This is a genomic window from Streptomyces kanamyceticus (assembly GCF_008704495.1).
GTDB classification, from domain to species: domain Bacteria; phylum Actinomycetota; class Actinomycetes; order Streptomycetales; family Streptomycetaceae; genus Streptomyces; species Streptomyces kanamyceticus.
This window is the reverse complement of record NZ_CP023699.1, coordinates 5878962-5994304: the sequence shown is the minus strand read 5'-3', so window position 1 is coordinate 5994304 and position 115343 is coordinate 5878962. Positions and strand designations below refer to the sequence as shown.

General features: G+C 71.1%; 87 protein-coding genes and 2 tRNA genes (2 of these 89 cut by a window edge). 33 read left to right on the top strand and 56 right to left on the bottom strand.

Features of this window, described 5'->3' with window-relative positions; translation table 11 throughout:
- A protein-coding gene (locus tag CP970_RS25740) for a hypothetical protein (RefSeq protein ID WP_055550102.1) crosses the window boundary here: on the bottom strand, nucleotides 1-446 show its 5' portion. It extends 73 nt beyond the left edge of the window; 446 of the gene's 519 nt are visible here — the first part of the coding sequence; the start codon lies at nucleotides 444-446; its stop codon lies beyond the left edge, outside the window.
- Between the two features lie 187 nt (nucleotides 447-633).
- Nucleotides 634-2691: an N-6 DNA methylase gene (locus CP970_RS25735; protein ID WP_055550100.1), complete on the bottom strand. Its 2058-nt coding sequence runs from the start codon at nucleotides 2689-2691 to the stop codon at nucleotides 634-636.
- 224 nt (nucleotides 2692-2915) lie between these two features.
- Between CP970_RS25735 and CP970_RS25730 the strand changes: the two genes are divergently transcribed.
- Complete coding sequence (locus CP970_RS25730) at nucleotides 2916-3701, top strand: hypothetical protein (RefSeq protein WP_317987167.1); 786 nt, start codon at nucleotides 2916-2918, stop codon at nucleotides 3699-3701.
- A 29-nt stretch (nucleotides 3702-3730) separates the two neighbouring features.
- Here the strand turns inward: CP970_RS25730 and CP970_RS25725 are convergent, their stop codons facing one another.
- From CP970_RS25725 to CP970_RS25715, 3 genes are all read right to left on the bottom strand, one after another.
- Nucleotides 3731-4474, bottom strand: a complete 744-nt coding sequence (locus CP970_RS25725) for an N-acetyltransferase (protein ID WP_055550108.1) — start codon at nucleotides 4472-4474, stop codon at nucleotides 3731-3733.
- Between the two features lie 138 nt (nucleotides 4475-4612).
- Nucleotides 4613-5341: an HNH endonuclease family protein gene (locus tag CP970_RS25720; RefSeq protein ID WP_079043679.1), complete on the bottom strand. Its 729-nt coding sequence runs from the start codon at nucleotides 5339-5341 to the stop codon at nucleotides 4613-4615.
- Entirely contained in the window at nucleotides 5338-6111 is a 774-nt protein-coding gene (locus CP970_RS25715) for an MOSC domain-containing protein (protein WP_079043678.1), read from the bottom strand. The genes CP970_RS25720 and CP970_RS25715 overlap by 4 nt, the downstream gene beginning before the upstream one ends.
- Before the next feature lie 143 nt (nucleotides 6112-6254).
- Here CP970_RS25715 and CP970_RS25710 point away from each other — a divergent pair, with 143 nt between their 5' ends.
- Complete coding sequence (locus CP970_RS25710; protein ID WP_398655755.1) at nucleotides 6255-6689, top strand: nuclear transport factor 2 family protein; 435 nt, start codon at nucleotides 6255-6257, stop codon at nucleotides 6687-6689.
- A 49-nt stretch (nucleotides 6690-6738) separates the two neighbouring features.
- Nucleotides 6739-7224 (top strand): NUDIX domain-containing protein, encoded by a 486-nt coding sequence (locus tag CP970_RS25705; RefSeq protein ID WP_191094950.1) that lies wholly within the window; start codon nucleotides 6739-6741, stop codon nucleotides 7222-7224.
- A 58-nt stretch (nucleotides 7225-7282) separates the two neighbouring features.
- On the opposite strand, the gene mfd is transcribed toward CP970_RS25705, so the two are convergent.
- Nucleotides 7283-10837: a transcription-repair coupling factor gene (mfd, locus tag CP970_RS25700; protein ID WP_055550085.1), complete on the bottom strand. Its 3555-nt coding sequence runs from the start codon at nucleotides 10835-10837 to the stop codon at nucleotides 7283-7285.
- A 345-nt stretch (nucleotides 10838-11182) separates the two neighbouring features.
- Here mfd and CP970_RS25695 point away from each other — a divergent pair, with 345 nt between their 5' ends.
- Nucleotides 11183-12664, top strand: coding sequence for a DUF2079 domain-containing protein (locus CP970_RS25695; RefSeq protein ID WP_079043677.1), 1482 nt, complete (start codon nucleotides 11183-11185; stop codon nucleotides 12662-12664).
- 96 nt (nucleotides 12665-12760) lie between these two features.
- On the opposite strand, the gene CP970_RS25690 is transcribed toward CP970_RS25695, so the two are convergent.
- Both CP970_RS25690 and CP970_RS25685 read right to left on the bottom strand, forming a co-directional pair.
- Nucleotides 12761-15346, bottom strand: coding sequence for an ABC transporter permease (locus CP970_RS25690; protein ID WP_055550083.1), 2586 nt, complete (start codon nucleotides 15344-15346; stop codon nucleotides 12761-12763).
- Nucleotides 15343-16161 carry an ABC transporter ATP-binding protein gene (locus tag CP970_RS25685; protein WP_150493966.1) on the bottom strand — a complete coding sequence of 273 codons (819 nt, stop codon included), beginning with the start codon at nucleotides 16159-16161 and terminating at the stop codon, nucleotides 15343-15345. The genes CP970_RS25690 and CP970_RS25685 overlap by 4 nt, the downstream gene beginning before the upstream one ends.
- A gap of 424 nt (nucleotides 16162-16585) precedes the next feature.
- Here CP970_RS25685 and CP970_RS25680 point away from each other — a divergent pair, with 424 nt between their 5' ends.
- From CP970_RS25680 to CP970_RS25670, 3 genes are all read left to right on the top strand, one after another.
- On the top strand, nucleotides 16586-18130 hold the full coding sequence (locus CP970_RS25680) for an MFS transporter (protein WP_055548849.1): 1545 nt from the start codon (nucleotides 16586-16588) through the stop codon (nucleotides 18128-18130).
- A gap of 111 nt (nucleotides 18131-18241) precedes the next feature.
- Nucleotides 18242-18715, top strand: coding sequence for a DUF485 domain-containing protein (locus CP970_RS25675; RefSeq protein WP_055548801.1), 474 nt, complete (start codon nucleotides 18242-18244; stop codon nucleotides 18713-18715).
- A 17-nt stretch (nucleotides 18716-18732) separates the two neighbouring features.
- Nucleotides 18733-20418: a sodium/solute symporter gene (locus CP970_RS25670; RefSeq protein ID WP_107098962.1), complete on the top strand. Its 1686-nt coding sequence runs from the start codon at nucleotides 18733-18735 to the stop codon at nucleotides 20416-20418.
- Here the strand turns inward: CP970_RS25670 and CP970_RS25665 are convergent.
- The 5 genes from CP970_RS25665 to CP970_RS25645 all read right to left on the bottom strand — a co-directional run bounded on the left by CP970_RS25665 (nucleotide 20397) and on the right by CP970_RS25645 (nucleotide 27372).
- A complete protein-coding gene (locus CP970_RS25665) occupies nucleotides 20397-20870 on the bottom strand; it encodes a carboxymuconolactone decarboxylase family protein (protein WP_055548804.1) in 474 nt (157 codons plus the stop codon). The genes CP970_RS25670 and CP970_RS25665 overlap by 22 nt on opposite strands.
- Nucleotides 20871-21335: 465 nt before the next feature.
- Entirely contained in the window at nucleotides 21336-22238 is a 903-nt protein-coding gene (locus CP970_RS25660; protein ID WP_055548806.1) for a hypothetical protein, read from the bottom strand.
- A gap of 119 nt (nucleotides 22239-22357) precedes the next feature.
- The gene (locus tag CP970_RS25655) at nucleotides 22358-23347 is read right to left on the bottom strand and encodes an LCP family protein (RefSeq protein WP_055548808.1); all 990 of its coding nucleotides are present in this window, start codon (nucleotides 23345-23347) and stop codon (nucleotides 22358-22360) included.
- 283 nt (nucleotides 23348-23630) lie between these two features.
- On the bottom strand, nucleotides 23631-26387 hold the full coding sequence (locus tag CP970_RS25650) for an SUKH-4 family immunity protein (RefSeq protein WP_150493964.1): 2757 nt from the start codon (nucleotides 26385-26387) through the stop codon (nucleotides 23631-23633).
- Nucleotides 26388-26394: 7 nt separating this feature from the next.
- A complete protein-coding gene (locus CP970_RS25645) occupies nucleotides 26395-27372 on the bottom strand; it encodes an SMI1/KNR4 family protein (RefSeq protein ID WP_055548812.1) in 978 nt (325 codons plus the stop codon).
- A 274-nt stretch (nucleotides 27373-27646) separates the two neighbouring features.
- On the opposite strand from CP970_RS25645, the gene CP970_RS25640 reads away from it, so the two are divergent.
- Both CP970_RS25640 and CP970_RS25635 read left to right on the top strand, forming a co-directional pair.
- Nucleotides 27647-28309, top strand: a complete 663-nt coding sequence (locus CP970_RS25640; RefSeq protein WP_224058702.1) for a YwqJ-related putative deaminase — start codon at nucleotides 27647-27649, stop codon at nucleotides 28307-28309.
- Between the two features lie 77 nt (nucleotides 28310-28386).
- Nucleotides 28387-28911 (top strand): SUKH-3 domain-containing protein, encoded by a 525-nt coding sequence (locus CP970_RS25635; protein ID WP_055548814.1) that lies wholly within the window; start codon nucleotides 28387-28389, stop codon nucleotides 28909-28911.
- Nucleotides 28912-29006: 95 nt separating this feature from the next.
- Here CP970_RS25635 and CP970_RS25630 read toward each other — a convergent pair whose 3' ends face one another.
- A complete protein-coding gene (locus CP970_RS25630) occupies nucleotides 29007-30341 on the bottom strand; it encodes a sensor histidine kinase (RefSeq protein WP_055548816.1) in 1335 nt (444 codons plus the stop codon).
- 299 nt (nucleotides 30342-30640) lie between these two features.
- Between CP970_RS25630 and CP970_RS25625 the strand changes: the two genes are divergently transcribed.
- From CP970_RS25625 to CP970_RS25600, 6 genes are all read left to right on the top strand, one after another.
- Nucleotides 30641-30712, top strand: a tRNA-Gln gene (locus CP970_RS25625).
- 150 nt (nucleotides 30713-30862) lie between these two features.
- Nucleotides 30863-32311, top strand: a complete 1449-nt coding sequence (glmU, locus tag CP970_RS25620; protein ID WP_079043607.1) for a bifunctional UDP-N-acetylglucosamine diphosphorylase/glucosamine-1-phosphate N-acetyltransferase GlmU — start codon at nucleotides 30863-30865, stop codon at nucleotides 32309-32311.
- Between the two features lie 116 nt (nucleotides 32312-32427).
- A complete protein-coding gene (locus tag CP970_RS25615; protein WP_055548820.1) occupies nucleotides 32428-33402 on the top strand; it encodes a ribose-phosphate diphosphokinase in 975 nt (324 codons plus the stop codon).
- A 198-nt stretch (nucleotides 33403-33600) separates the two neighbouring features.
- The gene (locus CP970_RS25610; protein ID WP_055548822.1) at nucleotides 33601-34191 is read left to right on the top strand and encodes a 50S ribosomal protein L25/general stress protein Ctc; all 591 of its coding nucleotides are present in this window, start codon (nucleotides 33601-33603) and stop codon (nucleotides 34189-34191) included.
- Nucleotides 34192-34264: 73 nt separating this feature from the next.
- Nucleotides 34265-34867 carry an aminoacyl-tRNA hydrolase gene (gene pth / locus CP970_RS25605; RefSeq protein ID WP_055548824.1) on the top strand — a complete coding sequence of 201 codons (603 nt, stop codon included), beginning with the start codon at nucleotides 34265-34267 and terminating at the stop codon, nucleotides 34865-34867.
- Nucleotides 34868-34959: 92 nt separating this feature from the next.
- Nucleotides 34960-35427: a hypothetical protein gene (locus CP970_RS25600; protein ID WP_055548827.1), complete on the top strand. Its 468-nt coding sequence runs from the start codon at nucleotides 34960-34962 to the stop codon at nucleotides 35425-35427.
- A 339-nt stretch (nucleotides 35428-35766) separates the two neighbouring features.
- Here CP970_RS25600 and CP970_RS25595 read toward each other — a convergent pair whose 3' ends face one another.
- Both CP970_RS25595 and ppc read right to left on the bottom strand, forming a co-directional pair.
- The gene (locus tag CP970_RS25595; protein WP_150493962.1) at nucleotides 35767-38754 is read right to left on the bottom strand and encodes a DUF11 domain-containing protein; all 2988 of its coding nucleotides are present in this window, start codon (nucleotides 38752-38754) and stop codon (nucleotides 35767-35769) included.
- Between the two features lie 177 nt (nucleotides 38755-38931).
- On the bottom strand, nucleotides 38932-41685 hold the full coding sequence (ppc, locus tag CP970_RS25590; protein ID WP_055544042.1) for a phosphoenolpyruvate carboxylase: 2754 nt from the start codon (nucleotides 41683-41685) through the stop codon (nucleotides 38932-38934).
- 268 nt (nucleotides 41686-41953) lie between these two features.
- Between ppc and CP970_RS25585 the strand changes: the two genes are divergently transcribed.
- Nucleotides 41954-42976: an acyl-CoA desaturase gene (locus CP970_RS25585; RefSeq protein WP_055544043.1), complete on the top strand. Its 1023-nt coding sequence runs from the start codon at nucleotides 41954-41956 to the stop codon at nucleotides 42974-42976.
- Nucleotides 42973-43653, top strand: coding sequence for a TetR/AcrR family transcriptional regulator (locus tag CP970_RS25580; protein WP_055544044.1), 681 nt, complete (start codon nucleotides 42973-42975; stop codon nucleotides 43651-43653). Before CP970_RS25585 ends, CP970_RS25580 begins: the two co-directional genes overlap by 4 nt.
- Nucleotides 43654-43684: 31 nt before the next feature.
- Here the strand turns inward: CP970_RS25580 and CP970_RS25575 are convergent, their stop codons facing one another.
- The 3 genes from CP970_RS25575 to CP970_RS25565 all read right to left on the bottom strand — a co-directional run bounded on the left by CP970_RS25575 (nucleotide 43685) and on the right by CP970_RS25565 (nucleotide 45666).
- Nucleotides 43685-44311 carry a Uma2 family endonuclease gene (locus CP970_RS25575; RefSeq protein WP_055544045.1) on the bottom strand — a complete coding sequence of 209 codons (627 nt, stop codon included), beginning with the start codon at nucleotides 44309-44311 and terminating at the stop codon, nucleotides 43685-43687.
- Nucleotides 44312-44434: 123 nt separating this feature from the next.
- A complete protein-coding gene (locus CP970_RS25570; RefSeq protein WP_055544046.1) occupies nucleotides 44435-44803 on the bottom strand; it encodes a VOC family protein in 369 nt (122 codons plus the stop codon).
- On the bottom strand, nucleotides 44803-45666 hold the full coding sequence (locus CP970_RS25565; RefSeq protein ID WP_055544047.1) for a trans-aconitate 2-methyltransferase: 864 nt from the start codon (nucleotides 45664-45666) through the stop codon (nucleotides 44803-44805). The genes CP970_RS25570 and CP970_RS25565 overlap by 1 nt, the downstream gene beginning before the upstream one ends.
- Before the next feature lie 65 nt (nucleotides 45667-45731).
- On the opposite strand from CP970_RS25565, the gene CP970_RS25560 reads away from it, so the two are divergent.
- Nucleotides 45732-46229, top strand: a complete 498-nt coding sequence (locus CP970_RS25560) for a MarR family winged helix-turn-helix transcriptional regulator (protein ID WP_055544048.1) — start codon at nucleotides 45732-45734, stop codon at nucleotides 46227-46229.
- Here CP970_RS25560 and CP970_RS25555 read toward each other — a convergent pair.
- Nucleotides 46188-46964: a LuxR C-terminal-related transcriptional regulator gene (locus CP970_RS25555; RefSeq protein WP_055544049.1), complete on the bottom strand. Its 777-nt coding sequence runs from the start codon at nucleotides 46962-46964 to the stop codon at nucleotides 46188-46190. The genes CP970_RS25560 and CP970_RS25555 overlap by 42 nt on opposite strands.
- Before the next feature lie 280 nt (nucleotides 46965-47244).
- Here CP970_RS25555 and CP970_RS25550 point away from each other — a divergent pair, with 280 nt between their 5' ends.
- Complete coding sequence (locus CP970_RS25550; RefSeq protein ID WP_079043164.1) at nucleotides 47245-47700, top strand: GNAT family N-acetyltransferase; 456 nt, start codon at nucleotides 47245-47247, stop codon at nucleotides 47698-47700.
- Between the two features lie 22 nt (nucleotides 47701-47722).
- Here CP970_RS25550 and galK read toward each other — a convergent pair whose 3' ends face one another.
- Genes galK through galT form a run of 3 tightly spaced genes read right to left on the bottom strand, consistent with a single transcriptional unit; the run spans nucleotide 47723 to nucleotide 50920 of the window.
- Nucleotides 47723-48880 (bottom strand): galactokinase, encoded by a 1158-nt coding sequence (gene galK / locus CP970_RS25545; RefSeq protein WP_055544051.1) that lies wholly within the window; start codon nucleotides 48878-48880, stop codon nucleotides 47723-47725.
- Nucleotides 48881-48905: 25 nt separating this feature from the next.
- Nucleotides 48906-49865, bottom strand: a complete 960-nt coding sequence (gene galE, locus CP970_RS25540) for a UDP-glucose 4-epimerase GalE (protein WP_055544052.1) — start codon at nucleotides 49863-49865, stop codon at nucleotides 48906-48908.
- Nucleotides 49862-50920 carry a galactose-1-phosphate uridylyltransferase gene (galT, locus tag CP970_RS25535; protein ID WP_055544053.1) on the bottom strand — a complete coding sequence of 353 codons (1059 nt, stop codon included), beginning with the start codon at nucleotides 50918-50920 and terminating at the stop codon, nucleotides 49862-49864. The genes galE and galT overlap by 4 nt, the downstream gene beginning before the upstream one ends.
- Nucleotides 50921-51134: 214 nt before the next feature.
- Between galT and CP970_RS25530 the strand changes: the two genes are divergently transcribed.
- Both CP970_RS25530 and CP970_RS25525 read left to right on the top strand, forming a co-directional pair.
- A complete protein-coding gene (locus CP970_RS25530) occupies nucleotides 51135-52808 on the top strand; it encodes a sodium:solute symporter family protein (protein ID WP_055544054.1) in 1674 nt (557 codons plus the stop codon).
- Nucleotides 52809-52841: 33 nt separating this feature from the next.
- Nucleotides 52842-53123, top strand: a complete 282-nt coding sequence (locus CP970_RS25525; protein ID WP_055544055.1) for a hypothetical protein — start codon at nucleotides 52842-52844, stop codon at nucleotides 53121-53123.
- A 26-nt stretch (nucleotides 53124-53149) separates the two neighbouring features.
- Here CP970_RS25525 and CP970_RS25520 read toward each other — a convergent pair whose 3' ends face one another.
- The 11 genes from CP970_RS25520 to rsmI all read right to left on the bottom strand — a co-directional run bounded on the left by CP970_RS25520 (nucleotide 53150) and on the right by rsmI (nucleotide 67565).
- Complete coding sequence (locus CP970_RS25520) at nucleotides 53150-53872, bottom strand: helix-turn-helix transcriptional regulator (protein WP_055544056.1); 723 nt, start codon at nucleotides 53870-53872, stop codon at nucleotides 53150-53152.
- A 311-nt stretch (nucleotides 53873-54183) separates the two neighbouring features.
- Nucleotides 54184-56124 carry an outer membrane protein assembly factor BamB family protein gene (locus tag CP970_RS25515; protein ID WP_150493960.1) on the bottom strand — a complete coding sequence of 647 codons (1941 nt, stop codon included), beginning with the start codon at nucleotides 56122-56124 and terminating at the stop codon, nucleotides 54184-54186.
- A 51-nt stretch (nucleotides 56125-56175) separates the two neighbouring features.
- Nucleotides 56176-57975: an outer membrane protein assembly factor BamB family protein gene (locus CP970_RS25510; RefSeq protein ID WP_055551422.1), complete on the bottom strand. Its 1800-nt coding sequence runs from the start codon at nucleotides 57973-57975 to the stop codon at nucleotides 56176-56178.
- Between the two features lie 158 nt (nucleotides 57976-58133).
- The gene (locus tag CP970_RS25505; RefSeq protein ID WP_055551424.1) at nucleotides 58134-59942 is read right to left on the bottom strand and encodes an ABC-F family ATP-binding cassette domain-containing protein; all 1809 of its coding nucleotides are present in this window, start codon (nucleotides 59940-59942) and stop codon (nucleotides 58134-58136) included.
- A gap of 31 nt (nucleotides 59943-59973) precedes the next feature.
- Nucleotides 59974-61356, bottom strand: a complete 1383-nt coding sequence (locus CP970_RS25500; protein WP_055551427.1) for an acyltransferase family protein — start codon at nucleotides 61354-61356, stop codon at nucleotides 59974-59976.
- Between the two features lie 68 nt (nucleotides 61357-61424).
- Nucleotides 61425-62312 (bottom strand): 4-(cytidine 5'-diphospho)-2-C-methyl-D-erythritol kinase, encoded by an 888-nt coding sequence (locus tag CP970_RS25495; protein WP_055551429.1) that lies wholly within the window; start codon nucleotides 62310-62312, stop codon nucleotides 61425-61427.
- Nucleotides 62309-63169 (bottom strand): 16S rRNA (adenine(1518)-N(6)/adenine(1519)-N(6))-dimethyltransferase RsmA, encoded by an 861-nt coding sequence (rsmA, locus tag CP970_RS25490; RefSeq protein ID WP_055551431.1) that lies wholly within the window; start codon nucleotides 63167-63169, stop codon nucleotides 62309-62311. The genes CP970_RS25495 and rsmA overlap by 4 nt, the downstream gene beginning before the upstream one ends.
- Nucleotides 63170-63665: 496 nt before the next feature.
- Nucleotides 63666-64934 carry a resuscitation-promoting factor gene (locus tag CP970_RS25485; protein WP_150493958.1) on the bottom strand — a complete coding sequence of 423 codons (1269 nt, stop codon included), beginning with the start codon at nucleotides 64932-64934 and terminating at the stop codon, nucleotides 63666-63668.
- A 135-nt stretch (nucleotides 64935-65069) separates the two neighbouring features.
- Nucleotides 65070-65951 (bottom strand): TatD family hydrolase, encoded by an 882-nt coding sequence (locus CP970_RS25480; RefSeq protein WP_055556023.1) that lies wholly within the window; start codon nucleotides 65949-65951, stop codon nucleotides 65070-65072.
- Nucleotides 65952-66041: 90 nt separating this feature from the next.
- Nucleotides 66042-66470, bottom strand: coding sequence for a hypothetical protein (locus CP970_RS25475; protein WP_055556022.1), 429 nt, complete (start codon nucleotides 66468-66470; stop codon nucleotides 66042-66044).
- A gap of 198 nt (nucleotides 66471-66668) precedes the next feature.
- Nucleotides 66669-67565 (bottom strand): 16S rRNA (cytidine(1402)-2'-O)-methyltransferase, encoded by an 897-nt coding sequence (rsmI, locus tag CP970_RS25470; RefSeq protein ID WP_055556020.1) that lies wholly within the window; start codon nucleotides 67563-67565, stop codon nucleotides 66669-66671.
- Nucleotides 67566-67627: 62 nt separating this feature from the next.
- Here rsmI and CP970_RS25465 point away from each other — a divergent pair, with 62 nt between their 5' ends.
- From CP970_RS25465 to CP970_RS25440, 6 genes are all read left to right on the top strand, one after another.
- Complete coding sequence (locus tag CP970_RS25465; protein WP_055556018.1) at nucleotides 67628-69367, top strand: dolichyl-phosphate-mannose--protein mannosyltransferase; 1740 nt, start codon at nucleotides 67628-67630, stop codon at nucleotides 69365-69367.
- Between the two features lie 113 nt (nucleotides 69368-69480).
- Entirely contained in the window at nucleotides 69481-71112 is a 1632-nt protein-coding gene (locus CP970_RS25460) for a penicillin-binding transpeptidase domain-containing protein (protein WP_055556016.1), read from the top strand.
- 116 nt (nucleotides 71113-71228) lie between these two features.
- A complete protein-coding gene (locus CP970_RS25455; protein WP_055556014.1) occupies nucleotides 71229-72962 on the top strand; it encodes a penicillin-binding transpeptidase domain-containing protein in 1734 nt (577 codons plus the stop codon).
- A 701-nt stretch (nucleotides 72963-73663) separates the two neighbouring features.
- Nucleotides 73664-74161: a YbaK/EbsC family protein gene (locus CP970_RS25450; protein ID WP_055554243.1), complete on the top strand. Its 498-nt coding sequence runs from the start codon at nucleotides 73664-73666 to the stop codon at nucleotides 74159-74161.
- Nucleotides 74158-75009: a DMT family transporter gene (locus CP970_RS25445; RefSeq protein WP_055554245.1), complete on the top strand. Its 852-nt coding sequence runs from the start codon at nucleotides 74158-74160 to the stop codon at nucleotides 75007-75009. The genes CP970_RS25450 and CP970_RS25445 overlap by 4 nt, the downstream gene beginning before the upstream one ends.
- A gap of 276 nt (nucleotides 75010-75285) precedes the next feature.
- Entirely contained in the window at nucleotides 75286-76569 is a 1284-nt protein-coding gene (locus tag CP970_RS25440; RefSeq protein ID WP_398656975.1) for an MFS transporter, read from the top strand.
- On the opposite strand, the gene CP970_RS25435 is transcribed toward CP970_RS25440, so the two are convergent.
- Genes CP970_RS25435 through CP970_RS25420 form a run of 4 tightly spaced genes read right to left on the bottom strand, consistent with a single transcriptional unit; the run spans nucleotide 76514 to nucleotide 80343 of the window.
- Nucleotides 76514-77728, bottom strand: a complete 1215-nt coding sequence (locus CP970_RS25435) for a serine hydrolase domain-containing protein (protein ID WP_150493954.1) — start codon at nucleotides 77726-77728, stop codon at nucleotides 76514-76516. The genes CP970_RS25440 and CP970_RS25435 overlap by 56 nt on opposite strands.
- A gap of 35 nt (nucleotides 77729-77763) precedes the next feature.
- A complete protein-coding gene (locus tag CP970_RS25430; RefSeq protein ID WP_055548203.1) occupies nucleotides 77764-78537 on the bottom strand; it encodes an energy-coupling factor ABC transporter ATP-binding protein in 774 nt (257 codons plus the stop codon).
- Nucleotides 78525-79286 carry a cobalt ECF transporter T component CbiQ gene (cbiQ, locus tag CP970_RS25425; protein WP_055548205.1) on the bottom strand — a complete coding sequence of 254 codons (762 nt, stop codon included), beginning with the start codon at nucleotides 79284-79286 and terminating at the stop codon, nucleotides 78525-78527. Before cbiQ ends, CP970_RS25430 begins: the two co-directional genes overlap by 13 nt.
- A 1-nt stretch (nucleotide 79287) precedes the next feature.
- Nucleotides 79288-80343, bottom strand: coding sequence for an energy-coupling factor ABC transporter permease (locus CP970_RS25420; RefSeq protein WP_055548207.1), 1056 nt, complete (start codon nucleotides 80341-80343; stop codon nucleotides 79288-79290).
- Between the two features lie 214 nt (nucleotides 80344-80557).
- On the opposite strand from CP970_RS25420, the gene CP970_RS25415 reads away from it, so the two are divergent.
- Nucleotides 80558-80902 (top strand): SsgA family sporulation/cell division regulator, encoded by a 345-nt coding sequence (locus tag CP970_RS25415; RefSeq protein ID WP_055548209.1) that lies wholly within the window; start codon nucleotides 80558-80560, stop codon nucleotides 80900-80902.
- A 456-nt stretch (nucleotides 80903-81358) separates the two neighbouring features.
- Here the strand turns inward: CP970_RS25415 and CP970_RS25410 are convergent, their stop codons facing one another.
- On the bottom strand, nucleotides 81359-83599 hold the full coding sequence (locus CP970_RS25410; RefSeq protein WP_055551389.1) for an MMPL family transporter: 2241 nt from the start codon (nucleotides 83597-83599) through the stop codon (nucleotides 81359-81361).
- A gap of 101 nt (nucleotides 83600-83700) precedes the next feature.
- Nucleotides 83701-84291 carry a TetR/AcrR family transcriptional regulator gene (locus tag CP970_RS25405; RefSeq protein WP_055551391.1) on the bottom strand — a complete coding sequence of 197 codons (591 nt, stop codon included), beginning with the start codon at nucleotides 84289-84291 and terminating at the stop codon, nucleotides 83701-83703.
- Nucleotides 84292-84437: 146 nt separating this feature from the next.
- Between CP970_RS25405 and CP970_RS25400 the strand changes: the two genes are divergently transcribed.
- Both CP970_RS25400 and CP970_RS25395 read left to right on the top strand, forming a co-directional pair.
- On the top strand, nucleotides 84438-87791 hold the full coding sequence (locus tag CP970_RS25400; protein ID WP_150493952.1) for a S41 family peptidase: 3354 nt from the start codon (nucleotides 84438-84440) through the stop codon (nucleotides 87789-87791).
- Nucleotides 87792-87894: 103 nt separating this feature from the next.
- Nucleotides 87895-88101, top strand: coding sequence for a hypothetical protein (locus CP970_RS25395; RefSeq protein ID WP_150493950.1), 207 nt, complete (start codon nucleotides 87895-87897; stop codon nucleotides 88099-88101).
- Nucleotides 88102-88421: 320 nt separating this feature from the next.
- On the opposite strand, the gene CP970_RS25390 is transcribed toward CP970_RS25395, so the two are convergent.
- Genes CP970_RS25390 through CP970_RS25380 form a run of 3 tightly spaced genes read right to left on the bottom strand, consistent with a single transcriptional unit; the run spans nucleotide 88422 to nucleotide 91776 of the window.
- Nucleotides 88422-89300 (bottom strand): SDR family oxidoreductase, encoded by an 879-nt coding sequence (locus tag CP970_RS25390; protein ID WP_055553054.1) that lies wholly within the window; start codon nucleotides 89298-89300, stop codon nucleotides 88422-88424.
- Nucleotides 89297-90235 carry an alpha/beta fold hydrolase gene (locus tag CP970_RS25385; RefSeq protein ID WP_055553053.1) on the bottom strand — a complete coding sequence of 313 codons (939 nt, stop codon included), beginning with the start codon at nucleotides 90233-90235 and terminating at the stop codon, nucleotides 89297-89299. Before CP970_RS25385 ends, CP970_RS25390 begins: the two co-directional genes overlap by 4 nt.
- Nucleotides 90232-91776 (bottom strand): flavin-containing monooxygenase, encoded by a 1545-nt coding sequence (locus CP970_RS25380; protein WP_055553051.1) that lies wholly within the window; start codon nucleotides 91774-91776, stop codon nucleotides 90232-90234. The genes CP970_RS25385 and CP970_RS25380 overlap by 4 nt, the downstream gene beginning before the upstream one ends.
- Before the next feature lie 226 nt (nucleotides 91777-92002).
- On the opposite strand from CP970_RS25380, the gene CP970_RS25375 reads away from it, so the two are divergent.
- Complete coding sequence (locus tag CP970_RS25375) at nucleotides 92003-92629, top strand: MerR family transcriptional regulator (RefSeq protein WP_055553050.1); 627 nt, start codon at nucleotides 92003-92005, stop codon at nucleotides 92627-92629.
- A 79-nt stretch (nucleotides 92630-92708) separates the two neighbouring features.
- Here CP970_RS25375 and CP970_RS25370 read toward each other — a convergent pair whose 3' ends face one another.
- Together CP970_RS25370 and CP970_RS25365 are read right to left on the bottom strand one after the other, a co-directional pair.
- Nucleotides 92709-93740: a DUF6528 family protein gene (locus CP970_RS25370; RefSeq protein ID WP_055553049.1), complete on the bottom strand. Its 1032-nt coding sequence runs from the start codon at nucleotides 93738-93740 to the stop codon at nucleotides 92709-92711.
- A gap of 129 nt (nucleotides 93741-93869) precedes the next feature.
- On the bottom strand, nucleotides 93870-94661 hold the full coding sequence (locus CP970_RS25365) for an exodeoxyribonuclease III (RefSeq protein ID WP_055553047.1): 792 nt from the start codon (nucleotides 94659-94661) through the stop codon (nucleotides 93870-93872).
- A gap of 68 nt (nucleotides 94662-94729) precedes the next feature.
- Here CP970_RS25365 and CP970_RS25360 point away from each other — a divergent pair, with 68 nt between their 5' ends.
- Nucleotides 94730-95248 carry a GNAT family N-acetyltransferase gene (locus CP970_RS25360; RefSeq protein ID WP_398655736.1) on the top strand — a complete coding sequence of 173 codons (519 nt, stop codon included), beginning with the start codon at nucleotides 94730-94732 and terminating at the stop codon, nucleotides 95246-95248.
- Nucleotides 95249-95474: 226 nt separating this feature from the next.
- On the opposite strand, the gene CP970_RS25355 is transcribed toward CP970_RS25360, so the two are convergent.
- The 3 genes from CP970_RS25355 to CP970_RS25345 form a co-directional block, all read right to left on the bottom strand.
- On the bottom strand, nucleotides 95475-96686 hold the full coding sequence (locus CP970_RS25355; protein ID WP_150493948.1) for a HAMP domain-containing sensor histidine kinase: 1212 nt from the start codon (nucleotides 96684-96686) through the stop codon (nucleotides 95475-95477).
- A gap of 6 nt (nucleotides 96687-96692) precedes the next feature.
- Nucleotides 96693-97154: a hypothetical protein gene (locus CP970_RS25350; RefSeq protein WP_055548543.1), complete on the bottom strand. Its 462-nt coding sequence runs from the start codon at nucleotides 97152-97154 to the stop codon at nucleotides 96693-96695.
- 87 nt (nucleotides 97155-97241) lie between these two features.
- Nucleotides 97242-97814, bottom strand: coding sequence for a TetR/AcrR family transcriptional regulator (locus tag CP970_RS25345; protein WP_055548541.1), 573 nt, complete (start codon nucleotides 97812-97814; stop codon nucleotides 97242-97244).
- A gap of 132 nt (nucleotides 97815-97946) precedes the next feature.
- Here CP970_RS25345 and CP970_RS25340 point away from each other — a divergent pair, with 132 nt between their 5' ends.
- Nucleotides 97947-98873, top strand: a complete 927-nt coding sequence (locus CP970_RS25340; RefSeq protein WP_055548539.1) for an NADP-dependent oxidoreductase — start codon at nucleotides 97947-97949, stop codon at nucleotides 98871-98873.
- Nucleotides 98874-99154: 281 nt separating this feature from the next.
- On the opposite strand, the gene CP970_RS25335 is transcribed toward CP970_RS25340, so the two are convergent.
- From CP970_RS25335 to moaC, 8 genes are all read right to left on the bottom strand, one after another.
- Nucleotides 99155-99586, bottom strand: a complete 432-nt coding sequence (locus tag CP970_RS25335) for a hypothetical protein (RefSeq protein WP_150493946.1) — start codon at nucleotides 99584-99586, stop codon at nucleotides 99155-99157.
- A 22-nt stretch (nucleotides 99587-99608) separates the two neighbouring features.
- Nucleotides 99609-106055 (bottom strand): RHS repeat-associated core domain-containing protein, encoded by a 6447-nt coding sequence (locus tag CP970_RS25330; protein ID WP_079043579.1) that lies wholly within the window; start codon nucleotides 106053-106055, stop codon nucleotides 99609-99611.
- Between the two features lie 175 nt (nucleotides 106056-106230).
- Nucleotides 106231-110532 carry a LamG-like jellyroll fold domain-containing protein gene (locus CP970_RS25325; protein WP_079043578.1) on the bottom strand — a complete coding sequence of 1434 codons (4302 nt, stop codon included), beginning with the start codon at nucleotides 110530-110532 and terminating at the stop codon, nucleotides 106231-106233.
- Nucleotides 110533-111830: 1298 nt separating this feature from the next.
- Nucleotides 111831-111904, bottom strand: a tRNA-Ala gene (locus tag CP970_RS25320).
- A gap of 85 nt (nucleotides 111905-111989) precedes the next feature.
- Nucleotides 111990-113336 (bottom strand): divisome protein SepX/GlpR, encoded by a 1347-nt coding sequence (gene sepX / locus CP970_RS25315; protein ID WP_055548558.1) that lies wholly within the window; start codon nucleotides 113334-113336, stop codon nucleotides 111990-111992.
- Nucleotides 113337-113554: 218 nt separating this feature from the next.
- Complete coding sequence (locus tag CP970_RS25310) at nucleotides 113555-114157, bottom strand: GNAT family N-acetyltransferase (RefSeq protein WP_263406799.1); 603 nt, start codon at nucleotides 114155-114157, stop codon at nucleotides 113555-113557.
- Between the two features lie 17 nt (nucleotides 114158-114174).
- Complete coding sequence (locus CP970_RS25305) at nucleotides 114175-114750, bottom strand: MogA/MoaB family molybdenum cofactor biosynthesis protein (RefSeq protein ID WP_079043580.1); 576 nt, start codon at nucleotides 114748-114750, stop codon at nucleotides 114175-114177.
- A gap of 95 nt (nucleotides 114751-114845) precedes the next feature.
- Nucleotides 114846-115343, bottom strand: partial view of a cyclic pyranopterin monophosphate synthase MoaC gene (gene moaC, locus CP970_RS25300; RefSeq protein ID WP_055548531.1) — the 3' portion only. It continues 36 nt past the right edge of the window; 498 of the gene's 534 nt are visible here — the last part of the coding sequence; its start codon lies beyond the right edge, outside the window — the gene reads right to left on this strand; it ends in the stop codon at nucleotides 114846-114848.

Here is a 115343-nt window from a genome sequence, read left to right as displayed (position 1 = left end):
GCGGGGGCGGGTGCTTGCGCCGGAGCCTGCTGGTACGGCGGCGGGTAGCCGTAGCCGGGCTGCGCCTGCGGCGGTACGTAGCCGGTGGGCGGCCGCTGCCGGTACCGGCTGAAGTGGCGTATGTCCGCGTACAGGTAATAGGCGACCACGGCCAGCATCGTGCAGAGCAGGATCACCATGCCCGTGTTGCCCGGGCCCTCGAAGTCCTCCACGCCCTTGTCGATCCCGACGAGGGCCAGAGCCAGGACGTCGAGCGCGACGACGAGGCCGAAGAGGACCCAGTCGTACGCCTTGCGGGTCACCAGGGCGAGGCGGAGCAGCGCGGCCCAGGCGAGCATGCCGCACGACACGACCGCGAGGGCCACGAACAACACGCGCAGCGTCACGGGCGAGCCGCCCGAAGGGGGCGGCGGCGGTGGTGGCGGCGCGTAGCCGTGGCCCTGCATGGCTGCTCCTGGTACGTGAAGAAGGGCTGGTGCGTGAAGAACGGGGTGCGGAATTCGGGTGCGGATTCGAGCGTATAGGCCGACCGCGGGAAGCGGTCCCGGGTTGTACCGAACCGTTGTCGTCCTGGTCACGCGCGCGCGGCGGGTCCCGGTTGCGGCACCGCTCGCGCCACTCGCCTCACTCGCCTCACTCGGGCGGAAGCGTGCCGTCCGTCAGTCCGTCGTGCAGACCGCGCACCAGCCGCTCCCCGAGCCGGCCCGCCAGGCGCAGGGCGTCCTCGAACGCGGCGAGCTCGCGGAAGCGCTCGCGGTAGCCGTGCTGGCCCGCCAGCGGCAGGCGCGGCAGCTGGAGGCGGCGTACGTCGAGCCTGGCCGATGTGGAGGCGTAGCTGCTGGCCTGCCGGTGGTTGGCGGTGGAGCGCAGGAACCCGGCGAGGAACCACGGGTCGAGGGCGTCCTGGTCGGGGCGGAGCAGGACGAGGCCGCGGCCGAGCGCGGCGCCCGCGGTGCTCTCGTCGACGACGCGGGCCGCCGCGCCACCGCCGAAGAGCGGGACGACGACGTCGCCGGGCTCGGTGAGCACGGCGGGCTCCTCGGCCGTGCCATCGTGGCCGGTGCCGGACGGCGCCGTGCCCGCGAGCACGTCGTGGTCGGTGAGCACGGGCGCGCCCGCCGGACCGGACCCGGTGCCGGTGTGCAGCGAGAGGGCGCCCGCGCGGGCCAGCTCGCCGACGGTGGTGAGCGGCCGGGGCGCGGCGTCGCCCCCCTGCGCGGCGCCGATGTCGCGCGGCGCCAGGTCCACGGCCCGCCGCAGCGCGTCGCCGAGCCCTTCGCGTACGGTCGCGAGCTCCGCGCTGCCGCCTCCCGCGGCGGGCGGCGGCAGCCTGCGCGCGGGCGCCAGGTCGACCTCGTCGTCGAGGAGTTCGAGCACGGGCACGGCCCTGGCGGCGCCGGGCCGCGCCTCGACGGTGCCGTGCCGGTCGAAGCCGTGCCAGAGACCGAGCACGGTGTCCTGCACGGCGGGCCACAGCTGCTTGTCCCTGCCGTCGGCGGCGAGCAGTCCCGCCGCCTCCACCAGGAGCAGCTCGGGCGCCGGGTGCGCACCGGCCACCGGCCTGCGCAGCACCCAGACGTGCAGGGGCAGGTTGTAGGGGGGCGCCGCCCCCGCGGGCAGCGCGATCACCGCGCGCAGCGCGCCCCTGCGCAGCAGATCCGCGCGGATGCGGCGGCCCGAACGGCGTGACGCGGCGGCGGGCGGCATCAGGAGCACGGCGGTGCCGCCGTCGACGATCCTGGCCAACGCGTGCTGGACCCAGGCGAGTTCGGACTCGGCGCGGGCCGGGAAGCCGTACTCCCAGCGGGCGTCGTAGGCCAACTCGTCGTGGCCCCAGTTGCGTTCGTTGAACGGCGGATGGCAGAGCACCGCGTCGGCCCTGCGCTCCTCGTAGGCGTCGGCGCGCAGGGTGTCGCACGCCATGGTGCGCACGGTCGCGTCGGAGTTCAGGGCGAGGCGCAGCGCGGTGAGCGCGGCCAGGTCCGGCGCGCTGTCCTGGCCGTACAGGTACTGGTCGGGGCGCGGCGCGACGGCGCGCAGCAGGGCGCCGGTGCCGCACGCGGGGTCGAGCACGGTGCGGGCGGGTCCTGCGATGCGGGCCATCAGTTCGGCGGGGCCCGCGGGGGTGAGGGTGTACTGGCGCGGGTTGGCCTCGGTGTGCCTGCCGAGGAGGAACTCGTACGTCCGCTGGGCGCCGAGCTCGGCCGCGAGCTCGGCGACGCCGCGCAACAGCGGTACGGACGGCAGGAGTTCGGCGGCGTCGGGGATGCGCACCGCCCGCCTGCGGCGCACCCCGAAGCGCATGGTCACCACCTCGTCGAGCTCGCCGGGCAGGAGCTGCGCCATCCGCTCGTCCGACACGGCGCTGACCGCCAGCCAGGCGGACGGCCTGTCGCGGACCAGGAGGAGGGCGCAGCCCGCGTGCAGCAGGGCGGTGCCGGGGCCCGCAGGGTGTCCCGCGAGCCGCTGCCAGACGCGTTCGCGCGGCGGGACCTCGACGAGCTTGCCCTGGGCGCGCAGCCACCGCTCGACGTCGGCGAGCGCGAAGGAGGGGCTGGTCTCGGTGCCGCCGACCGGCTTGGGGAAGTCGCCGTGCCTGCGGCGCCAGTTGCTGACGGCGGCGCGGCCGACTCCGGCGAGCCGGGCGATTCCGGCGGCGGTCACCTCGGTGACGTCGTCCCGCGGCTTCATCTGGCGGCTCCCCTTTGATGCCCTGATGCCCTGTGACGCGCGGGGCCAGTCGCGCGGGGTCGAGCATACCCAGCGAGTGGGCGCACGGGTTGCTTCACGGGCGTTAACCCATGATTCACACTTCATCATGTTGACTCGGTTCACACGCTCCTGCTCTGATGTCCTTCACCGAACGACTTCCCTGGGGGATTCCCATGCGTCAGCTTCAGCTTCAGCTTCAGCCCTTGCGTGCCCGCCGTACCCGCCGTACCGAGATCGCCGCCGTCTGCCTCGCCGCCGCGGCGACCGTGGGCCTGTCGGCCTGCGGCACCGAGACGGCGAAGACGCCGGACAAGGACCGGGTCGCCGCCGCGAAGCCGAAGGAACCGTTCGCCGGGATGTCCGGCGGCGAGATCGCCGAGAAGGCCATGAAGACCACCGCGGACGCCAAGTCGCTGCGCATCTCGGGCAAGGTCACCGACGAGGAGTCGGGCGGCCTGATGTCGATGGACATGGCCCTGGACACCGGCGGCACGTGCGCGGGCACGATGGGCATGGGCGATCAGGGCTCGATGGAGCTGATCATCCCGGGCAGCACGACCGCCTACCTCAAGTACGACGAGAAGTTCCTGCGCGCGCAGAGCAAGGGGGAGCCCGCGGCCGACGTGCAGGCGGCGGTGGACATGCTCGCGAACCGCTGGACGAAGACCCGGACGACGAGCGCGGACGCGAAGGAGATCGCCGCGTTCTGCGACCTCGACACCCTGCTCGCCGACTTCAAGGGCGGCTCCGTGGCCCGCAGGGGCGGCACGACCACGGTCGAAGGCACCCCCGCGATCAAGCTCACCGAGAGCAGCGGCAAGGAGAAGTACACGGTCTACGTCGCCACGAAGGGCGCGCCGCACCTCCTGCGGATCGACACGGCGACCGGCGGGGGCAAGCCGGAGACGCTGACGTTCAGCGACTACGACAAGCCGGTCAAGGCGACGCCGCCCACGGGTGACGTCGTCGACCTGGACAAGCTGGACTGACTCAGCTGGACTGACTCAGCTGGGCCGGCTCAGAGCGTGTGCCGCACCCAGACGTTCGGCTCGACGTACACGCCGTAGCCGCGGGCGAGTTCACAGTGGACCGGCACCAGCGCGCCGGGCACCTCGACCTCGCCCTCCGCGTCGAACGGCAGCCCCGTCCACTCGCGCCACTGCGCGGTCGACCCCGACACCGTCATGGACGCGTGCGCGACCTTCTCGATGACGCCGCCCGCCCGCACGTGCACCCGCAGCCACGGGTCGTGGGGCAGACCGTCCTCGCGCGTGCGGTACGCGTACTCGTCGATCGGCGCGGCCGGTTCGCGGTGCTTGGCGTTGGGGCGCACGGGCGCGACGACCTCGGTGAAGCCGCGGGCGCGGGCGTTGTCCCGCATGGCCGCGAGCATCCGCCCCGAGACCCCCTTGCCGCGTGCCGTCTCGTCGACGGTGATCTCGATGGCGCTGACCGTGTCCGTCTCCTTGCCGTGCCGTAGATCGGAGAAGGCCCACAGCAGGACCTGGTCCCAGCCGCCGTCGGGCAGCTCGCCGCCCTCGCGGGCGCGCAGCGCGAGGGGCACGCTGAAGCCGCGGGACACGACCTTGCCGTCCTGGTCCGTGGCGACCAGGACGTACTCCGGGAGGTCCGCGACGATCCTGCCGATCAGGGACCAGCCGACCGGGTCGTGCAGGATGAACTCGGGCCAGTCCTCTGCCATGTGCCAGAGCGGCCCGGCGAGGTCGGGCCGTTCGGCCAAGGTGGTGATCTTGAGGTCCATGTGCCGCACGGTATGCGCTTCGCTTGGGAGCGGCTATTCATTTACCTGCGGGTGCATGGGGGCTGAGCGCGCCCACGCGGCGGAGCCGCACATGACACAGCCCCGCGCCCCTAAAAAGGGGCACCCCCCTGCCCTCGTTCAGCGTGCGTGGAAGCGGGGCGGTGCCTTGGTCGGGGCGTTGCCCGACGGGAGCTTCTCGTCCGGGCACGTGTTCAGGACCTTCTTCATCGCGTCCCGCTCCGCGCCCGTCACCCACACCCCGTACTTCTTCTTCACCGCGACCTGCCCCGCCACATACGTACAGCGGTACGCCTTGTCCGGGGGCAGCCAGGTCGCCGTGTCGCCGTCGCCCTTGCTGCGGTTGGGGCCCGCGTCGACCGCTATGAGGTTAAGGGGGTCGTTGGCGAAGGCGATGCGCTTGCTCGGCTCCCACTGGAAGGCGCCCTTCTGCCAGGCGTCCGAGAGGGCGACGAGGTGGTCGATGTCGACCTGGCTGCGGCCGCGCCGGAACGACACGTCCTTGCCGGTGTAGGGGTCGGGCGCGAGCGTCCCCGACGCCACCCGGCAGTCCCCGCCCTGGTACCTGACGTCCTTCAGGTCACGCTTGAGGATGTCGTCCCTGGTGGGGCAGCCGTTGGAGTCCGTGTCGGCCCACGCGGTGCCGAACCGGCTCCGCTCGTAACCGGTCTTGGGCGCGCGGCCCTTGACGGTGAGGGTGTCGACGGCGGCGAGCGCGGAGCCCGCCTTCGCGTCGGGGCCCGCGGCGCCGCCCTCGTCCTTCTTGTCATCGGTGCCGAGTTCGCAGCCGGTGAGCAGCGCGGGGAGAGCGATCAGGGCCAGCAGGGCCCCGGTGGTACGACGGTTCACCGGGCCACCACCGTGTCGCCGATGGCGAGCGGGGCGGGCGTCACGATGTCCGCGTAGACGCCGATGCACATGCCGCGGGCGGCGGTGAGGGTCTTCAGGACGCGGTTGTCCGCGGGGAGGCCGGTCTGGGCCTGGGTGGTCATGACGCAGCGCGCGACGCGCTCGGTGACGCGCAGCCGAAGCGGCTCCGCGACGCCCGTGTCACCCATGCCACCCGTGGCGCCCGTGGCGCCCGTGCCTCCGATGGTGATCTCGTGGCCCACCCAGCTCTCCTCGATCCATGGTTCGTCGGTCTCCACGACGATGTTCTTGCGCAGCCGCCGTACGTCGACGGGGTCGGCGTCACCGAGCAGCTCGCCGAGCGCGCGCAGCGACGCGGTGCCGACGAGGGAGACGGCGGCGGCGTCCTGGTGGCTCTCCGCTCCCTCGCGCGCCAACTCGACGCCCTCGCCGAAGCGTTCGGGTATCCGGGGGTCGCCGGGGCGCAGGATCTCGCCGTCCGGCGCGGTGACGAAGGGGGTGCCGTCCGCGTCGTACGCCGCGACGTGTTCGAGCATGCCGGGCACCCGGCGGAAGCGGCGGCTGTTCTTGCCGCTGCTCAGCTTGCCGTCCGCGTGCCGCAGGGCCCACAGCCGGTCGCCGACGGCACCGCGCGCGTCGAAGACGAGCCGCTCGTGCGCGACACCGAGCATCGATTTCACCGGATAACTGTTCAGACCGACGACTTTGAGCGGCACAGCGCTCTCCCTCCCCTGGGCGGACTCATGCATCCACCACGGTAACGACCAAGCGGTTCAGACCATATCTCCCCTCAACGGGCGAACCGGACACCTCAGGCGCGCTCCCCGCCCCGGAGGTCCATGACCTCCGGGGTAATCGACGTCCGCCACCGGCCCAAGCCATCCTCATGGGCATGGACAACACACGACAGGCCACCGAAGACGCCACCCGCACCACCGTGCAGGAGTTCCTGACGGCCCGTCTGGCCGCGGACACCGCACGGCTCACCGAGCTCTTCGCCGACAAGGTCGACTGGCTGCTCGCCGAGAACCCCGCGGTCCCGTGGATCAGGCCCCGCTCCACCGGCGCCGAATGCGCCGCGCAGGGCGAGGAGTTGGCCCGGTACACGGTGCCCGAGGACTCCCGCGCCTCCCTCGACACCCTCCTCGTCGACGGCACCGACGCCATCTTGATGGGCAGCCTCTCGGGAACGGTGCGCGCCACGGGCAAGTCCTTCGAGGGCCCCTACGCACTGCGCCTGACCGTAGAGAACGGCCGGATCACCCGCCACCACCTCTACGAGAACAGCCTCTCGGTCGCGGAGGCGTGCATCCCGGACGCGTCCTGAGAGGTCGCTCTTCTCTTGGATGTCAGTGGCTGCTGCGATCGTCTGCGCCATGGATGAACTCGTGGAACGCGTCGACGCGCAGGATCGCGTGCTGGGGACGGTCAGCCGACGGGACGCGGTTCGTGAGGGCTGGCTGCACCGGGTCGGCGTGGCGGTCTGCCGCGACGAACAAGGCCGCTTCCTCGTCCATCGGCGTGCCGAGCGGCTGTCCCGTTTCCCGGGGCACTACGAACTCGGCGTCGGGGGCGCCGCGGGAGTCGGCGAGTCCTACGAGCAGGCGGCCGCCCGCGAACTCGGCGAGGAGCTGGGGGCGCGGGCGGCGGTGCGCCTCCGGTTCACGTTCCTCAACCGGAGCGGGCTCAGCCCTTACTGGCTCGGCGTGTGCGATGCCGTGCTTCCGGAGGTCGGCGCCCCCGATCCGGCAGAAGTGGCCTGGCACGACTGGGTGACCGAGTCCGAGCTGCGGCGGATCCTGCGGCAGTGGACCTTCACTCCTGACAGTCAGGAGGTCTTCGGTCGGTATCTCGCTCGGTAACTGCTGGTGCCTCACGGCTGACCGGGTCGCCAACGTCCGCGACCCGGTCCATCGCGTCCTACGACCCCAGGATCGACGTCAGGAACTCCCCCACCCAGCCCAGCAGTTCGCGTCCGACCAGCGGCTTTCCGCCGACCTTCGCCGTCTTCGGGCGGGGGACGAGGACCTGGTTGGCGTTCGCCTTGATGACCGTCCCGGGGTAGAGCCGCTTCAGGCGCAGCTCCTGGGATTCGCGCAGGTCCACCGGGGCGAAGCGGATGTTGTTGCCCTGAAGGACGATCTCGCCCACGCCGCACGCCCGCGCCAGCATCCGCAGGCCCGCGACGAGGAGGAGGTTCTCCACCGGCTCCGGCAACTTGCCGTAGCGGTCGGTGAGTTCCTCGCGGACCGCCTTGACGTCCTCCTCCGTGTTGGCGGAGGCGATGGCGCGGTAGGCCGCCAGGCGCAGGCGCTCGCCGGGGGCGTAGTCGTGCGGGACGTGCGCGTCGACCGGGAGCTCGATCTTGACCTCCAGGGGCGGCTCCTCCTCGACACCGCCCTCCAGGGACGCGCGGTAGTCGGCGACCGCCTCGCCCACCATGCGTACGTAGAGGTCGAAGCCGACGCCCGCGATGTGGCCCGACTGCTCGCCGCCGAGGAGGTTTCCGGCTCCGCGGATCTCCAGGTCCTTCATCGCGACGTACATGCCCGCGCCCATCTCGGTGTGCTGGGCGATGGTGGCGAGGCGCTCGTGGGCCGTTTCCGTGAGCGGCTTCTCCGGGGGGTAGAGGAAGTACGCGTAGCCTCGCTCGCGGCCTCGGCCCACGCGGCCGCGCAGCTGGTGGAGTTGGGACAGGCCGAAGTTGTCGCCGCGCTCGACGATCAGCGTGTTGGCGTTGGAGATGTCGATGCCCGACTCGACGATCGTCGTGGAGACCAGGACGTCGAACTTCTTCTCCCAGAAGTCCACGACCACCTGTTCCAGGGCCTGTTCGGACATCTGGCCGTGGGCCGTCGCGATGCGGGCCTCGGGGACGATGTCGCGAAGGCGGGCCGCCGCGCGGTCGATCGACTCCACGCGGTTGTGGATGTAGAAGACCTGCCCCTCGCGCAGCAGCTCGCGGCGGATGGCCGCGCCGATCTGCTTCTCCTCGTACGGACCGACGAAGGTCAGGACCGGGTGGCGCTCCTCGGGCGGTGTCGTGATCGTCGACATCTCGCGGATGCCCGTGACCGCCATCTCCAGCGTGCGCGGGATCGGCGTCGCCGACATCGTCAGGACGTCCACGTTGGCGCGGAGCTTCTTCAGCTGCTCCTTGTGCTCGACGCCGAAGCGCTGCTCCTCGTCGACGATGACCAGGCCCAGGTCCTTGAACTTCGTCTCGGAGGAGAACAGGCGGTGCGTGCCGATCACGATGTCGACCGAGCCGTCGCGCAGGCCCTCCAGGGTCTCCTTCGACTCGGTGTCGCTCTGGAAGCGGCTCAACGCCCGTACCTTCACCGGGAATTGGGAGTACCGCTCGGAGAACGTGCCGAAGTGCTGCTGGACCAGGAGTGTGGTGGGGACCAGGACCGCTACCTGCTTGCCGTCCTGTACCGCCTTGAACGCCGCGCGGACCGCGATCTCCGTCTTGCCGTAGCCCACGTCGCCGCAGATCAGGCGGTCCATCGGGACCGTCTTCTCCATGTCCTCCTTGACCTCGGCGATGGTGGTGAGCTGGTCGGGCGTCTCCGCGTACGGGAAGGCGTCCTCCAGCTCGCGCTGCCAGGGCGTGTCCGCGCCGAAGGCGTGTCCCGGGGCCGCCATGCGCGCGGAGTACAGCTTGATGAGGTCGGCCGCGATCTCCTTGACCGCCTTCTTCGCGCGCGCCTTCGTCTTCGTCCAGTCGGCGCCGCCCAGGCGGTGGAGGGTGGGAGCCTCGCCGCCCACGTACTTGGTGATCTGCTCCAGCTGGTCGGTGGGGATGTAGAGCCGGTCGCCTGGCTGGCCGCGCTTGGCGGGGGCGTACTCCACGACCAGGTACTCACGGGTCGCGCCCTGCACCGTGCGCTGCACCATCTCGATGTAGCGGCCGACGCCGTGCTGCTCGTGGACGATGTAGTCGCCGGACTCCAGGGTCAGCGGGTCGATCGTCTTGCGACGGCGCGCGGGCATCCGCTGGCCGTCCTTGCCCGCCGCCTTCTGGCCCGACAGGTCGGTCTCGGTGAGGACCGCGAGCCTGAGCCCCGGGTCCACGAAGCCGTAGTCGATCGAGCCGCAGGACACGTGCACGACGGACGGGGCCAGGTCGGCGAGGTCCGCGTCGTGGCGGGCGGCGATGCCCTCGCCGCCGAGCACCTCGACCGTGCGCGCGGCGGGTCCGTGCGCCTCGGTGACGTACACGACGCGCCAGCCGTCCGCGAGCCAGCCCTTGGTGTCGGCGAGCGCCTTCGCCGTGTCACCCCGGTACGTCTCGGGGGCGTGCATGCCGAGCTTGAGGGTGTCCGCGTCCCCCGGCGCGGCAGCGCCAAATGTCAGCGTCTCGCCCGCCGCGAACGGGGAGACCGACCACCACATCATGCCGAGCTCGCGCGCGTGCTCGCGGATGTCCGCGATGCCCCACAGCGACGCCGCGCCCACGTCGATGGGCGCCTCGCCGCCGCCCGCCGTCGCCGCCCAGCTGGCCTGCAGGAACTCCTGCGACGTCGCCACCAGGTCGGTCGCGCGGGTGCGCACCCGCTCCGGGTCGCAGACCACCGCCATGGAGCCCTTCGGCATGACGTCGATCAAAAGCTCCATGTCGTCCACCAGGACAGGCGCGAGGGACTCCATGCCCTCGACCGCGATGCCCTCGGCGATCTTCCCGAGCAGCTCGCCCAGCTCGGGGTGCTGTTCGGCGAGCGCCGCCGCCCGCTCCCGCACCTCGTCGGTGAGCAGCAGCTCGCGGCAGGGCGGCGCCCACAGGCCGTGCTCCGCGACCTCAAGGGAGCGCTGGTCGGCGACCTTGAAGTAACGGATCTCCTCGACGTCGTCGCCCCAGAACTCCACGCGCAGCGGGTGCTCCTCGGTGGGCGGGAAGACGTCGAGGATGCCGCCGCGGACCGCGAACTCGCCGCGCTTCTCGACCAGTTCCACCCGGGAGTACGCGGCGGCGGCGAGCGCCTCGACGATCTCGTTCAGATCCGTGGTCTGACCGGTGCGCAGCGCCACGGGCTCCAGGTCGCCCAGGCCCTTGACCTGCGGCTGGAGCACCGAGCGTACGGGCGCGACGATCACCGAGACCGGTCCGGTCTCCGGGTCGTCCGTGCTCGGGTGCGCCAGGCGGCGCAGGATCGCGAGGCGGCGGCCCACCGTGTCGGAGCGGGGCGAGAGGCGCTCGTGCGGGAGCGTCTCCCACGAGGGGTACTCGACGACGCCGTCCGGCGGCAGGATCGTGCGCAGCGCCGCCGCCAGGTCCTCGGCCTCCCGCCCGGTGGCCGTCACGGCCAGCACGGGACGGCCGGACTCGCGGGCGAGCGCGGCCACCGCGAAGGGACGCGCGGCGGGCGGTCCCACCAGGTCGACGTGGGCGCGGTGGCCGTCGGCGGCGGCCTTGACCGCCTCGGCGAGCGCGGAGTCCTTGACGACGGCGTCGAGCAGACCGTGCAGGCTCATGAAGGCTTTCCGTCCAGGTTCCATGGGGATGTACGGGATTCCGGCGTGCGATCACGGCCGGGTGGGCAACGCGAAGGGCCCGGCACGTGTCACGGGCCGGGGTCATCCAGCGTACGACTCATCACTGACAGACGCGGCTCGTCGGGCGGCTCGTCGGGCCTCTCATCGGGGTGGACCGACCCCGGATCCAGGACCCGCCGCCTGCCCCCCTGGGGCTTTTCCCCCAAGGGATGGCACCCTGATCCGGGTCGTACCGCATCTCGAACACCTCGAACACCGTGCTCGTCGCCCCGAACGTTCAGGAAGCCCCACCCGGCTTCCGTCCTTCGACCAGAAAGCCAGCCCATGTCCGGAGCCCATTCCGTCACCGCGGCCGACCCGGAGGCCGACACCGGGCTCATACCGGCGCGGCCCGGGACCGGAGCCGAGACCGGAGGCGGGCCAGGGCCCGGCTCGGGGCCCGGCGGCCGCATCCTCTGGGACCGCGCCCCCCAGCTGCTCGCCCTCGGACTCTTCGTCGCCTACGCACTGCTCTCCTACACCCGCTACCGCCGCATGGAGAACCTCTCCTGGGACCTCGGGATCTTCGAGCAGGCCATCCGCGCCTACGCCCACCTCCAGGCGCCGGTCGCCGAGCTCAAGGGCCCCGGGGCGAACATCCTCGGCGACCACTTCAGCCCCGTCACCGCGCTGCTCGCGCCGTTCTACCGGGTCTTCCCCACGCCCGTGACCCTGCTGATCGCGCAGGCCCTGCTGTTCGCCCTGTCCGCGCTGCCCGTCACGCGCGTGGCGATGCGGCTCCTGGGGCGCGGCCCCGGCCTCGCCATCGGCATCGCGTACGGCTTCTCCTGGGGCATCCAGCGCGCCGTCGACTTCGACTTCCACGAGATCTGCTTCGCCGTACCGCTGATCGCCTTCTCCCTCGAAGCGCTGCTGCTGCGGCGCTGGCGGGCCGCGCTGCTCTGGGCGCTGCCGCTGGTGTTCGTCAAGGAGGACCTGGGGGTGACCGTCGCGGCCATCGCCGCCGTCGTGGCGATCCGCTGCCGCCGCGAGTCGCCGAAGACCCTGCCCTACGCGCTCGGCACCGTCGCGTTCGGACTCGTCGCCACCCTGGTCACCCTCACGCTCGTCATCCCCGCCTTCAACACCGGCGGCGCGTACGACTACTGGGACAAGGTCGGCGAGGCGGGCGCGACCGCCGGGGCCTTCGACGGCACCGGCACCAAGCTGCGCACGCTGGCCTGGCTGCTGATCCCCACCACCGGGCTGCTCGCGCTGCGCTCGCCGCTGCTCCTGGTCGCGCTGCCCACGATCGGCTGGCGCTTCGTCTCCGCCGATGACCACTACTGGGGCACCGACTGGCACTACAGCGCCGTCCTGATGCCGGTGGTCGTGCTGGCCCTCGTCGACGCCGTCGAGCGGTCCCGCCGCAGCGAACGGCCGTGGCTGCGCGGCGCCGCCGACAAGCTGCCCGCCTGCGCCGCCGCCGCGGCCCTCGCCCTGACCCCGTCCCTGCCGCTCGCCCGGCTCACCGAGACCGCGACGTACGAGAAGAGCGGGGAGGTCTTCGCGGTGGAGCGGCTGCTGAAACGGATCCCCGACGGAGCGAGCGTCGAGGCGAACATCGGCCCGATCAGCAGGCTCACCGACCGCGCCCGCGTCTACTGGGTGGGCGCGGCCCGCCCCGTCGTCCCCGACTACGTCGCGCTCGACATCCGCTCGGGCTGGATCAAGGACCCCGTCGCGTACGCCAACGGGCTGCACCCGGGCGTCAGTTACGCCACCGAGGGCACCGCCCACGGGTACGTACTGCTGCGCAGGGCCTGAGCGAAGCAGGGCAGGGAAAACAGTCGGTCCCGGCCGGTGCTGTGCGCACCGGCCGGGACCGACTCCCCCGTTCCCCCGTGTCCCCCGTCGTGATGGCTATTCGGTGGCGATCGCGTTCAGTACGTTCATCCGGCCCGCCCGGAACGCCGGGACGAGTGCCGCGAACAGGCCCACGAACGCCGACCCGACGAAGACCGCGATGATCGTCGGCCACGGGATCTCCAGGACCTTCAGGCCTTCGAGGGCGAGCAGCTTCTGGGCCGTCGCCCCCCAGCCCATCCCGAGGCCGAGGCCGAGCAGCGCGCCGAAGAGGGCGATGACCACCGACTCCATGCGGATCATGCGGCGCAGCTGCCTGCGCGAGAGGCCGATCGCCCGCATCAGGCCGATCTCCCGGGTGCGTTCCACCACCGAGAGCGCCAGGGTGTTCACCACGCCGAGGATCGCGACGATGATCGCCAGGCCGAGCAGGCCGTAGACCATGTTCAGGAGCTGGCCGACCTGGTCCTTCAGCGTCTGCTTGAAGTCGGTCTGGTCCATCACCTTGTACTGCGGGTACTTGGCGAGCGAGTCCTTCAGGGACTTGTACGCGGCGTCCTGCTGCCCCTTGGTGGCGGAGGCGAACATGATGTCGTTCTGCGGCATCCGGTCCGCGGGGACGTACTTCTCCAGGGTCGTGATGTTCGTGTACATCGCGCCCTTGTCGACCGAGCCCTCGTCCGAGGTGATCGCCGCGACCTTCAGCTCGGCGGTCCTGCCGTGCTCGAAGGCGATCTTCAGCTCGTCGCCGAGCTTCAGGCCGTGCTTCTTGGCGAAGTCCGCGCCGAGGGACATGGCGTCCTTGCCGTACGCGGCGGACAGCGTGCCCGCGGTCGTCTCGCGGCGCAGGTCCTTGGCGTACGTCGGGTCGGCGGCGCTCAGGCCCACCTCGTCCACGGTCTTGCCCGCGGGCGTGGTCAGATCCGCGTTGATCTGCTTGTAGCGCGTGATGTGGGAGATGTGCTCGGCCTTGCCGAGGGCGTCGGCGGCCTTCTGCGTGATGGAGATGCCGGGCTGGGTGGGCTGCACGATGAAGTCCGCGCCGACCGACTTGTCGAGCTCGTCGGTGGCCGATGCGACCATCGAGGAGCCGACGACGGAGAGGCAGGCGACCAGGGCGAGGCCGATCATCAGGGCCGCGCCGGTGGCGCCGGTGCGGCGCGGGTTGCGCAGCGCGTTGCGCTCGGCCATCCGGCCGACCGGGCCGAACGCCCGGAGCAGTACCGCGCTGATGACGCGGACGACACCGGAGGCGAGCACCGGGCCGATGACGACGAAGCCGATGAGGGTCAGGACGACGCCGCCGCCCAGGAAGAGCGATCCTTCGCTGGCCTTGTCGGCCTGCGAAGCGGTGTAGAGGGCGAAGCCTCCGGCGCCGGTGAGGACCAGGCCGATGACGGCGCGCACCACGCTCGCCCTGCCGTCGGCCGGGGTGCCCGCGTCGCGCAGCGCGGCCATCGGCGAGACCTTGCCCGCCCGTCGTGCGGGGAGGTAGGCGGCGAGGACGGTGACGACGATGCCGAGGACCATGCCGACCACGGGGGTCGTCCAGGCGACGGTGAGGTCGCCGGTGGACAGTTCCATGCCCATGCCGGACATGAGTTTCATCAGGCCGACGGCGAGTCCGATGCCCGCGCCGACCCCGAGGACGGAGCCGAACACGCCGAGCAGCAGGGCCTCGACGAGCACGGAGCGGTTGACCTGCTTGCGGCTGGAGCCGATGGCGCGCATCAGGCCGATCTCGCGGGTGCGCTGGGCGACCAGCATCGAGAAGGTGTTGATGATCAGGAAGATGCCGACGAGGAAGGCGATCCCGGCGAAGCCGAGCATCGCGTACTTCATGACGTCGAGGAAGCTGCCGACGGACTTGCGGTTGTCGTCCGCGCTCTCCTTCTTCGTCTTGATGTCGTACGCGGCGGCCTTGCCCAGGTCCTTCGCGACGTTCGCCTTCAGGGCGGTGTCGCTGACGCCCGCCGCCGCGGTGAGGTTGACGTGCGTGAACCGGCCCGTGGCGCCGAGCAGTTCGCGCTGCGCGGTCGGGGTGTCGAAGTAGAAGATCGCGGCGCCGGGGTTGGTCACCTTGAAGGTGGCGATGCCGGAGATCTTCGCGGTGTGGTCGCCGACGGCGCCGATGGTGCGCAGCTCGTCGCCGATCTTGAGGTCGTGCTTGTCGGCGGTGTCGGCGTCGACCATCATCTCGGTGGGGCCGCGCGGCGAGTGGCCCGAGGTGATGTCCATCGAACGCAGTTCGTTGTGCGTCCAGTTGCCCGCGATGGTCGGGCCGCCGCTGGTCGGCCCCAGGTTCTTGTTCTTGGCGTCGACGACGGTCACGCTCTGGCTGCTGACCGCGCCCTCGGCGGACTTGACGCCCTCGGCCTTCTTCGCCTCCTGGACGACGGAGGCGGGCATCGACTCGGGCTTGCCGCTGCGGGGCGTGTCGCCCGCGTCCTCGGCGGACTTGGGGCTGACGGTGACGTCGGCGGAGGTCGCCGCGAAGAGCTTGTCGAAGGTGGTGCTCATGGTGTCGGAGAAGACGAGCGTGCCGCACACGAACGCCACCGAGAGGACCACGGCCACGGCGGAGAGCGCCATGCGGCCCTTGTGCGCGAAGAAGTTGCGCATGGAGGTCTTGAGGACGGTCATGACGTGCGCCCCCGCGCGTCGAAGGAGGGGGTCTGGGGGTGTCCCCCAGAAAAGCGCAGCATGCGGTCCAGGACCTGGTCGGCGGTGGGGTGGTGCATCTCGTCGACGATCCGGCCGTCGGCGAGGTACAGGACGCGGTCCGCGTACGAGGCGGCGACCGGGTCGTGCGTGACCATCACGATGGTCTGGCCGAGCTCGGTCACCGAGCGGCGCAGGAAGCCCAACACCTCGGCGCCCGCGCGGGAGTCGAGGTTTCCGGTCGGCTCGTCACCGAAGATGATCTCGGGGCGCGACGCGAGCGCGCGGGCCACGGCGACGCGCTGCTGCTGACCGCCGGAGAGCTCGGTGGGACGGTGCTTGAGGCGCCCCGCGAGGCCCACGGTCTCCACGACCTGGTCCAGCCAGCCGCGGTCGGGCTTGCGGCCCGCTATGTCCATCGGGAGCGTGATGTTCTCGATGGCGTTCAGGGTGGGCAGGAGGTTGAACGCCTGGAAGATGAAGCCGATCCGGTCCCTGCGGAGCTGGGTGAGCTTCTTGTCCTTGAGGCCGGTGATCTCGGTCTCGTCGAGGAAGATCTGCCCGGCGCTGACCGTGTCGAGGCCCGCGAGGCAGTGCATCAGGGTCGACTTGCCGGAGCCCGAGGGGCCCATGATCGCGGTGAACTGCCCGCGGGCGATGTCCACGTCGATGTGGTCGAGCGCGACGACCCGGGTCTCCCCCGAGCCGTACGCCTTCACGACCTGGCGTGCCCGTGCCGCCACGGCCGTCCGCCCGCCAGTGCCCCCGTGCCTGGGTGTGGTTACAGCCGTTGTCACGGTACGTCTCCTATGTCGGTCATGTGTGGTTCACATGGGTGCGCTTCGCGCTTCAGTCTGGTCTGGTGAGGGGGCCCGGCGCGCTGGTGCAGAGCGCAGTCTTCTAGTGGGGAAAACCCCACCCCCGTTGGTGCGGTTCGACCGCCCGCCGGTGCGGCGGGTCGTCGTAAAGACCATCTAAGAACGGGTCGGCGGCCTTCTCGTCCTCCAGGGGGACGAAGGGTCCCCGGTCCGTAGTACGGAGGTTCCCCTAGGGGATCTCCACCTCCCGGTGGAGCGCATCTCAGGGTCGCTCCACCCCCGCGTCCCCCCACCCCCGCCCCACCTGCCACGATTCCGTCCACCCAGCCGTGCGCCCCTCCCCCCGCCACGCTCCGGGTGAGATGGTGGCCCGCAGCAACCGGTGCTGGGGGAAGGGATCTTCGTGGACTCGCAGGACGCGATACGGGGCCGGGGCGACGCGATACGAGGCCGGGGCGCGGTCGTCGCCGCGCTGATGCTCGCCATGGCGCTTGCCGCCCTGGACGCCACGATCGTGTCGACCGCGGTGCCCCAGATCGTCGGCGACCTCGGCGGCTTCTCCGTCTTCTCCTGGCTCTTCTCCGGCTATCTGCTCGCGGTCACGGTCAGCCTGCCCGTCTACGGCAAGCTCTCCGACACCTTCGGCCGCAAGCCGGTGCTCATCGCGGGCAGCATCGTCTTCCTGGTCGGCTCCGCGCTCTGCGCGAGCGCGTGGAACATGGGCGCCCTCATCGCCTTCCGCATCGTCCAGGGCCTGGGCGGCGGCGCCTTGCAGGGCACCGTCCAGACGCTCGCCGCCGACCTCTACCCGCTGGAGCAACGCCCCAAGATCCAGGCGAAGCTGTCCACGGTGTGGGCCCTCTCCGCGGTCGCGGGCCCGGCCATCGGCGGCCTGATCGCCTCGTACGCGGACTGGCGCTGGATCTTCCTCATCAACCTGCCGGTCGGGGCCGTCGCGTTCTGGCTGATCGTGCGCCATCTGCACGAGCCCGAACGGGCCGCCGCGCCACGGCCGACCATCGACTGGGCGGGCGCCCTCGCCGTCTTCGCCTGCGGCGGGGTCCTGCTCACCGCGCTCGTACAGGGCGGGGTGGCGTGGCCCTGGCTCTCGGCGCCCTCGCTGACCCTGTTCGGCACCGGCGCCGCCCTCGTCGCCGTCGTCGTGCTGATCGAACGGCGCGCGAAGGAGCCGATCATCCCCGGCTGGGTGTGGCGGCGGCGCACCATCGCCGCGGTCAACCTGGCGCTCGGCGCGCTGGGCCTGCTGATGGTCGCGCCGACGGTGTTCCTGCCGACGTACGCGCAGTCCGTGCTCCAACTGGCGCCGGTGGCCGCCGGGTTCGTGCTCTCCGTGATGACCCTGAGCTGGCCGGTGTCGGCCGCCCTGAGCCAGCACGTCTACCGCAGGATCGGCTTCCGCAACACCGCCGTCGTCGGCATCGCGGCGGCGGGCCTGATCCTGCTCGCCTTCCCGCTGCTGCCCTATCCCGGCTCGGCCTGGCAACCGGCCCTGATCATGCTCCTGTTGGGCGCGGCGCTCGGCCTCTTCCAGCTCCCGCTGATCGTGGGCGTCCAGTCCACCGTCGGCTGGGCCGAACGCGGCACGGCCACCGCGTCCGTGCTGTTCTGCCGCCAGATCGGCCAGACCCTGGGCGCGGCCCTGTTCGGGGCGGTGGCCAACGGGGTGCTCGCCGCGCGTCTGGGCGGGGCGGGTTCGCTGGACTCGGTGGCGCGCTCCCTGGACGACCCGGGCTCGGTGGCCGATCCGGAACGGCTGCGGCGGGCCGTGGACGCGGCGGTCGACGCGGTCTACGTGGGCGCGGGATGCGCGGCGGGCCTCGCCCTGCTGGCACTCCTCTTCGTGGCGCCGCGGCGCTTCCCGGTCCTCCAGGAGAAGCAACTGGAACCCCAGCGGGAACAGTTGTCCCCCACGCAACAGGCCGACTGACCGGTTTGCCGAAAACCCCGCACGCCTCGCCTACTTGCGAGTAACGTCTCGGCTCCCCTCGCTCCCTGCGGTCCGCACCACCGGACCGGAAGCCGCGCAAGGAGAACCGGGATGAGCCACCCTCCGCACGAGCCACTTCCTTCGTACGAGCCACGCCCCCCACATGAGCAACTTCCGCCGTACGAGCCGCACCTCACCTACCCCTGGCGGCCCAGACCCCAGCCCCCGCGGGCGCCACGGCCCGAGCACCGCCTGCCCCGCCAACCTGCGCCGGGACGCCACAGCGACCTGCGGATCCTGCGCGGCGCCTACCGCGGCCAGCGCCGCGTCGCCACGCTCACCGCGCTCGGCTACTTCACGCTCTTCCTCGCCCTGTCGGCCTTCGCCCCCGCCCTGATGACGGGCACGGTCACGACGGGCCTCTCCACAGGGCTGCTGCTCGGCCTGTGCCAGCTCCCCGTCACCGGCCTCGCCGTGCTCCTGTACGAGTACACGGCCCGCCGCAGACTCGACCCGCTGGCCGAACGCCTGCGCGGACAGGCCGCGTCGGCGTACGGGACGACGGCCGCCGGGGGCCGCCCGTGAGCGCCGACACCGAGACGATGTCCCTGGTGGCCTTCACCGCCGTGGTCACCCTCACGCTCCTGCTGTGCGTCCTGACCGGACCCGACAGGGACGACCTCGACGGGTTCTACACCGGGTTCGGCGCGCTCTCGCCGATGCGCAACGGCCTCGCCATCGCGGGCGACTACATCTCGGCGGCCACCGTGCTCGGCACCGGCGGCGTGATCGCGCTCCTCGGGTACGACGGCGTGGTGCTCGCCCTGAGCACGGCGCTCTCCCTGACCCTGCTGATGTTCCTGCTCGCCGAACCCCTGCGCAACGCGGGCCGGTTCACCATGGGCGACGTGCTCGCGCGCCGGATGCCGGGCCGCGCGGTCCGCATCGCCGCGTGCGCGACGACCCTGGCGGCCCTGCTCCCCCTGATGCTGGTCCAACTGGCGGGCGCGGGCGACCTGTTGTCGTTCATGCTCGGCTTCTCCGGCGAGGGCGTCGAGACCGGCTGCGTCGTCACGCTCGGCGCCCTGATGATCGGCTACGCGGCGATCGGCGGCATGAAGGGCACCGCCCTCATCCAGATCCTCAAGATCGTGACGCTGCTCGGCTCCGGCACGGTGGTCGCCGTACTGATCCTGCGCCGCTTCGACTGGGATCCGGGCGCCCTGCTCACGGCCGCGCGGGACGGCAGCGGGGCAGGACCCGCCTTCCTCCGCTCCGGACTGCAGTTCGCCGACAGCCCCAACCCCCGCCTGGACATGATCAGTTCGGAGCTGACGGTGGTGCTCGGCGGGGCGGCGCTGCCGCACGTCACGATGCGGATGTACACGGCGCGCAGCGCCCGCGAGACGCGCCGCTCGATGTCCTGGGCGGTGGCCTGCGTCTCCCTGTTCGTCCTCGTCATCACCGTCGTCGGCTTCGGCGCGACGGCGCTGATCGGCCGGGCCGCGCTCGCCGAGGACGACCCCCAGGGCAACACGGCGTACCTGCTCGGCTCCCGGGCCGCGTTCGGCGCCGACATCTCGACGGCGGGGACCCTGGTCTTCACCACGGTCACCACGGCCCTGTTCCTGACGCTGCTCGCGTCGGTGGCGGGCATGATCCTCGCCTGCGCCAACTCCCTGGCGCACGACGTCTTCGCGCACGGGCGCCGCGGCAAGGGCGGCGGCGGCGACAGGGCTGGCGGCGGCGGCAAGGACGGTGGCGATGGCGATGGCGATGGCGATGGCAAGGATGGCGGCGGGGCCGCTCTCTCCGCGCGGCGCGAGATGAGGCTGGCCCGCGCCTCCGCGCTGGCCATAGGGGTACCCGCGATCCTGCTCGCGGTCCTGGTCAAGGACCGCAACCTGCAGCCGCTCGTCACCCTCTCGTTCTGCCTGGGCGCATCCGCGCTGGCCCCCGCCCTGGTCTACAGCCTCTTCTGGCGCCGCTTCACCCGGGCGGGCCTGCTCTGCACCCTGCTCGGCGGCTCACTCGGCGCCGCCGCCCTGATGACGGGCACCAATCTCGTCTCGGGCGCCCCGCACGCGGCGTTCCCGAACCACGACTTCACCTGGTTCCCGTTCACGACGACGGGCCTCGTCTCCATCCCCCTCGGCTTCTTCCTCGGCTGGCTCGGCACCCGCCTCTCGGACCGCGGCGGCGCGGCGGAGCAGCGTCGGCAGTACGAGGCGGTGGAGGGCCTCATCCTGGCGGGTGCCGCCGCGCGTCACCCGAACTGGCCGGGCTGATAGTCGCCCGCGGGCATCTGGATCATCACGTTCACGCGGTTGTAGGCGTTGATGACGGCGATCATCGACACGAGGGAGGTGAGCTGGTCCTCGTCGTAGTGCTTGGCGGCATCGGCCCACGCCTCGTCGGTGACGCCACCGGCCGCGTCCGCGATGCGGGTGCCCTGCTCGGTCAGTTCGAGGGCGGCGCGCTCGGCGTCGGTGAACACGGTGGCTTCGCGCCAGGCGGCGATCAGGTTGAGACGCACCGAGGTCTCGCCCGCGTGGGCGGCGTCCTTGGTGTGCATGTCGGTGCAGAAGCCGCAGCCGTTGATCTGGCTGGCGCGGATCTTCACGAGTTCCTGGGTGGCGGCGGGCAGCGTCGAGTCGGCGATCGCCTTGCCGGCCGCGTTCAGGTGCCGGATGACCTTGGCGGCGACGGGGTTGGTGAAGAGGTTCAGTCGGGCTTCCATGGTGCGCTCCCTGTGTCTGGCGGGTGGTGACACTTACTTGACGGGTGGCGCGGCGTGGATGTGACAGGGCCCTCGGGTGGCCTGGCCGTGACCCTCCGGTGGCGCGGGCCCCCGTGGCTCTTCGCGCAGTTCCCCGCGTCCCTCGCAGGGGCGGTGCGGGTTCGTCGTGGCTGGTCGCGCAGTTCCCCGCGCCCCTTCCAGGGGCTGCCCCGCTCGTCCTTCGCGTGCGGGTGCGTCGTGGTTGCTCGCGCCGTTCCCCGCGCCCCTAAAAGCGCGCCCCTGCCGGGGCGCCCCGTCAGGGGCGCGGGGAACGGCGCGACCAGCCACAGCGGACCCGCGGTCAAAACACCGGCGGGGGCGCCCCGTCAGGGGCGCGGGGAACTGCGCGACCAGCCACAGCGGGCCCGCACGCCCCCACCGGGCCGCGGTCAAAACACGGCCGGGTGCCCCGTCAGCGGCCGACGCTCACGGGGTTTCCTCCGCCGGGGCCCGGCCGGTCAGGGCCGCAAGGCTACTGCGGACGTGGTCCATATGCGCCCGCACCTCGTCCCACGCCTCCCCGTGCTCCCGAAGCACCCGCTCCGTCTCGCGAGCGACCCGCTCCTCCCGCAGCGTCGCCTCCGCGATCACCTCGGCGCCGCGCGCCTCGGCGTCCTCCTGGCCGTGCCGCGCCGACTCCGCCGTCTCCGCGAGGGCCCGCTCCGCCTCGCCGAGCCGCGCCTGCGCCGCGGCGACCAGCTCCGCCTCGCGGGCCTGCGCCGCGGCCTCGCGCTCGGCGATCTGCCGCTCGGCGGCCTCCCAGCGCTCGGCGTGCTCCTTCTCCTGGTCGGCGAGGATGCCCTCGGTGCGCTGCCGCATCTCGCGCAGTACGGCGAGCGCCTCGCCGCGCCACTCCTTCACGTCCCGGCGGGCTCCGACGCGCGCCTCGTCGGCGGTGGCGCGGTCCGCGAGCAGCCGCTGCTCCGCCCACTCGTCGGCGGCGGCGCCCACGCGGTCGGCGTGGGCCCGCGCGGCGTCGGCGGCCCCGCGCGCGTCGGCACCGGCCGCCTCCGTCTCACGCTGTGCGTCGGCGTCCGCGGCGGCGTGCAGGGCGGCCGCCTCCGTCTCGGCGAGCGCCAGGATCTGCCGGGCCCGCTCGCCGAGGGTCTCGTACGTCTGGGGGGCGAGCCGCGACACCGCGTCCCGCAGGTGCTCGGCCTCCACCTCCATGTCCTTGGCCAGGACGGTCAGCCGGGCGGCGCGCTCCCACGCCCCGTCCCGCTCCTGGGAAAGACCGGCGGCGAACGCCTCCACCTGCTCGGGACGGTAGCCGCGTCCACGCACGCTGACGAAGCCGTGCGGCGACGACGATGCACCGCTGCTGCTCATCCTTGGATCCCCTCTCCGACGTACCTCGCGCGTACAGCGCGATTGGCGCACATCTTGATGGATCAAGCTGAAGCGCTCATAACGCGACACTCCGCCCACTCCACCCGGTCAAGGATGCGTCAATTGGCGCCAGAAGTCGGAATCGGGGTGTCGTCTCTGAGCGCTTCGAAGAGCCGACCGGCCTTGACCTGGTCCCACACGACGACATCGCCGACCCCGGCGATCTCGGGCTCGCTCGCCACGGGCACGGTCGTGGTGGCCCCCGAACCACTGGAGAGCCCCTCCATCTGAAGGCCCATCCGGGTCAGCGCCCCCACCCCGGTGTCCGTGTCGACGGTGAGCGCGTCGAGCGAGGCGCTCAGGAAGGGGATCAGCTTCCACGGCGGCAGCAGCACGGGCACGCTGACGGCCTTCTCGGCGACGGCGCTCACCAGCTGCCGCTGGCGCTTGACCCGCCCCAGGTCACCCTCGGGATCGGAGTACCTGGCCCGCACGTACCGCAGCGCCTCCACGCCGTCCATGTGCTGGCAGCCCCCGTCGAAGTCCGCCCCCGACTTCTCGTCGTGCAGACCTCCTTCGGGTACGCAGATGCTGACCCCGCCCAACGCGTCCACCACGTCGACGAAGCCGAGGAAGTTCACCTCGGCGTAGTGGTCGATGCGCAGTCCCGTGGCCTGTTCGACGGTGCGGGTGAGCAGCGTCGCGCCGCCGATCGCGTACGCGGAGTTGATCTTCCCCTTCCCGTGCCCGGGGATGGAGACGTACGAATCACGCGGGATCGACACCAGATACGGCCCGCTGTCGCCGTAGTGCAGGACCATGATCGTGTCGGTGTTGAGCCCCTGGTCGTTGCCGACGTGGAGCTTCTTGCGCTGTTCGGGGGTGAGCGAGGAGCGACTGTCGGACCCGACGAGCAGCCAGTCGGTGCCCTTGCCCCGCTCCGGACGCCCCTCGTACGCCGCGAAGGCGTCGGTGGTCCGCAGCCGCGACCCGGCCCAGAAATACAGCCCGGTCCCGTACGCGGCAAGGAGCACGACCAACGCGAGCAGGCTCAGCGCGACACGCTTGGGCCAACGCCGCTTCCCGCTCCGCGAACCACCGTCTGCCATGCCCGCATGATCGGCTAACCCGACCGCTCACGCAGGTCGAGCGCCGGGTTAGGGACGCGGGGAACGGCACAATCTTTCAGGCGCGCGGGGAACGGCGCAGTCTTTAGGGGCGCGGGGAACGGCACAATCTTTAGGGGCGCGGGGAACTGCGCAATCTTTTAGGGGCGCGAGGAACTGCGCGACCAGCCACAGCGGGCCCGCACTCGAACCGCAACCGGGCCCGCCCCCGCGAGGCACGCGGGGAACTGCGCGACCAGCCACAGCACCCCCGCGCCCCAAAGACCTACAACAACCCATCCCACATCTGCTCAAGAAGCACAGACCACCAACTCTCCGGCGACCCCAAAGCGGCAGCGTCAACCGCAGCGAGCTGGTTCTGGAAGTCAACCGTCCACCGCCCCGCCTGCTCTTGATTGAGACCGAACCGCAGACGCCACATCCGCCCCAACAGAGCCATGCAGCGCGCGAACTCAGGCAGCCCCGTGTTCACGAACTGCGGCGGCACCGGCGCACCACCGGGCCCCGCCTCCACCGGCACGGCGACGATGTTCGCCGTCCCGTACTGGACACAGAGCGCCCGCCCGAAGTCACTGCCCATGACCAGGTACGAGCCCGCGTCGGAGGCGGGCTGCACACCCCGCTCCTGCGCCAGCTCGGCCAGCGTCGGCACCGGACGTCCCGGCTGGGCCTGCGCCCAGAAGAACGGGCCGAAGTCGACGGGCAGACCCGCGACCACGAGCATGTGCGCCACGATGTCCGGCACGCCCTGCCGGGACACCGCGCGCTGGTCGAAGCGGAAGATGCCGGGGCCGAAGGCCGCGGCCAGCTCCTGCGCGATGCCCTCCGGCGGGATCGCCGGAGCGGGCGGCATCTGCTGCAACGGCGCACGCACCGGCGCCGGGCGCGCGGGCCCGTCCGCCACCTGGTGCAACTCGCCCTGGTGGGCGAGGAGTTGCTGCATGCCGCCCTGGCGGGACGCGTGGTCCTTGCCGTACGGCGCGATGGACGTGATCCGCGCCTGCGGCCAGGTCTCGCGGATCATGCGGGCGCAGTACGCGCCCGGCAGCTCGCAGGACTCCAGCTCGGTGTGGAGTTCGAGCACCTGCTGCGGCGGCACGTTCATGCCGCGCAGCTCGTGCAGGATCTGCCACTCCGGGTGCGGCGTGCCGGGCGCCGAGCGGCGGATGAGCTGCTGCTCGGAGCCGTCGGCCGCGCGGTAGCGGAGCACGGCCTGGTAGCCGGGGCCGACGGTGGGCTGCCCGACGGGCGGCTGCGGATAGCCGTACGGCTGACCGCCGCCGGGACCCCCCGGCCCCGGTGCGGGCGCGGGCGGCGGCGGCATGCCGGGCGCACCCGGGCCGCCGACAGCGGGCCCCGCCAGCATGGTCGCGGCGTGGTGGACGCCACCGCCGGGGGGCGGGGTGCTGCCGGGCGGCGGGGCACCGGGAGCGCCGGGCGGACCGGGCGGCTGGGGCGCACCAGGGGCGCCGGGAGCGCCGGGAGGCTTTATCCCACCGGGGCCGCCCAGGCTCGGGTCGGCCAGCATGGTCGCGGCGTGGTGCACGCCACCGGGCGGCGTACCGGGCGCACCAGGCGGACCGGGAGGCTGAGGCGCACCCGGAGCACCAGGCGCACCCGGAGCACCGGGCGGTCCAGGCGGCTGAGGCGCACCAGGAGCCGCAGGCGGCTTTATCCCACCGGGCCCGCCCATACTCGGATCGGCCAACATCGTCGCGGCGTGGTGCACACCACCGGGCGGCGCACCAGGCGCACCAGGCGCACCGGGAGGCTGCGGAGCGCCAGGAGCCGCGGGCGGCTGAGGCTGAGGTCCGTCGGGGCCGAGGGACGAGACGAGCTGCGTCGGGACGTACCCGCCCGCGGGCGTACCCGGCGCACCGGGACCCGAAGGCGGCGGCGTACTCCCCGGCGGCACACCCGGCGGGCTGGGCGGCGGAGGCGTGGTGGCACCGCCACCGCGGGCGCCCTGGGGCGGCCCCTGCGCCTTGCTGGTCGCGGCATCGGCGATGTCCCCGGCACCGGCACCCTGCGGCTGAGGCGCGTTGGACGGGCCGGGGCCCTGCGGATACCCGTACGCCGAAGGATCCGGCGGCGGCGGAACAGGCGAACCCACCGGCGGCTGCGGCGCGTTCGACGCACCCGGACCCTGCGGATACCCGTACGCCGACGCATCCGACGGCGGCGGAACAGGCGAACCCACCGGCGGCTGCGGCGCGTTGGACCCACCCGGACCCTGCGGGGCGCCGGGCGCACCCGGAGCCGGAGCCGGAGCGCCGGGCGTGCCCGGAGCCGGGGCGCCGAGGGCCGGGGCCAACGCCGTCTTCGGGAGCTGGCTGCCGCCGTGCATCAGGGCCGTCTTCGCCTCCGGGGCCACGCTCGGCCTCGGTTCGGCCTCGTCGTCCTCGACGACCAGCGGCGGCGCGAACACCGTCGCGGGCGCGGGCACCGAAAGGTCCTCGCCGTCATCGGCGTTGGTGTCCGTACCGGCCCACGGGGTCGCCCCCGCGGGCGCGCCGGGCGACGTCGCGGCCAGGCCCTCGTCGGCCGCGGGCGCGGCGGGCCACGGCGTACCGGCGTCGGGAGCGGCGGGCTCCGCACCGGACGCGGCGTCCGAAGAGGCCGCGGCGGACGCGCGCCGGTCGGGGATGCCCAGTTTGTCCGCCGCCTCCTGGAGCCATTCCGGCGGGCTCAGCAGGAACGACGTCTGGTTCAGGTCGACCCGTTCCGGCGGTGCGGGCGGCACGTCCTGGGGCACCGCGTCCGGGAGGCCGTACTCCTCCTCGTAGCGGCGGATCACCTCACCCACCGGAAGGCCCGGCCAGAGCGTCGCCTCGCCGCTGTCGCGCGCGAGGACGAGCCGCTGGCTGCCGCCGTCGGACACCGGACCGTTCTCCCGGTCCTCGGCCCAGACGACGAAGCCCAGGTCGAACTCCCTGACCCGCACCTCACGGTGCTGGTAGCCCGGCACGTCGCCGTTGATCCATTCCTCGGCGCGCTCCTGCGCCTGCGCGAAGGTCACCATCGCCAAGTCACTCCCCCACCGGGACGGCCTGCGCGAAGCCGCCGTCCACCATCAGGTTCGCCACGGTCTCCAGCTCCGGCGGACTGCCCGCGAGCCGGGACAGGAACTGGTCGAAGTCGTCGCCGCACGGCAGCAGCAGCCGCCGCACCCGCTCCGGCGGCGGCCACGCGTCCTGGTCACGGGCGTCGTCGTACGCGCAGAACCACACGGAACCGACCCGGTCGCCCCTGACCTGCACGGCGAGCAGCCCGCCCTGCACGAAGCCCACTCCCAGGTAATCCTTTGTGAGGTGGTCTCGCAGACACTTGTTGACGTAGACCAGGTCGTTGACCGCGGCCTCGTCCCTGACCGTGAAGAACGGCTGGTCGAGCAGGAGCCCGAGGTCCGCGTCGAGCGCGGTGCCGACCGGCGCGCAGCCGCCCGCCGCCTTCAGGAAGGACCGGTAGGCGCCGGGCAGCCGGTAGCCGAGGTCCTCCTCGACGCCCTGGACCTGCTGCTCGGTCACCGCGACCGCCGCCTTGGGCAGGCCGAAGTGCGCGGGGCGCGTCTCCTGCAGCGGGCGCGTGCCCCTCTTGTCCTGGTCGACGGAGGTCGTCGCGAGCCCGCCGTGGTGGCGCAGGAGCGCCTTCACTTCGACGGGGACCAGTTCGAGGCGGCGGCTGTTCGGCACGTGGTGCCAGGTCCAGCCGTGCGGGGTCGCCACCGCGGGGATCGTGTCCCACAGGTCGTGCCCCGATGCCGCGAGCGCCGCGTTCGCCGACACGTAGTCCGTCAGGCGCAGCTCGTCGACGCCGAAGCCCTCGGGGGGCTCGGCGATCTCGGCCGCGGCCCGCGCGTAGAACGAGAAGTCCGGGTAACCGTGCTCGTCCACCCGCACCCCTCTGGGATGGCGTGCGGCCCGGACCGGGTCCGGGAAGTGCACGACCTGCCCGGCGTAGGCCGCGTTCGGCGGCGCGGACTGCTGCCCCAGCCGACCTGTCGTCATGGCGGTTGCCCCCTGCGGCACTGTGGATGGTTCCTGCTTCATGGCCCTGCGGATGTCGACAGCCTATGCGTAAGAACGACACCGGTCACCGGGCCTCCGGTTCCATGACCAGCAGCCACCGGACGGTCACCGTGCGGCGAAAGTGGGCGGAAAGCCAGGCGTGTCGCAGTGCCCCAGCTTCCGCACCACCCGCCCCATTTGGCAGGCTGTCCCCGCAACGCGGGGGCGTGGCACACGCGGTGACGACCGCGAGCAGGGGGAGGCGAACAGCACGATGCACACGGCACAGAGCGGCATGTCCGGCCACACGTCGGCCACCGAAGCGGGTGGTGGCGCCGCCGCGGCGGTCTCCGGCGACCCACGCGCCGGGGCGCCGGGCACCGGCCACGGCGGCCCGCGCGCCGGGGGAGATCACCGCGCCGGAGGAGATCCGCGCACGGACGGAGACCCTCGCGTGGACGGAGACCCCCGCGTCGGCTGGAGCGCCACCGCCGCCCACGCGCCCGTCCTGCGCCAGCGCCGCGACGGCATCCTGCCGACCGTCGCCGCCGCCCTCTCCGTACGCGGCCAGACCACCCTCACGTGCACCGCGGGCCGCGGTGAGGAACCGCCCGCGCTGCACCCGCTCGTCCAGGACTTCCTCGACGCCCTCGCCAGCGGGCAGCGCGAGCGCTTCACCGGGCGGTGCGCCGAGGCGATCCTCATCTCCCGCCACCTCACGGCGGCCGACGCGAGCCGCTCCAAGCGGGCCTCGCGCAAACCCATGACCAACGGCGAGGCCCGCAAGGCGCTCAAACACGCCAAACTCACCACCCGCCGCATCCGCGAGGACGGCGACCCGCTGCACGGCGGCTTCGCCCGTCCTTGCCGCTCCTGTACGGCGCTCACCTCGCACTTCGGCGTACGCGTGGTGGACCCGACGGCGAGCGAGGCCTGACCGGCGCACCGGACACCAGCCGGACCGACGCCCCACCGTCCATCCGACGACCTTTCCGACCGAACGAGGGCCACCCCATGCACGCCGACCACACCGCCACGACGGCCGCAGCGGCCACCGGCGGCGGCACCACCCGCTTCCCCGTACCCGTCGACGCCGCCCTGCGCGCGGCGGGCTGGCGCCCCGGGCACTGGGACATCAAGCAGGCCGAGATCTGGGCGGACGTGCTGCGCCGCCACACCTCACCGGCGGGACACCGGCACGCCGTCTTCCCCGCGGCCGTCGAGGCGTGGGCGGAGTTCGGCGGACTGCACATCACCCCGCAGGGGCCCGGCCGCCAGATAGCTCCGGCCACCGTCCATCTCGACCCGATGTACGGCCTTCATCTGGCCCGCACCTTCGGCGACCTGGGCCGCGCCCTGGACACCGAGGTGTGCCCCATCGGCGAGGAGACGGAGACACAGGCGCTGCTCGCCATCGACACGGAGGGCCGCGTGTACAGCCTCGACCACAGCGGCGACTGGTTCCTGGGCCCGCACATCGACCAGGCGCTGGCGACGCTGGTCACGGGGGCTCAGCCGACACGCCTTACGGCGAGCTGAGTGACCCTCCGCGGGTACGTCGTGGCTGGTCGCGCCCACGCGGCGCAGCCGCACATGTCACAGCCCCGCGCCCCTTACGGGGCGCCCACGGGGCCTCAGCCTGCGGCCGCCGGAGCCGGGAGGACCGCCGACACCCGGAACCCGCCCCCGTCCGTCGGCCCCGACACGAACACGCCGCCCAGGACCATGACCCGCTCCTTCATGCCCACGAGTCCATTGCCTCCGCTGGGCAGCCTGACGTCGGCCGCGCTGTCCGGCTCCGGCGGCGGCTCGTTCTCCACCTGCATGGCGATCTCCGACGCGCGGTGCGCGAGGCGGACGTAGGTCTTCGCGCCCGCCGCGTGCTTGTGCACGTTCGTCAGCGCCTCCTGCACGACGCGGTACGCGGTCTGCTCGACGTCGGCCGCGTAGTCGCGCGGGTCGCCCTCCACCGAGAGGTCGACCGCCATGCCCGCGGCACGCGACTGCCCCACCAGCTCGTCGAGATCGGCGAGGGAGGGACCTTCCTCGTCCACCGCGCGGGAGGCGGCCGCGGCCGCCGCGTGCCCCACGGCGGCCAGCGGCACCGGCTCGGCGGGCTTCGCGGGCTTCGCGCTCTTGGTGCCGTCGCCGGTGCGCAGCACCCCGAGCATCTCGCGCAGCTCCGTCAGCGCCTGGCGGCCCATGTCACCGACGAGCGCCGCGTTCTTGACGGCCTTCTCCGGGTCCTTGCGGGCGACCGCCTGCAGCGCCGCCGCGTGCACGACCATCAGGCTCACCCGGTGCGCGACCACGTCGTGCATCTCGCGGGCGATCCGCGTGCGCTCCTCGTTCCTCGCCCACTCGGCGCGCTCCTCCGCGCGCTCCGCGAGCAGCTGGAGCTCCCGCTCCAGGCTGTCGGCACGCTCCCGCATGCCCTCCACCAGGCGGCGCCGCGCGCCCACGTACAGCCCGAGCAGCACCGGTGGCGCGGTCACCCCAACCGCGGCGGTCACCGCGAAGAACGGTACGAACTCGCTGCCGATGGCGGGCGAACTGGCGTCGTTGGCCATGTCCTGGCTGGTCCGCACCAGGGCCACGATCATCGTCCCCGCCATCGACATCCCGGCCAGCGCCCCGGTGATGCGGCGCGGCAGCTCGGACGCGGCCAGGGTGTAGAGCCCGACGACCGTCAGCAGGACGCCCATCTGCGCGGGCGTGATGGCGATCGATATGAGGACGACGGCGATGGGCCAGCGCCGCCGGAACAGCAGTGCCGAGCCCGCGAGCACACCGAACGCGACCCCCACCGCCGTCGGCAGCCCGGCGTCCCGCGCGAACTCCACGCCCTCGGCCCCGCACTCCGCCGCGGACACCAGCGCGAGCCCCGCGTCCAGCGCGGCGCCGCGCCACCTCTCCCACCACCACGGCCCGGTCATGGCCGTGGTGCGGTCGTCCCCCGTCGTGGTCATGCCCTCCAGCGTACGGGCGTTCCACCCCGGTTTTCCGGTGAGTTTCCGGCCCGGTGATCCAGCACACGCCCCGTTCGACCGGAAGCGAAACCCACCGATATCCCTCGAACTGTTGAACCGTTCACGATTTCGCGCCGGACGTCCAGATTCCGGATGCCTTCCGTCGCATGACGGAGATCACTCACCGGGCGCGGCGTGAAGGAGGTGATCTGTATCGTCGCGTCGAAGGCACCTGGTGCGGCATAGTGTTGGGGGCCCGGCCGCGAGCCAGACACAATGTCCGGTTCAGGTCGTTTCCATCCCCCGTGGTGTAATTGGCAGCACTGTGGCTTTTGGTGCCATCTGTCCGGGTTCGAGTCCTGGCGGGGGAGCTGAATCTCTCGGGTACCTCCCTGGTACCTCTCGGGTCCTGATCCCTGTGGTCGGGACCCGCACCCATTTCCCCGCCACTACGCCCCGGTATCCTGCGGATGTCCTCCCCAAGAGGAACCCCCAACCATCCGAAGCCGAAGGGCATCCCCGTGAGCGCCAACTGCCCGGCAGCCGTCGTCGTCCTCGCAGCGGGTGAGGGCACCCGTATGAAGTCGGACCTCCCCAAGGTCCTGCACGAGATCTGTGGCCGTTCCCTCATCGGGCATGTGCTTGAGGCCGCGAACGCACTCTCGCCCGAGCAGCTCGTCACCGTCGTCGGCTTCCAGAGCGACCAGGTCAAGGAGCACCTCGGCGCCATCGCGCCGCAGGTCCGCACCGCCTACCAGCACGAGCAGAACGGCACCGGGCACGCCGTCCGCATCGGCCTCGACGAGCTCGGCGGCTCGGTCGACGGCACCGTCATCGTGGTCTGCGGCGACACCCCGCTGCTCACCGGCGCGACGCTGCGGCAGCTGGCCGCGACGCACGACGGCGACGGCAACGCCGTGACCGTGCTGACCGCGGAAGTGCCGGACGCGACCGGCTACGGCCGCATCGTGCGCGAGGGCGCGAACGGCGCCGTCACCGCGATCGTCGAGCACAAGGACGCCACCGACGCCCAGCGCGCGATCCGTGAGATCAACTCCGGCGTCTTCGCCTTCGACGGGCAGCTCCTCGCGGACGCGCTCGGCAAGGTGCGCAAGGACAACAGCCAGGGCGAGGAGTACCTGACCGACGTCCTCGGGATCCTGCGCGAGGCCGGGCACCGCGTCGGCGCCGCCGTCGCGGCGGACCACGAGGAGATCGCGGGCATCAACAACCGCGTCCAACTGGCCCAGGCCCGGCGGACCTTGAACGACCGCCTGCTGACCGACGCGATGCTCGCCGGTGTCACCGTCGTCGACCCCGCGTCCACCTGGTTCGACGCCACGGTCAGCTACGAGCGCGACGCGATCGTCCACCCCGGCACCCAGCTCCAGGGCGCCACGCACCTGGGCAAGGGCGCCGAGGTCGGCCCCAACACCCGCCTGAACGACACCACGGTGGGCGCGGGGGCCCGGGTCGACAACACCGTCGCGAACAGCGCGGAGATCGGCGAGCAGGCGAGCGTCGGCCCGTTCGCGTACCTGCGCCCCGGCACCCGGCTCGGCGTGAAGTCCAAGGCGGGTACGTATGTGGAGATGAAGAACTCGACGCTGGGCGACGGCTCCAAGGTGCCGCACCTGTCGTACGTGGGCGACGCGACGATCGGCGAGCACTCCAACATCGGCGCCGCGAGCGTCTTCGTGAACTACGACGGCGAGGCGAAGCACCACACCACGGTGGGGTCGCACTGCCGGACCGGTTCGGACAACATGTTTGTGGCTCCTGTCACGGTCGGGGACGGCTCCTACACCGCCGCCGGGTCCGTGATCACGAAGGACGTGCCGGCCGGTGCGCTGGCCGTCGCGCGGGGCCAGCAAAGGAATATCGAGGGCTGGGTGGCCCGCAAGCGTCCGGGGAGCGCGGCCGCGAAGGCGGCGGAGGCGGCGTCCCGGGAACCGGCCGGCGAAAGCTGACCGGAAACAGGTGCGTCTGACACGGCGTACCGTGATAGGTGCACACAATCGGCCGACTCGACGCACCGGGACGCGTGAGTACGGCAGCGGGACGAACTCTCTGAGGAGACAGTGCTGTGACCGGGATCAAGACGACCGGCGAGAAGAAGCTGATGCTCTTCTCCGGCCGCGCCCACCCCGAGTTGGCCGAGGAGGTCGCACACAAGCTGGGTGTCGGCATCGTGCCGACGAAGGCCTTCGATTTCGCCAACGGCGAGATCTACGTCCGCTACCAGGAGTCGGCGCGCGGCGCCGACTGCTTCCTGATCCAGAGCCACACCGCTCCGATCAACAAGTGGATCATGGAGCAGCTCATCATGATCGACGCGCTCAAGCGCGCGTCGGCCCGCTCCATCACCGTCATCGTGCCGTTCTACGGTTACGCGCGGCAGGACAAGAAGCACCGCGGCCGTGAACCGATCTCGGCCCGCATGGTCGCCGACCTGATGAAGACCGCGGGTGCCGACCGCATCCTCACGGTCGACCTGCACACGGACCAGATCCAGGGCTTCTTCGACGGCCCGGTCGACCACCTCTTCGCGCTGCCGATCCTCGCGGACTACGTGGGCGCGAAGGTCGACCGCTCGAAGCTGACCGTGGTCTCCCCCGACGCGGGCCGCGTGCGCGTCGCCGACCGCTGGTGCGACCGCCTCGGCGCCCCGCTGGCGATCGTCCACAAGCGCCGCGACAAGGACATCGCCAACCAGGTCACCGTCCACGAGGTCGTCGGTGAGGTGAAGGGCCGCGTCTGCGTCCTGGTCGACGACATGATCGACACCGGCGGCACCATCTGCGCCGCCGCCGACGCCCTGTTCGCGCACGGCGCGGAGGACGTCATCGTGACGGCCACGCACGGCGTGCTCTCCGGCCCCGCGGCCGACCGCCTGAAGAACTCCAAGGTCAGCGAGTTCGTCTTCACGGACACGCTGCCCGACCCCGGCGCCCTCGAACTCGACAAGATCACGGTGCTCTCGATCGCGCCGACGATCGCGAACGCGGTGCGCGAGGTCTTCGAGGACGGTTCGGTGACGAGCCTCTTCGAGGAGCAGTAGGCCTCGTAGCGAAGATCGATTTCTGGGCGGCCTCCCCGCCGAGTAGACTGTCCAAGTTGCTCGGCGAGGGAGGCCGCACACGTTTCGTACGAAGCGGATGTGCGGCGGTCCGTTATCGACGCGCTCTTCGTAGCAGGCCAGTAGTCGTATGGCCGGGTAACCGACCCCAACGATATCGCTGACCTCCGAGGAGTAATCATGGCTGAGATCAAGCTCGCCGCCGAGTCCCGCACCAAGTTCGGCAAGGGCGCCGCCCGCAGCATCCGCCGCGAGAACAAGGTCCCCGCGGTCGTCTACGGCCACGGCAACGACCCGGCCCACATCGTCCTGCCCGGCCACGAGCTGAACCTGGCCCTGCGCCAGTCCAACGTGCTCCTCGCCATCGACGTCGACGGCAAGCCCGAGCTCGTCATCCCCAAGGCCGTCCAGCGCGACGCCATCAAGGGCTTCCTCGTCCACGTCGACCTGCTCCTCGTGAAGCGCGGCGAGAAGGTCAACGTCGAGATCCCCGTGCACACCGAGGGCGAGCTCGCCCCGGGCAGCAACCTTCTCGAGCACGTCCTGAACGCGCTCCCGGTCGAGGCCGAGGCCACCCACATCCCGGAGTCGGTCACCGTCTCCATCGCGGGCCTGGACGCCGGCGCGTCCGTCCTCGCCAAGGACATCCCGCTGCCGTCCGGCACCACGCTGGCCGTCGAGGGCGACACCGTCGTCCTCCAGGTCCTGGCCGCGCAGGCCGAGGAGGCCGCCGCCGACTCCGCCGAGGGCGACGCGGCCGCCGAGGCCTGAGCCTCGCGACGCACATCCGGCACGGCAGCCGCCGCTCCCTCGGGGGGCGGCGGCTGCCGCGTATGAAGGAGACATGCACGTGACGACCGATGCCAACGCCCCCTGGCTGATCGCCGGACTCGGCAACCCCGGCCCCGAGTACGCCATGAACCGGCACAACGTGGGCTTCATGGTCGCCGATCTGCTCGCGCACCGCATGGGCGCCAAGTTCAAGCGGGCCGCGAAGGCGCAGGCTCAGGTGGTCGAGGGCCGCATCGGTGCGCCCGGGCCCGCGAGCCGCCGGGTGATCCTGGTCAAGCCCATGTCGTACATGAACGTCTCGGGCGGTCCCGTGACGGCCCTTCGCGACTTCTACAAGGTGCCGACCGAACACATCGTCGCCGTCCACGACGAACTCGACATCGACCACGGCACGCTGCGGCTGAAGCTGGGCGGCGGCGACAACGGCCACAACGGCCTCAAGTCGATGACCAAGGCGATGGGCCCCGACTACCACCGGGTGCGCTTCGGGATCGGCCGCCCGCCGGGTCGCATGCAGGTCGCGGACTTCGTCCTGAAGGACTTCTCCTCGGCCGAGCGCAAGGAGCTCGACTACTTCGTCGACCGGGCGGCCGACGCGGTCGAGGCGCTGGTCATCGAGGGTCTTGAGCGGGCCCAGAGCACGTACAACTCCTGACGGCGAGGGCTGGGGTTCGCCCCGGGATCCGGTGCGGGGTCCGTTGTGCCCAGTGTTGACTGAGCGGAGTCAAGTGGCCAAGGATCCCGGCCATGAATCTGCTCCTCCTGGGACGCCGCACGGCCATGGGCTCGCTCACCGCGCTGCTGCTCGCCACGGGCGTATGGGCGTCCTGGGACACCGCGCGGTTGCTGGCCGGGGGGCCTGAGCGGGGGGTGCTCACGGTGACGGGGTGCGGGTCCGACGAGTGCGCCGGGTGGTACGTCTCCGCTGCGCGCGGGGCGGGCTCCCACTCCTCTCCCCGGCAGCGGGTCGTGATCGAGCGGTCCATCGCGGAGAAGAAGGGTGTACGGGTGCCGGTGGCGCTCCGGCCCGGTACGCGGGAGGTGGTCCGTGCGGGTGGGCCCGGATTCCTCCACGCGTTGCTCCCCCTGGGTGGGGCGTTGCTGCTTGCGTCGGTGGTGGTGGCGGGGGGTCTGCGCCTGCCCCGCGTGGCATGGGGCTTCGCCCTGGCGGGCGCGGCGCTGCTGACGGCGTCTTTCCTAACCCTGACGTTCTGACGGCGCGGGCCCACTGTGGCTCTTCGCGCAGTTCCCCGCGCCCCTTATAGGGGCGGTACTGCTCGCACTTCGGGTGCGGGTCGTGTGTGGTTGCTCGCGCAGTTCCCCGCGCCCCGAAAAACGCGCCCCGGCAGGGGCGCCCCGTCAGGGGCGCGGGGAACGGCGCGCCCAGCCACACACGACCCGCGGTCAAAACACCGGCGGGGGTGCCCCGTCAGGGGCGCGGGGAACTGCGCGAGCAACCACAGCGGGCCCGCACTCGAACCGCAACCGGGCCCGCCCCTGCGAGGGGCGCGGGGAACTGCGCGACAAGCCACGACGCACCCGCACCCCGGAGGGCTAAGAGTGGCGCCCCCGCCTCTGCCGCGTCGCGGCGAAGAAGACCCCGCCCGAGGCAAGCAGCCCCGCCGCGAGCGCGGCCACCAGCGGCGCGATCGACGAACCCGTGTCAGGAAGCACCGGCGGCTCGCTCCGGGACGGCGAGGGCCCCGGAGGCGTGGGAGTGGGAGGAGTAGGAGTGGGAGTGGGAGGCGTGGGGGTCGGAGTGGGCGGGGTCGGTGTCGGGGTCGGAGGGGTCGGTGTCGGGGTCGGAGGGGTCGGCGTCGGGGTCGGAGGGGTCGGCGTCGGGGTCGGAGGGGTCGGCGTCGGGGTCGGAGGGGTCGGCGTCGGGGTCGGCGTCGGCGACGGGGTCGGCGTCGGCGACGGGGTCTTGTCGACCTCCGCCACCACCCACGGCGCCTCCGTCGCCAGCAACGGCCGCAACGTCCCGTCCGGCTCCCGCCGGTCCCCGGCAATCGCGATCTTGTTCCAGGTCCGCTCCCCGCCCTCGAAGGGCGAGCCGTCCGACGCCCGCTCGGGCACCGTCATCCGCCAGCGCAGCGTGTACCGCTCGCCCGCCGTGAAGACGTGTCCGTCGAAGTCGAACCGGACGGACCGGATCTTGCTCCAGTCGGTGACCGCGGCAGCCCCCACGAACGTGGGATCCGGCTTCCCGTCGCAGTGGAACGGCGCGCTGCCGTCAGGGGTGTTGTCCATCTCGGGACGGCACGGGTCGGCCTTCTCCGAGTAGGTGATGGTCACCGGTGCCGTACCCGCGTCGATCGGGCCTGTCAGGACGGGCCGCCACTCGCTGGTCGCGTCGTCGCCGTACCGCCCGCTCGTGACACCGGACGTGCCGGGCGCGGGCAACAGGTCGTACGCGACGACGTTGGTGAGGTCGGTGTTGCCCATGTTGCCGAGGACGGTGCGGTACTCGACCGTGCCGCCCGCGGTCGACTGCCCGACCTCGTCCTCCTTGCCCGGCACCTCCGCCGAGCCCTTGAAGTCGCTGTCCTTGTCACCCTTGACCTCCTTGGTGACGAAGAGCGACGCGGACTGGGCGATGGCGAAGTCGTCGGTGGCCTCGGCGACGTTCTCGGTGGTGTTGCCGTTGCCGTTGATGTCGTGGGTGTCGGTCTGCCGGGTGTTGATGGGGCGCTGCGCGTCGTAGAGCCCGGCGCGGTTGCCCGCGTAGTCGGCGTCGCTCGGCGTCCCGCTGTACGTGCCGCTGGCGACACCGGGCTTGACCTTCGTGCGGAAGGTGTAGACGCACGTCGAGTCGTTCGCCGGGATCTCGGCTCCGCGTTCCGCGGTCAGTTCGACGCGGGTGCGTCCTCCGGGTGCCGCGGTGACCTTCTCCGTGAAGCGGTCTGCGGCCGGGCAGTACGCGGGCTGTCCTTCCGCGAGGGTCCAGGACCCTTCCTCGTACGAGAGCTGACGCGGCACCAGGTCGACGAAGCGCGGGCGCAGTGGCGAGGAGTCGGTGCGGTAGCGGTCGTTGCGCATGGTGATGCGCCAGGTGTGGGTGCCGCCGGGGCCGACGGGGGCGGGGGCGGTGGACTTGGTGAGTTCGGGCTGGGCGACCTCGGGTTCGATGCGGAAGTTCGCGCAGGACTCCTCGTCGGCGACGCCGCCGCTGCCGCCGGTCAGCTGGAGGCGGGCGCAGTTGCGGACGTCGCCGCTGCCGCCGGGCACTTCGGTGGCGTCCGCGCGGCCGCTGATCTGGGCGACCAGGTTGGCGCCCGCGGCGAGGCCCGGCACGTCGACGCGTACGGAGACCGGGTCGGCGCCGAGGCTGACCTGCTGGTCGGTGGGCGTGAGCGTCTCGGTGCTGCCGTCGCGGCGGGTCACCACGACCGTCCAGCGGCCCGAGTAGGTGCCGCCGGAGGGGGTGGAAAGGCGCAGGGTCGCCGCGTCGAAGCCGCGCGGCAGGGTGTCGGAGAGGCGGGCGTCGGCGGCCTCGGTGCCGGTGTTGCCGAACCTCAGGACGTACGAGACGCGCTGGCCGTTGCCCGCGAGCGGGGTGTCGACGGACTTGTCGAGGGTGCCGGAGACCTCGCCGGAGCCGGTGCCGACGGCGGTGTCGGTGGTGGCGCTCTTGGAGATCTTGTTGGTGTCGGGGCCGAGGGGATCACCGGTGATGGTGGCGATGTTGCTGAGCACGGTCCCGTCGGCGACGTCGTCGCGCACCTTCACCCTGACCTCGTGGACGACGCCGTACGGATACTCCTTGACCTGCGCCAACTGGTCGCCGGGACGCCCTGGTTCGGTGTCCACGGGCCAGCTGATGGTGCGGGTCGCCGGGTCGTAGGTGTAGCCGGTGGGGGTGGCGTCGACGAGGTCGACGCCCTCGGGGAGCACGTCGGTCATGACCGTGTTCTCCAGGGCGAGGTTGCCGCGCGGCCGGTTGGCGTCGCGCGGATCGTTGGTCGCGGTGATCTTGTACGCCACGGTGTCGCCGGGCCGCGCCGCCTTCGGGCCCTCTTTCTTGATCGCCGGGTTGGGCGTGGCGGTGACCGTGACGGAGGCGTCGTCGGTGCTCGGCGTGCCGTCGCCGTTGGTGGCGGTCGCGGACATCGTGGCCTGCTGCGCGCCGGGCGCCGTCCAGTAGTCGTCGGTGGGCCAGCTGACGGTGAGCTGCGAGCTCTGGCCGCTGCTGATCTTGCCGTAGGTGACGGTGACGCTGCCGTCGGCGTTGGCGGTGACGTCCGTCACGCCCGGCGGGTAGGGCTGCGACACCTCACCGGGCCCGGAGGCGCCGGGCGGCGGCGTGAAGGTCACGGTCACCGACTGGCAGTCGCCGGGGATGGAGCACTGGATGCTCGCGTTGTACGTGACGTGGTCGCCGGAGGGCACGGGCGAGGTCGCCGGGTCCAGGCGGACGCTCATCCGGGCGTCCGCGTGGGCGGTGCCGTACGGGACGAGGGCGAGTGCCGCGAGCAGCGCGAACAGGATGACCGCGACCGAGGCGAGGGTGCGGCCGGACCGGTGATGGAGTACGGGGGTCACGGTGCTCCCGACCGCCGAGGGAATGGATCTACAGGGCCCGTTCACTGTGGCCCCGGGGGCGGCGCGGGAGGCGCCTTGACGAGTCGGTACGACCGCCGTTTCACCTGATTAGGTGCCTGCCGCACGGCAAAGGCCCCACACCTCGGGGAGAGGTGCGGGGCCCGGGCGGCCAGGGTGTCAGCCGGTGTTGCGCAGGCCCGCCGCGACGCCGTTCACGGTGAGCAGCAGCGCGCGGCCGAGCAGCGGGTCGGGCTCGGTGCCCGCGGCCGCCGCGTCGCGCTGGCGCTTGAGGAGGGCGACCTGGAGGTAGGAGATCGGGTCCAGGTAGGCGTCGCGGATCGCGAACGTCTGCCGCAGGACCGGCTGGGAGCCGAGGAGTTCGGTCCCCCCGCTGATCCGCAGGACCTCCTTCACGGTCAGCTCGTGCTCGGCCTCGATGTCGGCGAAGACGTGCTTGAGCTCGTCGGGCACCAGGGTGTCGACGTAGTGCCGGGCGATGCGCAGGTCCGTCTTCGCGAGCGTCATCTCGACGTTGGAGATGAAGTTGCGGAAGAAGTGCCAGTGCTCGTGCATCTCGTCGAGGACGGTGTCGAGACCGGCCTCGCGCAGCGCCTTCAGGCCGGAGCCCACACCGAACCAGCCGGGCACGATCTGCCGCGACTGGGTCCAGCCGAAGACCCACGGGATGGCGCGCAGGCCGTCGAGCGAGACGCCCGAGCCGGGGCGGCGCGACGGCCGCGAGCCCAGGTGCAGGTCGGCGAGCTGGTCGACCGGCGTGGAGGCGAGGAAGTACGTCGGCAGGTCCGGGTCCTCGACCAGCTTGCGGTACGCGGAGTGCGCGGCGTCCGAGACGACGTCCATGGCGGCGTCCCAGCGGGCGAGCGCCTCGTCGGACTGGCGCGGCGAGGTGTGCAGCGCGGAGGCCTGCAGCGTCGCCGCGACGGTCAGTTCGAGGTTCTCGCGGGCCAGTGAAGGCACCAGGTACTTGTCGGAGATGACCTCGCCCTGCTCGGTCACCTTGATCTCGCCCTCCAGGGTGCCCCAGGGCTGCGCGAGGATCGCGTCGTGCGAGGGGCCGCCACCGCGGCCGACGGTGCCGCCGCGGCCGTGGAAGAGGCGCAGCCGCACGCCGTAGCGGTGCGCGACGTCACGGAGCCTGCGCTGGGCGCGGTGGATCTCCCACTGCGAGGTGGTGATGCCGCCGAACTTGGAGGAGTCGGAGTACCCGAGCATGACCTCCTGGACGTCGCCGCGCAGGGCGACGAGACGGCGGTAGGAGGGGTCGGCGAGCATCTCGTCGAGGATGACGTCGGCGGCGCGCAGCTCGTCGGTGGTCTCCAGGAGCGGCACGATGCCGATCTTCGCCCAGCCCGCGTGCAGGTCGATCAGGCCCGCCTCGCGGGCGAGCACGGCGGCGGCGAACACGTCGTCGGCGCCCTGGCACATCGAGATGATGTACGACTCGATGACCTCGGGCCCGAAGACCTCCAGGGCCTTCTTGACGGTGAGGAAGACACCGAGGGTCTTCTCGCCCGCCGCGTCCACCGGCGCCGGGGAAGGACCGAGCGGCCGCCGCGAACGCAGCTCCTTGGCGAGCAGCTTCTGCCGGTACTCGCGGGGCATGTCCGCGTAGCGCCAGGACTCCTCGCCGAGCCGGTCGAAGAGCTGGCCGAGCGCGTGGTGGTGGGCGTCCGCGTGCTCGCGCACGTCCATCGTGGCCAGCTGCAGACCGAAGGCCGCGAGCGTACGGATGGTGCGGTTCATCCGGCCGTCGGCGAACAGGGCGCCCTTGTGCTCGCGCAGCGAGGTCTGGATGAGCGTGAGGTCGTGCAAGAGCTCGGCGGTGCCGAGGTAGTCGCGGCCTTCCTCGTGCGCGGTGCCCTTGGCCAGGCGCTGCTTGGTGTTCTCCAGCTTCTGCCGGATGCAGGTGGCCTTGAGGCGGTAGGGCTCCTCGGAGTTGAGGCGCTTGTAGCGGGGGCTGATCTCGGGCAGCCGCTCCAGGTCGCACTGGAGGGACGCCTTCAGCTCCTCGGTGGCTCCGGTGTAGCGGATGGAGTTGGAGAGGAAGCCTCGCAGCTCGTCGATCATGTCGAGCGCGTCGTTGATGCCGTGCTCGTGCTGGAGGATCAGGACGTCCCAGGTGACGGCGGGCGTCACGTTCGGGTTGCCGTCGCGGTCGCCGCCGATCCAGGTGCCGAAGCTGAGCGGCCTGGTGCCCTCGGGCAGCTCGACGCCGACGCGCTCCAGCTCGGCGGTGAGGTCCTCCAGGACGTCGCCGACGGCGCCCGCGTGCAGCTCGTCGAGGTAGTAGATGGCGTTGCGGGCCTCGTCGGCGGGCTCGGGGCGCACCACGCGGAGCTCGTCGGTCTGCCACACCAGGTCGATGTTCTCGGCCAGGCGGACATCGTGGCGGCGCCGGTCGGACTCGATGACCGGGGTCTCCAGGAGCTCGGCGACGCGCCGGAGCTTGTTGAGCACGGAGCGGCGGGCGGCCTCCGTGGGGTGCGCGGTGAAGACGGGGCGCACGTTGAGGTTCTGCACGGTCTGGCGCAGGTGATCGGGGTCGGCGTCCTTGAGCCGGTCCGCGGTGCGGGCCAGGAGACCGCCCTCGGCGGCCCGCTTGGCGCGCAGCTCGCGGCCGCGGTGGACCTGCTCGGTGACGTTCGCCAGATGGAAGTACGTGGAAAAGGCACGGACCAGCTTGGCGGCGGTCTCCAGCTCCGTGCCGCCGAGCAGCTTCGCGGCGGCCTCGCCGTCCTCGCGCGTCAGGCGGCGGACCTTCTCGACCAGTTCGAGGAGCTCGGGGCCCTCCTGGCGTACGAGGGTCTCGCCGAGCAGATCGCCGAGGCGGCGGATGTCCGCGCGCAGCTCGGTGCTTGCGGTGCTTGCGGTGCTGGTGGCCTGCTGGCCCTGGTCGTCGGCACTGCTCACAGGTGCGGCTCCTTGCAGTGTTGAAGCGCTTCAAGACTGGGAGGGGTCCCCGGTGGGGATCCGGGGGAGAAACAGAGCGGACCGCGCTGTCCGACCGTGTCCAAGGATAGGTGTCACTTCGGAGCGCGGAGCTCGCGGCCTCTTGCCGCGGCGCTTCGCACTGCCATACTTACGTCGCCGTAGGTTACGGAACCGTAGGAAAGAATCCGGTCCGTTCCCGCGTGCCCGTAGACAACCCTCATTCCTCGACCCCCCAGGGGACGTGCCCATGACGACAACGTCCGATGCCTACTCCGGCACCGATGTGATCGAAGACGCTTCGCGGACGGCGCCGACCGCCGACGTCGACGCCGACCCGTCCGCGCATCCGTCCGCGACCCTGGGCGGCGAGCAGAAACGGTCGCTCGAACAGATCGCACTGCTCCTGTTCATCACCGTGCCGTTCCTCGCCCTGCTCGCCGCGGTGCCGCTGGTCTGGGGCTGGGGCGTGAGCTGGCTGGACCTGGGCCTGCTCGTCTTCATGTACTACCTGGGCTGCCACGGCATCACGATCGGCTTCCACCGCTACTTCACGCACGGCTCCTTCAAGGCCAAGCGGCCGCTGCGGATCGCGCTCGCCGTCGCCGGGTCCATGGCCGTGGAAGGGCCCCTGGTCCGCTGGGTGGCCGACCACCGCAAGCACCACAAGTTCTCCGACGCGGAGGGCGACCCGCACTCGCCGTGGCGCTTCGGCGAGACGGTCCCGGCCCTGATGAAGGGCCTGTGGTGGGCGCACATCGGCTGGATGTTCGACGAGGAGCAGACGTCTCAGGAGAAGTACGCGCCCGACCTGATCAAGGACCCGGCGATCCGCCGCGTCTCCCGGCAGTTCCTGCTCTGGACGATCGTCTCGCTCGGCATCCCGCCGCTGGTCGGCGGCCTGGTCACGATGTCGTGGTGGGGCGCCGTCACGGCCTTCTTCTGGGGCTCCCTGGTCCGCGTCGCGCTGCTGCACCACGTGACCTGGTCGATCAACTCCATCTGCCACGCGGTGGGCAAGCGCCCCTTCAAGTCCCGCGACCGCTCGGGCAACGTGTGGTGGCTCGCCGTGCTGTCCTGCGGCGAGTCCTGGCACAACCTCCACCACGCAGACCCGACGTCGGCGCGGCACGGTGTGATGCGCGGCCAGGTCGACTCCTCGGCACGGATCATCCGCTGGTGCGAGCGGCTCGGCTGGGCGTACGACGTGCGCTGGCCCTCGAAGTCACGCATCGAGTCCCGCCGCGTTCCGCGCGCCGCCGACCCGGCATGATTGACGACGTGGCGACCGACTCCAGCAACTCCTCCAGCAAAGAGAAGCAGCCCCGGCGCACCCGTCGGACCCGGATGACGGGTGCCGAGCGCCGGGAGCAGCTCCTCGACATCGGCCGCACACTCTTCGCCGCCAAGGGCTTCGAGGGCACGTCGGTGGAGGAGATCGCGGCCAAGGCCGGGGTCTCCAAGCCGGTCGTCTACGAGCACTTCGGCGGCAAGGAAGGTCTGTACGCGGTGGTGGTGGACCGCGAGATGCGGGCGCTGCTGGACATGGTGACGGGGGCGCTGACCGCAGGGCACCCCCGGGAACTCCTCGAACAGGCCGCCTTCGCGCTCCTCGACTACATCGAGACGTACACGGACGGCTTCCGCATCCTGGTCCGCGACTCCCCCGTCGCGCAGTCCACCGGCACCTTCGCGTCCCTGATCTCGGACATCGCGACGCAGGTCGAGGACATCCTGGGCCAGGAGTTCAAGGGCCGCGGCTTCGACCAGAAGCTCGCCCCGCTGTACGCGCAGGCGCTGGTCGGCATGGTCGCGCTGACGGGCCAGTGGTGGCTCGACGTCCGCAAGCCGAAGAAGGCGGAGGTGGCGGCGCACCTGGTCAACCTGGCGTGGCACGGGCTCGACGGGCTTGAGCCGAAGCCGCGGTTGATAGGGCACAGGAAGAGCTGACCGGAAGGGCTGAGAGCGGGGCCCCGCTCCCTCAGCTCCGCGTGATCTCCTCGCCGATGGCGAGTCCCTTGGCGGGCCCGCTCGGGACGACGGCTTCGGTGCCGTAGGGGACGCGGTGCTCCTCCTCGTACGTCGCCTTCTTCTCGTTCGGAAGGGACAGCACGAGGACGGCACCCTCCTCGTCGAAGTCGTCGATGATCACGTAGACGGGGATGCCCGCGCGGGAGTACTCGCGGCGCTTGCGGACGCGGTCGCGGTCGCGCTCGATGTTGCGACTGCCCGGCGAGACGACCTCGACGACCATGGCGACTCCGGCGGCGTCGATGCCGAGGTCTTCTTCGTCGGGGATCTCGTCAAGGTCTTCGGGGGCGACGAAGAGGTCGGGAATCCATGCCTTACGACGGTAAATGATGTTGCCATCCTGATAGGCCGCGTAGTCGCTGCCCTTCAGGTGGGCTTCCAGAGCCCTACGGAGACGGTTGATGAGCACCGTGTGACGACGGCGACCGGTAGGCGACACCTCGATGGCTCCCTCGATGATCTCGGCCCGATAGCCCTCGGGGAGATCCATGGCCTTCCACGCCTGCCACAGGACCTCGTCCAAGTCAGGTACCGGGTTGTTCACCACGGGAGTCACCTCATGTGCGAGAGCGGTCATCGTGCAGCACCTCCTCCATCAGTGTGGGCGCGGGCGCCACTGCGGCACAAGCGACACGGGCACGCTATGACCCACACCGCCCCCACGGACCGAAAGCCCCTGCGATCACTCAAAAGTGCGAGGTCAGGCCAACGCTTCGAGGAATTCCAGCCGGTTCCCGACCGGGTCCCACGAGTAGAAGCGGCGGTGCCCCGGCAGGTTCTCGTCCCAGACGACCTCGGCGTCGTGCGCGACCAGGCGGTCGGCGTACGCCTCGATGTCCCGCACGAGGAGTCCGGGGTGGGCCTTCCTCGCGGGGCGGAAGTCCGCCTCGATGCCCAGGTGCAGCCGCACGGCCCCGGCCCCCGCCTCGAACCAGCAGCCGCCGCGCGCCGCCAGCACGGGCGGCTTGGGGGTCTCGGTCATGCCGAGGACACCGATGTAGTACGAGCGCAGCTGTGTCTCGCTGCCGGGTGGCGCCGCGAGCTGGACGTGGTCGATGCCCGCCAGCATCAGGCCCCCGGCCCCTTGCGGGCCACCGCGAACACCCGCCGGAACGGGAACACCGTGCCGTGTCCTGGCGTCGGCGGGTACGCCTTGCGCAGCAGTTCCCGGTACTCCGCGAGGAACGCCTCCGTCGCCTCCGCGTCGTCCGCGAGCGCCGTCAGGACCGGGCGCAGGCCCGTGCCCTTGACCCAGTCCAGGACGGGGTCCTCGCCCGGCAGGAGGTGCTGGTACGTCGTCTCCCAGGCGTCGACCTCGCAGCCGAGGCCCGCGAGCCGCTCCAGGTACGCCCCCGGCGAGAGCACCGCGTCCGCGTGGCGCAGGAGTCCGCCGAGGCGGTCGCGCCAGCGGTCGGACTCGCTCAGCTCCCGCATCAGGACGTGGCTGGGCGCGTCGAAGTTGCCCGGCACCTGGAAGGCGAACGTGCCGCCGGGGGCAAGAGCGGAGATCCAGGCGGGGAAGGAGTCGGGGTGGCCCGGCACCCACTGCAGGGTCGCGTTGGAGAGGATCAGGTCGTACGTCCCGGGGGCCGGGGCCCAGTCCGCGGCATCGGCGTGGGCGAAGTCGAGGCGGCCGCCGCCGTCCGTGGGGCCCGCGAGCCCGGCCGCCCTGTCCAGCATCTGAGGGGAGTTGTCGAACCCGGTGATATGCGCGGCGGGCCACCGCTCGGCGAGGAGCCGGGTGACGTTGCCGGGACCGCAGCCGAGGTCGGCGACGCGCGGCGCCCGCCCGGTGGCCGGTGGTTCGGGGACGCGGGCGAGCAGATCCACGAAGGGCCGGGCGCGATGGCCCTCGTGGCGCAGGTACTGACGCGGATCCCAGACGGCAGCGGACACGGTGGCCTCCTCGTGGAAATGTGGGCGCCATCCCATCCTCGATCCCGAGATATCTTGATGTCAAGAGACTTCATGTCGAGGGACCCCCTACACTGATCGCCATGGAGGACGAGGTCGATCGGCTGGTCGCAGCATGGCGCCGGGAGCGCCCTGACCTCGACGTGGAACCACTCGAGGTGCTCAGCCGCGTGAGCAGGCTCGCGCGGCACCTGGACCGCGCCCGCAGACTCGCCTTCTCCGAGCACAGCCTGGAGCCCTGGGAGTTCGACGTCCTGACGTCGCTGCGGCGCGCGGGCGCGCCCTACCAGCTCTCCCCCGGCCAGCTGCTCACCCAGACCCTGGTGACCTCGGGCACGATGACGAACCGCATCGACCGCCTGGCCAAGAAGGGCCTCGTCGAGCGCCTGCCCGACCCCAGCGACCGGCGCGGCGTACTCGTCCGCCTGACCGGCGAGGGCCAGGACCGCGCGGACCAGGCCCTCGCCGGACTGCTCGAACAGGAGCGGGCCATCCTCGCTGAGCTCTCCCGCGGCCAGCGAGGCGAACTGGCGGCGCTGCTACGCCAGTTGACCGCCCCGTTCGACAACATCCCCGGCTAGGTCGACCGGGCCGACCCCGGCGCGGCGCGCGAGCGCGACGGCGGCGAGGGTGGAGTGGACACCCAGCTTGCCGAGCACGTTCTGCATGTGGGTGCGCACCGTGTGCGGGGAGAGGAAGAGGCGCTCCGCGACCGCCTTCCTGCCCAGGCCCGCCACCATGCAGCGCAGCACCTCGCGCTCGCGCGGGGTCAGGGACTCCACGAGGCGCTCGGACTCGGTGCGGTGCTTGCGGGCCGCGGTCAGCTCGCGCAGGACACCGGTGAGCAGTGCGGGCGGCAGATGCGTCTCGTCCCGCAGGACGCCGCGTATCACCGTCAGGAGCCGGGACAGGGAGCAGTCCTTGGCGACCCATCCCGAGGCGCCCGCCTGCAGCGCGAGGGCCGCGCGGCGCGGGTCGTCCTTCTCCGCGAGCACGACCGTACGCACGGCGGGCTGGCCCGAACGGACGCCCGCGACCAGGGAGATGCCGTCGACCAGACCGTCGGCGTTGCCCTCCTGGACCGGGACGGCGGGGCGGGCGCCCTGCAGCGCGCTCGCGGTGCTGCCGAGGTCGGCGTCGACGAGCAGGACATCGAATCTGCGCCCTTCGGTGATCGCCCGCTCCAGGCAGCGCAGCGCGGCGGGACCACTGCCCGCGGCGGACACGTCCACGTCAGGCTCGGCCGCCAGCGCGGCGGCCAGTGACTCGGCGAAGATGCGGTGGTCGTCGACGACCAGGACTCGAATGCGAACCACAGAAACCCCCTTCCCCAAGCTCCTGCAAGGAGCCGGGGATACCCCCGTCCGAAGACCGTCGGGGAGTGATCGGTGCGGGTACGGCGCCCGGCGCGAGGGGTCGACGCGGTCGCACGGCCGCCGCCGTGCCTGACCACTGGTCCCCACGCGTACCACCGGGCGTCGTACCCGACTGTCTCGCCCCCTGATCAGCGCCGGCCCCCACCGGCACTGTTCTTCAGAGTAGAGCCGGACGCCGGGAGCGGAAGGTGATTTGCAGAACTGATTGGCCGACGCGTTTATGGTGAGCCGTATGTTTCGTATGGAGACAGGAGTCGACAAAGAGCGGCTTGGTCTGCTTCGTTCGCGGCTCAGGGAGGCCGATGACGCGGCCTCGCCCGTGCTCCGCGCCCTGCGCGGCACCCCCCACGACCAGGAAGTACCGCTGGCGCTCTGGGCGCTGGACGAGGCGGGTGACATCGCGGCCGGGCTCGCCGCGCACACCTGGGGCCGCTGGCTGCACGTCAATTACCTCTGGGTGGCCGAGCGGCACCGCGGCGCGGGCCTCGGCTCGCGCCTGCTCGACGAGGCGGAGCGCGTCGCCCGCGAGGACCGCGGCTGCGCCCGCTCCCGCGTGGAGACCTGGGACTTCCAGGCCCCCGGCTTCTACCGGAGCCACGGCTACGAACTGGTCTGCGTGATCCCCGACTACCCCGAAGGGGCCAAGGAGTTCACCCTCACCAAGAAGCTGGCCTGAGCCACGGCTCCTGAGCCACCGCTCAGGCCTCCCGCCGCGCCCCCGCCGACGCCACCGCAGGGAACACCCGCGGCGCCGTGTACCCGGCCGCCGCGAACGCCGCCTCGACCGACTTCGTCACCGTCTCCGCCTCGGCCGCCTCCACGAGCAGGAGCGCCGAGCCGCCGAAACCGCCGCCGGTCATCCGGGCACCGTACGCACCGGCCGTGTTCGCGGTCTCCACCGCGAGGTCCAGCTCCGGGCAGGAGATGCGGAAGTCGTCGCGCAGCGAGGCGTGCCCCTCGGTCAGGGCGGTGCCGATGCCCCGCACGTCGCCCGCGTCGAGCAGCCCGATGATCCGCTCCACGCGCTCGTCGTCCGTGACGATGTGGCGTACGTAGCGACGGACCCTGTCGTCCGTCAGCCGGGCCAGGGCGTCGTCGAGACCGGCGTACGGGACGTCCCGCAGATGGGAGACGCCGAGGGCCCGCGCGCCCTCCTCGCAGCCCGCGCGCCGCTCCGCGTAGGCGCCGTCGCCCAGCTCGTGCTTCACGCGGGTGTCGACGACCAGGAGGCACAGGCCGTGCGCCGCGAGGTCGAAGGGGACCTGGCGTATGGACAGGTCCCTGCAGTCCAGGTGCAGGGCGTGGCCCTCGGTGCAGCAGGCCGACGCCATCTGGTCCATGACGCCGCACGGCACGCCGACGAAGGCGTTCTCCGCGCGCTGCGAAAGGACCGCCAACTCGGGCCGGGAAAGCCCGAGTTCGAACAGTTCGTTGAGGGCGAGCGCGGTGACCACCTCAAGGGCGGCCGATGAGGACAGGCCCGCCCCCGTCGGCACCGTCGACGCGAGGTGCAGGTCCGCGCCGCCGACCGGGTGTCCGGCCGCCCGCAGCGCCCAGACGACACCGGCGGGGTAGGCCGCCCAGCCGCCGCCGTCGGACAGCGGAGCCAGTTCGTCGACGCGCAGTTCGACGACGGGGGCGTCGATGTCCGCGGAGTGCAGCCGCAGGACGCCGTCGGTGCGCCGGGAGACGGCGGCGACCACCGTGTGCGGGAGGGCTAGGGGCATCACGAAGCCCTCGTTGACGTCCGTGTACTCGCCGATGAGATTGACACGGCCCGGCGCCGACCAGACGCCGTCCGGCACGTGCCCGTACAACTCGGTGAACTGCTCGGCGACTTCGGTGACCGGACCCATGAGCCCCCTGCCCTCCATGAATGAGTTATGCCGTGCGCCGGGCGAACGCCCAGGCGTCGGCGACGATGCCCGCGAGATCCGCGCGGGACGGCTGCCAGCCGAGCTTGTCGTGCGCGGTGGCGGCGGACGCGACGAGGACGGCGGGGTCGCCGCCGCGGCGCTCCGCGAGGACCTCGGGGATCGGGTGCCCGGTGACCTTGCGGACGGTCTCGATGACCTCGCGCACGGAGAAGCCGTTGCCGTTGCCCAAGTTGCAGATGAGATGTTCGCCCGGGGTGGCCGCCGCGACCGCGAGGAGGTGCGCCTCCGCGAGGTCGGCGACGTGGATGTAGTCGCGCACGCAGGTGCCGTCGGGCGTCGGGTAGTCGTCGCCGAAGACGCTGATCGCCTCGCGGCTGCCCTGCGCGACCTGGAGGACGAGCGGGATGAGGTGCGACTCGGGGTCGTGGCGCTCGCCGAACTGGCCGTAGGCGCCCGCGACGTTGAAGTAGCGCAGCGAGACCGCGGCCAGGCCGTGCGCGGTCGCCTCGCCGGTGATCATGTGGTCGACGGCGAGCTTGGAGGCGCCGTACGGCGAGGTGGGGGCGGTCGGGTCGGCCTCCGTGATGGGGGTGTTCACGGGCTCGCCGTAGGTCGCGGCGGTGGAGGAGAAGACGAGCCTGCGCACGCCCGCGTCGCGCATCGCGGCGAGCAGCGCCATGGTGCCGCCGACGTTGTTGTCCCAGTACTTCTCGGGCTTGACGACGGACTCGCCGACCTGCGAGAAGGCGGCGAAGTGCAGGACCGCGTCGTACGAGGAATCCAGCCACTTGGCGGCATCGCGGATGTCGCCCTCGACGAACGTGGCGCCGCCGGGGACGCCCTCGCGGAAGCCGGTCGAGAGGTTGTCGAGGACGGTGACCTCGTGACCGGCCTCGATCAGGTGCTGGGCGACCACGCTTCCGACATAGCCCGCGCCACCGGTGACCAGGTACTTACCGCTCATGAACTCGCTACCTCTCGCAGTCGCTGGGCCGCGGTTTCCGGCGGCACGTCGTTGATGAACACGCTCATGCCGGATTCGGAACCCGCGAGGAACTTCAGCTTGCCCGAAGTGCGGCGGATCGTGAAAAGTTCGAGGTGGAGGGCGAAGTCGTCCCGGTTGACCCCGTCATGTCCCTCTAGGGGACCGAAGGGTGCCTGGTGCCAGGCCGCGATGTACGGCGTCGGCGCGGGCTCCCCGAAGATCCGGTCGAAGCGCTTCAACAGTTCCAGGTAGACCTGTGGGAACTCCGTGCGCGCGGCCTCGTCGAGCGCGAGCAGGTCGGGCACCCGGCGCTTGGGGTAGAGGTGCACCTCGTAGGGCCAGTGCGCGGCGTACGGCACGAAGGCCACCCAGTGTTCACCCTCCAGGACGACCCGCTCCCCCGTGCGCTCGTCGGCGAGGACGTCGTCGAAGAGGTTGCGGCCGCCCGTCGCCTCCTTGTGCGCGGCGAGCGAGCGGAGCATCAGGTCGGTGCGCGGGGTGACGAAGGGGTAGGCGTAGATCTGCCCGTGCGGATGTCCGAGGGTCACGCCGATCTCGGCGCCCCGGTTCTCGAAGCAGAACACCTGTGTCACGGCGGGCAGGTGGGACAGCTCGGCGGTGCGGTCGGTCCAGGCCTCCAGGACGAGCCCGGCCTGCTCCTCGGTGAGGTCGGCGAAGGACGCGTCGTGGTCGGAGGTGAAGCAGACGACCTCGCAGCGGCCCGCGTCGCCCGCGAGCGAGGGGAAGCGGTTCTCGAAGACCGCGACGTCGTACGCGGAGTCCGGGATCTCGCTGGAGCGCCCGTCGGCGGAGGGGCAGAGCGGGCACTCGTCGGCCGGCGGGTGGTAGGTGCGGCCCTGGCGGTGCGAGGCGATGGCCACGCTGTCGCCGAGCAGCGGGTCCCTGCGGATCTCCGACGTGGTGGAGACGGGGCCGAGCGGCCGCCGGTCCACGGCGTCGCGCACCGCGTCGTCACGCTTGTCGTAGTAGATGAGCTCACGACCGTCGGCGAGACGGGTCGAGGTCTTCTTCACGTCCGGGGCTCCTCACCACCCACCCAACAGAACCGAACATAACAAACCACAAGCCAACAGCATCGTCAATGCCCGGATCGAGCCCGGGATCCCTGGGGTTCGCCAGGAGGGCTCGATCACAATCAAACAAAGAACACCAACAGAACTGTTCAGTTATTGAAGAAGGGGGCGTAGGTTCCGGTCTGATCAGTTCGCGCAACGAAGCGAGTTCCCCATGCAAACCCTGGCCGAAGGGCTTCGGCTCCCCACCAACGGGCTCGACTACACGATCCTGGCGATCTACTTCGCGGTCGTCCTCGGCATCGGCTTCGCCGCCCGGCGCTCCGTGAAGACCAGCCTCGACTTCTTCCTCTCCGGCCGATCACTGCCGGCCTGGGTCACCGGTCTCGCCTTCGTCGCCGCGAATCTCGGCGCGACGGAGATCCTGGGCATGGCCGCCACCGGCGCGCAGTACGGCGTCGCGGTCGTGCACTGGTACTGGATCGGCGCCATCCCCGCGATGGTCTTCCTCGGCCTCGTGATGATGCCGTTCTACTACCGCAGCAAGGTCCGCTCGGTCCCCGAGTACCTGCTCCAGCGCTTCGACAAGTCGGCGCACCTGCTCAGCTCGGCGCTCTTCGCGTTCGCGGCGATACTGATCGCGGGCGTGAACCTCTACGCCCTCTCGATCGTCGTCGAGGCGCTGCTCGGCTGGCCGCAGTGGGTGGCCATCGTCGTCGCGGGTCTCTTCGTGCTCGCGTACATCACCATCGGCGGTCTCTCCTCGGCGATCTACAACGAAGTTCTCCAGTTCTTCGTGATCCTCGCCGCCCTCATCCCGATCTGCGTCATCGGCCTGAAGAAGGTCGGCGGCTGGGACTGTCTGACAGGATCGATCGAGAAGCAGCACGGCGAGAACTTCATGACCGCCTGGGGCGGCACCGGCATCGGCGACGCCAACCCGCTCGGCGCCAACTGGCTGACGATCATCCTCGGCCTCGGCTTCGTGCTCTCCTTCGGCTACTGGACGACCAACTTCGCCGAGGTCCAGCGCGCCCTGTCCGCCAAGAACCTCTCCGCCGCCCAGCGCACCCCGCTGATCGCCGCCTTCCCGAAGATCTTCATCGTCTTCCTGGTGATGATCCCCGGCCTGGTCGCCGCCGTCCTCGTCCCGAAGATCGGCACCGCGGGCTCGGACCTGACGTACAACGACGCGATCCCTTACCTGATGCAGGAGTTGCTGCCCAACGGCGTCCTCGGCATCGCGGTCACCGGACTGCTCGCCGCGTTCATGGCGGGCATGGCGGCGAACGTGTCGTCCTTCAACACCGTCTTCACGTACGACATCTGGGGCCGGTACGTGGTCAAGGGCCGTGAGGACGGCTACTACTTGAAGTTCGGGCGGCTCATCACCGCGATCGGCGTGCTCGCCTCGGTCGGCACGGCGTTCATCGCCTCGTCGTTCTCGAACATCATGGGGTACCTGCAGACCCTGTTCTCCTTCTTCAACGTCCCGATGTTCGTGGTCTTCATCATCGGCATGTTCTGGAAGCGCGCCTCCGTGAAGTCCGGCGTCTGGGGCCTGCTCGCGGGCACCACCGCCGCGATGGTCAACTACTTCTGGATCTACAAGCAGGGCGTCATCGACATCCCCACCGACCAGGGCGCCAACTTCGTCTCGGCGATCGTCGGCTTCGTCGCCGGTGCCGTCGTCATGGTCGTCGTCACGCTCTTCACCGCGCCCAAGCCGGAGGCCGAACTCGCGGGCCTCGTCTACGGAACGGCCTCGCCCGGCCTGGAGGACGAGGGCAGGGAGGAGGGCGACGACGCGTGGTACCGCAAGCCCGCGCTGCTCGGCTGGGGCGCGATCGGGCTCGCCGCGCTCTGCTACCTGCCGTACTCGCTCTAGCCCCTCTCGTCCTGATCGGAGGACTCAAGAAAAATGTCTGAACTGCAGAACGAAGTCTCCGAGCTGGAGCGCAAGTCCGCGACGGCCGCCCGCCTCTTCGACATCCGGCGGATCATCGGCGGCCTGTTCGTGGTCTACGGGATCATCGTGACGATCGCCGGAATCACCGCGTCCGACGCCGACCTGAAGAAGGCCGAGGACATCAACATCAACCTGTGGACGGGCCTCGGCATGCTCGCCCTCGGGCTCTTCTTCCTCGGCTGGCTGTGGCTGCGCCCCACCGCGGCTCCCACCGAGGAACCGGCCGACGAGTAGTCGATTCCCTCGCACGGGGCCCGGGTTCACAAGGTGGACTCGGGCCCCGTCGGCCTTTCCACATCGTTCGCGTACGACGCGGCGGGGCGCTCCGCGCGGTCCAGGAGTCCCGTACGAGCGGCGAGCGCGGCGGCCTCCAGGCGCGAACCGACGCCCAGCTTCATCAGGACCCGCTGCACGTGCGTGCGCGCCGTGCTCGGCGCGATGCCCATCCCCGCGGCGATCAGACGGGTGTCCTCGCCGTCCGCGACCCGCACCAGGACCTCGACCTCGCGCGGCGTCAGCATCTGCAGGAGGCGCTGCCCCTCGTCGTCGGGCTGCGCGGCCGGATTGAGCAGCTCGCTGAAGGCGCCCTGCAGCAGCTGCGGCGCGACGGCCGCCTCGCCCGCCCGCGCCTTCATGATGGCGCGCTCGACCCCTTCGATGCGCTCGTCATGGCGTACGTATCCGGAGGCGCCCGAGGCGAAGGCGGCCGCGATCCCACGGGGGTTGGGCACCGGGCCGAGGACCACGACAGCCACCTGCGGCCGCTCCCGCTTGATCTTCACCACCGGGTCGAACATCCCCGGCTCCGCGGGTGTCGCCGTGCCCAGGAGGCAGACCTCCGGGGCCCTGCTGATCACCAGCTCCGCCGCTCCCGCGGCGGGCGCGGCCGCGGCGAGCACCCGGTGCCCGCGCAGTTTCAGCGCCGAGGCGAGCGCCTCGGCGAGCAGTCGGTGATCGTCGACCACCATGAGCCGCACACCCATAGCAACCCCCCAGCTCCCCCATTGATCCCCTGGTCCACCGGTCGCATCGATCTCCCGCTTCCCGTGGATCGCGGGCCCCCCGGCCCTCCATCCCCCGGAAGCTACACGCTTGTTCGACGTTGCGCGCCCCCTACCGGCCAGAAGCGGCCTGGAATGCCGAAATCCCTGCTATTCGGGGGCTATTGGGGGTACTGCGCGGCGACGAGTGCGCCGGGTACGACAGCGGCCGCGCCCTCTGCTGCGAGGGCGCGGCCGGGGCCGTGCTGACGGGCTACCGCTACCGGGAGCCCGGTGGGATCACCGCGCCGGATTCACTGCGCGAGGAACCCGATCGCCACGTACTCCTTCTCGTCCTTGGAGTAGGGCTTGCTCAGGAGCTTCTTGCCCAGGAACAAGTGGCCGTTTCCGTAGAGGAGTTCGTTGGACTGCGGGACCATGCCGCTGATCGCGCTGGTGACCGCCTCGGACGAGGGGGTCTCCAGGAGCTTGGTCTCCTTCATCGTCTTGCCGTCGAGCGAGACGACCTGCGCGCCCTGCTTGTAGCCGTGCGACTTGTAGGCGAGGACGTTGGGGCCGTCCATGCGGATCGGGAAGATCTCGCTCTCGCCGCCGTCCGCGCGGTCACTGGTGGGCTTGCCGGTGGCCAGCGAGAAGGAGACGATCTCGTTGACCTGGCTGTAGCTGTCGCCGCCGCCGTCGTGCGGACGGGTCGGCACGTAGAGCCGGTCGTTGCCGACCGCGATCGAGCTGCAGTCGTTGACCTTGTTGACCTCGCAGTTGTGGTCGTACTTCTTCTCCTCGAGGGAGATCTTGGCGCGCAGCTTGCCGTTGTTGCCGAGGGAGAAGACGTCCGTCACACCGGTCGCGGTGATCTCCGTGGTGTCCTGGCCGAAGACGACCGGGTTGGTGGAGATGATCTTGGCGTTGTCGACGCCGGGCGCGATCGGGTACGTCCACTTCTCGTCGCCGGTCTTCGGGTCGATGAGCTGGATCTTCAGCTTCTCGTCGCCGTACGTGCCGCACTTGCGGACCGCGACGAGCTGATCGCCGCCCGCGTAGCCGACGTCCTTGCACTGCCCGACCTTGGGCGCCCACAGCGCCTTGCCGGAGACGTCCCAGGCCGCGCCGCCGTTGCTGGTGCCCGCACCCGCCGCGATCGTCGTGCCGGAGATGGTGACTTCCTTGAACGTCGCCTTCATGCCGCTGGTCTCGGCGCTCTCGGTCCAGAGCTTCTTGCCGGACTTCAGGTCAAGGGCGGAGACGTTGGTGCACTCCTGGTAGTCGCCCTTCTTGTTCCGCTTGGCGTCCTCGGTGACCACGGCGACGATGCCGTCCTTGGTCACCTCGCGCGAGATCGCGCAGGTCATGCCGGAGAGCGGAATCGTCCACTTCTTCTTGCCGGTGGCCGGGTCGTAGCCGTTGAACTCGTTGATGCCCGACTTGCCGTAGACGTCGTCGGTCAGCACCGAGCCCGTGGCGTTGAAGATCTGGTCCTTGGGGATCTCCGGCTGGGGCACCTGCATGAGGATCTTGGCCGCGGGGTCGGCCGGGGCCTTCTCCTTGGCCGGACCCTGCTCGGGCAGCGCCTGACCGTCCTCGCCGGTCTTCTCGCCGCCCTTGCCGCCCTTGCCGTCCTTGCCGCCGGTGGAGCCACCCGAGCTGGCCTGGGTGTCGTCCTTCTGGGACGAGGAGTACCAGAAGCCACCGCCGACGATCAGCGCGATCGCGACGACCGCCGCGGCGACGATCATCATCTGGTTGCTGAACTTCTTGCCGCCGCCGGAACCGCCGTCGGCGGGCCCCGGCTGCATCGGCATGGTCGGCGGCTGCGGCTGGTACTGCTGCTGCGCGTACGGCTGCTGCTGGTACTGCGGCTGCTGGTACTGCTGCTGGCCCGGGTAGCCGTAACCGGGGGCCTGCGGTGCCTGCTGCGGGTAGCCGTAGTTGGGCTGGCCCGCGGGGGCGCCGGGCGGCGCGGCGGGCGGAGCCGCGGGCGGCGGGGTGGCCGGGGCCTGCGGGGGCTGGACCGGAGGCTGGGCCGGGGCCGTCGGCGGCTGGGCGGGCGGCGGCGTCTGCGGGGCCGGGGCCTGCGGGTAGCCGTACGACGGGGCCGGGTCCGGGGCCTTGCCGAAGCCTCCGGCCGGAGGGTTCTGCGGGGCGCCGAAGCCACCGGCCGGGGGCTCCTGGGGCGCGCCGAAACCGCCCTTCGGGGGCTCGTTCGGTGGCTGCTGGGGCGGTGGCGGCTGGGTCATGGCGTCGTCTATTCCTTGGGGACGAAGAGGGTTACTGAGCGGCGGAGCGGGTCACTCGCCGTAGGCCAGCATGAGCTTCTGCTGGCCCGTGGATCCCGTGATGCTGGTGGTCGAGATGTAGAAGCGCCCGTCCACGTAGTCGACGTCCTTCGAGTAGAAGCCGCTCTCGATCTTGGAGGTGCCGCTCGGGTTCTGCAGAAGGGTCTTGGGCGTGTGCGAGCCCGAGGTCGCGATGGAGACGACCCGGCCCGCCGAGGTGTAGGCCGGGGAGACGTACGCGACGAGCGCGCCGTTCTCGACCTTCAGCGGGAGCATCTTCTCGTCCACCGGGGACTTGGTCCGCCAGGCCTCCTTGCCGGTGGCCAGGCTGAACGCGACGATCTCGTTGGCGCCGGACTTCTCGTCGGTCGGCAGGTACAGGTACGAGGCGTCGGCCGTCACGCCCGTGCAGCCGTCGAGCCCCCGGTCCAGGATCGAGGAGCCGCACTCGGGCGCGAACCCGTCCTTGCTGACGACCTCGGAGCGCGTCGCGTCACTGTTCTCCTTGAGGACCGAGATGTTCCACTTCTTCTTGTCCTCATTGGTGAGGTACACGACCGTGGGGCTGACCGAGTAGACCTTGCCGATCTTCCAGCCCTTGGGGAACTTCTTGGTCCACAGGGCCTTGCCGGTCTTCGGGTCGAGCTGCTGCAGCTCGTCGTGCTCGGTGGGCGTGCTCGCCCCGCAGGAGAGCTTCATCAGCAGCTTCTTGCCACCGGCGAAACCGGCGGGGAAGCAGCTGCCCTCGTCCTTCTTCTCCGCGACGAAGAGCTGCTTGCCCTCGTCGCTCATGCTCAGCGCCGTGCCCGACTGGTCGCGGCCGACCATGAGCGTGTCGCCGACGAAGGCCAGGCTGCTCTGCATGGAGAAGTCGAAGAGACCTTCCTCCTTGACCGACTTGCCCCAGCCCTTGGCACCCGTCTTCAGGTCGATGACCTGGAGCTGGTTGCACTTGGCGGCGCTCTTCACGCTGTCCTTGAAGGCGATGACGATCTTGCCCTTGTCACTGGCCTGCTGGGTCGCGGCACAGATCTTCTGCGGGAACGTGATCGTGGGCCACGCGACCTTGCCGGTCTTGACGTCGTACGCCGAGAGCTCCTTGTACGCGGCCTTCACCGCGACGTCGCCGTCGATCCACATGCCGGGGGCGTCGCCGCCGGAACCGGGGACCTTGGGCGCCTCCTTGTACCAGAGCACCTTGGCCTCGCCGGGCTTGCGGCCCTCGTTGAGGTCCTCCTTGCCCTCCTTGCCGTCACCGCTGCCGTCGCCCGGGTTGACCGGGGCGGACGCGGTGGGCTTGGGGTCCTTCTCCTTGGCCACGGGCTTCTTCTCGCCACCGTCGTCACCGCCGACGACGGCCCAGGTGACACCGCCCGCGACGAGCAGCGCGGCGACCGCGGCCGCGACGATCACGATCAGCTTGCGCTTGCCGGGGTTGCCGCCGGAGCCGGGCGGGGCGGGCGGCATCCCGGGGCCGCCGAACTGCGGCTGCGTCGGGGCCTGCGCGTAGCCGTAGCCCGGCTGCGGCTGGGTCGCGTAGGGGCCCGGCTGCTGCGGTTGCCCGTACGGTCCGGGCTGCTGCGGCTGGCCGTACGGACCCGGCTGCTGGGGCTGGCCGTAGGGACCGGGCTGCTGGGGCTGCGGGTAGCCGTAACCGGGCTGGGCCTGCGGGTAGCCGTAGCCCGGCTGGGGCTGGCCCGGAGGCGGCCCCTGCGGCGGCGGGCCCGCGGGCGGCTGGGGCGCCCCGCCGGGTGGTGGATCCTGCGGAGCTCCGAAGCCGCCGTGCGGCGGCTGGTTGGGCGGCTGAGTCATCAGCGCTTCCCCCTTCACTGATTTTCGGCACGCCAAATGGTGCTCTCAGGTCAGCATTTCTATCACCCTGACCCCGTACCACACGGGGCCGGTCCTTCCCCTGTTCCCAAGGGAGGACCGGCCCGTGATGCGTCCGTTACGCGAGCTCCACGGGAGCTCTACGCGTCCTCCGCCAGCTCCAGCCAGCGCATTTCCAACTCGTCGCGCTCGCCGATCAGTTCACGGAGCTCGGCGTCCAGTTTGGCCACCTTTTCGAAGTCCGTGGCATTGTCGGCGATTTGTGCGTGGAGCTTGGTCTCCTTCGTGTTGACCTTCTCCAGCTGTCGCTCGATCTTCTGCAGTTCCTTCTTGGCGGCGCGGGCGTCCGCGGCCGAGACGGTCTTCGTCGCGGCGGGGGCACTCCGCACGGGGGAGGCGGCGACGGCCGACTCGGCCATCCGCTGCCTGCGCTCCAGATACTCGTCGATGCCGCGCGGCAGCATCCGCATCGTGGCGTCACCAAGCAGCGCGAACACCTTGTCCGTCGTCCGCTCGACGAAGAACCGGTCGTGGGAGATCACGACCATGGACCCCGGCCAGCTGTCGAGGACGTCCTCCAGCTGCGTCAGCGTCTCGATGTCGAGGTCGTTGGTCGGCTCGTCGAGGAAGAGGACGTTGGGCTCGTCCATGAGCAGCCGCAGGAGCTGCAGCCTGCGCCGCTCACCACCGGAGAGGTCGCCGACCGGCGTCCACTGCTTCTCCTTGTTGAACCCGAAGGTCTCGCAGAGCTGCCCCGCGGTCATCTCCCGGCCCTTGCCGAGGTCCACGCGCTCGCGCACCTGCTGCACGGCCTCCAGGACCCGCAGCGTCGGCTTCAGCTCGGCGACCTCCTGCGACAGGTAGGCGAGCTTCACGGTCTTGCCGACGACGACCTTGCCGGCCGCGGGCTGCACCTCGCCCTCGCTGCGCGCCGCCTCCGCCATGGCCCGCAGGAGCGAGGTCTTGCCCGCTCCGTTCACCCCGACCAGGCCGATGCGGTCGCCGGGGCCGAGGTGCCAGGTCAGGTGCTTGAGCAGCAGCTTCGGCCCGGCCTGGACGGACACGTCCTCCAGGTCGAAGACGGTCTTGCCCAGCCGCGTCGTCGCGAACTTCATCAGCTCGCTGGTGTCACGCGGCGGCGGCACGTCCGCGATCAGTTCGTTGGCGGCCTCGATGCGGAACTTCGGCTTGCTGGTACGCGCCGGGGCGCCCCGGCGCAGCCAGGCGAGCTCCTTGCGCATCAGGTTCTGCCGCTTGGTCTCCTCGGTGGCGGCGATGCGCTCGCGCTCCGCGCGCGCGAAGACGTAGTCGGAGTAGCCGCCCTCGTACTCGAAGACGGAGCCGCGCTGCACGTCCCACATGCGCGTGCACACCTGGTCCAGGAACCAGCGGTCGTGCGTGACGCAGACGAGCGCCGAGCGCCGCGTGCGCAGATGCCCGGCCAGCCACGAGATGCCCTCGACGTCGAGGTGGTTGGTCGGCTCGTCGAGCACGATCAGGTCCGGCTCGGCGATGAGCAGCTTGGCCAGCGCGATGCGGCGGCGCTCGCCACCGGACAGCGGGCCGATGACGGTGTCGAGCCCCTGCGGGAAGCCCGGCATGTCGAGCCCGCCGAACAGACCGGTCAGGACGTCCCTGATCTTGGCGCTGCCCGCCCACTCGTGGTCGGCGAGGTCCCCGATGACCTCGTGCCTGACGGTGGCCTCGGGGTCGAGGGAGTCGTGCTGGGTGAGCACGCCGAGCCGCAGCCCGCCGCTGTGCGTGACCCGTCCGGTGTCGGCCTCCTCCAGCTTGGCGAGCATCCGGATCAGGGTGGTCTTGCCGTCGCCGTTGCGCCCGACGACACCGATCCTGTCCCCTTCGGACACGCCGAGTGAGACGCCGTCGAGCAGGGCACGGGTGCCGTACACCTTGCTGACTGCCTCGACATTGACCAGATTGACGGCCATTTCTCTCCTGACAGGGGGGATGGATCGATCCTCAAGCGTAGTCGCCCGCGCGGGTGCCTCCTCTGCGGTGGGTGCGCCCCCGGCCCGCGCGCTCCACGAGCAGCCATCCCGCGAGCGCCATCCCCACTGCGACCGGCGCCGTCACGTGGACGGCGACCAGCATCGCCGTACGCCCTTCGAGGAGGCCGCCGAAGCCGACCATGGAGAGGCCGAGCACGCCGAAAAGGCAGAGCGTGACGCCCACGGCGGCGGCGGGGCCCGCGAAGCCGGAGGGCGCGGCCGTCCGGGCACCCGTGGCGCCCGGCCGTTCGAAGCGCCGGAAGGCCGCCACGAGCAGCGCCGTCAGGACCGCGGCGGCCGCCATCCGCACCGGCACCTGCGCCCACCACGCAGCCGACGCCGTTTCCGGCAGCGGGACGTCGAGGGCGAGCAGCGCCCCGTACACCCCGAGCATCGCCGTGAGGTGCCACAGGAACGCCGTCATGGAGATGCCGTTGGCCGCGACCACGCCGCGCCACACCTTCGGCCTCGCCAGCCACCGCGTCGCAGGGCCGCGCAGCAGTTCCACCGCGCCGACCAGCCACAGGCCGTGGCAGAGCAGCGCGAAGGTGGGCGGCGCCATGTTCGAGACGCGCTCGCCGGGCATGCCGACCATGGAGAGGGGGTACGGGCCGAGGGCCACGAGCAGCGAGGCGCCCGCGAGACCCGCACCCGCGAGGACGTACGGCATCCGCAGGCCCAACCGCCCGTCCGCGCGCAGGAATCCGAGCTGGTGCACCGCGAGCCAGACGAAGGCGAAGTTCAGGAACTCGACGTACGGCACGCCGAACGCGAAGCGCGCCAGGTCCACCGCGCCCGCCGCGCCCACGAGCGCGCCGAACGCGCCCCAGCCCCACCGCTCGTGCAGCCGCAGCAGCGGCGGTGTGAAGGCGACCATGGCCAGGTAGATGCCGATGAACCAGAGCGGTTGGGCGACGAGCCGCAGCGCGACGTCGAGCAACCCCCCGCCCATTCCGCCGAGTTGAAGAACAAGCGCCCCCGCACCCCACACCCCGATGAAGACCATGGTGGGCCGCAGCAGCCGCTGGAGCCGCGCCCGCAGGAAGGCCGAGTAAAGGGACCTCGACCTGCCCTCGGCCTTGCGACTCAGCGACCGATACGAAAGAGCGTGCGAGAACCCGCCGACGAAGAAGAAGACGGGCATGATCTGCAGCGCCCAGGTGAGGAGTTGCAGCTCCGGCACGACGGCGAGGAGGTTGCCGACCTCGGCACGGCCGTCGTCGCCGACGGTCACGGCGGCCATCAGCCAGTGCCCGAGCACCACGGTGCCGAGCGAGGCGACCCGCAGCAGATCGATGTACCGGTCACGCCCGGCGGGCGTCTTCTCGGCCAGTTCGCGAACGCTTGATCCCATGTACGTACGGTCGCGTGCGCCGGGCCCCCGGCATCAGCGCGCCCGTACTCAGATCCGCGGGTGAGTACCTACCGGACGAGGGCGCCCGGAGCGGGCGAGTCCGCGACGCGGGCGGCACGGCAGGTGCCCGAGGCGAGCAGCGCCGCGGCCACGCCCTCGGCGGCGGCGGCATCCCTCACCAGGAACGCGGTGGTGGGCCCGGACCCCGAGACGAGCGCGGCGAGGGCACCGGCGGAGGTCCCCACCGCGAGCGCCTCCGTGAGCGAGGGGAAGAGCGAGAGAGCCGCGGGCTGCAGATCGTTCACGACCGCGCCCGCGAGAGCGTCGACATCGCCCTGGCGCAGCGCGTCGAGGAGCGCGGGCGAGGCCTCGGGCGCGGGCGCGACAGGCGTGAGCCGGTCGAACTCCCGATACACGGCAGGCGTGGAGAGCCCCCCGTCTGCGACGGCGAACACCCAATGAAAGGTGCCCCCGACCTCCAACGGCTCCAGCTTCTCGCCGCGCCCGGTGCCGAGCGCGGCGCCACCCACCAGACTGAACGGCACGTCGCTGCCCAACTCGGCGCAGATGTCGAGGAGTTCACCGCGAGACGCCTTGGTCCCCCACAGCGCGTCACACGCCACGAGCGCACCCGCGCCGTCCGCGCTGCCACCGGCCATGCCGCCCGCGACGGGGATGTCCTTGGCGATGTGGATGTGCACGTCGGGCGCGATCCCGTACCGCGCGCCGAGAAGCTCGACAGCACGCGCGGCCAAGTTCGCACGATCAAGGGGGACTTGATCGGCGCCGGGCCCCTCACACGTCACCCGGAGCCCGTCGGCGGCGGCGACCGTCACCTCGTCGTACAGCCCGACGGCGAGGAAGACGTTGGCGAGGTCGTGAAACCCGTCGGCACGCGCGGCGCCCACCGCGAGCCCCACGTTGACCTTCGCGGGAACCCGCACCGTCACGCTCACGCGCCCGCCTCCTTGTGCTCGGCGACGCGCGCGAACTCCTCCACGGTCAGCGCCTCGCCGCGCGCCTGCGGCGAGACGCCCGCGGCGACGAGCGCGGCCTCCGCGGCGGCGGCGGACCCGGCCCACCCGGACAGGGCGGCCCGCAGGGTCTTCCTGCGCTGCGCGAAGGCGGCGTCGACGACGGCGAACACGTCCTTCTTCGTCGCGGTGGTCTTCACCGGCTCGGCACGCCGCACCAGCGACACGAGGCCCGAGTCGACGTTGGGAGCGGGCCAGAACACGTTCCGCCCGATGGAGCCCGCGCGCTTGACCTCCGCGTACCAGGCGGCCTTCACCGACGGCACCCCGTAGACCCGCGACCCAGGAGCCGCGGCGAGCCGGTCGGCGACCTCGGCCTGCACCATCACGAGCGTGCGCTCGATGGTCGGGAAGGTGTCGAGCATGTGCAGCAGGACCGGTACGGCCACGTTGTACGGCAGGTTCGCGACCAGCGCGGTCGGCGCGGGCCCCGGCAGCTCGCCGACGAGCATGGCGTCGCTGTGCACGAGCGCGAAGGAGTCGGCCTTCTTCGGCAGCCGCGCCTGGATCGTCGCGGGCAGGGCCCCTGCCAGCACGTCGTCGATCTCGACCGCGACGACGCGCTCCGCGGTCTCCAGGAGGGCCAGCGTCAGCGATCCGAGCCCGGGACCGACCTCGACGACGACGTCGTCCGGGCGGACCTCCGCGGTGCGGACGATGCGGCGGACGGTGTTGGCGTCGATGACGAAGTTCTGGCCGCGCTGCTTGGTCGGGCGTACGCCGAGGGCAGCGGCCAGTTCGCGGATGTCGGCGGGGCCGAGGAGGGCGTCTGTGCTCACCGCACCAGGTTAAGCGGCCCACCCCCCTGACCCGCACCGTCCTCTCCCTCCCCCCCGTGGCTTACGCCTCCCCGCACCGTGGCTTGCGCCCCCGTCCCCGCCCCTCGGCACCGGGAGCCGCACCGTGCCTTGCGCTCCCGTTCCCGCTCCTCGGCGACGGGGGCTGTGCCCACCCGTTCCGCCCTGCGGAACAATTGCCCACAGCGGGAGCGGCAGCGGCAGCGGCCCTGCCCACCGGCCTTCCGCCGCGCGCGGCATCCCCCACCGGCGTGCGGTCGCCCGCGGCGGGAGGCGGGGGCGGGAGCGGCAGCGGCCCGCGGCCGCCATCCGACCCGAGGGGACGTGGCGGTATGTCCGCCCGGAGCACTGGGGGCCTCGTTCCGAGGTGCCCGAGCCGTGGCGGTGCGCCTGGGACGGCGAGGACGGACATACCGCCGCGGCCCCGCCCCCACGACGGCCCGAGGCGCCCCCGCCAGCAGACGCCAGCCGACGCCAGCTACAGCCGCCGCCCGCAATGCGGCCAAGGACTCGCCCCCCGCTGCACGTACAGCTTCTTCGCGCGGAACGTCTGTTCCTCCGCCGGAGCGTCCTGCGGGAGCCCGGACCCGCCCAGCCCCTGCCACGTCCGCGCGTCGAACTGGTACAGCCCGCCGTACGTCCCCGAGCCGTCCACCGCCGAAGGCCGTCCCCCCGACTCGCAGTGCGCGAGCGAGGACCAGTTCAGGTCGTCCGCCCCGGCCACCGCCGTCGGCATCGGCTTCGTACCGACCTTCACGATCCGCTTCCGCGGCTCCCGCACCACTTCCGACCCGATCCGCCGCGGCTTCTGCTTGACGCCGTTGACCGTCCGCAGCGCGTACGTGACCCGCCGAGCCCCCTGCCGCCCCGCCTGCGCCACCACCTCCGTGCCCTTGAACAGCGAAGCGTCCTCGCTCTTCTCGACGTCGAAGGGGATCGGCTCCTCGCGGACCTCCTTCTTCCCGGTGATCCGCATGACGGTCACCGTCTGCCCGTCGCGCGGAAAACTGGTCGGCGGCACCGACGTCGAGTCCTGCCCGCGCAGCGTCACCCCGGACTCCTCGACGGCCTCCCAGACGGTCGCCGCGTTCGTACGGATGGTCCGCTCCCGCCCGTCCGCCATGATCGTGACGGTGCGCTCCGTACGGACGTCGAGGTCGAGCCCGTCCCGGTCGATGCGACGGCTGCGCGAGGCCGACAGGTGCGCGCCCTCCGCGCGGACGCCGAGCTGTCGCAGCGCCCCGTCGACCGTGCGCGCGGTCGTCCACACCTGGCGCCGCTCCCCGTCGAGGGTGAGGTGCACGGGCCTGCCGTAGCGGACGGCGATCTCGTCGCCGCTGGCGAGCGCGGCGCCGGAGGCGGGCGCCACGATGTCGTGCGCGCCGACGTCCACGCCCTCGTCGGCGAGGAGCTCACCGACGTCGTCCGCGAAGGTGTGCAGGGTGCGGGGCTTGCCGTCGACGCTGAGCTGGATGGCCTTGTCGTTGGCGACGAAGGCGGAGGTGCCACCGGCGAGGAAGGCGACGACGAGGGCTTGCGGCAGCAGCCGCCGCAGGGACTCGGGCCGGTCCGAGGTCTTCTTGCGCCGCGCGGCCCGCCGGGCCTCGGCACGCCCCCCACCGGCCTGCCGGGGCAACCGCGCCTCGCCCCGCCCCCACTCGTCGTAGGGCACGGCGGCCACGTCGTACGGCTCGTTCGGCTCATACGTCTCGTACGGCTCATACGTCTCGTACTGCGGACTGCTCACGATGACGCTCCAGGGGTCCGGACCGGGCGGACAGAACCTAGCGGAGCCCTGGTCACTCTCCAAAGTGACACCACTACACTACGTAGCGGCATTGACCTGAGGCGTCCCCCACCTGGGCGCTCGCGCCGTTATGGGTCAGTAACCAAAAGCGCGTGCCGTGTTCGACGAGACGGCGGTGGCCATGACGTCCTCGTCGACGCCGCGGACCGCGGCCATGGCGCGCAGCGTGACCGGAATGAGATACGGCGCGTTGGGCCGTCCGCGGTACGGGACGGGCGTGAGGAAGGGCGCGTCGGTCTCCACGAGCACGAGTTCGAGAGGCGCGACGGCAAGCGCGTCCCGCAGACCCTGCGCGTTCTTGAAGGTGACGTTGCCCGCGAACGACATGAAGTAGCCGTGCTCGGCGCAGATCCGGGCCATGTCGGCGTCGCCGGAGTAGCAGTGGAAGACGGTGCGCTCGGGGGCGCCCTCCTCCTTCAGGACCCGCAGCACGTCTTCGTGCGCCTCGCGATCGTGGATGACGAGCGCCTTGCCGTGCCGCTTGGCGATCTCGATGTGGGCGCGGAAGGACCGTTCCTGGGCGGCCATGCCCTCGGATCCGGTGCGGAAGTAGTCGAGGCCGGTCTCGCCGACGCCGAGGACGTGCGGCAGGGCGGCGAGCCGGTCGATCTCGGCGAGTGCCTCGTCGAGCGCGGAGTCGCCACCCGCGGTGCGGGCCCCCTGCCGGGACCATCCGTCGGGGTCGCCGTGGACGATGCGGGGGGCCTCGTTCGGGTGCAGGGCGACGGCGGCGTGCACGCTCTCGTGCTCCGCCGCCGTGTCCGCCGCCCACTGGGAGCCGCGTACGTCGCAGCCCACCTGCACGACCGTGGTGACGCCGACCGCGGCGGCCTTGGCGAGCGCCTCGGACACCGTCCCCGACTGCATGTCGAGGTGGGTGTGGGAGTCGGCGACCGCCACCCGCAGCGGCTGGGGCAGGGGCGGCGCGGTGTTCTTCTCGGCGTCGTTCGAAGGCATGCCCCGATCCTACGAACCCGCGCCCACCCGGGCTCACGCCCCTTCGGAGCCCCCGGGCTCACGCCCCTCCGGGAGTCCCCCGGTCCCGCGTCACGCCCCCTTGCGGTGCTGGAACGGGTGCAGCAGGTCCGACAGGTGCCAGTGGTGCTCCTTGCGCGCCCGCTCCCGCTCCATGCTGGCGCGCGCCTTCGCCTCGCACTCCTCGGCCCCCTCCGCGCCGGGGTCGCCGGGCTTGTGGTGACGGTGCATCAGGCTCAGTACCGACGAGACCTGCCCCGCCCGCATGATCCGCACGACATGGCCGCCACAGTTCAGACAGGTGGGCCGGGTCAGCGGCGACGGCACGCGCTGGCCGTCCGCCAGGTACGTCACGAATTCCTGACCCTTGGCGTCGATGTGATGCTCGATTTCGTACGACTGCTCCCAGCCGTGTCCGCATCGCATACAGGCGAAAGCGTACGACTCGTGAACGACATTGAGCGCCGTGGTGTGGTGGCCGGTGTCTGCGATCTCACTCATGCCAGCTGCTCCTCTTGTCCGAGGGACAAGCGCTACCGAGGTCCGGGCAGCGCCCGGAACCGGAAGCGTGGGGACGGGTGCGTCCCTTCAACCAGTGGACGCCTTTCCCGGAGCGAGCGCATCAGACCTGTCGAGCATTGGAGCCGTTTTGGCCTTTCCATAGGAAAGAGGCCTGGTGCGCGGCCCGCGCTTTGCCTTTTACGATAGTCCTTTGCTCTTCGATGGGCCGTCGCGATCCGCATTCTTTGCCGCCACGACGGCATCGAAGACCTCGCGCTTGGGAAGGCCCGCTTCCGCGGCGACGGCGACGATCGCCTCCTTGCGCCGCTCGCCCGCCTCCTCGCGCACCCGCACCCTGCGCACCAGCTCGTCGGGGCCGAGTTCGCCCGCGCTCTTCACCGCGGCGCCCTCGACGACGACGGTGATCTCGCCGCGTACGCCGTCGGCCGCCCACTCGGCCAGTTCCTTGAGGGAACCGCGCTTGACCTCCTCGTACGTCTTGGTCAGCTCGCGGCAGACCGCGGCCCTGCGCTCCTCGCCGAACGCCTCGGCCATCGCGGCGAGGGTGTCGGCGATGCGGTGCGGGGCCTCGAAGTAGACGAGGGTCCTGCGGTCCTCCGCGACGTCCTTCAGGCGGGAGAGCCGCTCGCCCGCCTTGCGCGGCAGGAAGCCCTCGAAGCAGAACCTGTCCACCGGCAGCCCCGACAACGCGAGTGCCGTGAGCACCGCGGAGGGGCCCGGCACCGCGGTCACGCGCACGTCCCGCTCCACGGCGGCCGCGACGAGGCGGTAGCCGGGGTCGGAGACCGACGGCATCCCCGCGTCCGTCACGAGCAGCACGCGCGCGCCGCCCACCAGGGCCTCGACCAACTCGGGCGTGCGCGCCGACTCGTTGCCCTCGAAGTAGGAGACGACACGGCCGCCGACCTGCACCCCGAGGGCCTGGGTGAGGCGGCGCAGCCTGCGGGTGTCCTCGGCGGCGACGACATCGGCCGAGGCCAGCTCGGTGGCGAGCCGGGGCGGCGCGTCGGCGACATCGCCGATGGGAGTGCCTGCCAGTACGAGGGTTCCGGGGGAATCAGCGCTTCCTGTCACTGTTCCATCCTCGCAGGGACCAGGGACGGGACTCGCACAGTCTGGTTCCCTACGATGGCGCGGTGACCAGTACCGCGTCTTCCCCGGACACCCGCGAGGGCCAGGCAGCCGAGGAGCAGCAGCTTTCCTGGCAGCGGCGGCTGCGCCGATTCGGCCATGTGGCGCGGCCCAGAGAGGACGTCACGGCACGTCTCGTGCCCCCGTACACGGAGCCGAGCCCCCGCCTGTGGCTGCTGCTCGGCGTGCCGAGGGCGGCCGCCGACCAGATGGTGCGCTGGTCGGGCTGGGTGGGGCCGCTGCTGATCACGCTGGTCGCCGGGGTGACGCGGTTCTGGAACCTCGGCAATCCGAAGGCCGTGATATTCGACGAGACGTATTACGCGAAGGACGCCTGGTCGCTCATCCACCGCGGCTTCGAGACCAGCTGGCCCGACAAGATCAACGACGATGTGCTGCGGCAGGGCGGCGACATCGCGATCCCGCACGACGCGGCGTACGTGGTGCATCCGCCGGTCGGCAAGTACGTGATCGGCATCGGCGAATGGCTGTTCGGCTTCGACCCGTTCGGCTGGCGCTTCATGACGGCGGTGCTCGGCACCCTGTCGGTCCTGATGCTGTGCCGGATCGGCCGGCGCCTGTTCCGCTCCACGTTCCTGGGATGCCTGGCGGGCGCGCTGCTCGCCGTGGACGGCCTGCACTTCGTGATGAGCCGCACCGCGCTGCTCGACCAGGTCCTGATGTTCTTCGTGCTCGCCGCCTTCGGCTGCTTCCTGATCGACAGGGACAAGGCGCGCGCGAGACTGGCGGCCGCGCTGCCGACCGACGAGGACGGGCGCGTACGCCCCGACGCGTACGTCGCCGAGACGGCGCGCCTGGGCCGGCGGCCCTGGCGGTGGGCGGCCGGACTCTGCCTCGGGCTCGCCTTCGGGACCAAGTGGAACGGCCTGTACGTGATGGTCCTCCTCTGCCTGATGACCGTGCTCTGGGACGTCGGCGCGCGCCGGGTCGCCGGGGCTTCGCGGCCCTACCGCGCGGTCCTGAAGCGGGACGTGCTCCCCGCGTTCGTCTCCACGGTGCCGGTGGCGCTCGCCGTCTACGTGCTCTCCTGGCTCGGCTGGATCCTCTCGCCGACCGACGGCACCGGCGGCTACTACCGCAACTGGGCGGCGACCGACGGGCAGGGCGGCAGCTGGGACTGGCTGCCCGACTGGGTGCGCAGCCTGTGGCACTACGAGCACGCGGTCTACGAGTTCCACGTGGGCCTCTCCTCGCCGCACACCTACCAGTCCAACCCGTGGAGCTGGATCGTCGACGGCCGCCCCGTCTCGTACTTCTACGAGTCGCCGCTGCCCGGCAAGGACGGCTGCCCCGTCGGCACCACCGAGAAGTGCGCCCGCGAGGTCCTCGCGCTCGGCACCCCGCTGCTGTGGTGGGCGGCCGCGTTCGCGCTGCTCTACGTCCTGTGGCGGTGGGTGTTCCGCCGCGACTGGCGGGCCGGGGCGATCCTGTGCGGCGTCGCGGCGGGTTATCTGCCCTGGTTCTTCTACCAGGAACGGACGATCTTCTACTTCTACGCGGTCGTCTTCGTCCCGTTCCTGTGTCTCGCCCTCGCGATGATGATCGGCGCGATTCTCGGTCCGCCGGGATCGAGCGAACGGCGCCGGATCGTGGGCGCCGCGAGCTCCGGCGTCCTGGTGCTGCTCATCTTCTGGAATTTCATTTACTTCTGGCCGATCTACACCGGCACAGCCATCCCCATCGATTCCTGGCGCTCCCGCATGTGGCTGGATACGTGGGTGTAATGGACACCTTCGGATAACGGCCCTCACCTGCGCCACCTCCGCCCCCTTAGGGTTCAGGGCGAACAACCTTCCCGAATTACGTTCGGGAAGGCTCCTGGGGAGGGGAGCGCATCGTGCGCAAAGGAGTAAAGGCCGCTCTGGTCGGCGGGGTCTTCACCGTCATGGTGGGGGGTGCGGGCTACGGCGCCTACAACCTGGTGAACGGCCTCTCCGGAGGCGGCGGTTCGTCGGGCGCGGGCCCCGCGGCCGTACGGAAGGGGCCGCCGTCGGACGACGAGATACGCGAGGTCTCGGAGAAGTTCCTTGCGGCCTGGGCCAAGGGCGACGCGGCCGGGGCGGCGGGATACACGGACAATTCCGCCGACGCCAAGGCGCTCCTGACCGGCTACCGCGAGGACGCGCACCTGACGAAGGTGAAGCTCACCCCGAAGGAGGCGAGCGGCGCGCGCGTGCCGTTCTCCGTGTCGGCCACGGTGTCGTACAAGGGCAAGAGCAAGCCGCTCGCCTACGACTCGCAGCTCACGGTCGTGCGCGGCAAGACCACCGGGCGGGCGCTCGTCGACTGGTCGGCCGCCGTCGTGCACCCCTCCCTGGAGCGGGGCGACACCCTCGTGACCGGCGAGGCCGCGACGCCGCCCATCGAGGCGGTGGACCGCGCGGGCGTCGTCCTGACCAAGAAGGAGTACCCCTCGCTCGGCCCGATCCTGGACCAGCTGCGGGCGAAGTACGGCGAGCAGGCGGGCGGCAAGCCGGGCATCGAGCTGTACGTCAGACACGCGGACGAGGACGCGGGGTCCCGCACGCTGCTCACCCTCGCCAAGGGCAAGCCGGGCAAGCTGCCCACCACGCTCAGCGCGGCCGTGCAGAAGGCGGCCGAGCGCGCGGTCCTGCGGTTCGGGGAGTCGTCCGTGGTGGCGGTGAAGCCGAGCACCGGCGAGATCCTCGGGGTCGCCAACCACCGCGAGGACGGGTTCAACGCCGCGCTCCAGGGCAAGGTGGCCCCCGGCTCGACCATGAAGATCCTGTCCGCCGCGATGCTCATCGACAAGGGCGTCACCAAGGCGGGCGGCGCCGCGCCCTGCCCCGACACGGCGACCTGGCAGAGCAAGACGTTCCACAACCTCAAGGGCATGACCGCGAACGAGAGCGCGACCTTCACCGACAGCTTCGCGCGCTCCTGCAACACGGCCTTCGTGAAGCTGATCGACGAGGAGGGCCTCACCGACTCCTCGCTGACCGAGGAGGCGCGGGACAGCTTCGGCCTGGGCCAGGACAACTGGAAGGTCGGCATCCCCTCGTTCGACGGCTCGGTGCCCGAGTCCGGCGGCCCCGACCGCGCGGCGAACGCCATCGGCCAGGGCCAGGTCCAGATGAACCCGCTGAACATGGCATCGGTCACGGCGACCGCGATGACGGGCGCCTTCCACCAGCCGGTGATCGTCCCGAAGTCCCTGGACGACCGCGAACTGGCCACGGCCCGCGGCCTGTCCCCCTCCACCGTGGAGCAGTTGCGCGCCATGATGCGCCGCACGGCCGTCAGCGGGACCGGGGCGCGCGCCATGGCGGGGCTCGCCGGTGACATCGGCGCGAAGACGGGGTCCGCCGAGGTCGACGGCCACGAGAAGTCCGACAGCTGGTTCACCGGCTACCGCGGCGACATCGCGGCGGCCGCGATGACCCAGGAGGGCGGGCACGGCGGCGACGCGGCGGGGCCGATCGTGGCGGCGGTGCTGGGCGCAGGGTAATAGGTGGGCCGGGCCCTCGCCCGGCCAGGTGAAGAAGTGGTCAAGGGCTTCTCCGAGCGCCTCTAAGGTGGCCTTCCGGTGAGGAGCCGGGGGTTCTGGGGAACTGCGGAGGGTTTGTGGGCAAGCGAAGGCGCGCCGTCGAGCGCAGAAGCGTCGGCATCAAGAACGGCAACGGCAAGGTGCACCCCGGTGTGCTCGGCGGGGCGGCGGCCGTCGTCGTGTGCGCCGTCGGGGCCACCGCGTTCGCCCTGTCCGGCGGCTCGGAATCCGGCTCCGGCGGATCCAGCGTCGACGACAAGCCGGTGGCGTCGGGACCGCCCACCGCGGCCGAGGTGCACGACACATCGAAGGCGTTCCTCGCCGCCTGGGCCAAGGGCGACGCGGCGGAGGCCGCCGCGCTCACCGACGACCGCGCGGCCGCGCAGAAGGCGCTGACCTCGTACGCCAAGGACGGCCGCCTCTCCGAGGTGAAGCTGACGCCGGGCAAGCGGTCGGGCGCCGACGTGCCGTTCAAGGCGGCGGCCACGGTCTCGTACGAGGGAAAGAAGAAGCCCTTCGCCTACGAGTCCGAGCTCAGCGTCGTGCGCAGGAAGAGCGACGGCAAGACGCTGGTCGGCTGGCGCCCCGCCGTGCTGCACCCGGAGCTGAAGGACGGCGACCGGCTCGTCACGGGTGAGGCGGGCGATCCCCCGATCAAGGCCGTGGACCGCGACGGGGCCGAGCTGACGGCGGCCAAGTACCCCTCGATGGCGACGGTCCTCGACGGGCTTCGCGAGAAGTACGGCAAGAAGGCGGGCGGCAAGGCGGGGATCGAGCTGCGCGTGGTGCGGGCCGACAGCGGTCAGAAGGACGGCGGGAAGAAGGGCGCGGCCGCGAAGAAGGACGACGCCAAGTCCACGCCCGACAAGACGCTCCTGACGCTCGCCCCCGGCACGCCCGGCACGCTGAAGACCACGATCAGCGGCTCGCTGCAGGCCGCCGCGGAGCGCGAGACGGCCAAGCGGCAGCGCGCCTCGGTCGCCGTCGTCAAGCCGAGCACCGGCGAGATCCTGGCCGCCGCCAACTCCGCCCCCGCCGGCTTCAACACGGCCTTCCAGGGCTCGATCGCGCCCGGCTCCACGATGAAGGTCATCAGCGCGTCGATGCTCCTGGAGAAGAAGCTGGCCGGGGTCGACAAGAAGCATCCGTGCCCCAAGTACGAGACGTACGGCGGCTGGAAGTTCCAGAACGACGACAAGTTCGAGATCAAGGGCGGCACGTTCCGGGCGAGCTTCGCGCGCTCCTGCAACACGGCCTTCATCAGCCAGGCCAAGAAGCTCCAGGACGACTCCCTGACCAAGCAGGCCCAGGAGGTCTTCGGGCTCGGCCGCGACAACTGGTCGATCGGCGTCCCGACCTTCGACGGCGCGGTGCCGGTGCAGAGCGACGCGCAGATGGCGGCGTCGCTCATCGGGCAGGGCGCCGTGCGGATGAACCCGCTGAACATGGCGTCGGTCTCGGCGACGGTGAAGTCGGGCACGTTCAAGCAGCCCTACCTGGTCTCACCCGACCTCGACCACCGCACACTGGCAACGGCCTCGCGCAAGATGTCCGGCTCGACGGCCGCGGCGCTGCGCGACCTGATGCACTACACCGCGACCTCGGGCACGGCGGTGAAGCCGATGTCCGGCCTCGGCTCCGACATGGGCGCGAAGACCGGCTCCGCCGAGGTGGACGGCCAGAAGAAGCCGAACGGCTGGTTCACCGCCTACCGCGGCGACCTGGCCGCGGCGGGGGTCGTCCAGGAGGGCGGCCACGGGGGCGACTCGGCGGGTCCGGTGGTACGGGCGATGCTGCTGGCCGGGGGCTGAGTCCCGCCTCCCGGCCGGGCTGAGAACGCGCCCCGGCCGGGTCCGGGGCCGCCACCCGCCCGGGGCTGGGCCCCCACCCCGGGATTGGCCCCCGCCCAGGGCCGAGGACACCGCCTGCCGGAGGCTGAGGACGCTGCTCGCCCGAGGGCCGAGACCGCTCCGCCAGGGAGGCCGCGGCCCGCCTGGGGGGGGCTGAGACCGCTCCGCCAGGGAGGCCGTGGCCCGCCTGGGGGGGGCTGAGACCGCTCCGCCAGGGAGGCCGCGGCCCGCCTGGGGGGGCTGAGACCGCCACTCGCCGCCGGGATTCGAGGATGCCGCCCGCCCGGGGCCAAGACCACCGCCCGCCAAGTCCAAGGACAGCGCTCGCCCGAGCGTTGAAACCGCCCCGCCAGGGTTGGAGGCCACCACCCGCCAGGGTCCGAGGCCACAGCCCGCCAGGGTCCGAGACTGCAGCCCGCCGGGAGCTGAGACCACCGCCCGCCCAAGGGCCGAGACCGCCCCGCCACGGTTCGAGGCCGCAGCCTGCCGGAGGCTGAGGACGCTGCTCGCCCGAGGCTGAGGCCGCCCCCGGAGGCCGCCGCCGCCCACCGGGGGCAGGGGCCACCGCCCGCCCAGGCCCCGACGGGCTCGACCGCACGCCCCCGTCCGCTATGCGGATACATGGTCGCGTGCCCCGTACACAGACCGCTAGCGTGCCGGGCATGAGCGCTACTGAATCCTTCGTCCACCCCCGTTTCGCCGAGGCCCTGAGTGAACTGGGCCTCGGCGAGCTCGTCTCCGAGGTCCGGCGGTTTCCGGAGCAGACCCGTACCGCGCAGGAGGCCGCCTCGGCCATCGGCTGTGAGCTCAGTCAGATCTGCAAGTCGTTGATCTTCGCGGCGGACAGGGTGCCCGTCCTGGTCCTGATGGACGGCTCCTCGCGCGTCGATCTGGAGCTGGTGCGGCGCGAGCTCGGCGCCGAGAAGGTCACCCGGGCCAAGGCGGACGTCGTCCGGGCGACCACCGGATACGCCATCGGCGGCGTACCGCCCTTCGGTCACGCCACGAAGACCCGCGTCCTCGCCGACCGCTCCCTGCTCGGCCACGACGTGGTGTGGGCCGCCGCGGGCACGCCCTACGCGGTCTTCCCGATGGCACCCAAGACGCTGATCGCCCACGCCGGCGGGGCCCTGGTGGACGTGCGCGAGATCGCCAAGTGACCCCGCTGGTCGCGGCGGCCGTCCTGCTCGCCGCCGTCACCCACGCGTGCTGGAACGCGATCGCCCACCACATCACCGACAAACTCGTCGGCTTCACCCTCATATCCGGCGGCGGCACCCTGATCGGCCTGCTGCTCGCCCCCTTCGTCGCGGTCCCCGACGCGGCCGCCTGGCCCTATCTGATCCTCTCCGCCGCCCTCCACGTCGGCTACTACGCCCTGCTCATGACGTCGTTCAAGCTCGGCGACTTCGGCCAGGCCTACCCCATCGCGCGCGGCACCGCGCCGCTGGTGGTCACCGTCCTCGCCGCCGTCTTCGCGGGCGAGATCCCCGACGCCTGGCAGGCGGCGGGCGTCGCGGTCTCCTGCGCGGGCCTGACCGGGCTCGCCCTGTGGGGCATACGGGGCACGGGGCGCCGCCCCGACTGGGCGGCCATCGGCGCCGCGCTCGCCACGGGCGTCTCCATCGCCGCGTACACGGTCGTCGACGGCCTCGGCGTCCGCGCGTCGGGATCCTCGATGGGGTACATCGCGTGGCTGATGGTCCTGGAGGGCCTCGCCGTCCCGCTGTACGCCGCCTACCGCTGGCGGGGTGAACTGGTCACCAAGCTCCGCCCGTTCGCCGCCGTCGGCCTGCTCGGCGCGGCGCTCTCCGTCGCCGCGTACGGCCTGGTCCTGTGGGCCCAGACGAAGGCGGACCTCGCGCCGATCTCCGCGCTGCGGGAGTCCTCGATCATCGTCGGGGCCGCGATCGGAGCGATCTTCTTCAAGGAACGGTTCGGCGCGCCGCGGCTGCTCGCCGCGGGGCTGATGGTGGCGGGGATCGGGCTGATGCTGCACGCGGGATGATGGTCCGAAGTGAGCCTGAGTTACGAGGAGTTGAGCGTCATTCCCGGTCGTCCGAGCACGCGCTGACGTCGAGGGCCGTCATCGGCCCGCCATCGACCCGTCATCGCGTGCCGCCCTTGAGACGCGGCACAGCGAGCCCTCCCCTGCCCGAAATCCCCTGCGCCCATGGCGCATCGGGGCCGGGCGGGGTCTCGTACCCTGCCGTCCGTCCGCCCAAGGGATCACCACACCGTGCCGACCCCAGTCCCCTCCTCCCCCTCCTCCCCGTCCCCCTCCCTGTGGCGCGACCGCGACTTCCGCGCGCTCTGGGCCGGGCAGACCGCCTCCCAACTCGGCGAGCACACCGGCCTGATGGTGCTTCCGCTGATCGCCGTGCTCACCCTCGGCGCCGACGCGGGACAGCTCGGCGCCCTGCGCGCCGTGGGCCAGGCGCCGGTCCTGCTGCTCTCGCTCCTCGTCGGCGCGTGGGTGGACCGCCGGCGCACCCGTACCGTCATGGTCCTCGCGGACGCGGGCCGGGCGCTCGCGCTCGGCGGTGCCGCCGTGGCCTGTCTGTTCGGCGGGCCCGGCCTGCCGACGCTGTGCGCGGTCGCCTTCGCGGTCGGGTCCCTCTCGGTCTTCTTCGACGTGGCCTACCAGGCGTCCCTCGTACGGCTCGTGGACCGCGACCTGCTCGTACCGGGCAACAGCGCGCTCGAAGGCAGCAGGTCCGCCGCGCAGATCGGCGGCCCGGCGCTCGGCGGGGTCCTCGTCTCGCTCTCCGCCGCGGTCGGCGCCGCGACCAGCGCGCTCTTCTTCGTGCTGTCCTTCCTGTCGATCCGGCGGATACGGCGGAGCGAGCCGGTCCCCGAGCACGCGCCGCGCGAGGGCGGCGTCCGGCGGCGGATCCACGAGGGCGTGCGCTTCGTCGCGAGTGACGCCTCGCTGCGTGCCGTGGGCCTCGCGTCGGCCGCGTTCCAGTTCTTCCTCGCGGCCACGATGACCTGCTACCTGCTGTTCCTGCCGCGCGAACTGCACCTGTCGGGCGCCGCCGTCGGCCTCGCGCTCGCGGCGACAGGGCCCGGCGCGCTCATCGGCTCGCTGCTGGCCGCCCGGCTCCCGCGCCGGTTCGGACACGGCCCGGTGCTCGTGGCATCGGCGGCGATCGGCGACGGCGCGCTGCTGTGCGTGCCCGCGCTGCACGGGCCCGCCGGGGTGACGCTCCCCGCCCTCGTGGCGATCAACGTCGTCTTCGGTACGTTCGGTCAGCTGGTGAACGTCACGGTCATGGCCGTCCGGCAGGCCGTCACGCCGGACGGGCTGCAGGGCAGGGCGGCCGCGACGATCACGTTCGTCGGCCTGGGGCTCGCCCCGCTCGGCTCGCTCCTCGGCGGGTTCCTCGCACAGGAGTGGGGGCTCCGCACCGGGCTCCTGGCAGCGGCGTCGGGGATGCTGCTCTCGCCGGTCGTGATGGCCCTGTCGCCGCTGGCCCGCCTGGGCAGGACGCTGACGGGCCCCGGGGGACCTACAGCACCGACCGGACCGCCCGCACCAGCGCCTGGGCCCGCGGATCCGCGGTGACGCCCTTCGCCATCCCATTGGTCACGTACCCGAAGGCCACCCCCGACTCCGGATCGGCGAAGCCGAGCGCCCCGCCGCGTCCCGGGTGGCCGAAGGAGCCGGGGCCGAGCAGCGGGGACGCGCCGCCGTGCAGCATGTAGCCGAGGCCGAAGCGGGTGTTCACGACCAGGACACGGTCGGGGCCCGCGGCCGCCTCGGTCCTCGCAAGATCGACCGTCTCCGGCGTGAACAGCCGTGCGCCGCCGTCCACTTCGCCGATCAGAGCGGCGTAGAAGCGGGCCAGGGCGTCCGCCGTGGCGATGCCGTTGGACGCGGGCAGGGCGGCCGCGCGGTACGCCGGGTCGTTCTCGTCGGGGGCGGGGTCGATGGCCTCGAAGGCACGGCGGGTCAGGGACCGCGGGTCGGCGTACGCCTCCGACACGTTCCGCTTGGGCCGCACCCGCAGGCCGCCCGCCGCGTCGGGCGGTTCGATCCGGCCCACCCGGCCCGCCCGCGCCGCCGCCGCGTCCGGGAGCCCGACCCAGAGGTCGAGCCCGAGCGGCCGCGCGATCTCTGCGTCGATCCACTCCCCGACGGGCCTGCCCGTCACGCGCCGCACCAGTTCGCCGGTGAGCCAGCTGTAGGTGTGCGCGTGGTAGCCGTGGTCGGTGCCCGGCTCCCAGAACGGGGCCTGCGCGGCGACCACGGCGGCGGCGAGGTCCGGGTCGAGCGCCTCGGCGGGCGTCAGCGGACGGTCGAGCGCGGGCACCCCGGCGCGGTGCGCGAGCACGTGCCGGACCAGGACGTGCTCCTTGCCGCGCGCCTTGAACTCCGGCCAGTACGCGCCGACGGGAGCGGCCAGGTCCAGCTCCCCGCGCTGGTGCAGCAGGAGCAGCGCGGCGGCCGCCACGCCCTTGGTCGCCGAGCGGACGATCTGCGCGGTGCCGTGTTCCCAGGGGGCGACGCCGTGTTCCCGGGTCGCGACGCCATGTTCCCGGGTCGCGGCCCCTTCGACGTCCTTCGTGCCACCCCACAGGTCCACGACCTTGTGCCCGTCCCGGTACACCGTGACGGCGGCGCCGCGCTCCCCGCGCTCGGCGAAGTTGCGGACGAACGCGTCCCTGACCGCCTCGAATCCGGCGACCGCCGTACCGTGCACTCCACCTATGACGTCGTCCATGACAAGGCCAACAGCCACACCCGACCGACGATTCCCTAGCTCCCCGCCTTCACCGACTTCGGATCGAAGCCGAAGGGCAGTTCGAGCCGGTGCGCGCCCATCAGGTCCTCGTCGGCGAGCAGCTCGCCCGTCGCACCGTCGGCCGCGATCACGCCCTCGCTGAGGATCAGGGCACGGGGGCAGAGTTCGAGTGCGTACGGCAGGTCGTGCGTGACCATCAGGACGGTCACGTCCAACGAGCGCAAGATGTCGGCCAGTTCACGGCGGGACGCCGGGTCGAGGTTGGACGACGGCTCGTCGAGGACGAGGATCTCCGGCTCCATGGCGAGCACGGTCGCGACCGCGACCCTGCGCCGCTGCCCGAACGACAGGTGGTGCGGCGGGCGTTCCGCGAACTCGGCCATGCCGACCTGCCCCAGCGCCTTCATGACCCGCGCCGCCAGCTCGGGTCCGCGCATCCCGGCCGCCGCGGGCCCGAAGGCGACGTCCTCGCGCACCGTCGGCATGAACAGCTGGTCGTCCGGGTCCTGGAAGACGATGCCGACCCTGCGCCTGATCTCGGCCATGTGCTTCTTGCCGACGGGCAGCCCCGCGACGGTGACCGTGCCCGCGCCGCCGGTCAGGATGCCGTTGAGGTGCAGGACGAGCGTCGTCTTGCCCGCGCCGTTCGGGCCGAGCAGGGCGACGCGCTCGCCGCGGCCGACGGTGAAGTCGACGCCGAAGAGGGCCTGGTGCCCGTCGGGGTAGGCGAAGGCGAGGCCCGAGACGTCGAGGGACGCGGGGGCGGTGGTGGCGGTCACAGGGTCCATCCCAACAGGCATACGACGAGGGCGGTCAGGGGCAGGGCCAGCGCGTACGTCCACTGGGCGCGGGACGCGGTGATGTCGTCGATGACCGGCATCGACCCCGCGTAACCCCGGCTGACCATGGCCAGGTGCACCCGCTCCCCCCTCTCGTACGAGCGGATGAAGAGCGCCCCCGCGGACTTGGCGAGCACGCCCCACTGGCGCACGCCGCGCGCCTCGAAGCCGCGCGACTCCCTGGCGATCTTCATGCGGCGCATCTCGTCGGTGATCACGTCGCCGTACCGGATCATGAAGGAGGCGATCTGGACGAGCAGCGGCGGCAGCTTGAGGCGCTGGAGCCCGAGCAGGAGTTCGCGCAGCTCCGTGGTGGAGGCGAGCAGCACGGACGCCGCGACGCCGAGCGTCCCCTTGGCAAGGACGTTCCAGGCGCCCCAGAGGCCGTTGACGCTCAGGGAGAGGCCGAGCACGTCGACGCGTTCGCCCTGCGCGACGAACGGCATGAGCACCGCGAACGCCACGAACGGGATCTCGATGAGCAGCCGCTTGAGGAGGAACCCGGCAGGGACGCGGGCGGCGTACGCGACCACGCCGAGCAGCGCCGCGTAGAGCCCGAAGGCCCACATCGCCTCGCGCGGCGTGGAGACCACGACGATCACGAAGCAGAGGACCGCCGCGAGCTTGGTGTGCGGCGGCAGCGCGTGCACCGGTGAGTGGCCGTGCCGGTAGAGCCGGTGGGCGTGGCCCGCTCCCATGTCAGACCTGTTCCGATTCCGGGACGGCGGTCGCGGAGGAGTCGCTCGTACGGCGGCGGCGCAGCGCCCAGAAGACGGCGCTGCCCGCGACGACTGTCACGCCCACGCCGATGATGCCCGCGAGGCCGCCGGAGAGCCGGGCGTCGGTGATGTCCTTGACGCCGTAGTCGGCGAGCGGGGAGTCGGCGGAGGCGTGCTCCTCTGCCTCCTTGTCGATGCCCTTGTCGTGGGCGACCTTCTCCAGGCCGTCGGGGTTCGCGGAGGCGTAGAAGCTGACGAAGCCCGCGAGGACGAGGGAGGTGACGATGCCCGCGATCCACACCTTGCGGGTGGAGCGCGCGGCGACGGGGGCGGGCTCGGCGGCGGGGGCGTCCACCAGCTCGCCGCCGACGCGCAGCTTCAGCGGCTGGGTCAGGCCGCGGGCCCCGTACACGAGGTCGGGCCGTACGGCGATGACCGCGCCGACGGTCAGCGCGGTGATCGCGGCCTCGCCGATGCCGATGAGGACGTGGACGCCGACCATCGCGGTGGCGACCTTGCCGATGGAGACGTCGGTCGTACCGCCGACGGCGTACATGAAGGTGAAGGCGACGGCGGCCGCGGGCACGGAGAGCAGCGCGGCGGTGAAGGAGGCGACGGTGATCGAGCGGCGCTTCTTGGGGAGCACCTTCACCAGGCCGCGGAAGACCAGGTAGGCGACGACGGTGGTGACGATCGCCATGTCGGAGATGTTCACGCCGAGCGCGGTCAGGCCGCCGTCCGCGAAGAGCACGCCCTGCATGAGCAGGACGACGGAGACGCAGAGGACGCCCGTGTAGGGGCCGACGAGGATCGCGGCGAGCGCGCCGCCGAGCAGGTGTCCGCTGGTCCCGGCCGCGACGGGGAAGTTGAGCATCTGCACGGCGAAGATGAAGGCCGCGACGAGACCGGCGAGCGGTGCGGTCTTCTCGTCCAGTTCGCGGCGGGCGCCTTTGAGGCTGACGGCGACGGCTCCGGCGGCGACGACCCCGGCGACCGCCGAGACGGGGGCGTTGATGAATCCGTCGGGGACATGCATGCGTGCGCTCCTGGGCAGGCGCCCTGGGCAGGGCTGATCTCGCGCGACCCGGTCAGGTGCGGGCCGCGCGGTGGGGACCGTCCCATGATGTGGCTTGTTGCAAATGGCTTGCAAGAGCGCGTCGGTTCCGATAAGGCAAAGCCCGGCGGCGGCGAATTACCGCACATATGGGACATTGGTGAGTGAAGTGCCCGCACGGATGAGGAGTTCCGCGATGTCCGCAGTCGAGCAGTACGCCCGCGCCCATCTCGTCACGGACTCCTCCGAGGGCCACCGCGCCGTCCCCGTCGTCCTGCGCTACGACCCGGAGGCCGACCCGCACGCCGTACGGATCGGCCTCCCCGGCTCACACGACCGGGTCTTCGCCCGGCAGCTCCTCGAACAGGGCCTGCGGGCGCCGACCGCGGTCGGGGGCGTCCACGTATGGCCGTGCGGCCGGGTCCAGACGATCGTGGAGTTCCACGAACGGGACGGGGTGACGGTGGTCCAGTTCGACGCGTCGGCGCTGATCCGCTTCTTGCGCCGCACGCACGCGACGGCCTCGGCGGTTACGCGGTGACTCCGGCCCCGGCCCGCGCCGGGGCTGCGCCCGCGGGGACGCCCGCATCGTTCTTCGCGCGCGCCGCCTTGCGCTGGGCGCGCAGTTCCCCGCGCCTCGTTCTTCACGCGCGCGCCGCCCCGCGCTGGGCGCGCAGTTCCCCGCACCTCGTTCTTCACGCGCGCGCAGTTCCCCGCGCCCCTAACGGGGCACGCACCAGACCCCGCCGGGGCTGCACCTGCTCCCCGCACCACTGACGAGGACCCACACCTCGCTCTCCGTGCGCGCGCCGCCCCGCGCTGAGCGCGCAGTTCCCCGCGCCCCTAACGGGGCACGCACCAGACCCCGCCGGGGCTGCACCTGCTCCCCGCACCACTGACGGGGACCCACACCTCGCCCCTGACGGGGCGCCCCGCAATGACGGCGGGGCGGCGGCGGGCATCTGCCCGCTCGCCGCCCCGCCGCCGGGACCTCAGGTCAGACCCGTGCCAGCTCTCGGTCCGCGTCGGGGCCCTGCGCCGAGGCCGCCTTCTCCTCCTCCGTGCGCAGGCCCTCGCCCTCGACGTCCACGTTCGGGAGTGCGCGGTCCAGCCACTTCGGGAGCCACCACGCCTTCTTTCCGAGCAGTGCGAGCACCGCGGGGACCAGTGCCATGCGGACCACGAACGCGTCGAAGAAGACCGCGATCGCCAGGCCGAAGCCGATCATCTTGACCATCTGTTCGGACGAACCGATGAAGCCCGCGAAGACCGCGATCATGATGACCGCCGCCGCCGAGACCACCCGGGCGCCGTGCCGGAAGCCGGTGATGACCGCCTGGCCCGGGCGCTCGCCGTGGACGTACGCCTCACGCATGCGCGTCACGAGGAAGACCTCGTAGTCCATCGCCAGGCCGAAGACGACGCCCACCATGAAGATCGGCATCATCGACATGATCGGACCCGTCTGCTCCACCCCGAAGAGCGAGCCGAGCCAGCCCCACTGGAAGACCGCGACGACCGCGCCGAGGGCCGCCAGGACCGAGAGCAGGAAGCCGAGCGCCGCCTTGAGCGGGACCAGGATCGAGCGGAAGACGACGATCAGGAGGAGGAAGGCGAGGCCGACGACCAGTGCCAGGTAAGGCAGCAGCGCGTCGTTCAGCTTCTGCGAGACGTCGATGTTCATGGCCGTGGTGCCGGTGACCATGATGTCGGCGCCGGTGTCGGACTTGATCGTCGAGCCGGTGTCGCGGATCGAGTGGACCAGGTCCTCGGTCTCGATGCCGCTGGGCTTGGAGGACGGCACGACGCTGATGATCGCGGTGTCGCCCGCCTTGGTGAGCATCGGCGGGGCGACCGTCAGGACGTCGTCGAGGCCGGAGATCTTCTTCTGGATCTGCTGGGCCGCGGCCTTCGGATCGTCCGCGCCCTTGAGGTCACCGACGACCATCAGCGGACCGTTGAAGCCGGGCCCGAAGCCGTCGGAGACCAGGTCGTACGCCTTGCGCTGGGTCGTGGACGTCGGCTGCGCGCCGTCGTCGGGCAGGCCCAGCTCCAGCTGCGAGACGGGGATCGCCGCGGCGCCCAGACCCACGATGCCGACGAGCAGCACCGCGACGGGGCGGCGGACCACGAAGCGGGCCCAGCGCGTGCCCATGTTGGGCTTCTCCGCACCGGAGGCGTCGGCGGCCTTCTTCCTGCCGCCGCCGAACAGCCTGCTCTTCTCGCCCGTCGGCATGACCCGCTTGCCCGCGTAGCCGAGCAGCGCGGGGATGAGCGTGAGCGCGATGAGGACGGCGATGACGACCGTGCCCGCCGCCGCGAAGCCCATCTTCGTCAGCATCGGGATGTTGACGACGGCCAGGCCGACCAGCGCGATGACCACGGTGAGTCCGGCGAAGACGACCGCGGATCCCGCGGTGCCCACGGCGCGGCCCGCCGCCTCCTCGCGGTCGCGTCCGTCGGCGAGTTCACCGCGGTAGCGCGAGACGATGAAGAGCGCGTAGTCGATGCCGACCGCGAGGCCGATCATCATCGCGAGCGTCGACGTGGTGGTGCCGAGGTCGAGCGCGTCGGCGAGCGCCGTGATGGACGAGACGCCGATCCCGACGCCGATCAGCGCGGTGAGCAGCGGAAGCCCGGCCGCGATCAGCGAGCCGAAGGTGATGACGAGGACGACCGCCGCGACCGCGATGCCGATGATCTCGGTGGACCCGGTCTCGGGCATGGCCTGCAGCGCGTCACCGCCGACCTCGACCGTGAGCCCGGACTCGCGCGCCTTGTCGGTGGTCTTCTCCAGCGCGTCGCGGTCGTCGTCGGTCAGCTCCATCGAGGTGACCTTGTACGAGACCGCCGCGTACGCCGTGGAACCGTCCTTGCTGACCGTCTTGGCCTTGAACGGGTCGTCCGCGCGGGCCACTTGGTCCGAGCCCGACTTGAGGGCGCCGACGGTCTTCTCGATCTCGGCCTTGTTGGCCTTGTCGGTGACCTTCTGGCCGTCCGGCGCCTTGAAGACGACCCGGGCGCTCGCCCCGTCGGCGCTGGCCTCGGGGGCGCGCTTCTCCAGCAGGTCGAAGGCCTTCTGCGCCTCGGTGCCCGGGATCGAGAACGAGCTGGACGCGGCGGTGGGCGCGGACGCGGCGCCGACCCCGGCGAGCGTCAGGAGCGCCACCCATATCAGGGCGACGAAATGGCGTCGCCGGAAGGCGAGTTTGCCGAGTTTGTAGAGAAATGTGGCCACGGGGGCGTACTCCCGGTCAGGTCGTGGTGTCCGGATTGGGCAGGAGGGATCAGCCCGACGACGTGAGCGGTCGCGTCAGGTGGAGAGGGGGAGGAGTGGGGTCAGATGCCGAGAGCGGGGAGGATCACGGCGTCGATGTAGGAGGTGAGGAACTCACGGTCGACCGTGCGGTCCTCGATGAGGTCACGGGCGACGAAACCGCCGACCAGCATGTGGATGACGAAGTCGAGTGCCGGGTTGTCCGCGGCCACTTCGCCGCGGTCCACGGCTCTGCGCAGCAGCGTGTTCAGATGGTCGAGCTCGGGCTCGATGAGCAACTGCCGCAAGGCCTGGTGCAGTTCGGCGTTCCCGTGGATGGCGTGGAAGAGACCCCGCATCAGCGCGGCGTCCCTGTCCATCTGGCAGTCGTCCGAGCGCGCCATCATCGCGTGGATGTCGCCGCGCAGCGAGCCGGTGTCGATCTCGTCGAGCGACGTCGGCTTGTTGTGCCGCAGCGCCTTGGCGATCAGCTCCGGCTTGCTCCCCCACTGGCGGTAGAGGGTGGCCTTGCTCGACCGGGTGCGGGCGGCGACGGCGTCCATGGTGAGCGCCTCGTACCCGACCTCGCGGAGCAGGTCGAGCACGGCCTCGTACAGCTCGGCCTCGCGCTCGGGCGTGATCCTGCTGCGCCGCGTCGTTGCCGCCTCAGTCATGGATCCACCTCCTACTCCTGCTACTCCTGAACGAAACGGTTTCGTACGCGTCGACTGTACGCCCCCTCCTTAGCGAAACGAAACCGTTTCGTACGTGTGCTGCGCCACAAGTTGCCGGGGCCCGCCGGGCGGAAAAGCATGGGGAGGTGACCGACGCACGCGACGACCACCAGGACGCCAGCACCCCGGACGACCACGCCTACCTGCGCTTTCCGCACCTCAGCGGCGACCGCCTCTGCTTCGCCGCCGAGGACGACCTCTGGGTGGCCCCCCTCACCCCCGAGGGCGCCCCCGCCGGCCGGGCCTGGCGGCTCACCGCCGACCGCACCAAGGTGAGTCACCCGCGCTTCTCGCCCGACGGCCGCCACATCGCGTACACGACCTGGCGCAGCCTCGACCCGGAGATCCACCTCGCCCCCGTGTGCGGCGGCCCGTCGCGGCGCCTGACCTACTGGGGCAGCACCGACACCCGGGTCTGCGGCTGGTCACCCGACGGCGACATCCTCGCCGTCTCCTCGCACGGCCAGCCCTTCTCCTACTTCTGCTGGGCCTACAGCGTGCCCACCGACGGCTCCCCCGGCGGCAAACTGCCCTGGGGCCCGGTCTACGACATCGCGGTCACCGATGCCGATGCCGGGGCCGACGGCGAGAGCGAGCGCAGGACGCTGCTCCTGACCGGCAAACCACCGCACGAGCCCGCCGCCTGGAAGCGCTATCGAGGCGGGGCCACCGGCCGCCTGTGGCTGCACGGCGAACAGCTGCTCGACGGCCTCGAAGGCCATCTGGACTCCCCCATGTTCGTGTCCGGACGCATCGCCTTCCTCTCCGACCACGAGGGCGTCGGCAACCTCTACTCCTGTCGGCCCGACGGCACCGACCTGCGGCGCCACACCGACCACGACGCCTTCTACGCCCGGTACGCCGCCAGCGACGGCACCCGCGTCGTCTACCAGTGCGCGGGCGAGATCTGGCTGGTCGACGACCTCGCGGCGGACTCCGTGCCGCGCCGCCTCGACGTGCGGCTCGGCGGGCCGCGGGCAGGTCGGCGCGTCTACCAGGTCCCGGCCGCGCAGCACGTCGACGCGCTCTCCGTGGACACCACCGGCCGCGCGAGCGCCGTCGTCGTACGCGGCAGTCTCTACTGGCTGACGCACCGCGACGGCCCGGCCCGCACCATCAGCGACACCCCCGGCGTCCGCGTACGCCTGCCCGAGATGCTCGGCACCGGCGGCCAGGTCGCCTACGTCACCGACGCCGAGGGCGAGGACGCCGTCGAGATCGCCTACCTGCCGCGCGCCAGCGGCGACCGCGCGCCGCGCAGACTCGCGAGCGGCGCGCTCGGCCGCGTCCAGGAACTGGTCGCCTCGCCCAACGGCGAACGCCTCGCCATCGCGTCCAACGACGGCCGTCTCCTCCTCATCACCGTGTCCGACGAGGCGGCCGCCGCCACGGACACCGAGGACACCACCGGTGAGGTCGCCGACGGCGAGGTCACCGAGCTGATCCGGTCCATCAACGGGCCCGTGCGCGACCTCGCCTTCTCCCCCGACGGCAACTGGCTCACCTGGTCGCACCCGGGCATCGGCCGCTCCTTGCGCCAGATCAAACTGGCCCGCATCGAGGGCCCTGGCGCCCGCACCGTCATCGACGTCACCAACGGCCGCTTCGAGGACGAGAACCCGGTCTTCACCCGCGACGGCCGCTACCTCGCCTTCCTCTCCTGGCGCGGCTTCGACCCCGTCTACGACGTGCACACCGGCGACCTGTCCTTCCCCCTCGGCTGCCGCCCCTACCTCGTACCCCTCTCCTCGGCGACCCCCTCCCCCTTCGCCCTCCTGCCCGACGGACGCCCCGCCGCGGGCGGCCTCGACCCGGCCGACGGCGGCGGGGGCGACGGCACGACGACGGTGGAGGTCGAGGGCCTGGAGGCACGCGTCACGCCCTTCCCCGTCTCCGCCTCCAAGTACTCGGCGCTGCACCCCGTCAGCGGCGGCGGCCTGGTCTGGCTGCGCTGGCCCATCTCCGGCGCGCTCGGCGAGACCTTCGCCAACCCGGCCGACACCTCGGGCCGCCCCACCCTCGAATACTTCAACATCACCAAGGCCAAGAAGTCCCAACTCGTCGACCACCTGGACTGGTTCGCGCTCAGCGGCGACGGCTCGCGGCTCGTGGTCGTCGACGAGGGCGACCTGAGCGCCGTGCCCTCCACTGAGCAGGGCGACGGCGACACCACCGTCTGGATCGACCTGCGCCGCATCCTGCACGAGGTCGACCCGGCCGCCGAGTGGAGCCAGGCGTACGACGAGGCGGGCCGCATCATCCGCGCCTACTTCTGGGAACCGGGGATGTGCGGCATCGACTGGGACGCGGTGCTCGCGCAGTACCGCCCCCTGGTCGAACGCGTCGCGTCCCCCGACGAGTTCGCCGACCTCCTGCGCGAGGTCCTGGGTGAGCTCGGCACCTCCCACGCGTACGTCTCCGCGGCCCGCCGCAACGAGGGACCGCCCCACTACCAGCGCGCGATGGGCCTCCTCGGCGCCAACCTCGTCCACCGGGACGAGGGCTGGATGGTCAAACGGATCCTGCCCGGCGACTCCTCCGACTCCAAGGCCCGCTCCCCGCTGGCCGGTGCGGGCATCCGCGAGGGCGCGGTCCTCACGCACATCGACGGCCGCACGGTCGACCCGGTGACCGGCCCCTACCCCCTGCTCTCCGCGGCGGGCGGCACCACGGTCGAGCTCACCTTCAAGCCCGCGGAGGGCGAGGGCAGGGCCCGCCGCGTCGCGGTCGTCCCCCTGATCAACGAACGCCCCCTGCGCTACCAGGACTGGGTGGCCAAACGCCGCGAGGTCGTACGGGAGTTGAGCGGCGGCAAGTGCGGCTATCTGCACATCCCCGACATGGGCGGCTCGGGCTGGGCACAGTTCAACAGGGACCTGCGCCTGGAGGTGTCGCGCCCGGCCCTGATCGTCGACGTACGGGGCAACGCGGGCGGCCACATCAGCGAACTGGTCGTGGAGAAGCTCACGCGCAAGATCCTCGGCTGGGACCTGACACGGAACGCCCAACCGGTGTCGTACGCCTCGAACGCGCCCCGCGGCCCCGTGGTGGCCCTGGCCGACGAGGCGACGTCCTCCGACGGCGACATGATCACGGCGGCGTTCAAGCTCCTCGGACTCGGCCCGGTCGTCGGCCAGCGCACCTGGGGCGGCGTGGTCGGCATGACAGGACGGCACACGCTCGGCGACGGAACCGTCATCACCGTGCCGATGAACGCGGGCTGGTTCGACGCGTACGGCTGGTCCGTGGAGAACCACGGCGTCACCCCCGACATCGAGGCCCTGCGCACCCCGCTCGACTGGGCGGAGGGCCGACATGCCCAACTGGACGACGCGGTAAGGGTCGCGCTGCGTCTCCTCACGGAAAGTCCGGCAGCGACCCCGCCCGGCTACTCGAACGTCCCCGACAGACGCCGCCCGAAGCTCCCCCCACGCACCTGACCTGCGCGCACACGCCCCCATGCATGATCGAAATGCGAGGCGTGTCCGCCCATGTAAGTCTGGTCGAGGCCCAATCCCCCACCCAACAACGGGAGTGAATCGCATGGGCATCAAGGACCAGTTCCAGGACAAGGCCAACGACCTCGCCGACAAGGCGAAGAGCGCCATGGGCGGCGCCAAGGACGAGGCGAGCGAGCGCGGCGCGCAGGCCCAGGACGAAGCGAGCGAGCGCGCCTCGCAGGCTCCGGACCAGGCCCGGGACGCGGCGCAGGAGCAGCAGGACAAGTTCAACCAGGACTACGACGCCTGACGCTGCGCTGTGCTTGACCAGGAGAGGCCCCCCGGGACGCCGGGCGGGCCTCTTCCCCGTGGCCCGCGCCCCCCATAACCGCCGCTTCGCGGCGGATGCGTCCCCACCCGCCCACCCGAATCTCCGCGACGGACCGCCCCTGTAGGAACAACCCGCCTTGGCTTCGGCTGTGGGGCGGGGCCGCGCCGCTGTGGGCAATCGTGCCGCTGGGCGGCACGGGTGGGCACAGCCTCCGGTGCCGAGGGACGATGACCAGGGCATCCACCCGTGGCAGGCGGACACAGCCCGGGGCCGAACCCAAGGCACAGACCCGCCCAGGGTCAGGCCCCCGTTCGCGCCCTCTCGTCCGCCGACCCACCCGCCCCCACAAGCCCCGTCGACACCGTCCCGAGGCGCGGCTCGAAGCGCCGCATCTCCCGTTGGCCGACGGAGCCGATGACCGAGGGCAGGTACCCACGGATGCCCTGCATCCCCCGCAGCCACCACTGCGCGTACACATGGCTGGAGCGCCGCTCGATCCCGGCGACGATCCGGTCGACCGCGGGACCCAGCGGGTACGTCTTGTTGGACGGCCACGGAAGGCGCTGCCGCAACTCCCGCATCACGTCGTCCTGATCGGCCCCCCGCACCATGTCCGTATCCGTCCAGGACAGGTACCCGACACCGACCTTCACGCCCTTGTACCCGACCTCGGCCCGCAACGAATGCGCGAACGCCTCGACGCCCGACTTGGACGCGCAGTACGCGGTCATCATCGGCGCGGGCGTGATCGCCGCCAGCGAGGCGATCTGCAGCAGGTAGCCGCGGCTCTCCATGAGGACCGGCAGGAACGCGCGGCCCGTGACCGCGCTGCCTATCAGGTTGACCTCTATGACGCGGCGCCACGCGTCGGGATCGGAGTCCAGGAAGGGACCGCCACTGGCGACACCCGCGTTGGCGACGACGATGTCGACCTTCCCGAAGCGCTCCTTGACCTCCTGCGCGACACGCGCCATCGCCACGTGGTCGGTGACGTCCGCGTGCCAGTGGTCGCTCTCGTTGTGCAGCCGCTCCGACACCTGCTTGAGTTCGTCCGGCTCCAGGCCGACGAGCGCGACCTTGGCGCCCCGCGCCGACAGCTTGCGCGCGAGCAGTTCCCCGACTCCGCGCGCCGCACCCGTGACGACCGCGACCTGTCCTTCCAGGCTGACCCTGCTCATGCGCCCTCCCCCATCTCCGAGTTGACCCGCACGTACGTAGCGACGAGGCCCCTGATCCGCTCCGTGACGGCGTCCGGCGCCTCCACGGGCGTCATGTGCCCGACCCCGGCCAGCTCGGTGAGCCCCAGGCACTCGGGCAGCGCGGCCGCGATCCGCCGCGCGTGCACGACGGGCGTGAGCCGGTCGGCGGTACCGGCGACGACAGCGGTCGGCACCCGCAACTCGCCGACCTCGACGTCGAGTTGAAGTTCGTCCAGTACGTGCGACCACCCGTACCTGACGTCCCGGGGACACGCGTGCACGATCCGCGCGCACGCCTCGACCTTGTCCGGCGCCGAACCGGGCCCCATCGTGGCGTACTTGAGGATCCGCCTGGCAGGCCCGGTGACGGGCCCGAGCGGCGCCCGCGACCCGAGCACGGAGCGGGTGAGCCGGGTCCGCAGCCGCCCGGCCCGCAACGGCACCACGCGCGATTCGGCGACCAGGGACGAACTTCCCGTACTGCACAGCAGAACGGCGGCGACGTGCTCCTGGAACCCGGCCCGGCCGCCCGCGGCCATCACCGTCATGCCGCCCATGGAGTGCCCGGCGATCACGGCCCGCTCGCCGGGCGCGAGCGTCGCGGCGAGCACCGCTTCGAGGTCGTCGGCGAGCGCCCGCGTGCTGTAGCCGTCGGGGTCGGCGGGCGCGGCACTGCGGCCGTGTCCCCGCTGGTCGTACGCGATGACGCGATGGTCGGCGCCGAGCGCCCTGATCTGCGCGGCCCAGAAGGCGGTCGAGCAGGTCCAGCCGTGCGCGAGCACCACGGCGGGCGCGTCGTCGGGCCCGTGCACCTCGACGTGGAGGCGGGCGCCGTCGGCGGAGACGGCGGTCAGTTCGCGGGCGGCGGCGGGCGGCGCGTAGGGCCCGTCGACCACGTGCGTGAGGCGGCTCATGCCCCGGCCTCGACCTTCTTGGTCCCGGGCTTCTTCCTGGTACGGGGAGCCGGTGCCGCCTCGACGGGATCGGGCGCCCGCAGCACCTCGTACTCGGAGAGGTCGACCCGCCGCGTGGCGGCCCTGAACTCGGTGGTGGTGCCCGGCCAGACCGTCGTGTTGACCCCGTTCTCGTCGAGGTACCAGCTGTTGCAGCCGCCGGTGTTCCACACGGTGCGCTTCATCCGCTCCTGCACCCGCCGGTTCCAGGCGCCGACCGCGCTGGGCCGCGGGGCGAGCGCGGCGCGCCCGCCGAGGACGTCCAACTGCCGCATGTAGTCGGCGAGGTAGTTCAGCTGGGACTCGATCATCAGGATCATGGAGGAGTTCCCGAGCCCGGTGTTCGGGCCGATGATCGTCATCCAGTTGGGGAAGCCCGCCGCGGTCGCGCCGCGCAGCGACTTCATGCCGTCCTTCCACGTCTCCATGAGGGTGTGGCCCTCGTCGCCGACGACCCGGTCGGCGATGGGCATGTCCGTGACGTGGAAGCCGGTACCGAAGACGATCGCGTCGACCTCGGTCTCGGTGCCGTCGGAGGCGACGAGCGTGTTGCCTCGCACCTCGCTGAGGCCGCTGGCGACGACGTCGACGTTGGGCTTGGCGAGCGCCGGATAGTACGTGTTGGAGAGCAGGATGCGCTTGCAGCCGATGCGGTACGTCGGCGTCAGCTTGTCCCGCAGGACCGGGTCCTTGATCGCCCGGTACATGTTCCGCTTGGCGATCCGCTCGACCATGCCGAGCTCGTTGGGCCGCTTGGTGAACGCCTGGACCTGCAACTCCCTGATGCCCCACAGGATGCCGCGCCGGGCCTGGGTGGTGAACGGCAGCTGCTTGTGCAGCCAGCGCTCGGCACCGCTGATGGCGCGGTCGGCGCGCGGCATGACCCACGGGGGCGTGCGCTGGAAGAGGGTCAGCTTCCCGACCTCGCGCTGGATGGCGGGCACGATCTGGATCGCCGATGCCCCGGTGCCGATCATCGCGACGCGCTTGCCGCGCAGGTCGTAGTCGTGGTCCCAGCGGGCCGAGTGGAAGACCTTGCCGGGGAAGGTGTCGATGCCGGGGATGTCCGGGATCTTGGGGTCGGAGAGCGGCCCGGTGGCGGAGACGACGACGTCGGCGGTGAGCGTGCCGTTGCTGGTCTCGATCTCCCAACGCAGCTCGCCCGAGTCCCAACGCATCAGCTTCACCTCGGAGTTGAGGCGGATGTGCGGGCGCAGCCGGAAGGTGTCGGCGACGTGTTCCAGGTAGTCGTGGATGTGCTCCTGGCCGGAGAAGGTGCGCGGCCAGTCCGGGTTGGGCGCGAAGGAGAACGAGTACAGGTGCGAGGGCACGTCGCAGGCGCAGCCCGGGTAGCTGTTGTCCCGCCAGGTGCCGCCCACCGCACCGGCCCGCTCCAGGACGACGAAGTCGGTGATGCCCTCGCGGCGCAGCCGCACGGCGGCACCGAGGCCACCGAAGCCGGATCCGATCACCGCCACCCGTACGTGCTCGTGCTCTGTCATTCCGCCGCCTCCCGGAAGTACCCGAACCCTGCCAGTAGTCACTGGCGCAATTGGAGACTAAGCCAGTCGCGTACTCATGGGTAGGGGTCGGGTAGAGGAAAGTTACCGGCGGTACCACCGACCACCACCCGGATAGGCTTCCCACGTGGCAGACCAACGAGAAGGCGGAACGGGCGGATCGGGCGGAAGCGGGAGCACACCGGCCGGTGACGTACGCGAGTACCGCATGGAGGAACTGGCCGAGGAGGCCGGGATCACCGTGCGCACCGTGCGCTTCTACCGCGAGCGCGGCCTCATCCCGCCGCCCCGCCGCGAGGGCCGCATCGCCTGGTACGACGCGCACCACCTGGCCAGGCTCCGCACCATCGCCGCACTCCTGGAGCGCGGCCACACCCTGAACGGCATCGCCGAGCTCTCCGACGCCTTCGACAAGGGCCGCGACGTCGGCGAACTCCTCGGCTTCGGCGAGTCCACCGAGGAACAGCCGGTCCGCCTCACCCCCGAGGAACTCGCCGACCACTTCGCGGGCGAGGTCACCCCGGAGAACCTCGCGGCCGCCATGGACCTCGGCTACCTCGGCACCGACGGCGACGAGATCGTGCACATCAGCCGCCGACTGCTCGACGCGTCATCCACCCTCGTACGCAAGGGAGTTCCGCTGGCCGCGGTCCTGGAGGCGGGCGAGCGCGTGCGCGAACACGCGGACGCGCTCGCCGAGTTGTTCATCACGGTGCTGCGCACGCACACCCCGGACACCGCGGAGCTGGAGATCGAGGAGCTGCGCCCGGTCGCCAAGAGCGTGGTGGAGGCGGAACTCTCGATGGCGCTTGACCGCCGCCTCAACCAGACCTGACGCACCCGCCCACTCAGCCTGACGCACGCCCACCCAGCCTGACGCACCACCCACCCACCCAGCCTGACGCACCGCCCGCTCAGGCGGGCAGCCACCAACGCGCCTTGTAGATACCGCCGTTGACCAGCTTGTACGCGCTGGCGGGCCGGTGCACGCTCACCGTCGTCGTCCACCAGGTCTCACCGAGGCCGCCCTCCGGCACGGTGCTGAGGACCTGCCCGGTGCGCGGATCGTTCCCGACGGCCTTCACCGACTTCCGGGAGATCACCTCGTGCCCCGCGAAGTCCTGCACGAAGGTCCCGCCCCGCTTCTCGTACTGGAACACGGCGGCGTTGGTCGTCACCCAGAGCCGTCCGGGCCGCCCCGCCACCGGGAAGAGGTCGTGCCCGCCGGGAGTGCGGCCCGGCGTGCCGACCGGCAGACCGACCGCCGAGCGCCGCGTGAGCGTGGGCCGCGCGGCCGTGCCGCCCACCGCGTAGGTCACCAACTCGTCGTCACCGAGGGCCCAGAGCACCTTGCGCGCGCCGTCCCAGTGCAGCCCGTGCGCGCCCTTGAGCTCCGCCTCGGCGTACCGCGTGGCGTGCGGTCCTCCCGACGCCGCGTACAGCCGCACCCGCGCGCCCGTGCTGCACGCGACGGCCACGTTGCCGTCCGGCAGGATCTCCGCGCTGTGCGGATTGAAGAGATCGTCGCCGGGCCCGATCGCCGTGCCCCAGTACCGGCGCCCGGTCGGATGCTCCACGACCGCCACGAACCCGAACGACGCCGTCGTCAGGACGTACGTACGCCCCCGGAGCCTGCGCACCTTGGCCTCGCTCGGGTACACCCAGCTCACGTCCGGCCGCAGATCCGCGTACCGCCGGTCGCCGAGCGGCGAGAACTGCCACTTCACGACGGACGGATCGACGGCCGGATCCCAGGTGCGCCGCCGCGGGTCGAGCACGAGGATGCGTCTGGTGGCCTGCTCGGTGAGCAGGACCGGCGGCGTGCCCTGGGGAATCCCGTCGGCGGCGGACGCCCACGCGGCGGGCAGCGCCGCGGCGGCCCCGGCGCCCGCGGCCCCCGCCGCCCCCAGCAGAACGGCACGCCTGGACGGCATGGCGATGGTCATGCGAAGTCCCCCCGCACGGTCGACAGTTGGTGGTCATGTACGCGACCGCAATCTGCCATGCCGTACGGGCCCGGGACAGCCCTGCGCCGGACTTTGTGACCACCCGCCCACCCTCGCGGGCGGGTGCCCCTACAGGTCGTAGACCACGGTCACCGGCGCGTGGTCGCTCCACCGCTCGGCGTGGGTCGCGGCCCGCTCGACGTACGCCTTCACCGCGCGCCCGGCGAGCCCGGCCGTCGCGACGTGGTAGTCGATGCGCCAGCCCGTGTCGTTGTCGAAGGCGCGCCCACGGTAGGACCACCACGAATAGGGGCCCTCGACATCGGGGTGCCGCGCGCGCACGACGTCCTCGTACTCCTCGAAGACCTCGTCGAGCCAGGCCCGCTCCTCGGGCAGGAAGCCGGAGTTCTTCTTGTTGCCCTTCCAGTTCTTGAGGTCGGCCTCTTGGTGGGCGATGTTCCAGTCGCCGCAGACGACGACGTGCCGTCCCTCGGCGGCGGCCCGCGCCTTGAGCCCCTTCAGGTACACGAGGAACTCCGCCATGAACCGGATCTTCTCGTCCTGCCGCTCGGTGCCGACCTCGCCGGAGGGGAGGTACAGGCTGGCGACGGTGACGCCCGGCAGATCGGCCTCCACGTACCGCCCGCTGCCGTCGAACTCCTCCGACCCGAAGCCGACCCGCACCCGGTCCGGCTCACGGCGCGTATAGAGCGAGACTCCCGCGCGCCCCTTCGCGGCGGCGGGCGCGTGCACGACGTGCCAGCCCTCGGGGTCGCGCACCTCGTCCGGCAGCTGCTTCTCCTCGGCGCGCACCTCCTGAAGGCACAGGACATCGGCCGAGGTCTCGGCGAGCCACTCCACGAAGCCCTTCTTGGCGGCCGCGCGCAGCCCGTTCACATTCACGGAAGTCACAGTGAGCATCCCGGCACGATACCGGCACACTGGACGACAGCACCCGTCCGACACCGCATAGAAGTACGATACTCCGCATGTCTATCCAGAACTCCACGCACACCGCCCCCGCCGCCATCCACCTGCGCACGGTCACCTTCGCGCACCCGGACGCCATGGCCCTGAACGACCGCGTCCAGCTCGAATATGCGGAGCGGTACGGCGACGAGGGCGACGTCACACCGCTCGACGCGACCATGTTCGAGGCCCCGCGCGGCCTCTACGTCATCGCGTACGACGAGCGGGGCACGCCCCTGGCCACGGGCGGCTGGCGCTCCCAGGACGAGAACGAGTCGGGCTACGCGGACGGCGACGCGGAACTGAAGCGCATGTACGTCACCCCCGAGGCCCGCGGCCTGGGCCTCGCCCGCCGCATACTCGCCGTCCTGGAGGAGGACGCGAAGGCGGCGGGCCGCCACCGCATGGTCCTGGAAACCGGCACGAAGCAGCCGGAGGCGGTCGAGCTCTACCTCTCCAGCGGCTACGTCCCCGCGGCCCAGAAGTTCGGCCACTACCGCTTCGACGACTTGAGCCTCTGCTACGTGAAGCCGCTGTAGCCCCGTAAGGGGGCGCGGAGAACTCCGCCCCGTAAGGGGCGCGGGGAACTGCGCGCCCAGCCACAACGCCCCCGCAGAGAACAGCCACTACCGCCCCGCAAGGGGCGCGGGGAACTGCGCGCCCAGCCACAACGCCCCCGCAGAGAACAGCCACTACCGCCCCGCAAGGGGCGCGGGGAACTGCGCGCCCAGCCACAACGCCCCCGCAGAGGCCAACGGAACTCGCTCAAGCCCTCCGCACGGCAGATCGCAGATCAAGCTCAGCCACCGCACCCCCCGCCACCCCGTTGGCAAAGCGCAGCCGCCCGCCAAGAACCTTCGCCTGCCCCTGCGCGATGGTCAGTCCGAGGCCGAGCCCCACCCCCTGCCGCCCGCTGCGGAACCGCTGCGGCCCCCCGGAGAGCAGCCCCGGCGGAAAACCGCCCCCGGAATCCCGCACCCGCACCACCCCGCCGTCGACTTCGACGGTCACCGGCGCGGCCCCGTGCCGCAGCGCGTTGCTGACGAGATTGGCCAGGACCCGTTCCACCCGCCGAGGATCGGTCTCGACGCGTACGTCACGTACCACCTCAACCGTCACACCGGCCGCCCCCGCGGCCCCGGCGGCCCCCACCGACCTCCGCGCCAGCGCCCCCAGTTCGCACTCCTCCACCACGAGCCGCTCGGCCGCCCCGTCGAGGCGGGCCACCTCGATGACGTCGTCGACCAGCCCCCGCAACCGCCGCGCCGACTCCCGCACCAGCTCCGACGGGCGCCCCGGCGGCAGTAGCCCCGCCGCCGTCACCATGCCCGCCACCGGCGTCCGCAGCTCGTGCGCGATGTTCGCCGTGACCTCACGCTCGGCCTGCAGCCGTGCGGCGAGCGCGTCCGCCATGGTGTTCACCGCGGCCGCGAGCTGGGTGATCTCGTCCTTGCCGTGCAGCGGAAGGCGTGCGGTGAGATCCCCGTCGGCGATGCGCCGCGCCGCGCCCGCCTTCGCGGTGAGCCGCCGCCCGAGCCGCGTCGCGACGAGCAGCCCCGCCACACACGCGAGCGCGGTCCCGATGCCACCGGAGATCCACAGCACCCGGTCCAGGTCGCGTACGGCATCGGCCTCCCTGCCGTAGGGCTGTTTGAGCGCCACGACCTCCTTGCGGTACTTGCTCGCCGCCCACATCTGCGGCACCTGCCCGCTCCGGTCCAGATAGACGCCCCAGCTCCCGTCCGCGACCGCGTCGGCGAGCGGCTTCGGCAGATCGAGCGGATCGACCAGCGTCCGGTCACCGTCGATCCCCGCCGCGTGGTCCTGCACCGCGGTCTGCAGCCGGTCCCCGATCTGGCTGCGGGCGCTCGCGAACTGGGCGTCGACGGTGCGGTGATGCACGAGGAGCCCCATCACCACGGACACCACGGCAGCGGTGCCCGCGATGGCGATACCAATCTTGGTACGCAGTCCCATACCGGCTCAGAACTCCGGGACGGACAGCCGGATGCCCTGGAACTGCACGTTCACCGCCGCCGCGGGCAGCTCCTCGGGCTTCTTCGGCTCGACGGTCGCCCGCCGGTAGTACGCCACCCGCTCCTGGCGCTCAAGACCGCTGAGCGTCAGCGTCGCCTCGTACGGCTTGTCGGCGCAGCCCGGCAGACACCACTCGCCGCCCAGCCTGCCGGTCGCCCGCGCGGTCGGCCCGCCCCAGTCCCGCCAGCTCAGCCCCGTCACGGTGACGAACTCGGTGAGCCCGACGGAGGTCGGCCGCCGCAACGGCTGCCCCATCGCGTCGGCCACGTAGACGGGCCCCGTCACCTTCGACGGCTGCAGCGCGGACCCCTCGACCCGCAGCCCTTCGGGCCCGGCACAGCCACCGACCAGCACGGCGGCCAACGCGGAGCCGCAGACGACGGCGGGGTTCTTCAAGGGCCGGAACATGGATCAAATGTATCCAGCCCCGCATAAAGGACACTTTGAACAGCTGTCACGCGGCTGCCGCGGAGCCCTGGTGGGGCACCCCGGCGCTCAGGCGGCCTCCCACGCCGCCTCGACCATCCGGAAGACCTCGTCCACGGCGGCCTGCGGATCGTCCGCCTCGCGGGCCAGCGCATAGGCGTCGACCACGAACCTCGCGATCGTCCGGCAGGCCGTCGTGGTCCGGGCCGCCAGGACGGGATCGGCGGCGATGGCCGCCGCCAGCGAGTCCGCGTAGCGCACCCGCATCGACTCCTCGTACTCCCGCAGGGCACGGGACTCGTCGATCATGCGGTAGACCGGGGCGGTTCCGTCCGCCGTGCAGTGCCGGACCATGGCGTGGATCTCGCGGCGCAGCGCGGGGATGAGCGGCTCGTCCGGGGCGCGATCGGCGACCGCCCGCGTGAGGCGTTGCTGGAAGTCGGCGTCCTGCTCGAACACCAGGGCCTCTTTGGAGGCGAAGTGGGAGAAGAGCGTGGTGACGGCCACGTCGGCCTCGGCGGCCACGTCGCGGATGCCCACCGCGTCGTATCCCCGCTCCAGGAAGAGCCGCATGGCGGCGTCGGCGATCTTCTGGCGGGTGGCGGCCTTCTTGCGCTCGCGACGTCCGGTCGGCACGGTCATGCCGCTGACACTACCAAATCCGAAGGAGCAACAACCACGAAACAATAACGGTTAGTGTTACGGTCGATGACCGGGGGGAGCGACCACCCCCTCCTCCCCCTCCAACGGCCGCCACGCACAAGGAGATTGCCCATGCTCGCCATCCGATACCACCGCTACGGCGGTTCCGACGTCCTGCACATGGAGGAGGTCGCGGAGCCGCACGCCGGCCCCGGCCAGGTCCGCATCGCGGTGCGCGCCACGGGCGTCACCCCCGCCGACTGGTACCTGCGTTCAGGGAGACTCCGCGACATCGTCCCGCTGCCCCTCCCCCACACCCCCGGCGTGGATGCCGCGGGAATCGTCGACGAGGTCGGCGAGGGGGTCACCGGCACCGCCGTGGGGGACGAGGTCTTCGGCCTCGTACCGTTCGCGGACCAGGGCGGCGCCGCGGCCCAGTACGCCGTGCTGGAGGCATGGGCACCCAAGCCCCGCTCATGGTCCTACGAGGAAGCGGGCGGCGCCGCGGGCAACATCGACACCGCCATGCGCGTACTGGAAGCACTGGAAGCCTCCGACGGCATGACGCTACTGATCGAGGGCGCCGCCGGAGGCGTCGGCACCATCACCGCACAACTCGCCCTGGCCCGCGGCCTCACCGTGATCGGCACCGCGAGCGAGGGCAACCACGACTTCCTCTCCCGGCTCGGCGTCGCACCGGTCACCTACGGGGCGGGTCTTGCCGACCGCATAGCCCCCCTGGCCCCGCACGGCATCGACGTGGTGCTGGACGCGGCGGGCAAGGGCTCCCTCGCCGACCTGGTGACCATCGCCGGTGACCCACAACGCGTGGTCACCATCGCCGACTTCGACGCCGAGCGACACGGCGTGCGCTTCTCCCGCTCCGAAGCGGGAGAGTCCCCGGGCTGGGCAGGCCTCCCCCTGGCCACCGACCTGGCCGACCACGGCCGCCTCACCGTCCCGCTCCACGCCGTGTTCCCCCTCGCGGAAACCGCCGCGGCCCACGACACGAGCGCCACGGGCCGGGCACGCGGCAAGATCGTCATCACCGTGCCCTGATCCCCGCACCCCGGAAACGACGAAGATCCTGCCCGATCTTCCGATCGGACAGGATCTCGTCAACTACTCCTGAGCTAACTCAAGAACAGTTGTGCAGAGCAGGTCTCCACGCTGCGAGTTAACTTATTACCCGTTGCTCCAGAACGGCAGATCAGCGCGCGGGGCGTAGCAATATGGGTCGATGTTTGAACTCGGAGTCCCTCGTCACGTACGCCGAGTGGGTGGCATGCGAAAGTTCCCGCCGGAAGCTCCGGCGGGAACGCTCACAGATGACTTAACCATCAGGCCTTCTGCTTGGAGAAGTCCAGGTCCTCGTTGGTCATATCCGGGTCCCTCAGATGCAGGATCAGATCGCGCGTCTCTTGACTGATGTAGAACCCGCTCTCACTGGGGCCAGTGTTGCCGCACGGGCCCGGGGCGAGGTCGAATCCGACCCAGCGCGCACCTCCCATCCGGGGAGTTCTGACCTTCCATTTCCCCTGCAGGGGCTGACCCGGGGCGGCGACCCCCGGGCCGCTCGAGCCGGGCAGCACCTCCGTGCAGGGGATGTTCCGCAGGATCACGGATCCGTCCTCGCTGAACTCGGCAGTCCTGCCGTCCGCGGCACGCCAGGTGCCGACGATGTCCCGCGCCGAAGGATCCCGTGAGTCCTGATGGCCCCCTGGACTGCCGGAGCAGGCGGCCAGCACGCCGGCCGACACCAACAGAGCCATGAGCTTGAGCGGCAATGTCGCCTTACCTGATATCAACGGTTTCATTCCATGTGACTGTGATCTTGACGGGCTGTTGTCCCTCGGGGACCCTGCTCTGGAACGCATCGAAGATTTTCTTGAGAACCGGATTCGACTCACCCTTCTTGTAGCCGTTTCCGGTTGGGTTTCGCATGCCCGATTCGCGGTTCATCGTATCGGTGACAGTGAATTGGACATCGGCCGACTTCCGGTTCTTGGCCACCGACGTAACCTTCGTCTGCACAGCGTAGGTCCCCAGCATCGTACTGGTGGCGTTAGCGAACTTTCCGTCGGTCGCCCCCGAGAAGTATCCACCGGTCGCGGCGGCGAATGCGTCCTCGATTATCTGCACGGATTTTTGCCCCTGCGACAGATCCGACATTCGGCGGTCGTACGAGCCCTGGGCGCCTACCGCCGTGTTCTTCAGATCGGTCGAGAGATTCTCACGGACCTCATCGAACCAGCGCTGTTTCTTCAGCTCGGCACCGAACTCGTCCTTGTCCGTGAAGTACCAGTTCAGCGGGGCCAGCCCGTAGAGCCACGCCTCGAAGATGGTGGCGGAATTGACATCCTTGACCGCCACGGCGAGGCCCTTGCGCCAGGTGTTCTTGTTCAGCTGGCATGCCGCGTTGCAGGATGGTGCGGTGCTGCGGGCACCGGCGCTGCTGCCGCCGCCGCGCTTGCCGCTGCCACCGCTGTGACCGCCGCGACCGCCACCGCCATGGCCGTGGCCATGGCCACCGTTCAGCGCTGCAGCAATCTTCTTGGCAGGCTTGATGAACAGGTTGTTCACATAATCCATCGGCATCCAGAACTCACCACTGGGGTCGGAGTACACCAGCGGGCTGTTGTTGCCGTAGGAGTAGCCATTGATCTGCTGTGGCTCCGTCAGATCCATGATCGGGTCGACCGAGAGGAAGCGACCGGTCGTCGAGTCGTACTCACGAGCCCCCAGGTGCGTCAGGCCCGTGGACTTCGAGTCGTCGGTGCCACCGACGAAACCCTTGGTGCCGGGCCAGGACGCGGGGGTCTTGCCGCGGGCTCCGCCGAAGGGCAGAGTGCGGCGCTGGGTCAGCTTCAAATCTCCGGCCTTGATGGCGAGCTGACCGGTTCCCTGGTGGTCGGCCGTGGCGATCCAGACCGTTCCGTCATCCTCCTGGACCGCCTGGTGGCCGCTCCCGAGCGGCGTGTAGCGGGTCGCCTTCGTCTTGTCCGTGCCGGTGGGCAGCACGACTTCAGTGTGGCCCAGGTGGAGCGTGGTCTCAGTCGCGGTTCGGGCAATCAGACGGTTGCCGTCCGTGTCGTAGACATACTCCGTGGTCTTGGGCTTGGAACCCTTGCCCGCCGTGGCGCCGCTCGGTTCCGTGACCTTGGCAAGATGTCCTTCCGCGTCCCAGCTCAAGGTCTGGGTGGAACCGCGCAGGGTACGGGCGGTGGTGTTGCCAGTCAGGTCGTAGCCGTAGGAGTCCTTCGTCTCGGTCTTGCCCGGCTGCTGCGTGGTGACCGAGGCCAGAGTGTGCGGCTGCGGGGAACCAGGATCGGGGTACGTGTATGCGCGCTTGGTGTCCTGCGCCTTGTCTCCAGTGGCTCCGGTGGTGTCGTGCTGGGTCTCGGTGAGGCGGTTGCCCGCCTTGTCGAAGGTGTATGAGTGCCAGTACGGAGCCGGTCCGCCGATCTTCCCGCCGTCCGGAGCCGCGGCACAGGTCTTGCTGCCCTGGGTCCACGCCTCCGTCATGCGCCGCAGGTAGTCGTAGGCGAAGCACTGTGTGTCGGTGCCGGTACGCGAGACGTCCGAGACGGACAGGATGTTGCCCGCCTGGTCGTAGCGATAGGTGTCGTGCTGGTCGACGCCCGGCTGGTCCTCACGGTCGACCCGTGAGGTGGCCAGGCGCTGGGTGCCCCACTCGTAGGAGTTGGTGACCCAGGTCTTCTTGGCGCCTCCACCGCCGCCGAGGGCGAACTGCAGCGGCTTGCCCGTCAGCGAGTACTCGGTGTCGGCCTGCAGGCCGCGGCCCAGGACCTTGACGGGACGCAGGGTCTCCTTCTCGTAGGTGGTGGAGTAGCCACCGCCGGGCAGGGACCCCGCCGCGGAGTAACTGACGCCGCCGACCAGTCCGGCGGTGGTGTAGCTGGTGCCGGTCTCGTAGGTGCCCGCGAGGGCCCCCTCCTTCTCGGGGATCACCACTGCCGTCTTGACCGGACGGTAGAGCTGGTCGTAGGCGGTGACCTTGGAGGTGTAGGCGGCGCCGTCCACGTAGCGGGTGGACTCGGCGAGCTGCCCCTTGGCTTCCGCGATGGTGTCGTAGACCCACGCGGCCCGCAGCCGGCCCGAGGTGGTGTCCTCGCGCAGCTCGGTGCGGCGGCCCAGGTTGTCGTAGACGTTGGCCAGGGTGGTGCCGCGGGCGTCTTCGGTGGACGTCACCTGGCCCCGGTCGTCGTACCTGCTGACCGTGGTGCCCTTGTCGGGGTCGCTGCTCTTGGTCTGGCGCCCCATCTGGTCGTAGGCATAGGTCCAGGTGTTGCCCGCCGGGTCGACTGCCTTGGCCAGCTCGCCGCGAGGCGTGTACGTGTACTTGGTGGTATCGAAGGCCGCGTCTGCACTGCGGCTGTGGTGCTGGCGCAACTCGGTCGTGCGGTCTCGGGCGTCGGTCAGGGTGGTGGTGGCGGTGCCGCCCTCCGGCGGGATGACCGTGGTGCGGTCGCCGCTGTAGGTCGTCGTGGTGGTCGACAGGACCTTGCCGCCGTCGCCGTTGCCCGCGATCTGCTGTTCCTGCACCGCGCGGCCGAGGCCGTCGTAGGTGGTGCGGGTCTGGGACTCCACGCTCAGCGCCTTGTCCGGTGTGAACAGGGAGCGGTTCGGCTTGCCCTCCGTGTAGTACGGCGCGAACGTCTTGGCGACCAGGCCGCGTTCGTCGTAGAAGGTGTCGGTCAGGATGCGGCCACCGTCCGGACCGACCGTCTGGTTCTGGCGCTCCCGCAGGAAGCCGTCGTACAGCATGTACGAGGCGACCTGGCCACCGTTGTTGTTCAACGTCTGGGTACGGACAGTGACCGGCTTGCCCTCGTCCACGAAGTAGCTGAACTCATAGCTCGGCGTCTGGCTGACGCGGCGATTGGCCAGCCATACCTTGCGAGAACGGCCGAGCGCGTCGTAGGAGAACTCGGTGCGCTTGCCGTTGGCGTCCACCGTCGCCTTCGGCTGGCCGCGCAGCGGCTCCACCTCGGTGACCGTGGTCTGCGCCGAGGTGGGATCAGCGGTCCTGGCCCGCGGTGTCGTCTCGGTGACCTTGGTGGCGAAGCCGGTGACCGGAGCGTAGGTCGTGCTCGAGGTGCGGCCGTCCTTGCGGATTGTGCGCACCGGCTCGTTGCCGCCGACCACGGTGACGTTGGCGGTCAGGTCGGTGGCTGTCAGTTTGCGACCGTAGTCGTCGAAGGTCGTTCCGGACTCCAGATAGGTGGCCTTGGTGCCGTCGTGCGTCTTCAGCCTGGCGGTCGACGTGGCGTCGCCCTTGGTCGGGGCGTCCCCGTAGCCTCCGCCGTCGTAGGCGGTGCGTACGTCCGAGACCACCTTCTTGGCGCGATCGGGGTTGTCGGCACACGAGGCCGCGACCGTCTCCATCCGAGAGGGCAGCGTGAGAATGTTCTTGTCGCTGTTGGAGGGGTACGTGGTGCGGGTGCACTGGTTGTCGGCGGCAGTGGCGCTGTCGCCACGGTCGTCGACCTCGGTGACCCGCCCGGCGACGGTGTCGTACGTCGTCGACACCGAGGTGGTGCGCCAGTCCTTGCCCGCGCCATTGTCCAGTGACGTCCATGTCCTGGTGCTCGCGATGCCGGTGAGGTTCGCGGTCACCGTGCCCCAGTCACGGGTCTTCTTGGCCGTCTGGTGATGCCAGGGGCGGTTCACCGCCTTGGCGAGGACCTTGCCACCAGGGCCGGCGTACGTGACGGTCTTGTACTCGAGACCGGCCGCCGCTGGGTCGTCGGTGATCGGGTCACCCTCGCCGTCCCCGAGGCTGATGCTGACGGACTTGGTGCCGCCGGAGATGTCCCTGCGGTCTCCGTCCATGCCGCGTAGGAAGTACGAGTCCGCCTGTGTCTTCATGGCCGAGCCGCCGCCCTGGCCACCGGTCTTGACCCGGACGTGGCCATAACCGCGCCACTGCGACCAGGTCTTGAACTTCCTCTTGGTCAGGCCGTCGTCATCGTCGTAGTGCCAGGCCGCGTCGCCCAGGTACTCGTAGGCGGTGACAGCGTCCGGGGCCCCGCCGGTGCGGTCGGTCGCCACCGTCGAGGTGACGACGTACTTGTTGAACCACTGCCGCTCAGGGTCGTCGTTGCTGTCCCCACCAATGTATTGCGGGAAGCAGCGCGTGGTGTTCGACTGCGGTGTCGGCAAGTTGCCCCAGCCGCAGGCCGGAGCGGAGTAGTTCACGTCCATCTGACCGCCGGATTCATCGGCGACCGTTGACAGACGAGCCTTGATGAACGGCGCGTAACCGTCGCCGGTCTTGTCCAGACGGTTGGGCAGCTGCGTGTAGGCGAAGCTGGTCTTGGGCAACGTCACAGCCGACTCGGTGGTGTGGCCTGTGCGCTGCACGGAGTCGAGCAGGAGCTGGTAGTCGACGTCCGCCTTGCCCCAGCGGTGGCCGAGTGCCCAGGAGTCGACCTTGCTGTAGCTGTCGCCGTTGAGGATCTGCGTGGTGACACCGGTCAGGCGCTTGCGGGTCCAGAACGACGGGGACAGCCGGCCCTTGTCACACTTGGTACCCGCCTTGCAGTTCAGGTCCCAGGGCGTGTCATACCAGTGGAAGGCGTCCTTCTCGATGTCCTTGCAGTTGGTCTTGCCGTCCGCGATGCACCGCTCGGACGTCGCGAAGTCGACCTTCGCCAGCGGCTTTGAGCCGTACATCGAGGACGACTTCAAGCCGTACTCGATGCGCTTGAGCGAACCGCCACGGGTGTAGGAGGTGTCGTCCTCGGCCTTGAGGTTACGGCCGTAGGAGTTCTTCTCCTGGTCGTAGTAGTAGGCCATCGCGTTGCCGTGCGGATCGACGACGTAGTCGAGGTTCCATCGCCAGGCCTGCTGGCACCATGAGTCGGCGAACTTGTCCTTGTGGCACGGATCGCCCGCGTTGTTGCCGAAGACCGGCACCGTCCACGTGGAGTTGGTGGTGGCCTTGCCGTCCTTCCAGCCGGGCAGGCGGTGGTAGCCGAAGTAGTAGCGCACGCCCTTCGGGTCGGTCAGGCGCCAGTACTCGCCGTCGTTGTCACCATTGCCACGGTTGGTCGAGGTCAGCTTCTTGATGCGGCTGCCGTCGTCCTGCCGGAACTTGAACTCGCCGCCGCTGGACGGGACCAGCTCGCCGCCTTTGCCGTTGAACGTGACGAAGGCGTTGTCGTAGCCCCAGCACAGATCGCCGGGCTTGTTGCCGTCCGCGTTCTTCTCGCCGTCATCGGCGCACGGCTTGTAGCGGCGCTCGATGTAGCCGGGAGACAGGTCGAATCCGTCGCCGACCCACGAGGACTGGTTGTTCGTGGTGCCGGTGCGACCGTCGATCGATCCGGACGAGTAGGTCAGGCCCAAGTCCGGCTTGAGGCCACCGGGCACTTCTGGCGCCGGCATGTCGTACGACCAGGAGAAGTCACCGGTACGCGGATCCGTGTCCCAGGTTGCCGACGGCGACAGCGACGTCGCCTTGTAGTCGCTGTTCTCTCCCTTGTCCTCCGCCACCGCGGCGAGGACCGTAGGTGCCGACGCGCGCAGCTTTATCGCAGGCGCCGTCAGGGTCTTCTTCTCCGTGTCGTTGACCGTCTCAACCGACTGGGCGCCACGGCACTGCTCCTCGCCGGGAGTCTTCAAGGCACAGGCCGGGAGCTCGACGAGGGTGAGGCGGGAGGCGTAGCCACCGCCGAACGCCTCGGCGAAGGCAGAGTAGTCGAGCTTCGCCTGGGTCGAGCTGGGCTCGCCGCTCTTCCCCTTCCCAGCCTTCCTCTCGTTCCCTCGTGCCGCTCTTGCGTCCTTGTTCGCTTCGAGCGTGAAGAGCACGCCCCTCACACCGGCTCGCTCAGCCGCCTCGTGCCCCAGCACCTTTGCGGACACCCCTCTTTGGGGTGCCGAGATAGCCGCGGCCGTCTTGGCCTGTGTGCCCAGTCGGCGCGGGGGCGCCGTGGGCTCATCGACGCTCACCACGTCCGCGCCGGCCTCGGGCCACACTGCCCTGGGTTTGCGCACGGGAGTCGTCGGCCCTTGCTCGACCGTGCGGGGCTCTATCTTCATGCCGTCGTGGCCGTCGACCGCCTTCTCGGCCGACGGGAGGGTGGGGCGGTCGCTTCCACTGGCGAATGCCGGTGGAGTCGCCTGGAGCACCGAACCCGCCACCACGGCGGACACGGCGAGGGCGACGCTCCGCCGCAGCCCGAGGGCGCGACGTGGTCTGGATCTGGCGTTCATTTCTGGAATCAATCCCTGGTTGGAGCGCATGCGGGCGCACCGGCGCACGCCGGTCGGCGGCGCCGGACGGAGGACTTCACGCGAAGACGCGATGAACGGAACTTCACGTGACAAGAGGGAGGCTGAGCGCTGTGAGGGGTGGCGTGTCCGTGGGGCCGGACACGCCACCCGTTGGTCACTCGTCCGCGGGGAGCTCGGTCGGCACGTCGAACCACTGGCGGGACAGCCAGTTGACCTGGTCGTCAGTCAGGGCCCCCTGGAAGGCCCACACGTCGTCCACGGCACCGGGCCAGTAGTCACCCCAGGCGCCATCGGTCTTTGCTCGGCCTACTTGCAGGGACTTGGACGCCTTGAAGGACAAGACGTTGTCGCCCTGGGAGAACAGGTCGGTGCAGCCCTCGTCATCACCGCCGCCGTCACCGTCGTCGTCCGAGCAGGCCGCCTCTTGGAGCGCTCCGTTGACGTAGAGGCGGGCCTCCTTGGCGAAGCCGTCGTAGACGAGCGCCAGGTGGTTCCACTCCCGCACGTCGAAGAAGTCGCTGTGCGCGATGCGCCGCACGGTGGGGGCGCCGTCGTCCTTGTCGGGCACGACGACTTCCCAACGTCCAGGCCCATCCGGTGCCTTGGTGTCGGGCACGAAGCGGATCGAGAACGCGCTCTGCTTCGTGCCCTCCGCGCTGACCAGCGCCACCCCGTCCTTGGGCATAGCGGCGGCCTGCGCCCACGCGGTGACGGTGAAGCTCGACCCCGTATCGACGGGCACGGCGGAGGTAGCGGCGTATCCGCTGGTGCCGTTCAGGACGAGACCGCTGTCGCCGAGGTACGCGCCTTCGGCGTGCACGCGGGCGCCGCCGTGCAGGGACATGCCGTTGCCCCAGTCGGAGGCGTCCGGCGCAGTGCCGTCGGTGGCAGTGTCGTCGAACAACCAGCGGCCCTTCACCACGGCGCGTTGCCGGAACAGCTGGCGGGCCTCGTCGGCCGACACGGGTCGGTCGAACAGCCGCACGTCGTCGATCTCGCCGGGGAAGTGGCTCGTGATGTTGCCGCTGTAGGAACTGGCGCCGATGTACATCGACTGGTCTGCGTAAAAGGCTCCGGCCAACTTGGTAGAGCCAGCCTTGCTGCCGTTGACGTACAGAGTCAGGGTGTTGGCGACGGTGTCGTGGACGCCCGTCAGGTGCGCCCACTCGCCGGTGCGGGCGCTGGTACCGTCCGGCTGCATGGCGCGGATGGGCTTGGCGTCGGCGGCGTCGGACGAGTACTGGTTGAATGCCCATCGGCCGTAGGCGGACGAGTAGTACAGCTCGAAGCCGGGGCGTTCCTTGCCCGCCTGGGCGGTGATGACCGCCGCACCGTCAGGTTTCCTGTCGAGCTTGGCCCAGGCCGAGATGGTGAAGCTGCGTGAGGTGTTCACGTGCGGGCCGCTGGTCCTGCCGATGCGTGCGTAGCCGTCGGTGCCGTTGAACTTCGTGGCCTTGCCTGCCACTCCGGCCCGGCCTGTCGTGACACCGCCGTGGTAGACGGCGGGCAGCACATCGCCGTGGCCCTGTACCTCGGTCGCGTCGGCCTTCTCGTCCAGGGCGAAGAGCGCCATCGCGGGGCGCCCGGGGTCGCCGATACGCTCGTGCCGTTTCAGCTTGTCCACCTCGTCGGCTGCGATGCGCTTGTCGAAGATCTGGACGTCGTCGATCGCACCGGGGAAGTACGAGCCGGGCTTGCCATCGTACGAACTCGCGCCGATCATCAGGCCGCGCCGGGCGTTCCATGCCTTTGGCAGTGGGGCCTCGCCCGCCAGTTTGTTGTCGATGTAGAGGCGGATCTTCCTGTCGATGCTGTCGTAGGAGCCCACCAAGTGGGTCCACTCGCCGACCTCGACCCCACCGGGCTTGTCGGCCATGGCACGGGTCGCCTGAGCATCAGTGGAGTCGACCGCGTACTGGTTGAACACCCAACGGTCGTGGTACGCGGAGTAGTACAGCTCGAAGCCGGATCGGTGGTTGCCCGGCTGGGCGGCGATGACAGCCGCGCCTTCGGGCTTCTTGTCCAGCTTCGCCCAGGCGGAGACGGTGAATCCGCGGTCGGTGTCGACGACCGGGACGTCGGTGGCCGCGTACCCGCTGGAGCCGTCGAGCTGCAGTGCCTGGCCTCGGACGCCCTGTGCGCCGGGGGTCGCCCCGCCGTGCAGGGTCGCCACACGGGCCGGGGTAGACCCCTTGGCCTCCTTGGCGGTCCTCCCTTCGTCCAACTTCCAGGTGGCCCGCTCGGGTTGACCAGCCTTCACCCGGAACTCGTAGAGCCGGATCTCGGAGCCGTTGCCCGCCTTGTCGAAGGCCTGGGCCGTGACGAAGTTCAGGCCCGGCTTGCCCGGCAGCACCTTCACGTCCCTGGTGGCGCCGCCGGAGGTGGAGATCTCGTTCTTCGCGCTGGGATCGGTGTTGATGCCGTAGCGGTAGCGATCGACGTCCTTGGAAGCCGACTTGAGCGCGAACGTGCCGTACTGGCCGACGCCGTCGAACCACGGGTCGTCCGGGCTCTCAGGGTCAGAAGCCGGGTACTCGCCCGAGGTCAACGAGGGCGCCCTCGGCACGCTGGTGTCGTACACGAAGTAGCAGCCGGTCGGGTCACCCGCGTGCGACCACGGCGAGTACTGGGCCCCGTCGTACGAGCGCACGTACCAGTGCACGGTCTTGTTGGCCGGGATGGACTTCGGCAGGCTGACGGAGAACCTCGAACCGGACTTCTTTGCCGACGTACGTGCCGGGTTCCAGCGCGCGATCAGGCCCTTGCCGTCCCCGGCGTCCCACTTGGCCTGGAACTGCACCGACACACTGTCCTTGTCGGGGTCAGTGACGTCCTTGACCTTGATCTTGCCGAGGGTGCGCACCCTCGCCGCCTTGTCGGAGCGCTTGCAGACACCGCCGTACTCCATGCTGAGCTGCGACATCTTCACCTGTGGCGGCGGGCGGTTGTACTTCACGCGCAGGAACGCCTTGTCGGAGAAGCGCTTCCAGCCGTATTTGTCCGATTCGCTGCCGGCCTGCATACCGAAGGTCATCGTCGAGTCGCGCTTGCTCGCCGCGGACTGGACGGCCGACTTCACGTCGAATTCCGCATCCTTGGACGCACAGCCGTTGAAGCCGTGCGCGAAGGACTCCGCCTTCAGCTTCTTCTTCCAGAAGCCGGACGCGTTCTGTGAGTTCCACGTCGTCGAGGACGAGATGTCCTTGGTCTGCCACAGCTCCACGCTGCGCGCGCCACAGGACGCGGACCAAGTGTTGCGCACCACGAACTCGGCGGACAGGATCGACTTGCCCGCGAACTTGGACACCGGGATGCGGTAGAAGAGCCGCTTGGTGTCGTGCGGCTTGCAGTAGCTCCAGTTGCAGTAGCCCAGGCCCGCGGTGTGCTCGCCGTTGAACTTCCACTGAGGGGAACCCGCCCAGTACTTCGACGCCATCGTCCACGCCGAGGCCCTCGGCGAGTACCACTGCGGGTCGATGAACACCGGGTACGTGGTGTCGTTGCCCTTGAGGACATCGGCGTCCGGGGTCAGCACCAACTCCTTGCCACTGTCGGGGATCTCCACCCCGACCTGCGCCAGCTTGCCGGACTCACCGACCGCGCGCTCCCCTCCCGGGCGCGGTCCGTCCTCGCTGGCCAAGGCCGCAGCGAACCGCGCCTGCGCCTCGGGCTGCTGCGCGCCGTCCTCGCTGGCGCTCGAGTCCCACATCATCGGCGTCGGCGCCTCGAACACCGGGCTCTTGGTGCCCTTGTCAAGTGCTTCCAGGCTGCCCGCCGCGGCCTCACGCACATCCATGCCATCCGCGTTCAACTTCAGCCGCAGCTCAGCGAGTTTCGAACTGCGCGCAGCCTTGGCCGACTTGACCACGAGAAGCTGCGTGAAGCCGTCCTCCTGCGCCCCCATGCGCAGGTCGACGTCCGGCAGGACATCGGCGTACGTGGCCGTGTCCCCCTCAAGCTGTGGCTCGGGCAACCTGCCCGGCCAGGACAGCTCCAGATGACGGCCCGCCTTGGTCATCCGCACCAGCGGGGCGCCCCCACCACCGGAGAAAGCAAGGCGCACCACCGTCGCCTTCGGGGAGACCATTCCGTCCGACGCCTTGACCAAATCGGTGTCGACCGGCGTCCAACCTTCGCTGCCCGCGCGAACCCGGACCGGACGCAGATACTCCCGCGCCTCCAAGTTCCCGTCGGCGGCGGCATAGACGTCGCTGGACTCACCGCGCAGCGATGTCACCTCGACCGGCTCGCCGGTCCGCCTGGCCGCTGCCAGGGCGGCATCCGCGTTCAACCGGTCCTTGCCGTCGGCTTTCTGAGCCGACGCCGCCGCCCCGCCCCGATCCGGCGGAACGGGCCCCGAGACCGCGGCGGCCGGTGTCAGACCGGCCACCACCCCCAGACCCACCAATCCCGCCAGGGCCCCTGCCGCACCGCGCGATGGCGCGAACCCCCACATATTTCACCCCAGCTGCAAAAAAACATGAACTTTCCCTTAAAACGGGAACCAGCCCAGGACTGTATGCAGTCGCCACATAGAGCCAGAGACGGGACATGCGAGCAAATAGAACATATCGCCCCATCTTCGACACATAGTTGATCATGCCGTTCGCTCAAGGTGACCAAATCGGAAACAAAAGGGATGTTTACATCCCGTAGGACCTGTCGCACAGCGGGTGAGCGAAGGGGCGAGCACCCTGAGGCCGAGCGCTTTCAGTCGTCGTTCGGCTGTCGGCGCACTTGCACACCACGGGGCGCTCAGAGGCGCGAGCGAATCATCGAGTCCACGGCAGGCCGCCTAGAGGGTGGCGGAACGTCGAGACGGCCAAGACGGGACCGAGTAGCGAGGGACGCGAAAAACGGCCGACGGCGCGGCTACCCATGCCGCACTGTGTTCTGTGCCTGCGAAGGAAGTCAGGGCGAGACAGTCGAGGCCCCTCAAGCAGTCCGCCGACGAACACGGCCGGGAAACGCCGCCAGTGCCCCGCCGCGGGCACCAGCCCCGTCACCTGCCCCCTGGGCCCAGGAACGCAACACTGCCAACGCCCGAAGCCGCCGCCACCAGGGCCGACCACACCACCCCGTGCGAAACCCGCACACCATCGACCTCGGCGCCCCCGCGCCCACCCGACCGTGCGCCCACCAGACCTGCCCGCGCACCGGCGCCCGTCCATCTGCCAGCCGTCCACGATCACCGTGCCGGCCGGCACCATGCCCAAGCTCCGCCAAGACTTTCCCTAGGGCAGGACCGCCCGGCAACGCGCCTTCCGCAGCCTGCACAGTCACGTCGAAGGACTCAACGGCCGCGTCGCCCCGGCACTCATGGCCGCAGTGCAGCTGATGGTCGAGAACCTCAGGACCATCGAGTCGTTCCTGCGCACCAGACGACTGTGGAGGACTGAGCGCTACACGATCGCCTTAGTCCCCCGAGACCCCTACGAGCCGGATGCGACCGGAAGGGATCGGAGCGGCGTCAACACGCCCGCACGCCCCGCCCAAAACATAGATCCCCAGCGGTAACGGCCGAAGCCATACCGACGCGCCGTGGGACACCAGCACTCCGGCCCTGCGGCCACTTCGGCATGCCCGCGTACCCATCGCACGCTCCACTCGACGCGTCCACGACGCCACCGCGAGCTTCCCGGAGCGCCAGTCCTGCCGAACCAAGCCTCAGAAACACGAGATCCCGCCCAACTCGATGAGTTGGGCGGGATCTCGTGATCCATTCCCGACCTAAGTCGTGAACAGGTTGTGCAGTGGACCTGTGGGGATTTGAACCCCAGACCCCCTCGATGCGAACGAGGTGCGCTACCAGACTGCGCCACAGGCCCTTGCAACGAGTGAAACTCTAGCATCCCGATCGGGGTGCTCGGAAATCCGCTCCTCGCTGGTCAGCCAGGGGGATCTCACGATGGCTCACTCGTTCGCCGCGCGCGGCCGCTCGCCGTCCTCGTACTGATCGAAGAGCGGCGTACGACCCCGCTCGCGGGCCCGCCGCGCGGAAGCCGCACGCCGGGCATCACTGCGCCCGCCGCCGTCGGCACCATCGGCGCCGTCGATGTCGTCGGCACCGTCAGCGTCCGCGTTCCCGCTTCCCGCCGAACCGTCCCGCTGGTTCTCGTAGGACTCCCCGGCGTCCGCCGTCGGCTCCGCCGTGCTCGACCGGGCCGAGCTCCACGCGTCGGGGGCGCCCAGGTCGACGCTGCCGGTGGCGCGCGGGGCGACCGGCGCGGTCACGTACGTCGGCAGCGGTACCGGCACCGGGTCCCAGCTGTCGCCGCGTCCCGGACCGCGCTGGCGCTCGCGCTGCTGGTCGACCCACTCCGCGTGGTCGGTCTGCTCCACCAGGGCCCTGCGGTCGGCGGCGAGTGCGGAGAGCCCGGTCTCCGTCTCCGGCGCCGGTCCCTCCGCCGACTCGTCGGCAGTCGGCTCCGCGCCCGCGCCCGGGGGACGGCGGCGCGGCTGGCGTTCCCGCAGCCGCTGCGCCGCGACCTCGGCCCTGCGCCGATCCATCGTGTAGACGAAGCGCCGCCGTTCCTGGCCGCGCAGATAGACGATGTACGCGCTCAGGAGCAGGGCGGGCGCCGCGGGCGCCCACAGGAACGCGAGCCCGCCGACCGCGGCGACGACCGCGCCGACCGTGAAGGCGATGAAGAGCAGGACCGTGGTGCGCCGCCGTCGGGCGAGCACCTTCGTACGCCGTGCCCGCGCGGCCGCCTCCGCGGACGCGGCGCGCTGTGCGCGCGACGCGTTGGACCGCGGGGCGAGTTCCCGTTCGGCGCCGGATGCGGGTTCGTGCTCGGCGCCGGGTCCAGGTCCAGGTCCAGGTCCGGGGCGCGCCTTCTGACGGGCCGGAGGCTCCGCCTGACGGGCCGGAGACTCCGCGTGCCGGGCCGGGGACTCCGCGTGCCGGGCCGCGTGCTCGGCCTGCTCCGCCCGCTCACCCCGCTCACGCCGTTCCGCCCTGGAGTCCCGCTCCCCCCGGCCGCCGCCCGGAGGCGCGACGAAGGCCCGGACGTCCACCGAGTCGGTGACATCGTCCGGTTCGCCGCGCTGTTCGCCCTCTTCGGGCGAGCGCGCTTGCAGGTCCTTGGCGTATCGGCGCTCCATGCCCGCCCGTCCGGACAGCAGCCGGATGGCGGTGCTGAAGCGTTCCGTCGGACGGGCTTCGTTCAGCTCGTCCTGCCTACGGAGCCACATCGGCACCAAGTAGGCGGCCCAGGCCCCGACGATGACTGCGTAGATGAGGCCGCTGCTGCTCACGCTCACACGGTAGAGGGGTTTGCGTGAGGCCATCTGCCAATTCGGCCGGTGTGTCGCACGATCTGGCTGATATCTCGAACTTTTTTTGTGACTGATGCGATCAACAGGCTGCCGTCACCGTGAAATTAATGCCTGAGACAAGCCTCATACGAGCCTCAGACGGTCGATCGCCGATTATTTTCGAACACTTATTTCATTTCCGTGGGTCGGGAACCGGACTAGGCCGTGTTCCGAGGTCGCGCCTGGTGCCAGCGGCGCAACAACCCTTCCGGTACCTCTTCGGCCGTCAGCGCGAAGACGAGATGATCGCGCCAGGCTCCGTCGATGTGCAGATACCGCGGCCGCAGCCCCTCCTCGCGGAATCCGAGTTTCTCCACGACCCGGCGGCTGGGCGTGTTCTCCGGGCGAATACAGACCTCGATACGGTGCAGCCCGACCGAGCGGAAGCAGTGGTCCACGGCGAGCGCGACGGCGGTCGGCATCACACCGCGGCCCGCGACGGACTCGTCGACCCAGTAGCCGACGTGCCCCGAGCACATCGATCCCCAGGTGATCCCCGCGACCGTCAACTGCCCGACGAGGCGGCCCTGGTACTCGATGACGAAGGGCAGCATCCGCCCCGCGTTGGCCTCGGCGCGCAGGTGTCTGACCATCTGCCGGTAGGTGGGCCTGTGCACGATCGGGCCGCTCGGCGTGGGCGGCGGAATCGTGGCCTCCCAGGGGCGCAGCCAGTCGCGGTTGCGCCGGTTGACCTCGCGCCAGGGCCGCTGGTCGCGCATCTTTATGGGGCGGAGGGCGATGTCTCCGTCCCTCAGCTCCACGGGCCAGGAAGGGCTGTTCAGCTCGCACCTCCCGCGGGTCTGGGATGGTCGCCGCCGCGCAGCTGGTCCACGGCGTGTGTGAGCAGCGGCTCCAGGACGGCGATTCCGTCGCGTACGCCGCCGGTGGAGCCCGGCAGGTTCACGATGAGCGTGCGGCCCGCGACTCCGGCGAGGCCCCGGGAGAGTACGGCCGTGGGCACCTTGTCCCTGCCGTACGCGCGGATCGCCTCCGCGATGCCGGGCACCTCGTGGTCGATGACGCGGCGGGTGACGTCGGGGGTGCGGTCGGTGGGCGAGATGCCGGTGCCGCCGGTGGTCAGGATGACGTCGTATCCGGCCGCGACACCCGCCCGCAGGGCCTGCTCGACGGGGTCGCCGTCGGGCACGACCTGAGGGCCGTCCACGGCGAAGCCGAGCGCGGTCAGGCCATCGGCGAGCAGGGGGCCGCCGCGGTCGGCGTAGATCCCGGCCGCCGCGCGGTTCGAGGCCGTCACGACGAGCGCGCTGTACGACGCGGCCGGCGCGCCGCCCGGCGATGTGTCCGGGGCCTGCGATGCGTCAGGGGCCAGCGGCGTGTCCAGGGCCTGCGGCATGTCCCGGATCTGCGGCGAATCCGGCCGCGACGCGGCGGCCGCCCCGTGCCCGTCGCCCGCTCCCGTGCCCGCGCCCGATCCCACGTTCCCGGCCCTCACGCCTCTGCTCCCGCACGTCCCTCGCGGTTCCACGTACCGGACTTCCCGCCGGTCTTCTCCTCCACGCGCACGTCCGTGATGACCGCCCCCTTGTCGACGGCCTTCACCATGTCGATCACGGTGAGGGCGGCGACGCTCACCGCGGTGAGGGCCTCCATCTCGACGCCCGTACGGTCGGTCGTCTTCACGGTGGCGAGGATCTCGACGGCGTCGTCCGCTACGGAGAGGTCGAGTTTCACTCCGGAGACCGCCAGTGGGTGGCAGAGCGGGATCAGGTCGGGCGTGCGTTTGGCGCCCATGATGCCCGCGATGCGTGCGGTGGCGAGGGCATCGCCCTTGGGGACGCCCTCACCGCGCAGCAGCTCGATCACGCGGGGCGAGACCAGGACGCGGCCGCTGGCGCGCGCGGTGCGCGCGGTCACGTCCTTCTCGGACACGTCGACCATGCGGGCGGCACCCGCCTCGTCGATGTGCGTCAGTCGCTGCTGCTCAGG

Bases quoted from the DNA above. Each gene is read 5' to 3' on its own strand.
- CP970_RS25345 (WP_055548541.1), bottom strand. From the start codon at position 97,814: ATGACCGTGCCGACCGGACGTCGCGAGCGCAAGAAGGCCGCCACCCGC.
- CP970_RS25335 (WP_150493946.1), bottom strand. From the start codon at position 99,586: ATGGCTCTGTTGGTGTCGGCCGGCGTGCTGGCCGCCTGCTCCGGCAGT.
- CP970_RS25710 (WP_398655755.1), top strand. From the start codon at position 6,255: ATGGACAACACACGACAGGCCACCGAAGACGCCACCCGCACCACCGTG.
- galE (WP_055544052.1), bottom strand. From the start codon at position 49,865: ATGAGCGGTAAGTACCTGGTCACCGGTGGCGCGGGCTATGTCGGAAGC.
- galK (WP_055544051.1), bottom strand. From the start codon at position 48,880: ATGGGTCCGGTCACCGAAGTCGCCGAGCAGTTCACCGAGTTGTACGGG.
- CP970_RS25475 (WP_055556022.1), bottom strand. From the start codon at position 66,470: ATGAGTGAGATCGCAGACACCGGCCACCACACCACGGCGCTCAATGTC.
- CP970_RS25645 (WP_055548812.1), bottom strand. From the start codon at position 27,372: ATGACGACAGGTCGGCTGGGGCAGCAGTCCGCGCCGCCGAACGCGGCC.
- CP970_RS25415 (WP_055548209.1), top strand. From the start codon at position 80,558: ATGTCCGCAGTCGAGCAGTACGCCCGCGCCCATCTCGTCACGGACTCC.
- CP970_RS25705 (WP_191094950.1), top strand. From the start codon at position 6,739: ATGGATGAACTCGTGGAACGCGTCGACGCGCAGGATCGCGTGCTGGGG.
- CP970_RS25370 (WP_055553049.1), bottom strand. From the start codon at position 93,740: ATGACCATCGCCATGCCGTCCAGGCGTGCCGTTCTGCTGGGGGCGGCG.
- CP970_RS25435 (WP_150493954.1), bottom strand. From the start codon at position 77,728: ATGGACGACGTCATAGGTGGAGTGCACGGTACGGCGGTCGCCGGATTC.
- CP970_RS25525 (WP_055544055.1), top strand. From the start codon at position 52,842: ATGTCTGAACTGCAGAACGAAGTCTCCGAGCTGGAGCGCAAGTCCGCG.
- CP970_RS25565 (WP_055544047.1), bottom strand. From the start codon at position 45,666: ATGGGATGGCGCCCACATTTCCACGAGGAGGCCACCGTGTCCGCTGCC.
- CP970_RS25735 (WP_055550100.1), bottom strand. From the start codon at position 2,691: ATGAAGCCGCGGGACGACGTCACCGAGGTGACCGCCGCCGGAATCGCC.
- CP970_RS25405 (WP_055551391.1), bottom strand. From the start codon at position 84,291: ATGACTGAGGCGGCAACGACGCGGCGCAGCAGGATCACGCCCGAGCGC.
- CP970_RS25305 (WP_079043580.1), bottom strand. From the start codon at position 114,750: ATGCCGCAGGCCCTGGACACGCCGCTGGCCCCTGACGCATCGCAGGCC.
- CP970_RS25340 (WP_055548539.1), top strand. From the start codon at position 97,947: ATGCTCGCCATCCGATACCACCGCTACGGCGGTTCCGACGTCCTGCAC.
- CP970_RS25650 (WP_150493964.1), bottom strand. From the start codon at position 26,387: ATGGTGACCTTCGCGCAGGCGCAGGAGCGCGCCGAGGAATGGATCAAC.
- CP970_RS25505 (WP_055551424.1), bottom strand. From the start codon at position 59,942: ATGGCCGTCAATCTGGTCAATGTCGAGGCAGTCAGCAAGGTGTACGGC.
- CP970_RS25670 (WP_107098962.1), top strand. From the start codon at position 18,733: ATGTCCCTGGTGGCCTTCACCGCCGTGGTCACCCTCACGCTCCTGCTG.
- CP970_RS25385 (WP_055553053.1), bottom strand. From the start codon at position 90,235: ATGAGCCGCCTCACGCACGTGGTCGACGGGCCCTACGCGCCGCCCGCC.
- CP970_RS25450 (WP_055554243.1), top strand. From the start codon at position 73,664: ATGAGCGCTACTGAATCCTTCGTCCACCCCCGTTTCGCCGAGGCCCTG.
- CP970_RS25390 (WP_055553054.1), bottom strand. From the start codon at position 89,300: ATGAGCAGGGTCAGCCTGGAAGGACAGGTCGCGGTCGTCACGGGTGCG.
- CP970_RS25635 (WP_055548814.1), top strand. From the start codon at position 28,387: ATGCACGCCGACCACACCGCCACGACGGCCGCAGCGGCCACCGGCGGC.
- CP970_RS25610 (WP_055548822.1), top strand. From the start codon at position 33,601: ATGGCTGAGATCAAGCTCGCCGCCGAGTCCCGCACCAAGTTCGGCAAG.
- CP970_RS25585 (WP_055544043.1), top strand. From the start codon at position 41,954: ATGACGACAACGTCCGATGCCTACTCCGGCACCGATGTGATCGAAGAC.
- CP970_RS25660 (WP_055548806.1), bottom strand. From the start codon at position 22,238: ATGAGCAGCAGCGGTGCATCGTCGTCGCCGCACGGCTTCGTCAGCGTG.
- CP970_RS25355 (WP_150493948.1), bottom strand. From the start codon at position 96,686: ATGGGACTGCGTACCAAGATTGGTATCGCCATCGCGGGCACCGCTGCC.
- CP970_RS25510 (WP_055551422.1), bottom strand. From the start codon at position 57,975: ATGACTCAGCCGCCCAACCAGCCGCCGCACGGCGGCTTCGGAGCTCCG.
- CP970_RS25640 (WP_224058702.1), top strand. From the start codon at position 27,647: ATGCACACGGCACAGAGCGGCATGTCCGGCCACACGTCGGCCACCGAA.
- CP970_RS25530 (WP_055544054.1), top strand. From the start codon at position 51,135: ATGCAAACCCTGGCCGAAGGGCTTCGGCTCCCCACCAACGGGCTCGAC.
- CP970_RS25675 (WP_055548801.1), top strand. From the start codon at position 18,242: ATGAGCCACCCTCCGCACGAGCCACTTCCTTCGTACGAGCCACGCCCC.
- CP970_RS25715 (WP_079043678.1), bottom strand. From the start codon at position 6,111: ATGCATGAGTCCGCCCAGGGGAGGGAGAGCGCTGTGCCGCTCAAAGTC.
- CP970_RS25500 (WP_055551427.1), bottom strand. From the start codon at position 61,356: ATGGGATCAAGCGTTCGCGAACTGGCCGAGAAGACGCCCGCCGGGCGT.
- CP970_RS25575 (WP_055544045.1), bottom strand. From the start codon at position 44,311: ATGACCGCTCTCGCACATGAGGTGACTCCCGTGGTGAACAACCCGGTA.
- CP970_RS25395 (WP_150493950.1), top strand. From the start codon at position 87,895: ATGGGCATCAAGGACCAGTTCCAGGACAAGGCCAACGACCTCGCCGAC.
- CP970_RS25365 (WP_055553047.1), bottom strand. From the start codon at position 94,661: ATGCTCACTGTGACTTCCGTGAATGTGAACGGGCTGCGCGCGGCCGCC.
- CP970_RS25550 (WP_079043164.1), top strand. From the start codon at position 47,245: ATGGTGAGCCGTATGTTTCGTATGGAGACAGGAGTCGACAAAGAGCGG.
- CP970_RS25725 (WP_055550108.1), bottom strand. From the start codon at position 4,474: ATGGACCTCAAGATCACCACCTTGGCCGAACGGCCCGACCTCGCCGGG.
- CP970_RS25515 (WP_150493960.1), bottom strand. From the start codon at position 56,124: ATGACCCAGCCGCCACCGCCCCAGCAGCCACCGAACGAGCCCCCGAAG.
- CP970_RS25480 (WP_055556023.1), bottom strand. From the start codon at position 65,951: ATGCCTTCGAACGACGCCGAGAAGAACACCGCGCCGCCCCTGCCCCAG.
- CP970_RS25665 (WP_055548804.1), bottom strand. From the start codon at position 20,870: ATGGAAGCCCGACTGAACCTCTTCACCAACCCCGTCGCCGCCAAGGTC.
- CP970_RS25655 (WP_055548808.1), bottom strand. From the start codon at position 23,347: ATGGCAGACGGTGGTTCGCGGAGCGGGAAGCGGCGTTGGCCCAAGCGT.
- CP970_RS25325 (WP_079043578.1), bottom strand. From the start codon at position 110,532: ATGTGGGGGTTCGCGCCATCGCGCGGTGCGGCAGGGGCCCTGGCGGGA.
- mfd (WP_055550085.1), bottom strand. From the start codon at position 10,837: ATGAGCCTGCACGGTCTGCTCGACGCCGTCGTCAAGGACTCCGCGCTC.
- pth (WP_055548824.1), top strand. From the start codon at position 34,265: ATGCACGTGACGACCGATGCCAACGCCCCCTGGCTGATCGCCGGACTC.
- cbiQ (WP_055548205.1), bottom strand. From the start codon at position 79,286: ATGGGAGCGGGCCACGCCCACCGGCTCTACCGGCACGGCCACTCACCG.
- CP970_RS25350 (WP_055548543.1), bottom strand. From the start codon at position 97,154: ATGTTCCGGCCCTTGAAGAACCCCGCCGTCGTCTGCGGCTCCGCGTTG.
- CP970_RS25360 (WP_398655736.1), top strand. From the start codon at position 94,730: ATGTCTATCCAGAACTCCACGCACACCGCCCCCGCCGCCATCCACCTG.
- CP970_RS25690 (WP_055550083.1), bottom strand. From the start codon at position 15,346: ATGACCGTCCTCAAGACCTCCATGCGCAACTTCTTCGCGCACAAGGGC.
- CP970_RS25570 (WP_055544046.1), bottom strand. From the start codon at position 44,803: ATGCTGGCGGGCATCGACCACGTCCAGCTCGCGGCGCCACCCGGCAGC.
- CP970_RS25430 (WP_055548203.1), bottom strand. From the start codon at position 78,537: ATGGACCCTGTGACCGCCACCACCGCCCCCGCGTCCCTCGACGTCTCG.
- CP970_RS25560 (WP_055544048.1), top strand. From the start codon at position 45,732: ATGGAGGACGAGGTCGATCGGCTGGTCGCAGCATGGCGCCGGGAGCGC.
- CP970_RS25600 (WP_055548827.1), top strand. From the start codon at position 34,960: ATGAATCTGCTCCTCCTGGGACGCCGCACGGCCATGGGCTCGCTCACC.
- CP970_RS25375 (WP_055553050.1), top strand. From the start codon at position 92,003: ATGGAGGAACTGGCCGAGGAGGCCGGGATCACCGTGCGCACCGTGCGC.
- CP970_RS25580 (WP_055544044.1), top strand. From the start codon at position 42,973: ATGATTGACGACGTGGCGACCGACTCCAGCAACTCCTCCAGCAAAGAG.
- CP970_RS25520 (WP_055544056.1), bottom strand. From the start codon at position 53,872: ATGGGTGTGCGGCTCATGGTGGTCGACGATCACCGACTGCTCGCCGAG.
- CP970_RS25695 (WP_079043677.1), top strand. From the start codon at position 11,183: ATGTCCGGAGCCCATTCCGTCACCGCGGCCGACCCGGAGGCCGACACC.
- CP970_RS25630 (WP_055548816.1), bottom strand. From the start codon at position 30,341: ATGACCACGACGGGGGACGACCGCACCACGGCCATGACCGGGCCGTGG.
- CP970_RS25380 (WP_055553051.1), bottom strand. From the start codon at position 91,776: ATGACAGAGCACGAGCACGTACGGGTGGCGGTGATCGGATCCGGCTTC.
- CP970_RS25330 (WP_079043579.1), bottom strand. From the start codon at position 106,055: ATGAACGCCAGATCCAGACCACGTCGCGCCCTCGGGCTGCGGCGGAGC.
- CP970_RS25420 (WP_055548207.1), bottom strand. From the start codon at position 80,343: ATGCATGTCCCCGACGGATTCATCAACGCCCCCGTCTCGGCGGTCGCC.